An 81,863-nucleotide genomic window follows, 5' to 3' on the forward strand; every position below is an offset into this window, starting at 1 on the left:
GTCGCCGGGGTAGAGGTGTGCGTGTTCTTCGCCTTCTGTCCATACCTCGTTGAGTAGGCATTCTTCTTTGCAGCGGAATCCGTTGGGGTGAATTTTGGCTAGAGGGCTGCTGCTGGGGAAGGGTGCGTTTTCGAGGTTGCGGGGAATGGAGACCAGCAGGGTGTCTCCGGTTTGGGCGTCGATGCTGGCCATCATTATTGAGTCGGTGCGTACACCGGGGCGGTCTTTTTGCGCGTCGGAGCCGACGAGGAGCACGTTGACGTGGGGGATCCCGGCCCAGGGGTCTTTGCCGATGCCTACTTCTTTTCCTTTAGGAGCTGACGCGGAAAAGACGTTACCGACGAGGTTTGAGGTGATGAAGACGTATTGCATGGCTCGTGCGGTGGGGGCGATGAGGGCCGCGATGAGAAGGAACGCAGTCAGTCCTGCGAGGATTTTTTTGGTGCGTCCTGCTGATGAGGGCCAGTTGAGGTCAGCGGTCCAGATGAGGCTCGCGATGAGAAGGAGGATGAAGAATCCTGCCGCGATGGCTAGAGGAATCAGGAGGGTGGGGTTGGTGGCTACGAGAATTGCGGCTTTGGTGGGGCCGATAGCGATGGCTGTTAGGGCGCTTGCGACGATGCCCAGGACGAAAAGGCTGAGGAATAGGCCACCGGCGAGGGTGCGGCCGCTGAGCATGAGTCCGGCACCGGGAAGGATGGTTCCTGCCAGGATTCGTGTCATGAAGGTGCGTAGGCGGCGGGGCTGTGCCGCAGGGCGGGGAATTACCGTCTGACGCACGTTCGGGGTTTCCGTCATCGTTTCCTGTCTTGCCGGTTTGAGGAGAGCTTGGTTGTGAATTCGTCTATTCTGCCGTCCGCTGTCTTCTGCAACGTGTAACTGTACGTGTGGAATTCCGGCGTCAGGGTGGATGAATGTATACGAATGCTGGAAAGGAAGCTGGTTGGTGTGCCCAGTGGTGAGAGGTTTTGCGTGAGTGTGTGCCTCGTTTTGAGTTTGGGGTGTCTTGGCGGGTAGTGTGGTGGTGCTGTGATGCAGACGCAGGTAAGAGTTTTCTTGCCTTGTAAGTGTCATATGCGTGGAGGTGTCGCCTAGTCCGGTCTATGGCGCCCGCCTGCTAAGCGGGTTTGGGGGTTAAACCCCATCGAGGGTTCAAATCCCTCCACCTCCGCCACATTGAAGGCCCGAAACTTTTTGCGCATTAAAAAGTTTCGGGCCTTTGTGTTTTGGAGTTTCGGGGTAGGTGGCAGGAATAAGGCCTTCAGTCAGGTGGGTTGTTGCGGCATGGGTGAGAGGTGAGTGTGCCGCTGTTGATGGAAGTGCTGGCGGTCATGCGGGTCGGTCTCTGGGTTTTTCTTTGTGTTGTTTTTGCTGGTGGCAGGCGTGTAGGTGCAGATTCAGGGTTTGCTGGTCACTCGATTTGGTCTTTTCTGCTCAACTCGAGTAGTGTCTTCCTTGTTGCGAGCGAGCGACAAGCACCCGTAGCTCAACGGATAGAGCATCTGACTACGGATCAGAAGGTTTGGGGTTCGAATCCCTACGGGTGCGCCACAGTAAGTCGGAACCGATCATCGGTTCCGATTTTTTGTTTTGTGCTCCTGCCTGCCAATCGTTGTGTAGCGACAAGTCGAGAAAATACAGGCGCGCATTGAGGGGGATGGGCCGTATCAACGGCCCATCCCCCTCAAAATAATTACTCGCTAGCTTATTCCTGGCGCGGATTAGCGCGGGGAGTAGAAGAAGACCTCAGCATTCGGGTCGTGACGCATGATTGCGTTGAGCGGCTGGTTCAGCTTGTCAGCAGAGTGGTAGGTCACCAACAACCCGAAGGCAGTAACACCGGTCACCACAGCGCTGTGGCTAATGCGGTTGTTCTTCGACCACTTGAACTGCACGATGTCGCCAACCTTGGCGTTTGCCGGATCACGGAACATCACAGCCCGATCCGGGTTAGCGCGCATGAAGTCACCCAACTTCGAGGCGTTAATCCAGCTCAAGCTTGTCTTCACCGACTGGGGGCTTGGGTTCTGAGCGCCACCCTTGAAGTACCAGGCCTTATCGCTGTTAAACGCACCCGGAATGTTCGACCATCCACCGGCATTCAAAACCTGCGATACAAAGTTGGTGCAGTCAACGTTACGCCACGTCGGGTACTGCTTCTTGTTGTGGAAGTACACGTGCTTCCAGGCATACGCGACCGCTTTCTTACGGTCGTAGACACTGCTCGTCTCACCAGGCTTGTCTCCAGGTTTTTCGCCTGGTTTTTCACCTGGCTTTTGGCCATCGTTGCCAGGCTTGCCCGGCTTATTTCCTGGGGTTTTATCTGCCCGACCCGGAATCTTAGCTAGCTTGGCAACAATCTCAGGAGAGTCAGGCTTGCCTTTGAACTTCTTCGCAGTGCCAGCGGGCTTAGAAGGAAGCTGCCCCAGCACATCGGCTGCTGCAGGGCCAGCCATCTGGCGCTGCTCTGGGGTCATGTTGTCAATTTCTTTTGACCCCTCCAGCTGCCATGTGCCGTTCACTCGCTTAAACGTGTAGCAACGCTGACGAGATTCCGATGCGTAATCACCCACACCCTGGTTGGGGTTACGCAGCTTCAAACGCGTGGTGTCTGTGGTGTTCACGGTGGCCGTGTCACCGTTGGTCTTGATTTCATCGACCTTCACGTCCACCGTGCTGCGGTCGAACATCTTGTCGCTGTCAGTGTTCTGCTTCAGCTGACCAATTTCGTTCTTATCTTGGTTGAGGCTCTTCAAAGCCTCCTGCGAGTACCGGTTCGTCGGTAGAGCCTGCTGTGATTTCTGTTCCGCGGTGGCGGTAGCCGTTCGGTTTTCCTGATAATTCCTAATCACAGATACGGCGAGCTCAGCGGTGAGGTTTTCACCCTGATTAGTTGACGCATGCCCGGCTGATGCCGGCAAGGCGGCGAGAAGAAGTGCTCCGGCTGCTGTCGCTGCAATGGTTCGACGCACATGTACTCCTACGAGGATATGTGAGGTGTATGCCCTCCCCGATCGGGTGGCATGAGGGTCCCAGGCGGTCTTCAACATCCCCCCAACTCCCTTTCAAGCCGGAACATTACGCCGCAGCACAGGAAAGCCCAGGGCCCCACATGTGGGTGCTTTTCTCAAGCGTTTCAACCAAACACAAAACCCGGCATCTGAGTTGTTATTGCAGTTGAGAAGCTGTTTGCAGCCTCAAATAAGGTCTTGGCAAACTGCGTATATTCGTAATCCGGTACTGAGATCACCCATATATGTGGGTTACGTGGTACCCACCCGGTGATATGTCACTCAGGTAGCACTCATGAAAAGTGCAGATTTCAGGCGTTACTCATTCACCGAAAACCCGACTACCTGAATCAGTGCAAAGTGCTTTCCATCCCAAGGAAAAAGCACAGCAGTAACAAACCGCCCCTCACGCATCCGCCTCTGGCCGAAAACCCAGGTCTCCAGCCAAGCTAACCGCGCGACCGGCTTAAACTAGTTTCTCTGGGAAAAGCTGCAGCACAAGCAGATTCATGCATATACCCATCGCCTTGACTGCTTCCCACCAACCCAACTTTTACGCCTGAGGTGGGGCCACGCCAACCCGGTGGCCCCACCTCAGGCGTACCTCCTTCACACCGCCGGACCCCTTGCCTAACTCAACGCTCACATCACAGAGGAACACCATGAGCTACAAACGACACATCACCCGACGCACCCTCATCGCCGGAGCCGTGACCCTCGGAGCCAGCCTCACCGGAATAAGCACCGCCACAGCCAACCCACCCAAACCCAGCACCCCAACAAGCCCCCCTCCCACCGTACAAATCGGCCCAGAGTGGACACTCATCCCCGCCCTGAGCGATAACTTCGCAAACTCCTCCAGCTCCAGCCGCTGGAAACGCGGCCTGTGGTACCCCACCTCCAAAGCCGGTACCTTCAACGACAACAACGTCACCTTCGCCAACGGCGCCCTACAGCTGAGCGCTAAACGCGAAGGAAATAGCTACTCCTTCGGCGCCGTTGAATCCACCTTCGACCTACCCGGCATATGCACACTCGTTGAATTCCGGGCCCGCGCACTCGACCGCCGCGCCAACGTCCTATCCGCAATCTGGCTCCAATCCTCCAACCACGACCACGTCGACCGCCTCCTCACCGGCGCCGACCCCCACCCCGAAATCGACATCATGGAGACCTTCTCCTTCTCCCAAATGAACATGGCCACCCATACGTGGGCATCCACCGGACACATCGCCCACGGAGGAAAAAACTACGAAACAGGCCTGCCCGACATCAGCGCCGCTTACCACACCTACGGACTCGAACGCCGCGACGGCAAACTCCGGTTCTACTTCGACCGCAAACTCGCCTGGGAAACCCCAGCACCCCACCCCTCCATGGCGCGCATGTCTCGCCACGCAGTGCTCAGCCTCGAAGGGCACCTTGGCGCCCCCAACCCTCAATTCCTCCCCGCAGCCTTCCACATCGACTACCTGCGCACCTACTACCACACCGCTACCACCCGACCTGACCCAGGAAAATACCGAATCGTCAACGCAGCCAACGGCAACGGCCTGACCGTCAAAAACGGCGCCCTCACCGACGTAGCAGGCGCAAAAGACACCTTCACCATCGAACGTCTAGAAGACTTCACCTACCACATCCGCCACACCGACAGCGCAACTATGCTCACCCTCCACGACGGCCGAGGACAGATCGGTGTGCCCGTAGATGCCACCACATACGCCCCCACCACCGTCGACTCCGCTGGAAGCTGGCGCCGCTGGCACATCCACTCCACACCCGGGGGGACCTACAGCATCTGCTCCCGATTCAGCGGACTCGCCCTGGCCAACACAAACGGACGCCTCACCCAACAAGAACCAGCCAACGAAAAAAACCAGCACTGGAAACTCGAACGCGCCTAAGCACCTTTTATTGCGGCGCCGATCCTGCCTCATCACGATCGGCGCCCCCACAAGCAATCCGACGCGCCCTGTCGGCAACACAACAATGCGTTACGCCCTGCGCGCCCTACCCTGAATACATGAGCGACCTCACCGGCATGACCATCGCCATCAACGCAGGCGATACAAGCGAGGTACTCGACTTCTACACGCGCGTATTCGGACGTGGCCCCGACACCGCCCCCATGGATGACTTCCTCGAATGGCAAATCAGCCCTGGAACCTGGCTACAACTCTCCACCGGCCACGACCGCCCCGGAGCCAACAACGCCCGCGTCCGCCTCGAAGTAGCCGACGTTGAAGCAGCAGCCGAACGCATGCGTACCGCCGAAGTACCCATCGGTGATGTCGTCACCGTGCCCGACGTCGTCGCATTCGCAAACTTCTCCGACTACTGGGGAAACGCCCTCGGCTTCTACCAACTCCTCACCCCCAGAAGAATCCTCACCCCCGAAGAACGCGCGGAACAAGAACGCGAACACGAACAACGCCTCGCCGCCCGCAACGCCGAAGAAGAAACCCCACCCAACCTCAACACAGACGAACGCCTCCCCAGCGTTCCTGACGATGGTTCAGTCATCGGCAAAACAGGACCCACCCCCGGGCGCCTCGAATAACCACACCAAACCTCAACGTTTCCGCCGCCGCCCGTACTTCTTCAAAAGCGGCCCTTCACCCGGCTCAATCTGCTCAAAAACACCAGATCCGCCCTCACCAGCGATAATCGGATCCGACACAACCGGAACATCCGGATGAGCGCGCCGCGACTCCGCAGGAATATCGTCCTCACGTGGCACACGCCGCCACTGCGAAGGAACTTCAAACGGCTCAGTGATCGGCTGAGTCGGCGGAATAATCGGATGCATCGGAGTCACATCCTCATACCCGATCTCAAAAGCAGGGCCATCATCGCCACCCCCCTCAGTGGCGGGAACGCTCTCACTCGAATCTCGACTTTTCTTACCAGAGCCATCACCCATCGACTGCCTGATAATTTTCCGATACAAATCATCAGGCTGAGGCAACGGATGCACATGATCAAATGCCTGATCCTGCCCCGGCGTCTCAAACCGAAAATCACCAAATCCCAGCAACCTACCTAGCACCGAACGGTTGTACTTAATATCGGTAACCTTGCCCAACGGCATCATGGCCACGCTACGTACCCAAATACCGGTGATAAGTAACAACCGCTGATCAGTGCAGATAAACCACTGCCTCCGCCACTCAAACCACCGCCACGCCCACCGGGCCAACACAGCAAACCACGCCCACCACAGCAGATCACCCGCCGAGGAACTGTTAGTGGCGTTAAACCACACACAGAGCACCAACGACAGCACCACCGTGGCAACAGGCTCAGCAATATTCACCCAGTGCATATTCGTGGCAAGAACCACTTCTTCATCATCGAGAAGAAAAGCCGAAGCATGACGAAGGCCTCGTTCTCGCTGAAGAACTTGCTCCTCAGAGCCCATAACCCAGCCGCGCTATCAGCGACGCATCACACCCTGCAAAAACTCACTCAATGCCCGGAAACCGTTGATGATGATGTCGAAAAGTGCCCGCACAACTTCGGCGGACTGATTCGGTGAAGTAAAGATCGAATACACAATGAAAATGATGAACAGCCACCAGAGGACTTTTTTCCAGTCGATGTGCACAGTCGGTCCTTGACTCTCGAGAGGGGAGGTGGAGAGACGCTCAACAGCACCGGATCAAATACGTAAAAAGCCGGGCCGAAAATCTTTTCGATATATGCAAACACATAGAAACCTGACAAGACGGGGCGACTCGCCTCACGACAAGGCGCCACCGACATATCAGTGAAATGTCTCTCTCTGCGGGTCACGGGGTGTTAAAAACAGCGCAAAGAACGCAAAGAATATGTGGAAAACCGGTCAGCTACCGTGATGAACCACCCCGTAAAGACGATCACCAGCATCACCGAGACCAGGAACGATGTAGCCGTTCTCATCCAACTTCTCATCGATCGCACCTAACACGATCTTGATATCTGCCTCGCCCTCTGCCTGAGCGCCATACTCCTTCAACAGCTCCAATCCCTCAGGAGAGCCGATAAGACAGACACACGTAATGTCTTTGGCGCCACGAGCACGCAGGAAGTCCATCGACATCACCAGTGTGTGTCCCGTCGCCAGCATCGGGTCCACGACAAAAACCTGACGACCCTCAAGGTTTTCAGGCAAACGGTTCGCGTAAGCACTCACATCGAGCGTTTCCTCATCGCGCACCATCCCAAGAAACCCAACCTCAGCTGTCGGCAGAATGCGAACCATGCCTTCAAGCATCCCCAAACCAGCCCGCAAAATCGGGACCAGAACAGGCTTAGGATCTGCCAAACGCACACCGATAGTGCTGGTCACAGGGGTATTGATTTCCATCGGAGCTGTCCGGATATGCCGCGTCGCCTCATAGGCCAGCAGCGTCACCAGCTCCTCAGCGAGGCGACGGAACGTAGGGGAATCAGTGCGTCGGTCCCTCAAGTAAGTGAGCTTGTGCTTGATGAGCGGATGGTCGGCCACGTGTACCTGCATGGTCGAAACTGTACGGGGAGTCGACGGTCGGGTGTGAGCTCGGCACGAGAGAGGAAGCCATGAAACCCGAAGAAACCCCACAACCCGTAGGGGAAGAACCCACCGGTTTCACAGCCGCACTCGCTGACCACGCCGCCATGCGCACAGCCCTAGAACTTGCCCGCAAAGCTGCTGCACACGGCGATATTCCGGTCGGCGCTCTCGTCCTGGATCAAAACCAAAAAATCCTCGGACACGGCAGAAACACAAGAGAACTTGAGAAAACTCCGACGGGGCACGCCGAAATCGTTGCGCTCACCGCAGCGGCAAAAACAATCAACTCCGGCCGCCTAGACGGATGCACACTCGTGGTCACCCTCGAACCATGCGTCATGTGTGCGGGAGCAGCAATGTCAGCCAGAGTCGCCCGCATCGTCTTCGGAGCATGGGACGACAAGGCCGGCGCCTGCGGCTCTGTATGGGACCTACCCCGAGACCCACGCGCACTACACCGCATCGAAACCATCGGTGGCCTCTACGCCCACGAATGCGCCCACCTCCTCACCACCTTCTTCGAAGCGCGACGATGATCCACCCCACCCAACACTGGAGGAACCTGAACGCAACGGATTTCGCCGAACGGGGATCTCTCGTTTAACGTAGTTCGCGGTGGCGTGTCCGAGCGGCCGAAGGAGCGCGCCTCGAAAGCGCGTGAGGGGGCAACTCCTCCGTGGGTTCAAATCCCACCGCCACCGCCATAAAAAAGGTGAGCCGGTTCCCACAGGAACCGGCTCACCTTTTTGTTCCCCTACAAACATCCCCCCGCCCCCCAACTAGCTGCCAAACAACCACGTCGTAGCCTGGAAGTAACAGCCACCACCTCCACACCTCAATGAACGGCGGCATGAATGAACAACCAGTCTGAGCAAGCACAGACAACAAGCGCCAACACCCAACCCTGGGCACAAGGACGCCGCACAGTCCACGACGTTCCCGCCCACCTCGTACCCGCTCTAGTCGTCGCAGACATGGACGGCTCACTCCTAGACAGCAACGGCAACATCCCCGACACCTTCTGGGACGTCCTCACCCGTATGCGCGAACGCGGCATCGCTTTCGCCCCCGCCTCCGGACGACAACTCGCGACTCTCCGTGAACTCTTCGCCCCCGCCGGCGACAACCTCTACACCATCGCCGAAAACGGCGCCTACGTCGTCCACGGCGATGAAGAAATCTCCTCAGTCACCCTTGACCACAACACCGTCACCACCGCCATCAACATCGTGCGAAACACCCACGAAAAAGGCCACCGCCTCGGCGCCGTCGTCTGCGGAAAACGCTCCGCCTACGTCGAATGGAACCACCAACCATTCCTCGACCAATGCCGCGTCTACTACGCCGCCCTCGAACTCGTCGAAGACCTCCACACCATCGACGACGACATCCTCAAAGTAGCCATCTTCGACTTCGGCCCAGCCGAAGAGATCGCCCACCACTTCAACCCCCTACGCCACACACACCAAGTCGTCATCTCTGGCCCCAACTGGATCGACGTCATGTCCCACGGAGTACACAAAGGACTCGCAGTCCAAGAACTCCAAAAAACACTCGGAATCGACCGAAAACACACACTCGTATTCGGCGACTACTTCAACGACGCCCACATGCTCGACACCGCCGAGCTCTCCTTCGCCATGGCCAACGGCCACCCAGAAATCATCCAACGCGCCAACTACATCGCACCCCCCAACACCGAACACGGCACCATCACCGTCCTAGAAACCCTCCTCAACCGCTAAAACCACCACAACTCACACCGGATCAACCGGATCAACCCTCCCCACACCACCACGCCGCGGACACGCCGAAGCCCAATGCCCCACCTGCAAACACCGACCACACCGCGGCCCCCGCTCCACCGGCAACGCAGGCAACGGCTTACGCACCGGCCGAGCAAACGAACCCGACCCCGGCACAGGCGCCACCGGAGCAGGCGGCGGAATCAAATCATCAAAATACGTCGGCACCCCCACCGACACCGCCAACGCCCTCAAATGACGCACATGCCCCGACCTCAACACCTCCACATTCGCAAACGCCGCCTGCCTCACCAACTCCAAAAACCGCTCCAACGTCCCCCGAATCGCCTCCGCCGAAAACCCCGAACGCACCGCCGAACGATTCAACAACCGCACCTCATCTGCAACAACACGCCCCCGCGACAACAACGTCACCAACGCATCCGTATACGCCGCAGCCCGCGCATCATGTAGCTCAACAACCCCCACCGACATCGAACGCAACACCTGCGTCAACCAGCCATCCACCACCGGTGCAGGCGGCAACGCCGACCGCGGCCTACCCACACCCGCCACCGCCTCCCGCGAAACCTCAGGCAACACCGGCACCGGAAACACCACCCGCCCCATCTGCCCCGGCAACAACACACTCGCCACCTCACACACCGCAGCGGCCTCCGCCACAGCAGACCCATCCGGCCGATGCCGCGTACCCAACCGCGCCGCCACTGTCCCCAACCGATGATTCGGCGTATCCACCATCAACTGAGACAACCGCCCCAACGACACCGCAGGCACACTCGGCGCCAACAACCCCGCCCGCAAAAACTCCGCCCGCAACACCTCCTCCACAAACTCCGCGTTATGCGCCACCACCACCGCCCCACCCAACATCGCCACCAAAGCCCCCGCCACATCCACAAAACCCGGCGCACCCGCCACCTCCCGGGCACCCAACCCATGCAACGACGAACCACCCACCTCCACCCCCGGATCCACCACACTCGACCACGCAGACACCTGCCCACCTGGCCCCCCAAAACGCACCACCGCCACCTCCACAACGCGATCCTCATGCGAATTCAATCCCGTCGTCGCCACCGCAACCGCCGCGAAAGGCCCACCCAACACAAACCCTCCGCTGGCCACTCCCACCGCCCGCACCCCATATCCAAAAAACGCAGTACCACCCGAAGAACGCCCCCCACCCCCCAACGCCACCGGACGCTCAACCCGAACACCGCCACCCACCCCACGCGAACGGCCACCCACACCCAAAAACACCCCCACCAACACCACAGCAGCCACCAACACCACCAACACCACCAACACCACCAACACCACCAATCACACCCCCCCAAACAACTCCACAACAAACACTCACCTATCGATCGACCAGCCACACCACCGACTGAGACCCACCACCACCGCAAAAACCAACCCAACCCCACCCAACACGGCATCCTGGAACACGCACGCCAAAAGAAAGGCTAAACACGTGGGAACCACACCCGACTACACCGACCGCGCAGCAGGAACCCTCTCAGGAACCCATCTGGGACTCGTCCTAGGCGCCATCACCCACGGCCTCACCCGCACCCAAGCCACCACCACACTCAACGACGCCTTCCCCGACTTCACCACTGCCCACCCCACCACCATCGACATCGAAAACCTCGCGACCGCCTACGCAACCCACTCACCTCCCCCCACCCCCGCCTCCCACACACTCCCAACCTGGATACCCATTGCCCTAGCCACAGGACTCACCCACCCCTGCGACCCCATCGCAACCCTGGCAAACCACGTCGGCAACCACCTCCCACCCGAACACCGCGGACGCCTCACCTACGCAGCAGCAGCAGCCACCGCCACCCTCATCTCCGCAGCCCTCGAAGGAGTCCCCTGGACACAAGCCTTCGCCCTCAGCCTCTCCGCCGCCGACACCATCGAAAACGCCACCCCCACACCCACACCCCACCACCAAGCAGGCCCCAGCATCAGCGCCCGACTCACCTGGGCACACGCACTAGCCACCAAAGCCTCAGAAGCCCCCGCAGACATCATCACCCTCCTCATCGGCACCTCCAACGCACCCCAAGAAACCCTCCCCGCGGCATGCGCAATCATCGGCATGCTCACCCACAACGACACCCCACCCAACCCAGTCCAAGCCGTCCGCGCCACAGCCCAACTTGGCGGCGACAGCACCCACACCACCACTCTCGTCGGAGCCATCACCGGCGCCCTCAACGGACAAAACGCCATCCCCACCCACCTGCACCACCCCAACCCCAACCTCAACACCCTCAACCACATCACCACCACCCGCACCCACCACCCCTGACGCATACGAACCTCCACCCTAAAAAACCACCACTACCTACGATTAACCACACCCCAAAAAACAGGGCGACACCGTAAATACACCGCCTGTACCGCCGGCACCACCCCGAGGACAGGACACACCATGACCAACCCCAACACCCCCATCAACGGACACATCCTCCACACCACCAACGCCCCCACCCCCCACCCCACACCCGACCTACTCATCATCGACCTTGGTCGCCGAGGCCTGCGCGCCCACCGCACCGGCGCTAACCCCACCGCCGCCCTCAACATCCCCGACCTAGCCCACACCACCCTCGACACCGACACCCTCATTACTACCTGTCAACCCCTCCTCACCACCGGCTCCACCCCACCCCAGCACGTCATCGCCGCCATCGACCCCACCACCCACCCGCTAGACCTGGGACACCTTCACACCCGCCTCACCCATGAAACCAACGCCCCCACCCTCGTCGTCGACTCTCTGCTCACCACTCTCTTCGGCGCACTCGAAAACGTCCACGCAGGCGTCATTGTCGACCTCGGCGCCACCGCAGCCGGACTAGCAACCAACCTCAAAGACACCTGGCAACGACTCGACGGATGGGGCAACCTCCTCGGCGGACGAGGCTCCGCCGCATGGATCGGCAAAGAAGGACTCTGCGCAGCCTTACGCGCCCGCGACGGCGTACCCAATGGCTCTGAGACACTCCTGGACCTGGCGCGCAACGCCTTCGGCACCGAAAACGCATGGCCACAACTATTCAGCACCCCAAGAACACACGACCTCCTCGCTGACTTCGCTCCCCTCGTAGCGCGTGCCTGCGTCGACGGCGACCCAATCGCACAATTCATCATCCGCGCAGCCGGAGAACATATCGCCGACACCCTCACCGCTGGAACATCCCTCGTCCCCGACAGTGCAATAACCGTCACCGGTGAACTGCTCATGATCGAAGCAGTAAAAATAGCCATCGCATCAGCTCTCGGAAAAAGACGCCTCTTCCTCGTCCCCGCCCTGCACGACTCCCGCTACGGAGCAGAAAAACTCGGTGAATGGCTCTGCGAAGGAAACCAACTCCCCCACAAACCACCGTTCGTGCATCGGGGTGACCACCGTGCACTGTCAGCCACATGAGCCCCACAGGCGCCCGCACGCACAAAAAAGGAGAGGCACCCAAACGAGCGCCTCTCCTATGGCGGAGGATAGGGGATTTGAACCCCTGAGGGTGGTTAACCCAACACGATTTCCAATCGTGCGCACTAGGCCGCTATGCGAATCCTCCAACGACAACGTTACCCGACAAAGGCGGCCCAACCGAAATCCTTAGCTCAACAGCTGTTCACCGCCTGCTCGCACCCCTGCTCCCATAACCCCAAAACCTTCACAAACCCAGCAAAAACAGCATTGTTGGCATCCCCAGGGGCAGCTGCGCTAGCCTTAAGCCAGACCCCTCGTGTGGTGGTACCTCACTGAACTCCCCCAGGGCAGGAATGCAGCAAGGGTAGGTGTGCTCTTCCAGGTGCGCGAGGGGTCCCTTCATGCCCTGGAACACACACCACACGTGTGAATCCCCTCCACGTATCAAGAACCAAAAACCCGATACGCGCCGGTCAAAGCCCCCAACAAAAACAACGTACCCACCCCAACGGTGCGGGCAAGAAAACCATCCGGCCACGGGCAGCTAACCTCAGGTACGTGACACAAGCCCTGTACCGCCGCTACCGACCCGAAACGTTCTCAGACGTCATCGGACAGGAGCACGTGACCGAACCGCTCATGAACGCGTTGAAGTCCGGCAGGGTCGGGCACGCCTACCTGTTCAGCGGTCCACGCGGCTGCGGTAAAACTACGAGCGCTCGCATCCTCGCCCGATGCCTCAACTGTGAAAAAGGCCCCACCCCTATTCCATGCGGCGAATGTTCCTCTTGTAAAGCTTTGGCCCGCGGCGGAGCAGGAAACGTAGACGTCATCGAAATTGATGCTGCAAGTCACGGTGGCGTTGATGATGCCCGAGAACTACGAGAAAAAGCGTCCTATGGGCCAGCAAACTCCCGTTACCGCGTTTACATCATTGACGAAGCGCACATGGTTACCCCCCAGGGATTCAACGCACTACTGAAGATCGTTGAAGAACCACCCGAACACGTGAAGTTCATCTTCGCCACCACCGAACCGGAGAAAGTGATCGGGACTATCCGATCCAGGACACATCACTACCCATTCCGTTTGGTCCCGCCCATGGCCCTGGGTGCATACCTGGAACAGGTATGCACCCAGGAACAGATCGAAGTGGAGCAAGGAGTGCTCTCCTTCGTAGTTCGTGCAGGAGGTGGCTCAGTACGTGACTCCATGTCAGTTCTCGATCAGTTAATGGCTGGATCAGGCGGTCGAATCACTTACGCAGGTGCCGCCGCACTACTGGGATTCACCGAAGGAGAGTTGCTCGACGCCACTGTTGATGCGATTGCGGCTCAAGACGGTGGAGCAGTTTTCAGGCAGATCGACAGGGTGATCGAGACCGGACAAGATCCTCGTCGATTCGTTGAGGACCTCTTAGAACGCTTCCGCGATTTGATCGTTATTGCGGCGCTCAATTCCACGGAGTCTGCTTCGCAAGAGACCCTCTCAGCTGTGTTGCGCGGTATGCCGGTGGACCAGATTGCCCGTCTACGGGAGCAGGCAACCGCATTCGGCACAGGTGAGTTGTCTTATGCAGCAGATGTCGTTAACGAGGGTTTGAGTGCTATGACCGGGGCTACGGCACCTCGACTGCAGCTGGAGTTGCTGTGTGCACGGCTATTGTTGCCTCGCTCAGCTGGTGAGGATGGTGTTATTGCTCGTGTGGGGCGCCTAGAGCGTCGGCTTGAGCTCGGGGGCGCACCTGCTTCAGCTAGGAGCGAAACACCCAGTGCTACAGCTCGTCCCTCAGGTGGTTCTGACGATGCCCAAGATGTGGGCGCTTTGCGTTCACATGCACAAGAAATCAACACTCCTCATAGTGCTGATGGGCCTGTTTCAGCTGCTGTTGGTGATGTAGTGCCCACACGACCAGAGCCAAAGATGTCAGTCCGTCAGCGAGGCGCTGGTCAAACAGGGAAGGCGAGCTTGCCCCAACAGGCGGCACCGACCAGCAAAAACGAGGAGTCACCACAGCAAGGTGCGCTCGCAGGGGTGGATACGGATGCGATTCGTCGGGCATGGCCAGATGTGTTGGCCGTTATTTTTGGGATGAGACGAGCGACATGGACCTTTTTGTCGCAGCACTCACAGGTGCTTGATTTTGATGGTCAGCGTTTGCTTCTTGGTATTAATTCGCGGGGTCTTGCTCGTACGTTCGTGCAGGGCAGCCATGCTGAGGTGGTGCGTCAGGCGCTTATCGAGGCCCGGGGAGTGGATGTCAGGGTTGAGGGCGTTGCCATGGAAGACCGTGGTGAGGTGATTGCGGCAGGTTCAGTGCGTTCTCGTGGTGTAGGCAGGGCTAGACGAACTGCACAGGCAGCGAACAAGCGCGCGCCGGTTAATGCGCGCGGTGGCGGCGCACAAGAGACGGTCAGCAGAGACGCGGCAACTGTTGCTGCAGCTCGTGCTGTGGATGCGCGGCCAGATGTCTCGGTGATAGGAGATTCGCGCCTTGAGATGCGATCGAGTGCTGCGGTAGAAGCGGCGCAGCCATCGAATTACCCGGATGATTTGCCACCAGAACCGGTGGAATATGACGAAGGTTCGGGAGATCCCTTTGCTTCAGGTGCGCATGAATGGGGTTCTGCAGCTCCTGTTTCTTCACAGCGACGGGATGAGCGTTTCCAGTTTCGCTCTGCAGAGCGCAAACCGCAGGTAGATGAGACTGTTCATCAGGTTGAATCGGTGGAGCCTAATGAGCAGACAGAGCCTCATGAGACGCCTGTGATAGGGCCAACGTCCGTTGTGGAAGAGGTTGCAGAAGAGACGGTGCCTGTTCCATCGGGTGCGGGGTCGTTGTCGGCAAGTACATCTGCACCTGCTGTGTCTGGAGGTGGGGCGACGCGACCACACTCAGGGCACGAGGCTTTTCGTGCGGCGATGGCAGCTAGAAAGGCGAAAACAGCTGGGACAGGAGTGGGTTCTTTTGGGGCTTCCGAGGTTTCTTTAGAGGATGAAGATTCGTTTGAATCTGGTGCCAGTGCTGATGATGAAGATATTTCGGATTTGTCTCAGGTGGGGCAGCCTGTGATTGCCGAAATACTTGGTGGTGTGGTTATTGCCGAGCTGGATGAATGAGTTTTGTAGCGGTTTGCCTCCACGACTGTTTGGTGAATTGCAAGTGAGAGTATGCGCTGTTAGTGAAGTTTTTAATGGAGGGGGAAGTTAGGTGTGGTATGAGCTGGGGCGTAAGACGGTTGGCCCTGTGGGCCGTGCACTTTTGCGGCCGACTGTGCTGGGTAAGGAGAATATTCCTTTGCGCGGTCCAGTGATTTTGGCGAGTAATCATTTGTCTTTTTTAGATAGTTTCATTATTCCGATGACAACGCCTCGTGAGATCGCTTTTTTAGCTAAGAAAGAGTATTACACGGGGTCGGGTATTTCCGGTTTTGTTAGCCGGACTTTCTTTACCAGTATTGGTGCGATCCCAGTTGATCGGGATGATCCGCGTGCAGCTCAGAAGTCCTTGGAACTGCAGTTAGAGGTACTGGCGCGCGGTGGTGCAGTGGGTATTTATCCAGAAGGGACGCGTTCGCGGGATGGGCGTTTGTATCGGGGGCGTACAGGGGTTGCTGAGCTGGTGATGAAGTCGGGGGCAGTGGTGGTGCCGACCGCTTTGCAAGGAACGGAGAATTTACAGCCGGTGGGATCGCGGTTTATACATCCTGCGAAGGTGTGTGTGCAGTACGGAAAGCCGATGAATTTTGCGGATAGGTTCGTTGGCGTGCCTAAGGGGGTGGTGCGTAGAAGTATTACGGACGAGATTATGGGGGCGATTCAGGCGATGAGTGGTCAGGAGTTGGCGGGTGCGTATAACGAGAGACCTGGGGTGGTATCTGCCGGATGAGAGCTCTCGGAGTTAGAGGGTGTCGGGGGCTAGGCTGATGGTGTGTATGAAGGCGCGGTTCAGGATCTAATTGACGAGCTGGGGCGGTTGCCCGGGGTCGGCCCGAAGAGTGCTCAGCGGATCGCGTTTTTCCTGCTTAGCGCTGATGAGGCGGATGTGCAGCGGTTGGCTGAGGCGATGCTGCATGTGAAGGAGACTGTTCGGTTTTGTGAGGTCTGCGGCAATGTCGCGCAGGAGCAGAAGTGCCGGATTTGTGGGGATCCGCGGCGTGATGCCTCGAAGATTTGTGTGGTGGAGGAACCTAAAGACGTGATTGCGATTGAGCGCACGCGTGAGTTCCGGGGGCTGTATCACGTCTTGGGTGGGGCGATTAATCCAATGGAGGGCATTGGCCCGGGGGACTTGTCTGTAGCGCAGTTGTTTTCGCGTCTTGCTGATGGGGTTGTGCAGGAGGTGATCATCGCGACTGATCCGAATTTGGAGGGTGAGGCTACGGCTACGTATTTGGCTCGGTCGATGGGGTCGATGGGTGTTTCAGTGTCACGTTTGGCTTCTGGCTTGCCAGTCGGGGGCGATCTTGAGTACGCGGACGAGATCACGCTCGGCCGCGCCTTCGAAGGGAGGCGGATGATTCATGTCTGAGTCGGTGCAAGGTGTTGGTAGTTCTGGTGGGCAGGTGCCTGATGATTTGGTGGTTCTTGCTGAGGAGACGGCGTTGGAGGCGCGCACATTCTTGGCGGCTGCTCGTGGTGTGGCTGGTGGTGCTTCGCCGGAAACGGCGATTCCGTTGCTGTTACTTGCGGTGTCGCAGGTTTTGGTGACGGGTGCGCGGTTGGGCGCGATTATGGATGTTGTGCCGTTTGAGCGCTTTGAGCCTGATTTGGGTAGTCAGGAGGATGTTGATGACATCCGGGATGGGCTGGCGGCGTTGTTGCGGGGAATTGATGAGTATGTGGATGTGGTGGATCCACTGCTGCGTGGGGACGTAGTGAGTGGAAGTTTGAGTGGCGATATCGCCGACGTGGCCTCGGATTTGATGCATGGGTTGCGCCATCACGCTGAAGGGGCGGTATCGGAGGCGTTGTGGTGGTGGCAGTTCAGTTATTTGGCGACGTGGGGGTCGCGGGCGGCGAGTGCGTTGCGAGTGTTGCAGTCGTTGTTGGCGCATATTCGGTTGGATGCCGATGAAGACGCGATTGCGCAGGCGCAGTTTGAGGCTTTGCATGCTGATGAACAGCAGGGTTGAGTCTAGTTCGGCCCGGTTCCGCGGGGCGGTGCCGGGCTTTTTGCTGCCGGGGGTCAGGTGTTGGTGGGGGCGTGGTGGATGGTGTGTTCGCCGTATGCGGCTGGGCCGGGGATTTTGAGTCGTCGGGTGGTGTAGGCAGTGGCGGTGGCGCCTATGAGAGCCCAGATTGCCAGAGAGATGGGCCAGTGTGGTGTGAGTTTTTCTGCTTGTTGTGTGGTGGTGCGGTGTTGTTCAGTGATGGTTGCGCGGATTTTTTCAGTGGGGGTGGGGGGTGTGTTTTGTGTGTGTTCGGTGGGGCGGCTGGGCAGGGGGCATTCGTCGATGGTGGGTGGGGTGGGTGGGGTGGCGCGAGTGGTGCGGATTGCGGTGCGTAGGGCGGTGAGGGGCTCGAAGGCGAGGGTGCGGGGGATGTGGGGGGCGGCGTCGGCGAGGGTGATGAAGGGTTGGGGGAGTAGGAGCCACCAGATGTGGTCGGGGCGGTTGCGGTGGCGGGTGGTGTTGGTGACTGTGCAGGTGATGAACTGTTCGGGGTGGTGTCCGTTGGTGGTGTGCAGGGGGGTGCTGGTTGCGACGTGGGCGTTGGCGGCTTCGTTGGTCAGGGGTAGGAGTGCGGAGAAGAGGAGTACGGGGGTGAGTATGAGTGCGCCGGTGATGGTGATGGCGGTGAAAGAGGCGAGGGCGCGGTGGGCGATGAGGGTGGCCGTTGCTGAGCCGAGGCAGGTGAGGGTCCATCCGGTGATGGCGAGGGTGAGCAGGGTTCCGGTGAGGTCGAGTGGGTTGGCGTTGCCTAGGAGGGTGCCGATAGCTAGGGCGGGGGTAGCGATGAGGAGTAGGAGTGTGTATTGGGTGGTGGTGGCGAGGGTGGTGCCCCAGGAGATGGTGCGAGGGGTGAATCCGGTGAGGCGGAACATGTCGAGTAGGCCGGTGGCGCGGGTACGGGCCAGGGGGGTGACGCCGAGGATGGGGGCGAGGATGAGGGTGGTGATGAGGGTGGTCGTTGCGGTGATGCTGTGTAGGAGGGTGGGGGCGTTGGTGCCGGTGGTGGCGAGTGCGAGCAGGAGGAATCCGTAGATGAGTGCGGTCCAGGTGGCGGTGATGGTCCAGGTAAGGCGGGTTCGGGCGGTGGTGCGTAGTTCGAGTGCGGCGATGTGTGTGATGGCGGTGAGGGTGTGTCGCCGGGCTGGGGTGTTTAGGGGTGGGGGGATGGGGGTGCGGGGTAGGGCGTCGGTGAGGCGGGCGATGCCGGTGTGAGGGGTTCGGTTGTCGCTGCGGGTGGTGGCGGGTTTGGGGGCGTGTTGGGTTTTGCGTTGGGTTTTTTCTGCTTTGCGACGGTCGGTGGTCCAGCGCCATTCGCGGGTGCGTTTGGTGCGTTTGGGTAGGCGTAGTTTCACGGGGTGGCCTCGTGGCCGTGGATGGTGGGGGTTTCGTTGAGTGGGGTGTGGGTGGTGTTGCTGGGGCCGAATCCGTAGACGGGTACGCCTGATCGGGTGAGGGCGTTGAGTAGGGCGGTGGCTTCGCGTTCGTGGGTCATGGCGACGTCGACGGCGGCGCGGTGGGTGAGGCGGCCATCGGGGGTGGGCACGTCTTCGTAGTCGACTCCGTTGGCGTTGAGGGTGGTGCGGAGGATGTCGCCGTCGAGGCTGACGATGCGCCAGCGGTGACCGTTGGTGGTGTGGAGTTCGTGTGATCCGGTGATGCGGCCGTGGTCGATGGTGACGCAGCGGTGTGCGACTTCGTCGAGGAGCCAGGGGTCGGGGGCGGTGGCAAGGATTGCTGTTCCGCGGTGGGCTTCGGCGCGTAGGTGGTCGGCGATGTGTGCGCGGTCGTCGCTGTCGAGTCCGGTGAGTGGTTCGTCTAGGAGGAGGACGGCGGGGTTGTGGATGGTGGCGCAGGCAAGCATGAGGAGGGTTTGGGTTGCCAGGGGCAGGGTGCTGGCGTGTGTGTCTGCGACGTGGGTGAGGTTCATTCGTTCGATGAGTTCGTTGGTGCGTAGGCGTCCGGTGCGTTCGGGTAGGCGGTGTCCGATGGTGAAGGTGCGTAGGAGTTCGCGGGGGGTGACTGGGCCGAGGTTGGTGCGGGTGGCTGGGAGCCAGCCGGTGTGTGCGCGGGCTTGTTGGGGGTGTGTGGTGGGGTCGATGCCAGCGATGCGGATGGTGCCGGAGGTGGGGCGTAGGATTCCTGCGGCTACGCGCATGAGGGTGGTTTTTCCGGATCCGGCTGGTCCGGTTAATGCTGTGATGGTGCCGGGTAGAACGCCTAGGCGGGTGTGGTCGAGGATGGTGCGTTTTCGGTGGGTGAGCACGATGTTGGTGAGTTGCAGGCCGGGTTCGTCGGTGTTTCCGCTGGTGTGGGTGCTGGGTTCTTTCTCGGCGACGTTGTTCATGCGACCTTCTGAGGCGTGAGGGTCTCCCCTGACCGGGTTTGTGGTTCATGTGTTTATCGGCGGGGTGTTGTTGTGTGTGAGGGTTTTTGGTGGGTTTTTGGTGGGTTTTTTGGATGGGGGTGGGTGGGGTTGGTTGGATGGTCAGGCGGTGGTGTGAATTGTGTGGAGCTTTAGACTTGGCGCGAATTGTCGCGTTGTCTGCGTTGGAGAGGCGTGTAGTCCATGAGTTTGGTGGTGCAGAAGTACGGCGGTTCGTCGGTGGCGGATGCTGAGAGTGTTAAGCGTGTTGCGCGGCGGATTGTGGAGACTAAGCGCGCAGGCAACGATGTGTGTGTTGTCGTCTCGGCGATGGGGGACACGACGGATGATTTGATGGATCTTGCGCAGGAGGTGACTCCGCTTCCTCCGGCGCGTGAGCTGGATATGTTGCTGACTGCGGGTGAGCGCATTTCGATGGCTGTGTTGGCGATGGCTATTGAGGCGTTGGGGCATTCGGCGCAGTCGTTTACGGGATCGCAGGCTGGTGTGATCACGGATGAGGTGCATGGTCGGGCGAGCATTATTGATGTGACCCCTGGCCGGATTCAGTCGGCGTTGGCTGAGGGCCATATCGCGATTGTGGCTGGTTTCCAGGGAGTTTCGCAGACGACGAAGAACATCACGACGTTGGGTCGGGGTGGTTCGGATACGACGGCGGTGGCTTTGGCTGCGGCGTTGGGTGCGGACGTGTGCGAGATCTATTCGGATGTTGATGGTGTTTTCACGGCTGATCCGCGGATTGTGCCGAAGGCGCGTCGTCTCGAGCGTGTCTCCACAGAGGAGATGATGGAGATGGCGGCTTCTGGCGCGAAGATTCTCATGTTGCGTTGTGTGGAGTACGCGCGTCGTTTCAATGTTCCGATTCACGTTCGCTCGTCGTTCTCGCATAAGACGGGCACCATCATCACTGACGAGCCTCGAGGAGGAGACGCTGTGGAGGAGCCGTTGATTACGGGGGTGGCGCATGATCGTGGCCAGGCAAAGGTCACGATTACTGCGGTGCCGGATATTCCTGGGAAGGCTGCGAGTATTTTCCAGGTGGTTTCGGAGGCGCAGGGCAACATCGACATGATTGTGCAGAATGTGTCTACGTCGAAGGCTGGTACGACGGATATTTCGTTCACGTTGCCGATGGCTGATGGTGACCGGACTGTTCAGGCTCTGGATCAAGTGCGTGAGCAGATCGGCTTTGAGAACATTTTTTACGACGACCAGATTGGTAAGTTGTCGCTGGTGGGTGAGGGTATGCGTTCTCACCCGGGTGTTTCTGCAACCTTGTTTGCTGCGTTGGCTTCGGCTGGGATCAACATTGAGATGATTTCGACCTCGGAGATCCGTGTTTCGGTGGTGACACGGGATGATCAGTTGGATGAGGCTGTGCGTGCTGTGCATTCAGCGTTTGGTCTCGATGATGAGCAGGTTCAGGCGGTCGTGTACGGCGGTACTGGTCGCTGATTTGGTAGTAGCTGTGTGAGGCAGCGGTGTCACGATAGTTCGTGGCGCCGCTGCTTTGTTGTGTGGTGGCGGGCTATAGGTACATGGATCCGCCAAGGATTGCGGTGCGATGGGGTGGTAGGTGGAAGGCTTCAGCGCGGCTGCCTGCGTTGCGGTTGAGAAAGATGAACAGGCCGCGGCGGATGCGGGTGAGTTTGTTGTAGTTGTGGTCGGGGTGAATGTGCAGTACGGAGAGGAAGTAGCGGGCTTCGTCGGCGTCGTAGGTGAAGTGGGGGTCTTTGCCCGCGCTCCAGGCGAGGTTGTGGGGCACATCGCGGGAGTCGTTGAAGCCTAGGCGGATGCGTATGGTCACGATGCCATCGTCTTCGGTGCCGATGTCGGTCACGGTGACCCGGTCGTTGTGGCGTACGTGAGGGATGTTGGTGGTTTCGACGGTGACGATGGCGATGTTTTCGTGAAGGACGTGGTTGAAGCGGAGATTTTCTTTGAGGGCGAGGGGGACGGTTTCGAGGTTGTGGTGTAGGTAGATCGCTTGTCCTGGGACGCGGGGGATGCCTTTGTCGGAAATTTTTTCCAGCCAGGTCAGGAGATTGGTTTCGAGGCTGGCTCTGCGCTTGTTGGCCAGGTAGGCGCCGCGCATCCAGGTGGTCATGATGATGAGGATGATGGTGGCGATGACGATGGGTAGCCAGCCGCCGTGGATGATTTTGGTGAGGTTGGCGGCGAAGTAGAGCAGTTCCAGGCTGCCGATGAGTGTCGTGATGGGGGCGATGACCCAGGCGGGCCAGTTCCAGCAGCGGTGGGCGAGCATGGTGAATAGGACGGTGGTGAGGATAAGGGTTCCGGTGACGGCTAGGCCGTAGGCGTTGGCGAGGGCTGCGGAGCTGCGGAAGCTGAGGATGAGGATGGCTACGCCGATGGCCAGGGTGGTGTTGATGATGGGTACGTAGATTTGTCCGCCTTCTTCTCGGGAGGTGTGGCGGATGGCGAAGTGGGGTAGGAGGCCGAGGTTGAGGGCTTGTTGTGATACGGAGAAGGCTCCGGAGATGACGGCTTGGGATGCGATGACGGTGGCTGCGGTGGCGAGGATGACTACGGGGATGAGCAGTGGGGTCGGGACAAGGTGGAAGAAGGGGGAGTCGATGGCGGCGGGGTTAGTGAGGATGAGGGCGCATTGGCCGAGGTAGTTGAGTAGGAGGCAGGGAAAGACGATGAAGAACCAGGCTTTGCGGATTGGGGGTGCGCCGAAGTGGCCCATGTCGGCGTAGAGGGCTTCGGCGCCGGTGATGGTGAGGACTGCTGCGCCGAGGGCGATGAAGGCGACGGCGGGGCGGTCGAGGGCGAAGTAGATTGCCCAGGTGGGGGAGAGGCCTTGTAGGACGGCTGGGTGGGTGAAGATGTGGGGGATTCCGAGGGCGGCGATGGTGAGGAACCAGAGCATCATGACTGGTCCGAAGGCTTTGCCGACGGCGTGGGTGCCTTTGTGTTGTAGGGCGAAGAGGATGGTGAGGATGATCAGGGACAGGGGGACTACGAGGGTTTCGGCGGTGGGGTCGATGATGGCGAGTCCTTCGACGGCGCTCATGACGGAGATGGCGGGTGTGATGAGGGAGTCGCCGTAGAAGAGTGCGGCGCCGAGGATGCCTAGCAGGGTGGCGGTGTAGATGTGTCGGGGGTTGCGGTAGATCCTGCGTAGGAGCGCGGTGAGGGTGAGGATGCCGCCTTCGCCGTTGTTGTCGGCGCGCATGACTAGTGCGATGTATTTGATGGACACCACGATGGTGATGGACCACACTACGAGGGAAAGCACTCCGTAAACGTCTTCGGTGGTGGCTGCGACAGCGTTGTGGTCTGTGGAGAAGACTGTTTGGAGGGCGTAGAGGGGGCTTGGCCGATGTCGCCGAAGACGACGCCGAGAGCGCTCAGGAGAACGGTTACGCCGTGTTTGTGGGGCGTGGTGTCCTCGTTCTCTGTGGTGTTCACTGCTGCATGGTGTCACTGAGTGCGATTAGTTGCTGCTCATGTTGGGTGTGCTTGTGTGCAACGGTGCGGTGGCTGGGGGAGCGAGTCTGCGCGGAAGGTGTTTTTATCTGCGGCACGATTAGCAATTGTGTTTACTCACACTGTTATTCCTGTTGTTGAGCGGGTTGCTCCGGTTGTCGCTTTCCTTGTGACGGTCACTGTCTTGGCTGATGTGGCTCAGCGTGTGGGTGTTTTTGATGTTGCTGCTCGCTGGATTGCGGGGTGGGGGCGGGGTCGTACGTTTCTTTTGTGGTGGTTGTTTTCTGTTTTTGCTGTCGTTACTACTGTTTTTCTTTCTCTTGATACGACGGCTGTGTTGTTGACGCCGGTGGCGCTTGCGTTGGCTAGGCAGGTGGGTGTGCCGGTGCGGCCGTTTGTGGTGACGACGTTATGGGTTGCCAATACGGGGTCGTTGTTGTTGCCGGTGTCGAATTTGACGAATCTTATGGCGGTGGATCGTTTTGCCCGGTGGGGGTTGGGGCATGGGGATTATGTGGCGTTGGCGTTATGGCCCGGGTGTGTGGCGATTGTGGTGACGTTGGTGTGTGTGGTTGTGATGTATCCGGCGCTGGTGTCGGGCAGGTATGGGGTGGTGCCTGCTGGTGAGGGGTGTGATCGGGTTTTGTTGCTGGTGGGGTTTGTGGTGTGTGGGGCAGTGGGGCCTGCGTTTGCGGTGGGGGTGGAGCCGTGGTTGGTCTCGTCGGTGGGTGTTGTGGTGTTGGTGGGTGCGGTGTTGGTGCGGGATGCGGGGTTGTTGCGTGGGGTGGGGGTGCCGTGGGGGATGGCGTTGGGGTTTGTGGTGTTGTCGGTGCTGGTTGGTTGGTTTGAGGGTGTGGGTGGTTTGGGTTGGTTGGGTGGGGTTTTGGGGTCTGCAGAGGGTGTGGGTGGGTTGTTGCGGGTGGCTGGTGTGACGGCGTTGTTGGCGAATGTGGTGAACAATTTGCCTGCGTATTTGGCGGTGGAGGGGGTGGTTCCGGGTGATGCGGTGGGGTTGATGGCGGTGTTGGTGGGGGCGAATGTGGGGCCGTTGGTGACGCCGTGGGGGTCGTTGGCGACGTTGTTGTGGCTGCAGCGGTGTTCGGCTGCGGGAGTGAAGTGGAATGTGTGGCGGTTGGGGGGTGCTGGGGTGGTGTGTGCGGGGTGCGCGGTTGTTGCGGCGACGGTGGTGTTGGGTGTGGTGGGGTGAGGGGGGGTTATTTGGGTTGGTTGGGTGTGGTGGTGCAGGCGGCCCAGAGGCCGCGTTGTGCTTTTTGGGCTTCTTTTTGGGCTGCGGTGTAGGCGGGTTGGTAGCGGTATGGGGGTTTGGTGGTGGTGGCGTGGACGTATCCGTCGTTGATGAGGTTTTGGGCGACGTTGGTTCCGTCTGAGGTGAATATGTGGCGTAATAGGTGGCCTTGGGGGTCGCGGTTGCTGTAGGTGGGGTCTGCCTCGAGGCGTACGGCGGTGGCTTCGATGAATCGGCGTATGCGGTTGGTGGCTTCTTGGGTGTAGCAGCTAGTGCCTGGGGGAGTGCTGATTCCGATGAGACGGATGTGTTCGGTGGTGCCGTCGAGGTCAACTTTGATGATGTTGCCGTCGGTGATGCCGGTGACGTGGGCGAGGTGGTCGGTGCTGGATGCGGCTGAAGCGATGGGGTTGATTTTGCAGGCGCTGAGGAAGGCGAGGCTTAGGAGCGCGGTGGTAGTGCAGAGGAGATGTGTGTTGTTCGCCTTCACTCTTTAACTCCATCACATCGCGTGTGCAGGGTAACCGGTGTGGTTCGGGTGTGGGATGGGTTGGGCATCAGGGTGCTGAAAGGGCCCCTCACCTAGGTGAGGGGCCCTTTCAGAGTTGGTCGGGGTGACAGGATTTGAACCTGCGACCTCTTCGTCCCGAACGAAGCGCGCTACCAAGCTGCGCCACACCCCGAGGATGCTGTGGACTTAGTCCCAGCGACTCCCAACGTTAACGCACGTGGGTGCTTTTCTCCCAATCGGTCTGCTTTGGCAGCAGATGACGCTGTTCAGTGCTCTCGTGGGGTAAGAGTCAACAGTGATGCTTCGGGACGTGCCGCGATACGGATTGGAACGAACGGGGAGGTACCCAATCCGCCGGAGACATGAAGCCAGGCTGCTTCGGCTGGTGCGTGGGAAGAATCGATTCCGTTCGCTCCCTCCCACCAACGCGATAATCCTTTAACCCGGCGCGTATCCAAGTCACAGTTAGTGACGATGGCGCCGTAGCCCGGAATTGCTAACTGCCCGCCGTGGGTGTGGCCAGCGAACATCAGGTCCACTCCTTCGGCGGTCATCGCCTCGAGCACACGTGTGTAAGGGGCGTGAAGTAGACCTAGTTTTAGATCTGGGGTCGGATGTTCTGGTGCGGCCGGAATCTGGTGGAACATGTCGTACTTCAGGTGAGGGTCATCGACACCGACCAGCGCGATTTCTACGCCTTTGACGGTGAGGTGGCCGCGGGCGTTCGATAGGTCACGCCATCCCATCTCACCTAGCCCAAGAACAAGTGCCTCCGTAGGTAGACGTTTCGAACTTGGTGTTGGCTCGGACTTCAGCAGATATTTCATTGGATTGCGCGCAGCAGGGGCGAAATAGTCGTTCGACCCCAACACGAACGCACCAGGCAGGCGCAGTAATGGCTCTAGCAAATCCAACACCACAGGGACCGAGTCAGGGTGAGAGATGTGATCACCGGTGTCAATGACCAGATCAGGTTCCAGGTCAACGAGACCGGCGATCCATTCCTGCTTGCGCAGCTGCCAAGGCATCATGTGGATGTCAGACAGATGGAGAACTCGGATCTGTGGTGCCCCGGGTGGAAGAACAGGCACCGTGAAACGACGGAGCGTGAAATTGTTGCGTTCTACAAAAGCTCCGTAGGCGGCAGTTCCAACGGCTGCGGCCGCCAAAGCAGCGGCTCCTCGCATGAGTGTGTTCATCGTTAACCATCTTGACAGATGTAGTGATGGGGGCGCCTACACTGATAGGTGCCAGCGCCCCCAAACTGCATCTACACGTTATCTACACGTTTTTTCTTTTGCGGGTTACTCATCAGCTCCGCTGGAGAGCGTGATGGTGACTGTGCTTCCGCGGCTAGCTTGTGAGCCTGCCATTGGTGTGATCTGAGCTACGCGGCCGTAGTCAATGTTGTCCGAGGGCATTTTCTCGGAGTTGATCTTGACCTTGAAGCCTTCGCTTTCGAGTTGCTTCTTAGCCGAGTTCAGAGTCCGTCCCACTACGTCTGGGACCTCGGCGGTCTCGGAAGCAGGAGTGCCTTGTCCTGGTTTGTTGGGGTTTTGCTGGAAGTCGAGCTTGGGCATGCCTTTTGAGGCTTCGTTCATCACTGCGGTCCAGATCGGGCCAGCGAAGGTAGACCCGTATACGTGTGGTTGAGGCAGCTGCGCGTTGGGGCGTCCGACCCACGCGGCAGTGGCCAGCTGAGGAGTGAACCCGGCGAACCAGGTGTGCACACTCGCGTCGGCGGTTCCTGTTTTACCTGCCGCGACTCGGCCATCTGCCAGGGCCATCTGTTCACCGGTAGCTCCGGGAGAGATGACCGATTCAAGGATGCGGGTGGTGTCGTAGGCGACTTTTTGGCTGATTGCTTGACGACAGTTCGCGCCTCGAATAGGGAAAACTTTGCCGTGGAAGTCACTGACTTTCGTTACGGGGACCGGCTCACAGTATTTGCCGCCGGCTGCCAAGGTGGCGTAGGCCGAGGCCAGGGTTAGGGGAGAAGCGTTGTCTGCGCCGAGGATGACGTTGGGGACGAATTTGGTTCCGTACTTCTGCCCGTATCCGGTGTGTAGGCCCATCCTTCCCATGACATCGACGATGTTGCAGACCCCTACCTGGGAGGCCAGTTCCACGAAGGCAGTGTTCACGGATTTTTGGGTGGCTTTTTTCAAGCTCATGGGGCCGAACTCGTTGCCCTCGTGGTTCTTGGGCTGGAAGGGACGGCCAATGAAGCCACACTTGTTTCCACCAAGTTGGGAGACCGAGTAGGGCGTGTGGTTAGGAGGCACTTGAAGGACAGTGTCCGGGGACATGCCTTTCTCTAGAGCAGCGACTAGGTTGAAAGGCTTGGCAGTTGAACCGATCTGGAAACCGCCGGAAGCCCCGTATTTGGCGTCTACGCTCCAGTTCACGGTGGTCTCTACGCCAGCTTCGCCAGAGCCTTGCCCGTAGTTGGTGTTTTGGGCGGTGGCAATAACTTTTCCAGTTCCGGGTTGTACAACAGCAACGGCAGCCCCGCGGCTCTTGCTGTCTTCTACGGGGGCGCGTTTGATGAGTTCTTCTCGGGCGAAGGCAGCGAGTTTGGGGTCAAAAGGTGTCTCGATTTTCAGCCCTTTGCGGTAGAGGGCATTGCGGCGGCTCTTGCGGTCTTTGCCCAGGGATGGCTGGTCCAGAAGCCAGTTGACGACGTATTCGCAGAAGTACGGGGACCCCGAGGCATTACAGGACTGTTTTGGCAGACTTGGTTTAAGTCCTAGGGGTGTGTTGATTGCTTCGTCGTGTTCTTCTGCGGTGATGACGTGAGAAGAAAGCATTCGGTCTAGTACGGCGTTGCGGCGTTTAAGTGTTTCTTCGGGGCGTTCGAATGGGTTGGTGTAGCTGGGGCGCTGCACTTGGCCTGCGATCATTGCGGCTTCGGGCAGGGTGAGTTTGGAAGCGCGTTTGCTGAAGTAGCGTTGCGCTGCAGCTTCGACGCCGTATGCTCCTGCACCGTAATAGACGAGGTTGAGGTAACCCTCGAGAACTTGTTCTTTGCTGAGGTTGTCTTCCAGGGCGATGGCGTATTTCATTTCCTGGAGTTTGCGGACGATGCCAGCAACGCCGCCGCGTTCTAGGGCTGCCGCGACGCCAGCTTCGTTGTCGGATTTCAGGGCAGTGGTGACCAAGGTTTGGCGGACGTATTGCTGTGTGATGGTGGATGCGCCCTGGGTGTCGCCGCGCAGTGTGGCGAATAGGGCTCGGGCTACGCCTCGGGGATCAACGCCACTGTGCTCGTAAAAACGTTCATCTTCGATCGCGATCTGTGCTTTACGCATGATCGGGGCGATTTCATCTAGGGAGACCACTTGACGGTTGTCTTCGGCCAGGGTGGCGATGGTGGAGCCGTCTGCGGCCAGGATGCGTGTTTGTTGTGAGGCGGGGGAGGCCGTGAATTCTGCGGGCATGGCGTCGAACGAAGCCACGATGGATTTAGTGGCTAGACCGCCTGCTCCAACAACAGGCATGAAGATTCCTGCGACGAGGACTCCTAGAACAGTTGATCCGGCGACAACTCCACCCAGTAGACGGAACGCGGAATGAAGCCCCTCGCGTTGCTCCGGCGCCGCATTCTGCTCGTGGTCAGACGCGGGGACGGTGGGGTCATTCGTCATGTAGTAAAGGTTACGTCCCGTCGGAGGTGGCGTCCCTTTTGGATGATGTCGTGTTGCGCCGCGGCAGTGGAGTAATAAGCCGAAATAGGCCATGCCTAGGCATCATTTATACCCCTATAAAGCGTTAATTGTGATCCAGATCACATTAACTCTAAGAGATGCTGGGGCACTCTCTCACAGTTCTGTCGCCTATGGGGACTTTCAGGGCAACCTGTATTGCAAATCCCTCCCAGTCTGTGTCTAAGATCGATTTCACAGCGCGAAGCGTCAACGCGGCCGCCAGCGTATTGAAGGGTTGAGTTGTGATTACTGAAACGCCCGAAACAACGTTCGAAGAGTCTATCGAGCATTGGTCGGCAAGGGCTTGGTGCAGGACCGTTAGTCCGGATGAGCTTTTTGTGGAAGGAAAAGCTCAACAACGCGCTAAGAGGATCTGCCGCAATTGCGAAGTAGTCGTCGATTGCCTCGCAGAAGCCCTGGATGAGCGCATTGAATTCGGCGTTTGGGGAGGCATGACCGAACGTGAACGGCGCAAGATGCTGCGCCTACACCCAGAGGTCACCGACTGGAAACGTGTCTTCGAAGATACCAATAGCACCGCCAAAGTGGCTGGCTGAATATAACGATCACGCGAGTTACTGAATCCCAGATGTGCGATTAGCAGCGCTCGTTCTGTTCTGCGGAAATCGATAGGCTTGCTTCATGAAAAAATGGGAATATGCGACCGCGCCGATCATTCCGCACGCGACGCAGCAAATTTTGAACAACTGGGGTATTGATGGTTGGGAACTAGTCCAGGTCGTCACTACCGATACCGGAAATCTCGTGGCTTATTTCAAACGTCCTCTAGAGGAGGACTGAACATGAGTTCCGTTGAACAACGATTGCAAGAGATCGGCTTAGCCTTACCTGAAGTAGCACTTCCCGTAGGTTCATACGTTCCCGCCAAAGCCGACGGACGACGTATCCACACCTCCGGCCAACTTCCTCTCGTCAATGGGGCCCTTCCCATCACAGGAAAAGTAGGTGCCGAGGTATCCGTTGAACAAGCACAAGAGCTAGCGCGAACCTGCGTGCTCAACGCCATCGCCGCAGTCAAATCAGTAGTGGGCGACCTCGACCAGGTCCAGAGCGTTGTCAAAGTTGTTGGCTTCGTCGCCAGCGACCCAACATTCACCCAACAGCCCGCCGTCATCAACGGCGCCTCCGACCTGCTCGCCCAGGCCTTCGGAGACATCGGCGTGCATGCACGCAGCGCTGTTGGAGTGGCAGTCCTACCCATGGATGCCCCCGTCGAAGTCGAAATCGTCGTAGCACTACGCGAGGAATGACCCTGCTCGAACAGTCACAAAGCCCCGGAAACGGAGCACCATCACCGTTTGTGACGGTGCTGCGTGCCCCGAACCCGGGGCCCATGACACTCGAAGGAACCAACACCTACATCCTTCGCGCCCCAGGTAAAAAACACAGCATCATCATCGACCCCGGTCCCGCCGACCCCACCTACATCGCCACCATTCTCACCACCGCCACCAGCGACGAAGCCGAAATCTCTCACCTACTGCTCACACACCATCACGCAGACCACGCAGCCGCGATCCCCCTGATCGAAAAAGCCACCGGCCTACAAGTCTTATCCATCGGCACCTCCACTCTCACCGACGGGCAAACACTGCACGCCGAGGGACTCACCCTGCACGTCATCGCCACCCCTGGCCACACAGCAGACTCCACAACCTTCCGACTCCACGAAGCACCCCTGCTATTCACCGGTGACACCATCCTGGGCCGCGGCACCACATGGCTGGACTACCCCGACGGAACCCTCACCGACTACCTACATACACTCCATCTACTCAGCGACCTCCTGCGAGACAAAGGCGAGCACACACTCCTGCCCGGGCACGGCCCCACGCACTCCTACACCGCCCCCATCCTGGACGCTTACATCCAGCACCGCACCGCCCGCCTGCGCCAAATCCGCGCTGCACGCGATAGCGGAGCTGGCACTGACATCGAAGCCATCACCAACATCGTCTACCGCGACCAACCCGAAAGCGTCCTAGCCGCAGCACGCATCTGCGTAGCAGCTCAGCTCGACCATCTCCGCCACCATGACACCCTGTGACCCACACCCTCTGTGAGCAGCAACAAATACGACTCCGCAGCCACCAAAACCACTGCTACGCTGAGAAAGCCAGTCGCCCACGGGGCCAGGGAATCCGGTGCAAAACCGGAACTGACGCGCAGCGGTAAGGGAGACGGGCGGGGCACACACGCCACTGGAACACTCTGGGAAGGCGCCCCGCACCGAGGGACCCCAAGTCCGAATACCTGCTGGTGATCGCCCCGTCACCTGCGGGCGCGGATCGAGAATCAGGCCTCGCGACCCAGGCCCACCGGTCCCAGGAGCCACACCGTGCGCCCACACCCCCACCACATCACCATAGCCACCTGCATCCTCCTGCTTACCGCCTGTGCTAGCGCACCCACCACCTCCACCAACACCAGCAGCAATACCGCACCCATTACCTTGACTAACTGCGGCGAAAAAATCACCGTCACCACCCCACCACGCAGACTCGTCACCCTCAACCAAGGCGCCACCGAAACAGCACTCGCCCTTGGCCTGGCCCCCCGCATGGCAGGCACCGCCTACCTCGACGACGCCATCGCCCCCACCTACAAAACCGCCTACACAACCGTCCCCGTCCTCGCCAAGGAATACCCCAGCAAAGAACAATTCCTCGCAGCCAAACCCGATTTCGCCTACTCCGCCTACGCCAGCGCCTTCACCGACAAAGCCGTCGGCACCCGAAACGAACTCACCTCCGAAGGCATCAACACCTACACCAGCCCCTTCGGATGCCCCAAAGGCACCCCCACCGCCGAGGCCACCTTCGAAAACGGCTGGAACGAAATCGCTGAAATCGCCAAAATCTTCGCCGTCACCCCCACCGCCGACGCCCTCATCACCACCCAGAAAAGACACCTCGACGAAATCCGCACCAAAGCCACCGGCAAAAACCACACCATCTTCTGGTACGACTCCGGCGACAAAACCCCCACCGTCGGCGCCGGAGCAGGCGGCCCACACCTAATCATGAACGCCGTCGGCGCCACCAACATCTTCGACAACCTTCCCGGAGGCTGGAGCGAAGCCTCATGGGAAAAAGTCGTCGCCGCTAACCCCGACGTCATCGTCCTGGCCGACGCCAGCTGGAATACCGCCGAAAAAAAGAAAAATCACCTCACCAACGACCCAGTCCTATCCCAACTCGACGCCGTAAAAAACAACCGATTCATCACAATCCCCTTCAGCGAAAGCACACCCGGAGTCCGCCTCGTCGACGGCGCCCGCTCCATCAGCAACCAACTCGCCCAACTCGACCAGTGACCCGCTTCATCTACACCGCAGCCACCCTCACCCTCCTCCTGGCTGCCAGCAGCATCATCGTCCTAGGAATCGGATCCGTCCCCATCCCACCTACCGACGTCATCGACGTGATTGCCCGCCGCGTCCACCTCATTCACGGCGACCACGTCACCATCTTCACCGACCGCATCATCTGGGAACTACGCCTACCCCGCATCATGGCCACCATCGCCGTCGGCGCCGCCCTAGCCCAATGCGGATGCATCCTCCAAGCACTCACCGGCAACGACCTGGCCGACCCCTACCTCCTGGGCATCTCCAGCGGAGCAGCCGTCGGCGCCGTCGCTGCAATCATCCTCGGCTGGACCATCCCCGGACTACCCCCAGCAGTAGCCACCACCGTCACCGCCTTCACCGGCGCAATCGCAGCTCTAGCCCTGGTTCTGGGTCTTGCCACCGGCCGCTCCGGCGCACTCCCACCCGGACGAACCATTCTCGCCGGAATAGCCATCAGCCAACTCGCTGGCGCATTCACCTCCTTCGTCGTCATGATCTTCGGCGGCTACTCTGGAGCCCGTGAAGTCATGACCTGGATGCTGGGCTCCTTCAGCGGCATCCGCGCACCACATGCTTGGCTCATCACCATCACCACCCTGCTCGCCACCACAGCGCTCATCACCTCCGCCCCCGCCCTCGACGCCTTCGCCTTCGGAGAAACCTCCGCTCGCTCCCTAGGAATCCGCGTCGAACACACCCGCTGGGCACTCTTCACCGGATGCGCCCTACTGACCGCAACCACCGTCGCCACCGTCGGCCCCATCGGCTTCGTCGGACTGACCATCCCACACATCATGCGCCTGATCATCGGACCAACCCACCGCCGCCTGCTCCCCGCATCCGCCCTCGCAGGCGCACTCCTGCTCCTGTGGTCTGACACCGCAGCCCGCGCGCTCAACCCCGGCCAAGAAATCCCCATCGGAGTCATCACCGCCGCTATCGGAGCCCCTGTCCTCGTCGCCCTCCTGAGAAACCACGCCCGCCACTCATGAACATCACCACACGCAACCTCAGCTGGAACACTCACGGACGCGACATCGTCGCCCACCTCGACCTCACCATCCCAGCCGCCACAACCACCGCCATTGTCGGCCCTAACGGATGCGGAAAAACCACCACCCTTCACCTCCTCGCTGGCATACGCCGCCCCACCACCGGAAGCATCCACTTCAACGACGACGACGTCACCCACATGCCACCACGCCACCGCGCCCGCCTCTGCGCACTCCTGGAACAACACCCCCACACTCCTCTAGACCTCACCGCCCGACACATCGTCGAACTCGGACGCACACCACATCGCGGACGATGGCACAACCCCCACGACACCGACGCCGTCACCACCGCCATGCACACCGCAGGCATCACCCACCTCGCCGACCGAACCTGGCCCACCCTCTCCGGCGGAGAACGTCAACGCGTACAGCTGGCCCGTGCTCTGGCCCAAGAACCTCGCATCCTCCTGCTCGACGAACCCACCAACCACCTCGACCTACGCCACCAAATCAGCCTCCTTCACACCGTCTGCGCGTTGAACCTCACCGTCGTTGCTGTCCTGCATGACCTCGACCTCGCCGCCGCCTTCTGCGAACACATCATTGTCATGAACCACGGACGCATCATCGCCACAGGACCCACCCGCACCACCCTCACCACTGAACTCATCGCCGACGTCTTCGGCATCAACACCCGCATCCACCACGACGAACGCACCCACATCACCTGGACAGGACTTACCGGAAAACAACCATGACCACACTCGTCCTTGTCACCATCGACCTCACCAGCCCCCACCCCGAGGCCACCATCAGCCACGTCGCCACTCACCTACACGCTCAGGTCGCCGCCCTCCAAGGCAACGACCACACCTCACTCACCCACACCCTGGACACCCTCGAAGCGCAAAACACCCAACAGGTGCTGCTCATCCCTATCACTTTCGACGCTGCCCCCACCGGACCCTCATGGGTACGCCGCGTGGCCGGACACTGGAAACGCACCCGCAACTCCAGCATGGACATCGACGTCATCACTAAGCCCGTACACGACCTAACCACATACAACCTCGACGAGCAGCCACGACGAGCTATCACCGGACAAGAAGCCCCACTACACAACCCCACCTGGGAACAACCACCACCCCACACCCATCACGTTTTGCTCTGCCGCGGGCCACGCTGTAACGCCCAAGGAGCCGACGCCATCGCCATCCGAATACGCGACGAACTACGCCACCGCGACCTGCACGACAACGGCGTACTCCTGACCCAAACCGGCTGCCTCTACCCCTGCAACCGCGCCCCAGTCATCGTCACCCACCCCGACGGAACATGGCATGGACCAGTCGACGAGGACGACATCCCCGTCCTCGTCGACCAGAACCTCACCGAAGCAACACAACCGCCTCAGTGAGCTCGACGGGTCAAACGCTCCACGTCGAGAAGTACCACCGCACGGGTCTCCAAACGGATCCACCCACGCGTTGCGAAATCAGCAAGCGCCTTGTTCACCGTCTCGCGAGAAGCACCCACCAACTGAGCCAACTCTTCCTGCGTGAGATCGTGCGGAACCAGAAGACCATCGTCGATCTCTTGACCGAAACGGTGCGACAAATCAATGAGAGCCTTCGCCACCCGGCCCGGGACATCTGTGAAAACAAGATCAGCAAGAGAATCGTTCGTACGACGCAAACGACGCGCCAATGAAGCCAATAGCGCTGAAGCCACCTGCGGGTGATCAGGCAGGAACGCAGCCAGCTGCTCGTGCGTAAGACCAATCAGTTCCGTGTTGGCAATCGCTGTGGCCGTCGCGTTACGGTCACCCGGATCAAACACCGTCAACTCGCCCAAAAGCTCACCCGGGCCGAGCACAGCGACGAGGTTCTCGCGCCCATCGATGCTCGCGCGTCCGAGCTTGATCTTCCCGGAGACGATGACGTACAGACGGTCGCCGCGGTCGCCCTCACGGAAGAGGACTGAACCGCGCGCCACATGCGTCGAGGTCATCATCGACTGAAGTGCATGGACATCGGTGTCGCTCAGCGCCGAGAAAAGAGGCGCCTGCCTGACAAGATCGTTGAGAGCCACGAGGTAAGTGTGCCAGACCAGCGGTGTTCGTGAGCATGACGTGCATCGACACGAAAGCTCCCGAAAGCCCTGGCAGACAGCAAAAACTGAGGCGTTAACCACAAACACGCCATAACGACGAGGGAGAATGTGATGAACGGAACGGTCGCGTGGGCGCCGTGGGGCCTGGTGGTCGATGCCGTCGTCCTTCTCATCCTCTGGACCTCAGTAACGAGCGGATGGCGACGGGGATTCATCGGAAGTCTTTTCGGTGCAGCAGGATTCGCCGCCGGAGGCATTCTTGGTGTTGCTGTTTTGCCCGGAGCGCTCGCCAATAAGCTCCCTGCACAGTGGGCTGCCTCTGAGGCGGCCATTCTGGTCATGCTTATCCTGGTCCTGGCAGCGATCACTCAAGGCATCCTCGAGCGTATAGCGATGCCGCTCATCAGCTGCATTCGAGCTTCCTGGGCGCGCTACACCGATGCATTCGGTGGCGCGGCTGTGCAATTCACCGTCGCCGCCGTGGCGCTCTGGGTAGCCACTGGGCTGCTCGCACTCTCGCCTATCCCAGCGCTCAAAGATGGAATCTCTGCCTCCCGGTCATTGCACGTGGTGGACAACGTCATGCCCGCCACTCGAGACGCTGTACTGGAGCAAGCACTTGTCGCTCTCGATGCTTACCAATTCCCCCGAGTCTTCACCGACCAAGAACCACCTGACGTTCGTAGCGTCCAACCCCCAGACAAAGCCATCGCATCCAATGAGGCACTCCGAGCTGCCAGTGAATCCATCTATCGAATCGATGCGCTTGCGCTGCGATGCAACCGCTCTCAAGAAGGCACAGGATGGGCACTGACCTCCGACACCATCGTTACGAACGCCCACGTCGTTGCTGGAGCTGACCGCATCAGCGTCCGAGTGAAAAACGAACGCCATTCGGCTCATCTCGTCACTTTCGACCCAGCCCGTGACCTAGCACTGCTCAAAGTTGAAGACTTGCAAGCCCAACCGTTACCAAGAGCAGAGCGAGTTTCCCGCAAAGAAGCACTCTTTATGGCCGGATATCCACTCGGAGGCCCTTACTCCACCCAGCCAGGGCGTATCGCTACCCGCATGAATGCCCGTGGCGCCGACATCTACGGCCAAGGTCAAGCGATACGCCAGATCTACGTTGTGCGTGGTGATGTACGTCCTGGAAACTCCGGCGGCCCAGCACTGACCGTGGACGGTCGTGTCGCCGGAGTCGTTTTCGCTCGTTCAACGACAGAGAACGAAACCGCCTATGTTCTTACTCTCAAAGAACTCGACGAATTCCTTACCGAACGTCCTGCTCCGCCAGCTCAGACGCTTTGCGCTGCGTAAAAGACTCAACACGCCGGAGAGCGGTGCATTCGCGCGCGTGCACCCATGCCCCTACAATCACTTGTGCTGGATCGCCGGATCAGCCCCCACATCTTGGGGTTGAGAACGCGGTACCGTGAAGAGCCCCAAAAACAATTCAGGGCCTTCCCACAGCGGCCAGAGGGAACGACAGGCGAAACAAAGCACCAGCCCACCAGCTAGGAGCAACGCCCAGTAGACGAACGCACCACGCGATCGCCCCCCAACCGCGAACACCCACCAGCACCCCGGGTCCGCCCGGTTATCGGCCAACGGTCGCGCAGGAAACCGGGCGCGTTATTGCGCACGCCCTCCCTCGTGACCCCGCTTTGAGGAGAGAGCATGTCGACCATCGAAACCGCAGAATCACTCACCGTGTACAGCAAGCCCTCCTGTGTCCAGTGCAACGCAACCTACCGCGCCCTTGACAAGGCAGGACTTCCCTACGAAGTGGTCGACCTTACCGCCGATGAGAACGCTCTCACCCACGTCATGTCCCTAGGCCACACCCAGGCCCCGGTAGTCATCCACGGCGACGAACACTGGTCCGGCTACCGACCCGACCTCATCAAAGCCGCCGCAGCCCGCGCAAACGCAGCCTGAACCCATGGACGCGCCCGCACCGGGCGCGGACACCCCGGCGACCCACCTGGTCTATTTCTCCTCGACCTCGGAGAACACACACCGATTCGTGCAGAAACTCGGATGCACAGCACAACGCATCCCCCTACGACCCGGTGAACCTCACCTTCAGGTGACACAGCCGTACGTTCTCGTACTGCCCACCTACGGAGGCGGCCGTCACGGCGGTGCCGTGCCCAAACAAGTCATCAAATTCCTCAACGACCCCCACAACCGACACCTCATCCGAGGGGTGATCGCCGGAGGCAACACCAACTTCGGTGCCGCCTACGGCCTCGCCGGTGACATCGTGGCCGCCAAATGCCACATCCCACTCCTGTACAGATTCGAACTCATGGGCACACCCGACGACGTCGAGAAAGTCCGCGGAAGGCTGCGCGCACAATGACCTCCACCCTCCTCACCGACACCGGCTCCGAGTCCGTCTCATCTACCGCCGCCGACTACCATGCCCTCAACGCCATGCTCAACCTCTACGACGAGCACGGCAACATCCAGTTCGACGCTGACAAACAAGCAGCCCGCCAGTACTTCCTCCAGCACGTCAACCAAAACACCGTTTTCTTCCACTCACTCCAGGAAAAACTCGACTACCTCGTCGAAAACGGCTACTACGAAGCCGGCGTCCTCGAGCAATACGACTTCGAGTTCATCAAATCCCTCTTCAAACGCGCCTACGACGCCAAATTCCGGTTCCCCACCTTCATGGGCGCATTCAAGTACTACACGTCCTACACACTCAAAACCTTCGACGGCACCCGCTACCTCGAACGCTACGAAGACCGCGTCTGCATGGTCGCCCTCACCCTCGCCGACGGAAACCGTGAGCTCGCACCCCGCATCGTCGATGAAATCCTCACCGGCCGTTTCCAACCCGCAACCCCAACCTTCCTCAACGCTGGAAAAGCCCAGCGAGGAGAGCTTGTCTCCTGCTTCCTCCTGCGCGTCGAAGACAACATGGAGTCAATCGCCCGCGCCATCAACTCCTCACTGCAGCTATCCAAACGCGGTGGAGGTGTTGCCCTAAGCCTGACCAACCTCCGCGAATCCGGCGCACCGATCAAACGCGTCGAAAACCAGTCCTCCGGTGTCGTTCCCGTCATGAAACTCCTCGAGGACTCCTTCTCCTACGCCAACCAACTCGGCGCACGCCAAGGTGCCGGCGCCGTATACCTCAACGCCCACCACCCCGACATCCTCACCTTCCTAGACACCAAGCGCGAGAACGCTGACGAGAAAATCCGCATCAAAACCCTCTCCCTGGGTGTCGTCATCCCCGACATCACCTTCGAACTGGCCCGCAATAACGAAGACATGTACCTCTTCAGCCCCTACGACGTAGAACGCGTCTACGGGAAAGCCTTCAGCGAGATCAGCGTCACCGAGAAATACCGCGAAATGGTGAACGACTCCCGCATCAGCAAACGCAAAATCAGCGCCCGCCGCTTCTTCCAGGTACTCGCAGAAATCCAGTTCGAATCCGGATACCCCTACATCCTCTTCGAAGACACCGTCAACGCAGCCAACCCCATCGACGGCCGCGTCACCATGTCCAACCTCTGCTCCGAAATCCTCCAGGTCTCCACACCCTCCACCTACAACGAAGACCTCAGCTACCAGGAAATCGGCAAAGACATCTCCTGCAACCTCGGGTCCCTAAACATCGCAAAAACCATGGACTCCCCTGACTTCGCAGGCACCATCGACACCGCCGTCCGTGCCCTCACCGCAGTCAGCGACCACTCCAACATCGCCTGCGCACCCAGCATCGAAAAAGGCAACGCCCAAAGCCACGCCATCGGCCTAGGCCAAATGAACCTGCACGGATACCTGGCCCGCGAGCGAATCCACTACGGCTCAGAAGAAGGCCTGGACTTCACCAACATGTACTTCTACACGGTGACTTTCCACGCCATCGCCGCCTCCTGCCGCATCGCCCAAGAACGCAACATCACATTCGAAGGATTCGAACGCTCCGCCTACGCCAGCGGCGAATACTTCCGCAAATACATCGACAAAGAATGGACGCCCCGCACCCCACGCGTCGCCCAGCTCTTCGCCGACTCCGGAATCCACATCCCCACACCCCAAGACTGGAAAGAACTCGCCGAACTGGTCGCCAAACACGGCCTCTACAACCAAAACCTCCAAGCCGTTCCACCCACCGGGTCGATCAGCTACATCAACCACTCCACCAGCTCGATTCACCCCATCGTCGCCAAAGTGGAAATCCGCAAAGAAGGCAAAATCGGTCGCGTCTATTACCCCGCGCCCTACATGACCAACGACAACCTCGAGTTCTACGCCGACGCCTACGAAATCGGCCCCGAAAAAATCATCGACACTTACGCTGAAGCCACCCAGCACGTTGACCAGGGCCTATCCCTCACCCTGTTCTTCCCCGACACCGTCACCACCCGTGACATCAACAAAGCGCAGATCTACGCCTGGCGTAAAGGCATCAAAACCCTCTACTACATCCGTCTGCGTCAGCTCGCCCTCCAAGGAACCGAAGTTGACGGCTGCGTCAGCTGCATGCTCTGACCCGCCGCCTGCAACCGATTGGAACCGCACATGACACGCAAACTCACCCTCGACCGCGGCATCCATGCCATCAACTGGAACCGCATCGAAGACCAACTCGACCAAGAAGTCTGGGACCGCGTCACCGGTAACTTCTGGCTCCCAGAGAAGGTGCCGCTCAGCAACGACATCCCCTCCTGGCGCACCCTTACCCCCCAAGAACAGGTCATGACCACCCGCGTCTTTACCGGGCTCACCCTGCTCGACACCATTCAGGGCACCGTTGGCGCCGTAGCCATGATCCCCGACTCCCGCACCCCCCATGAAGAAGCAGTTTTCACCAACTTCGCCTTCATGGAATCCGTGCATGCCAAGAGCTACAGCTCTATCTTCTCCACCTTGATCTCCACCGAAGAGATTGACCAGGCCTTCCGCTGGAGCGAAGAGAACGAACACCTCCAACGCAAAGCCCAGATCATCCTCGACTACTACTACGGAGACGACGCCGAAAAACGCAAAGTCTGCTCCGTCATGCTGGAATCGTTCCTTTTCTACTCCGGGTTCTACACCCCCATGTACTGGAGCAGCCGCGCCAAGCTGACAAACACCGCAGACCTCATCCGCCTCATCATCCGTGATGAAGCCGTCCACGGTTTCTACATCGGGTACAAGTGCCAGCAGGCACTAAAAGAGGCCGACCAGGCACGACGTGATGATATCAAGGAATACACGTTCGACCTGCTCAACGAGCTCTACGACAACGAAGAGTCCTACGCTGAATCCATGTACGACGAAATCGGATTCACCGAAGACGTCAAAATGTTCATGCGCTACAACGCCAACAAAGCACTCATGAACCTTGGCTATGAGGCACTGTTCCCGCCGAGCGCGACCGCTGTCTCACCGTCAATCCTGGCCGCGCTTTCCCCCAACGCTGACGAAAACCACGACTTCTTCTCTGGATCGGGATCGTCCTACGTCATGGGTAAAGCTGTCGACACCACCGACGACGACTGGGACTTCTGAGTTGCCCTCCCGTGCTGTTGCCTAACAATCGCTAGAAGGCTTGGTTCTGCAGAAAATCTGCAGAACCAAGCCTTCTACATGTATGCACAAACTATCTATTCGTCCACAAGCACAGCCAGGCCTAAACCCCGCGCGCCTGAGCAGACAGAAAAACTCACTAGAGTCAGCGCCCCCAACAACGCCCACGGCCCGCCAACCATAAGGTTGACGGGCCGTGTCACAACGGATCAGACAGCTCGGTCACGATCCTGAACGCACTGCGAATAACTCCCATTCAGTGGCGGATCTCAGGCGAGGAAGAAGCGTTCTCCAATCGCGCAGTGAAAGAAGAAGTCGCACCCGAAGCAAACGCATCCTGACGACGCACCGCAGCAGTGGCCTCACCAGACTTCGAACGCTTCAACGAGTCCAGCGTGTCCTTCGTTGTCGCCACCGCACGCTTAGGCGTCGGGTTCACCTCAGAAACCTTCGACTTACCGATGAATGCCACTCCAGCGGCCGCGCCAAACAGCAACAACGTGACGATCAGGTAGCCCAGCCACGGAGCCAGCCCCAACGCAACCAAAGCCAGCGCAAGAGTGTGCAGCAAAAACACCAACCCGAACACAGCAAACACGGCCGCGACGATGAACATCGCCGCCCCGACAACAGCCTTCTTCAAATCTTTCGTGATCTCGAGCTTGGCCAACTCGATCTCACTACGCACCAGGCTGGATACATCCTCCAGCGCGGAATTAATGAGACGCCCCAGCGACGGGTCCGCCGGACGCGACGCCTCAGGCTTCTCAGTGGGGGGAATATTATTGGGCATATAGTGTCTCCTCGTTTGTGAGCCAATCGGTGCAGTTCCATCGATCCGTAGGAGCCCGGGCGCACAACTCTGCGAGGGACGTCAAGCGGACGAACCGAAGCGTCTGCATACAAGTCTGATCAATACTGACAATAACGAGTCAAACCACCTCCGGCGAGTACATGGACCCGCCATCCCATACACAGTGCCCCTCCTCAGACACAACAAGACTCGCCCCAACACCCAAACCCCAACACCTCGCGCGCCTCCACTGCACGAATACTCGTCTAACTCCACCTGCACAAGCGAACATAGAAACCAGACAACACCCGGTCCACGCCGCAGCGGAACGAGATAGCAGTGAACATAGACCAACACGACCCCCACACCGACGCTCCTTGCCGCATCGCCATCCTCACCAGCGGGGGAGACGCCCAAGGCATGAACGCTGCCGTCCGAGCTGTAGTCCGCACCGCCATCCACGCCGGCGCTGAGGTCTACGCCATTTGGGAGGGATACCAAGGCGCAGTCGAAGGTACCATCACCCCCATCCAATGGGATGACGTCGGCGGTATCCTCGCCAAAGGCGGCACTATCATCGGCACTGCGCGCTCAGCCGACTTCCGCACTCGAGAAGGCATGCGCCGCGCTGCCAAGAACCTCCTACAACTTGGCATCGACCGCATCGTCGCCATCGGAGGCGACGGATCACTGGCCGGAACACACGCCTTCCGCCACCACTGGCCCGAACTACTCGAAGAACTCGTCGCTGCCGGAGAAATCGACCAAACCACCGCAGATGCACACCCTGCACTCATGGTCGCTGGCCTAGTCGGCTCTATCGACAATGACCTCATCGGCAGCGATATGACCATCGGTGCCGACTCCGCCATGCACCGCATCCTCGAAGCCATCGATGCGATAGCGTCCACCGCCGCCAGCCACCAACGCACTTTCGTCATCGAAGTCATGGGACGCCACTGCGGCTACCTTCCCCTTTTCGCTGCCATCGCTGGTGGCTGCGACTACGTTTTCGTCCCTGAAGCACCACCTGAACCCGGATGGGAAAACGACCTCGCCACAAAAATTCGTGACGGCCGCGCCGCAGGACGACGCGACAGTCTTATCCTTGTCGCAGAAGGAGCCCAAGAACGCGACGGCACCCCCATCACCTGCGAGCGCGTCCAAGCCGCAATCCACGACACAACAGGTGAAGACGCAAAAATCACCATCCTTGGACACGTTCAACGAGGCGGAACTCCCAGCGCCTACGACCGATGGATGTCCACCCTGCTTGGTTACGCCGCTGCGCAAGAAGTCCTCGAAGCAACCCCTGACCAACCTGCCCACATCATCGGAGTCCGATCAGGGCGCATTGCCCGCATCGACCTTGTCGAAGCCGTCACCGCTACCGGCAACATCGCAGCCACCGTTGCCGCAGGCAACTACAGCGACGCCGTTCGTGCCCGCGGAACCGAATTTCTCGAAGGTGTCGAACTGTTCCGTCGTCTCTCACGCCCTGAAGACGGCCCTCGTGAAGACCGGCCCGGGTACGGAAAACGCCTAGCCATCATGCACATTGGTGGCCTCGCCCCAGGCATGAACGCTGCCGCCCGAGCCGCTGTCCGGTTAGGTATGCAGCGCGGGCTGACCGTTCTAGGAATTACCGGCGGGGTGTCTGGTCTGCTCGACGATGACATCCACGAAATTTCCTGGGCTGACGTCGATTCATGGGTTGGCCTTGGAGGGGCTGAACTTGGCGTCCGACGCATGGTGCCTGACCTTGAACACCTCTACGCCATCTCCCGCACCCTGGAAAAGAATGACGTCGATGCCCTCATGCTTATCGGTGGATACAACGCCTATCTCACCGCTCACCGCATGCTCACCGAATCCGAACGCTACCCAGCACTTGCCATCCCAATCGTGTGCGTGCCAGCCAGCATCGATAACAATCTGCCTTTCTCTGAACTCTCAATTGGTTCAGACTCTGCCCTAAACCGCGCTATTTGGGCACTCGATGCCATCAAAGAATCCGGCACTGCCTCGCAGCGTTGTTTCGTCACCGAAACCATGGGGCGTAAATGCGGCTATCTGGCTCTCATGGCAGGCATTGCTACGGGTGCTGAGCGTGTCTATCTTCACGAAGAAGGAGTCACTCTCGATGACCTCACCCGCGACGTCAAACACATGATTGCCGCTTTCAAAGACGGACGACGTCTCTTCCTAGCAATCCGCAACGAACGTGCTAACGAACGCTACACGGCTGACTTCATGGCTCGTTTGTTCGAGCAAGAAGCACACGGTCTCTATGACGTTCGCACTGCGGTCCTTGGTCACATTCAGCAAGGCGGCAGTCCCTCTAGCAATGACCGTATTCTTGCTACCCGGCTCGTTGAAGGAGCAATCCGCGACATTGTTGAGCAGCTTTCAGCAGGTTGTCACGAAGGCCGTTGCGTCGGGTTGCTTGAAGGTGAAGTTCGTCTTAACCGTCTCGACCGCATCATGGAACATCTCGACGTCGTCAATCGCAGGCCCAAAGAACAATGGTGGATGGGGCTGCGTCCAGTCATCACTGCACTCTCTGATCCTGATGCGGTGTGGAGCGGAGAACACATCCCGGTGCTGCGTGAACGGCCAATCAATTCGTGAAGCATTCCGTTACAGAAGGAGTGGGCAGGCATAAGTGTTGTTCATGCAAAACTCCCTCCTTCTGTAACAGTGCTTCTCAGCGTGCGCTTACTGTGATCGTGAGCGCATGTTGGTGCTGATGAACTCCATTACGGAGGAATCTGCCAGAGTGGTGACGTCACTGACTTCGCGGTTTTTCTGCCACATCGCGTAGCTCTTCAACGAGACTCTTTTCGTCTGGTCCATCCACCCTTGCGCGCAAGATCACGAATGTGGCGACAGCCTTACCAGTCATCTTGTTTGTGGCTCCGAATACGGCAGTTTTTGGTCCCACTGCGTCATGGCTGACTAAAGCTGACTCAATCTCAGAAGTGGAGAGTCGGTGTCCGGAGATGTTCATGACGTCGTCGACGCGGCCAAGAATCCAGATGTTTGCGTTGGTGTTTTTCTTAGCTCCATCTGCGGCGAAGTACATGCCTTCAAGACGTGACCGGTAGGTATCGATACAGCGTTGTGTATCTCCCCAGATTTCACGGGCCATGGATGGTCATGTTTGGTGATGATGAGGAATTCTTGGGTTCTGTCTTCAACGGGTTGGGCAATGTTGTTGAGGATCTCTACGTCTATGCCGGGAATGGGGTGTTGGGCGCCATGTGTTCGTGGTACCAGCATGCTTCTGGACTGATTGGTTTTCCCGACGCTGCCTAGAAGGACGAATGCTGGGAAGGTCGAAAGCGGCGGGGATGTCGGCCGTCTGCTTCAGAATGCACGTACCGCGTTGGTGCGGTGTAGAGGATGTAGAGAGGGGCTTCGGAGGGAACCTAGGTGGGGTTCGCAGTCGATGAACCATTGGACAAATGGCGAGTTGCTCCAGTCGAGGACGTTTTCGAAATCTTTGTGCCAGGTGATGGAGGTTCGGGCTTGTTGTGCCCAAAATGCCTCAAAGTCGTTTTTGCTTGTCAGTAGGGGTCTGCGTGGGTGTTGGGTGCCTCGGCTGCCGCTGGGGCTCCTGTGTCCGTGAGGTGACCGGGGTGTTGTGTAGGGCCGGTGTGTCTCGACGAGGTCGGATGACACAACGCAGGCACGCCGGATAGGCATCGTGTGCAGCACAGTGTGTTTCGTCTTGCATGTGGCACTTTTCACGCGCCTCGCTGCATGTGAGAGCGTGAATGGCCCGCCGAACCACGGCGTTAGGGTCTAAACGTGTCGCAGATCCCCCTACTTGTTGCAGAGGCAGCTTCGCTGCCTGAGTTGCGCTCCCAGGTGGCCCAGGCAGCTGGTGCGTGTTCGCGGCTTCGGTTCCATGAAGGTTTGCGCCGACATTTACCGGAGATCATGTTTGAGTCGCGTGTTCGCGGTGCGCATGGGTCGGCTGCGCTTTCTGAAGGTCGTGCTTCCGTGGATCGGGTTCGGCAGTTGTCGGTACCGGGGGCGTTGTGGCCTCCTACTACCGACCCGTCGAATCGGGTTACTCGTGCGGCGATTGCTTTGACGGCTGAGGTTGACCGTTTGGATAGCAAATTTGAGGATGCGCCACGTCAGGCAGTGGCGCGGTTGCATGCGGTGGCGGGTAATGCGCTTGCGGTGGGGCAGGTTGGTCGTACGCGGGTGGCGGGGGAGGGGTGTAGTGAGTTGCTTAGTGCGTTAGGTCGTGAGCCGGAGGCTGATGATGCGCGCGCTAGTTTATTTGCGCTGCTTAATGAGTTTCGGCAAGGGGTTACGTCGCCGGTGTTGTTGGCGGCGCTTGTGCATGGTGAGGTGTTGCGCTCTAGGCCATTTCCGTGTGCGAATGGGCTTCTTGGGCGGGCGTTGGAGCGATTGTTGTTGCGTTCGCGTCATGTAGATTCCACGCGTGCAGTGGTGCCTGAGGCTGGGCATTTCGCGATGGGGGTGGATGACTATTTCACGGCTGCTGCGGCGTATGCGCGCTCTAGAGATAGGGGTGACATGGATGGTGTTGTGGTTTGGGTGCAGCACTGCTGTCACGCTATTGCTCACGGTGCTGCTGAGGGAGGGCGGGTTGCTGATGCTGCGCGGGCTGCTGCTGTAACTCGTCCTGGACGACGGTGACATTATTTGCGCAAAAATAAATGCGTGTTGATGTTGAATCATCAGATTCACGTGTTTTGGCGATAGATATCCGTCACTAAAGAACAAGAAAAAAAGGGAAAACGCCCAGATCACAACGGTATTCTCGGCAGTAGTAGAGAAGAAGAAATGACAGGGTCAGGTAGCTGCCAAGGCGTTACAGGTTCATGCAAACTTTTTTCCGCGCCCCGTTGCATACCGTCGCCAAGCTCGACACAATAAATGCAGCGCTCCCTTCGGGTCGTAGCGCGGCGCACCAGCTCCTCCCCCCCGGGGCTAGGCGCGTTCCTTGGTGAGTCCCCGCTGTCCCCCCAGCGGGGACTCACCCATTTACCGGGAAAATCACCGCAAAACCGCCGCCTATCCACAACACCCCACCTACCCGCCCCACAGTCCACAAACCCCATCCAACCAACGCCACTGACCACCCTCATACCGACACGATGACGACATGAGCGGAAAAGCACCCACCATCGCCTTCACCGGCGCCTCCGGCGGCCTCGGCACCTCATGCCTCCTCGCCGCCACCGCCGTCGCCGCTTCCGCCGCCGGATACCGCGTCGCCTGCATCGACCGCGACACAGCAGGAGGCGGTCTAGACACCATCTTCGGGCTCGACCACCTCCCCGGTGCACGCTGGCCCGACCTGCTTGGCGCACATGGCCACCTACCCGCCGACCTCCTCATGCGCGAACTGCCCAACGAAAAAAACATCTGGGTGCTCTCCCACTCCAACAACCTCATCACCGACATCCCAGAGGAAGCCGACCACACCACCCTCGAAGCACTCACCACCGGAACCGATCTCGTCCTCATCGACGCTGGTCGCCCCCGCCCAGCACCCCCTGCCGACGACACCACCCCCCACGCCACCACCCTTGACCCCCGCCCCTGGCACGGAGCCGACCACATCGTCCTCCTCGTCGGCCACAGCCCTCAATCCCTCGCCGCAGCAACAGCCATCACCAACACCGCCCCCGAAACCGGCCCCACCTGGTGGCTAGCCCAACGCACCCCCAAAGGGGCCACCCACCTACCCGAAACCATCCAATCCACCCTCGGCCTGGCCCTAGCTGCCCGCGTCACCGACGACCCCCGCTGCCACCGCGACCTCCTCCACGGCGAACCACCAGGACAACGCGGACACCTCGCCAAAGCAGCAAACCAACTCCTGAGCACCCTTCTCACCCAAGGACACCCAGCCGCATGAGCGCCCCCACCACATCCACCAGCATCTGGAACCACATCCGTGCCGGCCGGGGGCCCACGGCCGCACGCGTCGACGCCGTCGCCCACGACGAAAGCCGCCTGCTAGGAGAACAAGGCGCTGCCCACGCCCGAGACGCTCTACGGGCCGCCACCCTCGGACTTGGTCCCCTCGAGCCCCTCCTGACCACCCCCGGCGTCACCGACATCCTCGTCAACGGCACCGACACCGTATGGATTGACCGAGGAAACGGCCTCGAAACCACCGAGATAGAGATCGGCGACCCTGACGCAGTCCGCCGACTGGCAGTGCGCCTTGCTGGACTAGCCGACCGCCGCCTCGACGAAGCCAGCCCATACGTCGATGGCCTCCTGCCCGGCGGAATCCGACTCCACGCCGTCCTACCTCCCCTCGTCGACTCCGCCGCACACATCAGCCTGCGCATCCCCCGCGCCGACGTCGTCTCTCTTGAACGCCTCGTAGCCCTCGGATCTATGCCGCCTGAATGGGCCGACATCCTGCGCGCCATCGTTGCTGCCCGCTGCTCCTTCGTCGTTTCCGGCGGCACCGGCACCGGAAAAACAACCATCCTCGCCTCACTCCTGGCCCAAGCCCGGCCCGACGAACGCATCCTCGTCGTCGAAGACGTCCGTGAACTAGCCGTCCATCACCCCCACGTCGTACGCATGCAAGCCCGCCCAGCCAACGTCGAAGGTGCCGGCGCCGTCGACATGGTCGCCCTCGTCCGTCAATCCCTGCGCATGCGCCCCGACCGCCTCGTCGTCGGTGAAGTTCGCGGCGCCGAAGTCCGTGAAATGCTCACCGCACTCAATACTGGGCACGAAGGAGGCAGTGGCACCATCCACGCCAACAGCGCCCACGACGTCATCACCCGCTTCGAAGCACTCGGCGCACTTGCCGGAATGACCCCAGCTGCCGTCCGCGCCCAACTCGGATCAGCCCTGTCCGTTGTCATTCACCTACGCCGCACACCTACCCACCGCATTGTTGAAAGCATCGGCCTCCTCCACGCCGAAAATGACGAACTCCACGTCCGCACTGCGCTACGTAACCCACACCTGGGCGACACCTCCAATCAACACCACACCCCCCACACACCTCGCGGAGCCCAAGAACCAGGTTGGACCCTCCTGCAAGAACTTCTTGCCGAGCACCTCACCCCTGCACCGTCACCTGAGACACCCGCCACTCACACACCCCCCACCCCGGCAGTGCCCACCTCACGACCCCAACGTCCAACCCCAGCAATACCCCTCACCAACCCCACCTGGCTCAGGAGAACCCCATGATCTCTGCCTGGATACCCGCGCTGCTCGCCGGAACAGCCATCACCCTCTGGCCCACCCAACATCCCACCAACACCCACCCAAACCACATCCCTACCTCGCCGCGACACGCTTTCACCGCCTGGAAAAAGCAACGCCACCGAGACAGCCACACCGGAATCGAAAAAGATCTCCTCAACGTTGTTGAAGCACTCAGCGGAGCCCTCCGCGCAGGACTACCACCAGCAGCAGCCCTCGCACTGGCCAGAGAAGGTATCACCGGCAAACTTGGTGACGCCCTGACCACCGTCGAACACCGCGCACGTATGGGAGAAGGCCTCGCCGCAGGCTGGAGCGAAGCCGCACGCCGCATCAACAACCCCGAACTAGCACTCCTAGCCCGAGCCTGGTCTCTCTCCGAAGAAACAGGAACCCCCCTGGCAGAGGCAGCTCACACCGCTACCCGAGTGCTGCGCGACCGCCGCGACCAACGTGAACGCACACGCTCAGCCATCGCCGGCGCCAAAGCCACCATGACACTTCTTACTCTCCTACCCGCAACAGGACCCCTGCTAGGCCTACTCCTGGGCGTGGATCTTCTCCACGTCTACAGCACCACTCCCCTCGTCTGGGCAGCTCTGGCAGCTGGCATCATCCTCATCCTTATCGGCCGCACCTGGGTCAACCACCTCATCACCCACACGCTTGCAGGACCGGTACTCACATGACCCTCGTCATCGCCACCCTCACTGCCCTAGCCCTCCTGGCCTGGCCCACCCACAACCGCCACCTACAAGCGCTCGCACGCCACACCCAGACCACCCAGAACACAGCACCCCCCGTTAGAGCCGACGCACTCGCAGGCACTGTCATGCTCCTTGCCATGACTCTACGCAGCGGCAAAGGAGTCATCGAATCCCTCGAAGCGGTCGGCACCAGACAACACGATGCGATTGGTGCTCACTTACTCTCTGTGGCTTCAGCTCTCCGTTGGGGAGTACCTGATCGCGAAGCGTGGGCAGCGCTGCCTGAGGCATGGACTCCCGTTGCTCGCGCTTTCCTCCTGGCTCGCCGCGCAGGCGTCGCCCCGGCAGACCTTCTCTTGCGCGTTGCCGACGACCTTCGACAAGCCGAGCAAGCCCGCCTAGAACTAGCCACCGCCAAACTCGCAGTCCGAGTTGTTCTCCCCTTGGGGCTTGCCTTTCTCCCAGCCTTCATCCTCACCACGGTCGTCCCCATCGTCATCGCCATCACCGGAGACGTCCTCAGCCATTAAGGCTCTCCAGCGCCTTCGGATGTGCACAACCCGCCCCGCTATCCCCAGAGACAGCTAAGCCCAGCATTCCGACGCCCCGCGCAACCAACCATGGACTTTGTGCCCTTCGAGTTGGGCACAAGAAAATTCCGCGGCCACCGCCGCGCAACCCACATCAGGAGAACACCATGACCCTCGCATCTGCCGAGACCACCACAATCCGCTCCCGTCTCGACCAAGCCATGGCTACTAGCGCTGCCACGGTCACTACCTATGTCCATTGCGCCGTCGAACGCTTCCGCAACCGCGATGACGCAGGCATGACCACCGCTGAATACGCTGTCGGCATCCTCGCTGCCGTTGCATTCGCCGGTGTTCTCCTGGCCATCGTCAAGTCCGGAACTATCCAGGCAGAGCTACAGAAAGTAATTACCGGCGCTATCAAATCCAAGGGCAAGTGAATTAACCGATGAAAAGCACCGCGCAGGACCTCAACCACACAAATCGACGCGATGCTGGCTACAGCACCGCTGAACTGGCTCTGGCCACACCCGCCGTGATGATTCTCGTTACCGTGGTTGCGGTCCTGCTCGGTGTTCTTATGGATCAGGTGCGATGCATTGATGCCGCCCGTTCTGGCGCGCGTGCTCTGGCACGTGGCGACAACGCAGCTGTGGCTGTGCGGCTAGCTGAACAAACCGCGCCGACGGGATCTCGTATCAGTGTTGCGCGAGGCAAAGAAATGCGGGTGACTGTTACTGCTCCCGCTCGTGTTGCATGGGTTCAGCAGCTTCATGCTGGTGCTAGCGCCAGCGCTCCAGATGAATCGGTAGGTATTTCTGGTCGTCGTCTCGGCTCGGTAGTTCTTCCTACTGATATTTCGTGGCTGGGTCAGGTGTGAATTCGATGCTGACTCAATCGTTGAGGAAAGCTGCTGTTGATGCACGAGACCGTGGCTCAGGCACCGTTCTCGTCCTTGGGATTGTTGGACTAGTTATCACGGTTTTTTTTGGCTTGGATGATGGTCGGCGCTGCCGTCATTGCTTCGCATCGTGCGACTGCAGCTGCAGATCTTGCTGCTGTAGGGGCGGCTAAGTCTCTTGTTCTTGGTGGTTCTGGAGCCGATGCATGCCGTCGAGGTCGCAGTATTGCTCAGAAGAATGATGCGCGTCTGTCTTCCTGCCGGGTGAGTGGGAAAGAGGTGGCGGTGACAGCTGTCGTTAACTTGTCTGGTTCATTGCCGCATTTTGGTTTTTATCAGGCTCGAGCTGAAGCGCGGGCAGGCGTTCGCTGAGCTGGAGCCGGGGATGGATTGTAGTTGGTGGGGACGTTTGAGCCAGATGTTTTCTTTGTGAGACGAGAGAGAAGCTGCTGAGGCAGCGAATGTGGGTGGTGTTTTGGGGTGCGATTTTGGTGGCCGCTTGGTGCTGTCGGCTACCGAATCGTAAACTTCGTTGGTCGTCGTGTCTGGTGGTGCTGGTCGTCGCCGGTGGCCAGTTGGTCTGTTTACGTTGGAATTCCAACGTTGCGGCAGTGTGTGGAGCGTGTGTTTTTTCTCATTCGTTCGTGCGGTGTCGAGTGTATGACCGTTCGACGGCTATTGATTTGAGTGGTCAAGCCTCTGTGCCACTCCCGCTTCGTGATGAGGGAGTTCTCCTCGTGCCTGTCGGGCTGTTTTTGTGGCCGGGCGTAGGGCTGCGACTGGTGTGCGCAGAGCCGCGACTGGTGTTTCGGCTGTTGCTTTCCGTCGATGCCCGTAGGTGGCCGGGTGCAGGAGACCGTGTCGCGAAGGCACAGACTGCGGTTTGCGCAGTGCATCAGGAGTCTCTTTTCAGGTATGGGCACTTTCGATTTCGCTGAGTTTGCGTTGGAACTTTCGTCGGCGGACGGCACAAGAGGGGCGTTGCGCACCGCTTTGGAGACGATCCGGGAGGTCGTTGAAGCTGAGCGTGGTGGCGCAATGTTGGTTGTTAAACGTCATGTAGAGGCTGCGGAGGCTGATGATGAGTTGGCTTCTCAGGCTGATCGGTTGCAGTTGGATTTGGAATCGGGGCCGTGTTTAGAGGCCATCGGTGATGAGGCTGTGTATTTGATTGTCGATACGTTGACGGACCCGCGGTGGGAGCCTTGGTGTCGCGGGTTGGCGCAGTTGGGTATCCGAAGCGTGTTGTCGCTGCGGTTGGCGACGTTGAATGGAACTTTGGGAGCGCTGAATCTCTATCACTCGGTTCCTGGTGCTTTTGGGGAGTCTCATGGTGTAGTCGGGGCAAGGTTGGCCTCGCAAGCTTCGGTTGCGATTGCTGCGACGAAAACGGAGGAGGGGCTTCGTGAGGCGATGGCTGGGCGGCATGTGATCGGTTTAGCCCAGGGCATTTTGATGGAGAGGTTTGGGCTGGATGAGGAAGCCGCTTTTTCGGTGCTTCGGAGGTATTCACAGGATCTGAATTTGAAGTTGCGGGTGGTGGCGCAGGAATTGGTTAAGAGCAGGGCATTGCCGTCGTTGGATGCGCAGGGGCGTCATCGTCCGACGGAGGGAGGTCGTGCATGAGTGGTAGGTGAGGGTGCGGTGAGCCGTGGTGAACTGTGTGCATGAGTTTTGTTCCGCCGGTTGTCGTTCCTGAGTTGGTTGCTGCTTTGCGCGCTGATTTGTTGGCGTGTGATTTCACGGTTGAGGGCGTGGAGTCATATTTGGGGACAGTGGCTTCGGCTGCGTTGCGGCGTGGTGAGGTGTTGCCTGCGGAGTTGAAGACTCGTGAATGTGGTGGCGCCACGGGTGTGGTGGTGCGGTTGTTTACGTTGGGTTTGGAGGTGGATTTCGCAGAGGTTGACGCTGCTCTTCCTTCTGTTGGTGGGGATGGCTTGCTTCGGTTGGGGTTGGTGCGTCGTGCGGGTGCGGCGTTGCAGGCAGGGGTGGATCTTCGTCCGTATGGCGATGAGGAGAATGTGTGGTGGGTGGTTTCGGATGTGACTGGTGCTTTTGGGTCCGGGCCGTTGGCTACGGATCATGTGGTGGGTGTTGGTGGCGCGTCGGTGACGTTGGCGCAGTGGACGTCGCGTCCGCGAGTTGGTCGTGCTTTGGATTTGGGTACGGGTAGTGGGGTGCAGGCGTTGCATTTGGGTGCGCATGCCGATGAGGTGGTGGTGACGGATGTGTCGGAGCGGGCGTTGGCGTTTGCGCGTTTTACGGCGGCGTTGGCTGGTGTGGAGTGGGATGTGCGTTGTGGTTCGTTGTTTGAGCCGGTGGCGGGTGAGCGGTTCGATTTGGTGGTGTGTAATCCGCCGTATGTGATTACGCCGCGGGTGGCTGGGGTGCCGGTATTTGAGTATCGGGATGGTGGTTTGGCGGGGGATTCGGTGATGAAGACATTGGTGGGGCAGGTTGGTGAGTTTTTGAATCCGGGTGGGGTTGCTCATTTCATTGGGAATTGGGAGATTTCGCAAGGTCAGGTGTGGTCGGATCGGTTGCAGGAGTGGTTGGCTGGGACGGGGTTGGATGCGTGGGTGGTGCAGAGAGATGTGCAGGATCCGGCGGAGTATGCCTCAACGTGGGCGCGTGATGGTGGGTTTGTTCCCGGTTCGTATCAATATGAGTCGTTGTATTCAGCGTGGTTGGAAGATTTTGCTCAGCGTGGCGTGGAGGGGATTGGTTTTGGGGTGGTGATGTTGGCTCGTCCTGTGGGTGAGCGTGAGCCATTCCGGGATTTGATGGAGGTGCGTGGGCCTGTGTCGTTGCCGATGGGGGAGTCGGTGCGGGATGGTTTGGCAGTCCGGGCGCGTTTGGCGGAGTTGGATGATGAGGCTTTGTTGGAGGTGCGTTTGAAGGTTGCTGGCGATGTGACGATTGAGAAGCATATGTTGCCTGGGTGTGGTGATCCTGCGGCGATTGTGGTGCGTCAGGGAGGATCGTTGCGTCGTGCGTTGGGTGTCTCGCCACAAGTGTGCGCGGTGGTGGACGTGGCTGATGGTGATTTGACGTTGCGGCAGTCAGTGGTAGCGATTGCGGCTTTGATGGATGAGTCTGTGGAACAGGTGTGTGCTGAGGCGTTGCCGGTGGTGCGTGAGCTTGTGGCAGGTGGTTTTCTGCGTCTGTCTTGACGTGTTTGTGCGGTGTATGCGCTCTACTGTGAGTGCAGTTGTGTGGTTTGTGAGCGTGTCGCCGCAGTGTCTGCGGGGGTGCGAAGGCGTTACGGTCGTTGCGCGTTGACTAGTCGTGGCGTTGTTTCGTCCGGGGGCGCGTGTGTTTGTGAGAAGACCTGAAGTGTTCGTGAGAAGTTTCTGCGGGAAGTGGGAAGTGGATCGTGGCTGAGTCTGGGACCAAGTTGGTCATCGTGGAGTCGCCTGCTAAGGCGAAGACGATCGCCGGGTATCTCGGTGCTGGTTTCGAGGTTGAGGCCTCGGTGGGGCACATTCGCGATTTGCCGACGCCGAGTCAGTTGCCGCCTGCGGAGAAGAAAGGGCCGTTCGGGAAGTTCGCGGTCGATGTAGAGAATGGCTTTGCTCCGTATTACGTAGTGTCTTCGGAGAAGAAGACGAAGGTTGCGGAGCTGAAGCGGTTGTTGCGCTCTGCCGATGAGTTGTATCTCGCTACCGATGAGGATCGGGAGGGCGAGGCGATTGCGTGGCACTTGTTGGAGGTGCTGAAGCCGAAGGTTCCGGTTAAGCGCATGGTGTTCCATGAGATCACCAAGGATGCGATTACGAAGGCTGTGCAGAACACGCGTGATCTTGATCATGACCTGGTGGATGCGCAGGAGTCGCGTCGGATTTTGGATCGCTTGTACGGGTATGAGGTTTCGCCGGTGTTGTGGCGCAAGGTGCGTCCGGGGCTGTCTGCTGGGCGTGTCCAGTCGGTGTCGACGCGTTTGGTGGTTGAGCGTGAACGTGAGCGTATGGCGTTTGTGGTGGCGAATTATTGGGATGCGTCTGCGCGTTTTGTAACGCGTTCGGGTGGTGGGGAGGATTTCACGGCGAAGTTGACGGGCGTGGGTGGCGTTCGGGTGGCTTCGGGGCGTGATTTTTCTGATGCTGGTGAGCTGACGGGCAAGGGTGTTCGTCATTTGGGTGAGGTAGAGGCTCAGGCTATTGCGTCTGCGGTTTCCGGTGGCGTGGGGACGGTGACCTCAGTTCAGGAGAAGCCGTATACGCGCCGTCCTGCGGCGCCGTTCACGACGTCGACTTTGCAGCAGGAGGCAGGGCGTAAGTTGCGCTTGAGCAGCCGTAATGCGATGAGGGTTGCGCAGCGGCTGTATGAGAACGGCTACATCACGTATATGCGGACGGATTCGACGACGTTGTCGGAGTCGGCGTTGTCTGCTGCGCGTGGTCAGGCGAGGGATATGTATGGGGCTGAGTTCGTTCCAGATAAGCCGCGTCGGTATGAGAAAAAGGTGAAGAACGCGCAGGAGGCGCACGAGGCAATTCGTCCGGCGGGTGATGTTTTCCGTACTCCTGCTCAGGTGGCTGGGCAGTTGACGGGTGAGGATTTTGCTCTGTACGAGCTGATTTGGAAGCGGACGGTCGCTTCACAGATGGCTGATGCTCGTGGGTCGACGGCTTCTTTGCGGGTCTCGGTGCCGGTTGCTGGTGTTGAGGTTGCTGGCGAGTCTGTTGAGTCGGCGGAGTTTTCGGCTAGTGGAACAGTGATTACGTTCCGGGGGTTCTTGGCTGCTTATGAGGAGGGCCGGGATGAGGACCGCCGGGGTGCTGTTGAGCACAGTGCGGAGCGTCGTTTGCCGAAGTTGGGTGAGGGCGTTGAGTTGGATTGTGCTGATGCTCAAGCTGAGGGGCATCAGACAAACCCGCCTGCGAGGTATACCGAAGCTACGTTGGTTAAGGCGATGGAGGAGCTGGGCATTGGGCGCCCATCGACGTATGCGGCAACTGTAGCGACGATCCAGGATCGTGGCTATGTCAATAGTCGTGGTCAGGCTTTGGTTCCTACGTGGTTGGCGTTTGCGGTGACGCGACTGTTGGAGGAGCATTTTCCGACGCTGGTGGACTATCAGTTCACGGCGCGGATGGAGGAAGACCTCGATGCCATTGCTAGTGGCGATGAGGGTCGGGTTGAGTGGCTGACGCAGTTCTATTTCGGTAACGATGGTGTGGTTTCGGATGACCGTGAGCCGCATGAAGGGTTGGCGGAGCTAGTTGCGAACCTTGGCGAGATTGATGCGAAAGGAATTTCGACCATTGATCTCGGTGAGGGCATGGTGGTGCGTGTGGGCCGGTATGGCCCGTACGTAGAAGAAGTTGCCTCTGCAGATGGAGAGCCAGTTGACGGCGCTGCGGGGGAGGGGGATTCCTCGAAGCGGGGACGTCGCGCAACGGTGAATGATGACATCGCTCCAGATGAGATGACGCCGCAGAAAGCGCGTGAGTTGTTGGAGTTGGCTGCTGACGATGGTAGAGAGCTAGGCAAGGATCCTCAGACAGGTCACATGATTGTGGCGAAGTCTGGCCGGTTTGGTCCGTACGTGAGTGAGATTTTGCCTGAGCCTGAAGAAGGCACCCCGAAGTCTAAGCAGCCTAAGCCGAGGACAGCGAGTTTGTTCCGGTCGATGAATTTGGCGACGGTGAGCCTTGATGAGGCGTTGAAGTTGTTGTCTTTGCCGAGGGTGGTTGGTGTCGATCCGGACAGTGGCGAGGAGATTACGGCGCAGAATGGCCGTTACGGGCCGTATTTGAAGAAGGAGAAGGATTCGCGTTCTTTGGATTCGGAGGATCAGATCTTCACAGTGACATTGGAAGAGGCATTGGCTTTGTACGCGCAGCCCAAGCGGCGGGGGCGCGCGGCGGCTAGGCCTCCGATTGCTGATCTTGGTCCTGATCCGGTGACAGGCAAGAACGTGGTGGTTAAGGAAGGTCGTTTTGGCCCGTATGTGACGGATGGGGAGACCAATGCGACGTTGCGTAGTGGTGATGATCCGGAAACGATCACTGCTGAGCGTGGTTTTGAGTTGTTGGCGGAGAAGCGGGCTAAGGGGCCGGTGACACGTAAACGGGCTACGGCGAAGAAAACGCCGGCGAAGAAGTCCACCGCGAAGAAAACAACCACAAAGAAAGCTGCTCCTAAGAAAGCCTGATGTTTCATAGCTGGCCCGGGGCGTGGTTCTGCTCTGGGCCAGCTTGTGTTTGTGTGTTTTAAAGATTGGGTGGGTGCGGTCGATTTGTCGCGGTAGGTCGGCGCAGGGTTGTCGATCTGTTTTGTGACCCGTGCGTGAATGGAGTCCACTGTGATCTTCGGCAGATCGGCTGGGACGCGTGTGTCCCTGCAGACAGATACACATGAAGAAGAGCTACGTGGATATGTTGAGGCTCTGCAGATCTTGGTGGACAAGGTTGCTGGTGCGCGTAGCGGGGATGATGTTTTCCGGGTGGCGTTGGAGACGATTCGTGACAGTTTTCATTTGCTATACGGGTCGGTGTGGGTGATGGATCCGAAAGAGAAGGTTTTGAGGCTCCGGATGGAGTCGGGGGGTTTATCGGATCGGTTTGCCCCGGTGACGCGGGGGGCGGCGTTTTCTGAGGGTGTTGGGTTGGTGGGTGGCGCGTGGAGTCAGCGTGAGTTGATTTTTGAACCGGATTTGCGTGCGGTGAAGGATTGTCCGCGTGCGCAGATTGCGTATGAGAGTGGTGTGAGGTCGGCTGTGTCGTTCCCGTTGTTTAGGGAGGGGCAGATCGTGGCGACGATGGATTTCATGGCCGATGAGGAACATACGCCGGGGTTGGTGCGGCTGCAGGTGTTGCGTTGTGTGGCCAAGTTGGTGTCACAGGCGTTGGAGCGGGTGTTGGATTCTGAGCGTCGGGTGGAGATGCAGAGCGATATGGCCGCCATTAATGCGGTGGTGAAGAAAACGAATGAGTCTTCGAGTGAGCGGGAGACGATTCGGGCAACTCTTGACACGGTGCGGGCGCAGTTTGGTTGGGAGTATGGCTCGTATTGGGAGGTGGATTCTGCTGACAATACGTTGAAGAACAAGTACGAGTCGGGTTCTGCAGGTGAAGAGTTCCGTGAGGTGACGCGTAAAGCGAGTTTTGCTCGCGGAGTGGGTGTTGCTGGTCGTACGTGGAGTACGCGTGATCTGGTGTTTGAACCTGATTTGGGTTTGGTGACTGACTGTGTGCGTGCTCCTGCGGCGCAGCGTGCGGGGGTGAAGTCTGGGGTGTCTCTTCCCATCATTGTTGAGGGTGAGGTCATCGGGACGATGGACTTCTTCACGACCAAGGATGTTGATCTTACGGAGGATCGGGCCTCGGCGTTGCGGAATACTGCGTTCCTTGTTTCGAGTGCGTTGGAGCGTATTCGTGATGCGGATCGCACGAAGGGTGCTGGTGAAGAGCTTTTGAGCTCGATCACGGAGGTGGAGCGGAATGTGGTTGCGGCCTCGAATGTTGCTGCTGAGGCACAACGGCTGACTGATGAGGCATCCCGGATTGTGGCTAATCTCAATCAGTCGTCGAACGAGATTGGCAATGTGGTGAACACCATTACATCAATTGCCGAGCAGACGAATCTTTTGGCGTTGAATGCCACGATTGAGGCTGCTCGGGCGGGTGAGGCTGGCAAGGGGTTCGCGGTGGTCGCTAATGAGGTGAAGGAACTGTCGCGCGAGACGAGTACTGCGACCGAAGAGGTTGGGGCAAAGGTGTCGGCGATTCAGACTGACGCGCAGTCGGTGGTTCAGGCGTTGGTACAGGTGAAGTCGACTGTGGAGCAGATCAATGATGCGCAGAATGTCATTTCTGGTGTGTTGACCGAGCAGAGTGCTGTGACGCGTAGTGTTCTTGGCCAGGGTTGATGTGTTGGTGAGGTGTTCGAGACATCTGTCCGGAAGTTCTCACGGCGGTGGGTTGGGTGCCGATGAGGGTAGTGGCTACTCCGATACGACGGATGTGGCTCCGGAGGGAAGGACAACGATATGGACATCGCACTGGCGCAAAGCATCATGATGCAGCGATCCGCGGCGACCTACTCGCAAGCCCAGGTTTCCCTGCTCAAGAAGGCAATGGACAGTGAATCGTCCACTGCGGCGCAGCTGCTTAGCTCAATGCCGCTGGCTACCGAGGGCAACGTGGGACGCAACATCAACACGTATGCCTGAGGTGTGACTATTGGCTGTGAAGGGACCGAGGCGTTGCTAGCGCTTCGGTCCCTTTTGTCTGCAGCTGCAGCTGTAACTTTTGTTGGGGGTGTTCGCAACTAGGCTGGCTTTCATGGTGATGGGGATTGATCAGGGCTGTGCTGGCGCGGGACGCGATGTAGGCCGCGGGCTGTTTGTGGTGTTTGAAGGTGGAGATGGAGCGGGGAAGTCTACGCAGGTTGCGCGTCTGGTGGAGGCGTTATCTTCGCGGGGGGAGTGCGTTGTTGCGACTCGTGAACCTGGTGGGACTGCTGTGGGGGCGCAGATTCGTCAGGTGCTTTTGCATGGGCAGCAGGTCGCTCCTGCGGCGGAGGCGTTGTTGTTCGCCGCTGATCGGGCGCAGCATGTGCAGACAGTGATTCGTCCTGCGTTGGCTGCAGGGGCGGTGGTGGTGTGCGATCGCTATGTGGATTCCACTTTTGCGTATCAGGGGGCTCGTGATGACCTTGATATGGAGGATTTGCGCGGGTTGGTTGCATATGCCACAGGTGGTTTGGTGCCTGATGTGACGGTTCTTTTGGATGTGTCTGCTCAGGTGGGTGCGGCTCGTCGTGGGGGAGACCGGGATCGGATTGAGGCGGAACCGGATAGTTTTCATCAGGCTGTTCGTGATGGGTTTCTGGAGCGTGCTCGCTGCGCGCCGCAGCGTTATCTGGTTCTTGATGCTGCTGCGCCTGTTGAGGAGATAGCTGCTGCTGTGTTGGGTCGTGTGGAAAGTCTGTTGGGTGAGCGTCGGGGGGAGCGCGGGTGACTGTTTGGGATGACTTGGTGGGACAGGAGGCTGCGGTTGAGGTTTTGAAGCGGGCAGTTGTTGATCCGACTGCTATGACGCATGCGTGGCTTTTTACCGGGCCTCCTGGCTCTGGGCGTTCTAATGCTGCGCGGGCTTTTGCTGCGGCCTTGCAATGTCCTGATGGTGGGTGTGGTGGGTGTGTTGAATGTCGCACTGCGATTGCTGGCACTCATGCGGATGTGAAGGTTGTTGCGACCGAGGGGTTGACTATCCAGGTTCATGATGCGCGTGATCTTGCTCATGAATCGGCGCATCTGCCTTCGGTGGGGCAGTGGCGAATTGTGGTGATTGAGGACGCGGATCGGCTTACTGAGCGTGCGGCAGATGCGCTTTTGAAGGCTATTGAGGAGCCTGGTCCAGCGACGGTGTGGGTTTTGTGTGCGCCTTCTCTTGAGGACGTGATTGTGACGTTGCGTTCGCGCAGCAGGCATGTTCGTTTGCGCACTCCGCCGGTGGGGGCGGTGGCGGAGCTTCTTGTGCGGCGTGATGGTGTGGACCCGGTGCTTGCTGCGGATGCGGCGCGTGCTGCTCAGTCGCATATTGGGTTGGCTCGACGGTTGGCGCGGGATGAGGGGGCGCGGACTCGGCGTCGTGAGACGGTGAAGATGGCTACCCGAATTCATAGTGTTGCTGACGCGATTAGCGCTGCGGCTGATTTGGCGTCGATTGCTGCAGATGAGGCTGGCGCAGATGGGGGTGAGCGTGATCGTCGTGAAAAAGAGAAGTTGTTGGTTACGCTTGGTGCTGATCCCGCTGCGCGTACGCAGCCTGCGCATGTTCGTGCGCAGGTGAACGCGCTGGAAAAAGAACAGAAAACTCGGGCTACACGCCGGAATCGGGATGTTATCGATCGCTCATTGATTGATCTTCAGTCCATTTATCGGGATGCTTTCGTGGTTGCGATGGGCGAACCGGTTTCTCTTGTTAATGAGGATCTTCGTTCGGATGTGATCGCTCTCTCTCAGGCAGTAAAAGTGGAGTGGTTGCTTGCTGCGATGAACGCGATTATGGCGGCACGAGAGAGAATTGCTGCCAATGTTCCGCCTTTGCTTGCGCTTGAGGCGATGTTGGTGCATCTGCGGGTTCCAGCTCTGGACAAGTGAATTTCGTCTTGGTTGGAGGAGTGCCTTTCCTAAGTAAATGTGGGACGAGATGATGCCACGTTGAGGAGCCGATACGGTGTAAGGAAACAGGGCGTTTCGTCGAGTAGAAAGACTCGCCCTATCCCTCACAAAGTCGAGCAGTGATCGAGAAGGCGCCCCCACGCCTGCCAGGCGCTCCTGCCGACGCTAAGTAGCCCAATGAACAGGAGTCATGCACGTGAGGACAGCCAGAATGCGAACAGTGGCGGTTGCTGGCGCGGTGGCGTTGGCTCTCGCCGGGTGTCAAAAAGCTGACACTGTGACTGAGGGGTCTAAGAATGGCAATGGTTCTGCTTCGAGCTCACATGTTGGTGAGCAGAACGAACAGGGCAATTCGCAAGGAAAACAGCCCGGTAATGGTTCCCAAAACGGCGCTGCTCAGGCTCCTGCTACGGGTGATGCCAGGCTTTCGAAGTTTTATACGCAGAAGCCTGTGTGGGAGACGTGCTCTGATAGTTCTGAGGGCGCATCCGCTAAGTGTGCGTGGGTAAAGGTGCCGATTGATTATTCAAAGCCAGATGGGAAAACCGTTAAGCTGCGCGTTTTGAAAGTTGCGGCTAATGGCGCAAAGAATGGTCAGGCTCCGAGAGGAGCGTTGCTGGTTAACCCAGGTGGCCCGGGAGCTTCAGCTACGCAGTATGCGATGATGGCCGACTTTATTGTTTCTGGAACTATTCGGAAGAATTACGACATCGTTGGTTTTGATCCTCGCGGTGTCGGAAAATCGTCGCCAATGAAGTGTCTTGATGACGCATCAATGGATGCGGTAATGGGTGCTGACCCAACTCCGGATGATCAACAAGAAATAGAAATCGCTTATGGCGGTTTGGCAAAAATGGGCAAGGGGTGCCAGCAGAAATATCCCGATTTGGTTGGGCATGTTTCGACAGCAGAAGCTGCGCGGGATATGGATGTGGTTCGTTCTGTTTTGGGGCAGCCTAAGCTGAACTATTTGGGCAAGTCGTATGGCACGTACCTCGGGGCAACGTATGCAGGATTGTTCCCTAAGAATGTCGGGAACATGATTCTCGATGGTGTTATGCCCCCTGATTTGACCTCTGAACAGGTCAGCTTGGGGCAAGCTGCTGGGTTTGAGTCGGCAACGCGTGCGTGGGCGAAGTCATGTACTTCTTCTGGAAAATGCCCGCTCGGTAATGACGTCGAATCTGTCATGAAAGGTTTGAAAGACTTTTTCAAGCAGCTTGACTCAAAGCCTTTGCCGGTTAGCGGCAACCCGCGCATCAAGGAATTGACTGAAGGCTGGGCAACGATTGGTGTTGCGCAAGCCATGTACACGAAGACCTACTGGGACACCCTCACTGAGGCGCTTCAGTCGGCTAAGGATGGCGATGGAACGCCGCTGTTTGCTTTGGCTTCGGAGTATGCCAGCCGTGATGACAACGGCGAGTATGAGAACAATACGATGCAGGTCATCAATGCAGTGAACTGCTTGGATCGTGGTGCTCAGCGATGGGATGAAGCGCAGCTGAAGTCAAAGAAGGCCGAGTTTGAGTCGAAGGCTCCGGTGTGGGGTGGCATGATGTCTTTCGGCGGAAATTCGTGTGCTGCGTGGCCGGCCCCGGCTACGGGTAAGATAGACAAGGTTTCCGCGCAAGGAAGCGGTCCGATTGTGGTCATCGGCACTACTCGTGATCCTGCTACGCCCTATGAGTGGGCTAAGCGGCTTCATGATCAGCTGTCGAACAGTCGCCTCATTTCACATGAGGGAGACGGTCACACGGCTTACAAAACGGGCAGCAGTTGCGTGGACCAGGCGGTTGATGGGTATCTTATGAATGGCACACCGCCCAAGGACGGCCTCTCCTGCTGATCACCCACCCCCAGTACGGGGAGGCCTAGGACGTTCCGCCCGGAACTGCAACTGGGTTGAGGCGCTACCACCCGCGCCTCCCCTGGTCGCCGCCGCTCCACCCGGCCTGCGACCAGCACTCCGGGCGGGGCGTCCGCTTTTTATCCTGGTGAGGTGAGTGCCTCCGGTCGATTCGGAGTTTGCGCCCTTCACCTTGTACAGTGATTAAGCGCTTCGGCGCACGCCGCCTTAGCTCAGTCGGCAGAGCGATTCACTCGTAATGAATAGGTCGTCGGTTCGATTCCGACAGGCGGCTCCAGTAACACCCTCCACTTCGTGGGGGGTGTTTTTGTGTTGCGATGCTTTGTGGATGCTTCTTATCGTTTTCGCCAAAAGCGAACATGGAAGTGCTGTCTCTATGGGGTGTAAGTATTTCGGGTTTCAGACGGGGGGATCTTCCCCGAGGGGGGCTAAGCCGCCATGGGGCTTTTCAGGGCGCTCAAGGCCTCTTGGGGGCTGTGTGACGGACTTTCTGCAGGATTTGTGTCCATATGTGCGGTCGTGCGTCTCACGTTAGGGAAATCCTGCTGAGGATGTTCATTTATGGCGAACAATCGCCGGGCCCCTATAAGAGCCCGGCCGAGTGCCTAGAGCGCCTTCACTAGAGAGCATGACCACAAAGGTGGCTATTAATGAACATGCTCAGCGTGCCCTCCTGCTACGGAGGCTGCTTCAAGTTGAAAAGTGCAGTGCTCCACTGCAATACCGTGATGAGAGTTCAAACACATGGACAGATCCATCAGGACACGTTGGCTGTGGCCATTGAAAAAACAATCGTCATCGAGAACCACATGGGCGCTCAGACGCGGAAGTCCTGTGGCTACTGTGCTGGCGTGTAAGTCGTGGACTTCACGTACATGGGGTTGCTCCAAAATATGCGCCCGCACAGCCTCCAGATCTAGCCCGTCGGGAGTGCTTTCAAGCAGAATCGACCCTGACTCCCGCAATAACGCCACGGCACGTGGCACGATCAGCGCTGCGACAAACAAACCTGCGATGGAATCAGCGAGCGTCCAGCCGGTGAAATAAAGAAGAACCCCAGCTAAGAGCACTGCTACCGACCCGAGAGCATCATTAGCAACCTCCAGAAACGCCGCCTTCATGTTGAGGTTGCTGTCTCGACCTCCCAAAAGGACAAGAAGTGAAGCGAAGTTAGCGAGCAAGCCAAGCAGCCCAATGACCGCCAGGCCGTGCGACGAAACCGGGGGAGGGTCGATAAGGCGCATGAGGCCTTGGTAGACGGCGTAGCCGCCTACCAGAAGCAAAATGAATGCCTGCGCTGCCGAAGCGATGACCTCTGCGCGTTTTAAGCCCCACGTGTGGCGTGCACTTGGTGGGCGGCTCATGAGCGTAGCTGCAGTAGCCGCCATGGCCAGTCCCAGGGTGTCTGTGAGCATGTGTGCTGCATCCACGAGCAGGGCAAGAGAGTCAAGAAGCGCAGCGCCTATCGCTTCAATAGCAAGTACAGAGCCGGTGATGCATAACGCGATGAGGATGCGTGTGCGATTTGTGTGGCCGTCAGCGTGTGAGTGCGAGTGTCCGTGGGAATGCCCATGGCTGTGGCTGTGGTCATGGGATTCTGTGTCAGCTTTTTGGCGTCGCCGAGCACTCCGGCTGGCAAGGCAAGGGGGCTGAGCATGCTCATGGGCATGAACGTGCACATGGCAGTGCCCGTGGCCGTTCATGCGTCGGCCTCCGCTGCTCTGGGATCAGTGATAGCCCCAAGGGAGTCAATGAGGCTTTCTGCGGCATGCAGCAAAGATCGGGTCAGCTCAGGTGCGGCAAGAGAGTAGTAGGTAGAGCGTCCTTCGTGGCGGATGTGCAGTAGACAGCTTTGCCGCATGCAGGCGATATGCGCAGACACCGTCGACTGGGCCAAACCAAGATGATTCACCAGCTCGACTACGCGCTGCTCGCCCAGGAGAAGGCGGCGGATGATGGTTAGCCGGGTGCGGTCCGCGAAAGAGCGGAAGATGAGAACTGCAGTGGTGTCAGCTTCTGAGTGGCTGGTTGACGGTGAAGCTGATGCGGTGGGTGCCGATGTCATGCGGTGACCATAGAGGCGGCCTCACCCTAAAGGGTGAAAGATTTTCCATAGATTGAGCGCGACTAAGATCGAAATACGGACAACTTTCCCGGGCAAATCACTTGCCTAAGAAAGGAACTAGCTGACGACCGGACTGCGTCGCTCCAACAACAGCACATCGCGCCACTGCCCCTTACGCGCACCAAAAGGCATCTTCCCAACACGCTCATACACGCCCACCTGACGAAAACCCAACGACTCGTGCAAAGCAATACTGGCCGTATTCTCTGGAAACACCAGACCAAGCAAAGTCCACGTTCCACCAGCTTCAGTACGCCGAATGAACTCGCCCAACAAACCCTTGCCTACCCCACGGCCCCGCGCAGAAGAACGCACATAAAGACTATGTTCAACAACCCCCAGATAAATGGGCCGGGCAAAGGCATGAATACCCCACGCCACCCCCAGACAATCACCACTGGCGTCATCAACAGCAGCCAGGCAGTAAGGCGCGATCTTATGAGCGATAAACGCCTCCCAGTCCGGAGCAACCGGTGCAAAACTCGCGTTCTCTGTATCAATTCCCTCCTGATACGCAGCACGGCCACCGCGCTCCCACAACTCTCGAGACAAAGGAACAACATGCCAATCAGCACGTGAGATTTGCGTCATAGAGCCAGTGTGCTGGGCACACACAGCCACAGGGGCACTGTGGGCGGCACTCACCGCGTAAACCGGTCAAACCGGTGCAGCTCTGCCCCCTGACAAAGACACCCATCAGACAGACAGCCACGCAGCGCAGACTCCACCTCCCGACGCATCCCCTCCTGCGCCATCCCTGGACCAATCACCACCAGCTGAGTCCGACTCTCCTGACCCTCAGGAACACGAAAACGTTCAAAACCGAACCAATCACCCACGGCTTGAACCGTGTAATCGCGGTGCCCACGACGACTCACGTGCACCCGTCCTTTAACGCGATACGCACCCGCAGAACGATTTTCAAGAAAATGAATCAACCGAGTCGGATCTACAGGCAATGACGAATCCACACTGACCGAAGAAAAACCAGCATGCCCATGATCGTGATGGTCATGACCATGCTCGCCATGACGCTGCTCAGCAAGAAAATCTGCAAACGAAAGCTGCCCAGTCGGCTCCTCATGCTCACCAGGATCAAACAGAAGCTCCGGATCAACTCGGCCAAACATGGTGTGCACCACAGGAGTTGTCGGTGCATGCGTAGCCACAACCGCATCGAGCCGCTCACGAGCACCAGCATCCTGAGCAATCCGGTCAGACTTGTTAATGACCAACAGCGAAGCAACCCGCAAATGATCAATAGCCACCGGAGCCGGATCAGGACTTCCCACCTCTGGCGTAGCCCAATCAGCCGCATCCAAAATTTCTACAACCCCACCAAAACGCACCGTAGAAACACTCGAAGAAAGCACCATCCGCGCCAACTCACGAGGCTCAGCAAGCCCGGAAGCCTCGATAAGAATCACATCCAAATCAAGTGAAGGCGCAGCTAAATCAGCAAGAGCACGATCCAAATCGCCCGGATCAGCCAAACAGCACAAACATCCACCAGAAAAAGTGGCCTTGGCATCAACCTGACCTTGGATAAGAAACGCATCCACGTTGATGTCACCAAAATCGTTGACAATAACGCCTATACGCCCACGGCTTTGAGCAAGAATGTGGTTCAACAAGGTGGTCTTCCCGCAGCCAAGCTTGCCGGACAACACCACCACCGGAAGAGCAGGACGTGTACGCATTGCCCTACCGTGCCATGCCCCAAGACCACACCCCCACTCACCGGACACACCCCCACCCAAACCACCGATGGCGTTGCGTATTGCCCAAAATCTGTCAGGGTCGAAGAATGAGCGACGAGAAAAAAATCACAATCTCCCGAACCATCGACGCCTCCCCACAAGCCATCTTCGACATCCTGTCCAACCCCGCTCGCCACGCCGAGCTAGACGGAACCAACACCATCGTCTCCGACGACAAATCCGACCGAGTCACCGCCGTCGGAAACATATTCACGATGAACATGAATGCCGAACACATGGGCGGAGACTACAAAACCGACAACCACGTCGTCGGATACGACAAAGACCGCCTCATCGCATGGAAAACCGCACCAGCAGGCACCGAACCCAAAGGCTGGCAATGGATCTGGGAGCTCACCCCCCAAAGCCAAGACCAAACCACCGTGACCCTGACCTACGACTGGTCAGCAGTCACAGACAAGGCGCTACTCAAAAAAGTAACTTTCCCCGTTTTCCCACAAGAACAACTCGAAGCCAGCCTGGCTCATCTGGCCGAAACCGTCTCCGGCAGCTAACACCACAACAACCCTGCCCGGCTACCTCGGCTCGCAATGCCCCATCACAGCGCCGCGAACCCACGCCCATGAGCTTCGACGACGTCATCCCAGCAGCCCGCGCCCTCCTAGGATCCACTCTCAGCACTGACCGAAACGGCGGGCGCGTAACCCTACGCATCACCGAAGTCGAAGCCTACGCAGGAGAAGAAGACCCCGCCTCACATGCCTACCGAGGGCCAAACAACCGCAACGCCGCCATGTTTGGTCCACCCTGGCACGCCTACGTCTACCGACACATGGGCCTGCACACCTGCTTCAACATCGTCGTAGGAAAAGAAGGAACCCCCACCGGCATCCTCATCCGTGCTGGCGAAATCATTGAAGGAACAGCCCTAGCGCACCAACGCCGCAGCGAAAAAGGCCGCGTCCGATCCCTAAAAGAACTCGCCTCCGGGCCAGCACGGCTCACCGTCGCACTAGGCATCAACACCACCGACAACAACGCCCCACTAGACGGATCCACCGGAATCCAGCTCCGCTACGGCCCCCACACACCCGAGAGAAAAATCGCCACCGGCCCCCGCGTTGGTGTCGGCTCCGCACGAGAAACTCTCGCCCGCTTTTGGATTTCCGGTAACCCCACCGTCTCCACCTACAAACCAGCACCCCCACCCCGCACACGCCGAACAACGTGAGCTGGGACCTCAACCCTCATTCACCGACAGCCGAACCACCAAAGAAAACTGACCACTCTTGACCGGAGTGCGAGAAACCCCCAACGCACGCAACGCTTTCACACCCGAACGGTACTGCGCAGGCAACTCCTGCAGATACTGATCCTCAAAGGCATCAAAATCGACGTACGCAAGCTCAGCAACCGCTTCAGCAGGGTTAACGACACTGCGGAAAACATCGCCAGCCCCCAACGGGTTCTTCACATCAGGAGAAGCTACCGACCGCAAATGCTGAATATGCGGACCAGCCAACACACGATCACCTGACACCTGATGAGGAAGCAACGCCCCCAACGGCCCAAACAATTTCACCAGCGTGGAACTTACCGAGCGAAGCGTTGCCTGCGGATCCTTCGTCTTCGCCCGGAACGTCACCTCCGGTATTTGGCCGCCACCAGAGAACAACCCCCGCCCACTCTGCCTACCAAGGACCACATCAACCTGATCCTTACCAGCAACCACATCAACCTGGCCACCCAGCAGCGTTGCCACAAACCCCGGAACCGTAAACCCCGTACGAGCACTTACTGCCTGCAGGCCCTCTTTTATCGGAAGCCCAGGAATATTCACTAACCCCTTTAACGCAGGCCACCACCGCTCTACCAGCTCACCACCATTAACGGAAGACAACAACGCCCCCGTATCGCCAGGCAAATCCGACACACGAGTAGCAACACCCTCATCTGGAAGATCCACACCACGCGTCACCGAAGCAAACTCAGCACGATCTGCAGCAAAACGCAGCGTGCCTGCCGTATGCCCCACCAGCCCGGACTTCTTAACCAAATCAGACCCAGCAAACTGAGCCACCCCAGCATGATTCACCCACGCTGTCGCCACGCCACGCTCACCCAACGCCGCCACATCAGAAACAAAAGCCTCATGGTCAGCAAGGCGCCCACCACTCAACTGCGATTGAACAGCAGCCTTAGCCTTCCTCGGAACCACCACGACGTAATCCCTGTCAAACACATACGACAGCGACCCTGCCCTGCCAGAAAACCCCTCAAACGTGGACAAACTGCGCTCAGCAACTTCACGATCCTTCACCTGCAGCGCCACAACCGTGACCGGAGCACCCCCAGCAGTAACAGGAGGAAGCAGCGCTACCCCACCCCGCCTACCCAGCCACGGCTTCACATCTCTGGCGTAATCAACAGGACCAAGACTCTCGGCAAGCTGTTGCCCCACCCCAAACACAACCTGGGCAGAATCAGACTCCGACACAGCTTTCTTCGCCGCTGGAAACGTATTGAATAACCGAAACGCTCCTAACTTCTGACGCATCGACGGATCCAAATCCACTGACGCATACGCAAAAGCACTCGACGGAACCACAGCTGCCGGCTGGGAACCACTGGACAACCCATTGAACAAAGCCAGGCCGAACGCCGCGCCCCCGACAACCACCGCACAAGCAGCCACCGAACCTGACACGACGACGCCCCGGCTACGCCAACCAGTCATGACAAAAACTCACTTCGGGCCATCAGAACAACCAACCCACGCGAGCCAGACCAGAAATTGAGAAAAACTCAGCTCTCAGTGCTCTCAGCAGCCTGCGTCGGGTGGCTCGGTGCCGGAGAACTCGTCGCTGGCTTCAAGGGGTTGTGAAAGTTCTCATCGATCGCGCGCTGGAAAGCCTCACGCACCGTACGCTCAGCCGTCTCCCGATCCGCCCAGTGCGCACCCTCAACCGACTTACCCGGCTCCAAGTCCTTATACGTCTCAAAGAAGTGCTGAATCTCCAGACGATCAAACTCGCTCACGTCTTCCAACGTCTGCTTGTCCTGCGCACGCGGATCCTTCGCCGGCACACACAAAATCTTGTCGTCGCCACCAGACTCATCACGCATGTGGAACATGCCGATCGCACGGCACTGAATCAACACACCAGGAAACGTCGGCTGATCCAGCAACACCAACGCGTCCAGTGGGTCACCGTCCTCACCCAACGTGTCCTCGATGTAGCCATAGTCGCTCGGGTACTGAGTAGACGTGAACAACATCCGGTCCAAGCGGATACGACCCGTCTCGTGGTCCACCTCGTACTTGTTGCGCTGACCCTTAGGGATCTCGACCGTGACGTCGAAGAAGAGCGGCTCGTTACTGGATGCGCTGCTCATGTGTGCGCGTCTCCTGTCCTCGCGGGGAATTCCTCGGGCTGCTTCGATCACGTGCTCAACAAGAGCGCCGGCGACAAACAGCTACATCACCGGTGACGTTACGCAGATTGACATCGAGCGTACCCGTCCAACGCCCCGCACGTGGCGCGTGGCGCCCACCTAACCCAACCATCGCGCCACGAGAAGATAAACCACCACCCAAGGCAAGATAACCACCCAACAAAGCAATTCCCCACAAGACCCCCAAACGAGAGGCACACGGTTGCGATACAGAGCCAGCGCCCTGGTAGCCACAGCACTGGTTGCGGCAGGAACCACCTACGTTGCTGCCGACGCCCTTGACATCGCTCCCGGCGCCCTCACCAGCGACCTAAGCATCGGCCCCTTCCGCGCTGACCCCCTACCCACCACCGGCCCCACCGCAATACCCCACCCCCTCCCACACCTCAACCCCAACGCCCCCCAACCACGCACCAACACCCTCGCCACCCGACTAGCACAACCATTAGCAGCCCCCGCCCTAGGAACCAACCCCGGCATCATGGTCACCGATGCCGCCACCGGAAAAACCCTCTACTCCGCACGCAGCACCACACCACGTACCCCCGCATCCACCGCCAAAATCCTCACCGCCACCGCAATCGCCGCCCACACCGATCTCGCCGGACACCGCACCACCCGAGTCACCCGCAACAAAAACACCCTCACCCTCGTCGCCGACGGCGACACCCTCCTAGCCCGCGGCCACGGAAACCCCTACGCCACCCAAGGCCACGCCGGACTAGCCGATCTAGCCGAACGCACCGCCAAAGCCCTCAAAAACACCACCCCACCACCCGGAGGCTGGCAACTCACCCTCGACGACAGCACCGCCTCCGGCCCAGCTCTGGCCCCCGAATGGGAAATTGCCGACGTCCACGCCGGCCTCACCGCCCCCGTCACCATGCTTGGCCTCGCCGAAGACCGCGCCACCCCAGGCCATCCCACCACCCACGACCCAGCCATGACCGCAACCACAGCCTTCCGCGACGCCCTCACCACCGCAGGCATCCCCATCGCCGAAACCATCAACCGCACACCCAAAAACGCCCAGAAAGGAAAACAAATAGCCTCCATCGCCAGCGCCCCCATCGGCGACGTCCTCACCCTCGCCCTCGCCGAATCCGACAACGCCCTCACCGAATCCACTGCACGCAGAGCCTTCGCCGACCGCGGAATCCCCGCTACCTTCGCCGAGGCAGGAAAACACATCATCACCACACTCAAATCCCTCGGCCTCGACACCAGCCACAGCAACCTCGCCGACGCCAGCGGCCTATCCCGCTCCTCCCGCGTCACCGTGCGCCTCATCAACAAAGCAACCACCCTGGCCACCAACAAAAACCACGAACAACTCACTCACATCCTCGACAACCTGCCCGTAGCTGCCCTCACCGGAACCCTCCACGACAGATTCGCCACTCCACAAACCACCACCGGCCGCGGAATCGTCCGCGCCAAAACCGGAACACTCACCGGCGTCGGCGGCCTCACCGGCACCCTCGTCACCAACTCCGGACGCCTTCTGACCTACACAATCCTCGCCGACCAAGCGCCCCCCACCACCTCCCTTGAAACCCGCGCAGCCCTCGACTACGTCGCCACCACACTCGTCAACTGCGGCTGCAACTGAAAAACCAACCCACGCAACCACACCCGCACACATGCACCACGCGAGCCCAATACGTGAAAGTTAAGCCGTGATCGACTGGAAACTCGCGGCAAACACCGCACGCACCCTCACCCCTCCAGGACCCAGAGTCCCCCTAACCGAAGCCAAAGACGCCGTCGCAGCCCTGCGCAGCTCCGCCACCCGCGCCCACACCCTCGTCGCAGACACCGCACGCCTGCACACCGACAACGAAGGCCCCGACGCCCTCATCATCGACCGCGGCACCTGGATCGAAGCCAACATTAACTCCCTGGCCGAGCTCCTCGACCCCGCCCTTGACACCTTCACCAGCCACAACGGCCGACGAGCCATGTCACCCTGGGCACGATCCGTCAGCGGCAAAGCAGCAGGCACCGAAATGGGAGGAATCCTCGCCGTCCTAGCCACCCGTGTCCTAGGCCAATACATCACCGCCTACGGCCAACCCCCAGAAGCCGCCCGCCTCCTGCTCGTTGCCCCCAACGTCGTCGCCACCGAAAAACGACTCCACCTCAACCCCAACGACTTCCGACTCTGGGTCTGCCTCCACGAAGAAACCCACCGCGTCCAATTCACCGCCATCCCCTGGCTACGCGACCACATGCACAACGAACAAACCATCCTCGTCGACAAACTCACCACTGCCGCTGGCGGCCCACTCGAACTCGTCAAAGCCCTCGCCACCCGACTACCCGAAGCCACCCACGAAATCACCCAAAACGGCCCCGTAGGCATAATCAACCTCGTCCTCGACCTGGACACCAGAGAACGCCTCGACCGACTCAATGCCCTCATGACCCTCCTCGAAGGCCACGCCGACGTCGTCATGGACAACGTCGGCCCCCGCCACATCCCCACAGTCACCACCATCCGAGCCCGCTTCGACGACCGTAGAACCCCCACCAACCCCATCGACTTCCTCCTACGCCGCCTCCTAGGAATCGAAACCAAGACAGCCCAATACCGCGACGGCGCAGCATTCGTCCGACACATCCACGAACGCATCGGCATCGACGGCTTCAACACCATCTGGACATCCCCCGAAACACTCCCAACCCCCACCGAAATACACAACCCAGACATCTGGATCGCACGAGTGCAACCATGACCGGACCACACCCCGCCGTCGCAGCAATCCGCCTAGCCACCCGCACCACACTGGCCACCATCGCCCACCAACACCCCAACACCATCATCCTCGTCGCCTGCAGCGGCGGCCCCGACTCACTCGCCCTCGCCGCAGCCACCGCCTTCGAAGCACCCCGACTCGGCCTGCACCCCGGCGCAGTCATCATCGACCACGCCCTCCAACCCAACTCCCACACCATCACCCACTCCGCAGCCACCACCTGCACCAACCTCGGCCTCCACCCCGTCATCACACAACGCGTCGACACCACCACCTACCCCAACACCGGCCCCGAAGCCGCCGCCCGCGCCGCCCGCTACACCGCCTTCGAAACCGCCGCCACCAGCACCAACGCCAGCGCCATCCTCCTAGCCCATACCCAACACGACCAAGCAGAACAAGTCCTCCTAGGCCTCCTTCGGGGCTCCGGAGCCCGCTCCCTCGCTGGCATGCCACCCCACCGCGACCTCTACCACCGCCCCCTACTCAACACCCCCGCCCACCTCACCCATGACGCATGCGCCGCACTCAACCTCACTCCATGGCACGACCCCCATAACACCGACCCCCGCTACACCCGAGTCCGCACCCGAGAACTCCTCAACACCATCGCCACCGAACTCGGCCCCGGCATCATCCCCGGCCTAGCCCGCACCGCCGAACTCCTACGCACCGACGCCGACACCCTCGACACCATCGCCACCCACGAAGCCACCGAACTCGGCCCACCCCCCTGGGACACACAAAAAATCGCCGAACTCCTCCCCGGAATCCGACGACGCGTCTGGCGCCAACTCGCCACCACTATCGGCGCCCCCCACGGCGCGCTCACATCCACCCACGTCAATCAACTCGACGCCCTGATCACCAACTGGCACGGCCAAGGAGGAGTCCACTTACCAGGCGGACACGTCATCACACGCACTGGCACCCGAGTCGGGCCAGTCACCAAACCCTGAAGTGGATTAGGTTTGATCTGTAGCGCACCATCACACCGGTGCCCAACACACCGATTAAAGAATCACCACACAGGTGAATTACTCAACACATGAGGAGAGTCCGAGTGGACGCAAAGGACATGCAAGGCGACCTCGAGCGCGTCCTGCTGACCGAAGAACAGATCCGAACACGCCTAGGCGAACTCGCCCAACAGATCTGGCAGGATTACCAAGGAAAAGATCTACTCCTCGTCGGCGTGCTCAAAGGCGCCGTCGTTGTTGTCGCCGACCTCATGCGCGCACTACCCGGCTCAGCCCCCATGGACTGGATGGCCGTATCCTCCTACGGGTCCGGAACTAAAACCTCCGGAGTCGTCCGCATCCTCAAAGACCTCGACACCGATATCACCAACAAACACGTCCTCATCATCGAAGACATCATCGACTCTGGCCTGACCCTCTCCTGGATCATCGCCAACCTCAAATCCCGCTCCGCAGCCTCCGTCGAAGTCTGCGCACTCCTACGCAAACCCGACGCAGCCAAAACCGAAATTGACGTCCGATACCTCGGATTCGACATCCCCGACGAATTTGTTGTCGGTTACGGCCTGGACTTCGCCGAGAAATACCGCAACTTGCGTTGCATCGGAACACTGGCTCCCCACGTCTACGAAAACTGACCACACACCCCACGCCTGCCGGTAAACAAACACCCCAGGGAACGCACCCCTACCGGCAGGCGTTACACCCCCGAACCCCCACCACCGCCGGCCACCGCCGAGCTCAAGAGGAAGGACGGAGGCGCTCGCGCCGAACGTGCCGATGGATGTGAAAAAAATTGCGCGCCAGCGCTGGCTGTGGATCGTGCTCCTTGTCATAGCGATCTTGACCGCGTTTAACCTCGCCACCGCGAGTGACTATCAGAGGATTGGCACCTCACAAGCCGAACAACTGATCGCTGCCAAACAGGTGCAGAAAGCCACCTTCAGCGACGGAGACCGCCTCGAACTGACGCTTAAGTCGGCACAGGACGTCGGCGAAGCTAAGGGTGTCCAGAAGGTCTACACCCTCTACATTCCCCAACGCGGTAGTGAGCTCGTACGCGCACTGACCCAAAACTTGCCCCCCGAGGGGTACACCGATGAGCCACCGCAGAGCAGTTGGTTGGGCGCTATCGTCACAACTCTCCTGCCAATCGCGCTCCTCTTCGGTCTGCTCATGCTTCTCCTCAGCCGTATGCAGGGCGGCGGCGGCCGACTCATGCAGTTCGGCAAATCCAAAGCAAAACTGGCTGACAAAGAACGCCCCACCGTTACATTCGAAGATGTCGCCGGAGTCGACGAAGCAATCGAAGAGCTCTACGAGATCAAAGAGTTCCTCTCTGAACCAAGCAAATTCCAGGCAGTTGGGGCCAAAATTCCCAAGGGTGTCCTTCTTTATGGCCCCCCTGGAACCGGTAAAACCCTCCTCGCCCGCGCGGTTGCTGGCGAAGCCGGAGTGCCTTTCTACTCAATTTCCGGTTCCGACTTCGTGGAAATGTTCGTCGGTGTCGGTGCCTCTCGTGTTCGTGACCTATTCGAACAAGCTAAATCCAACTCGCCAGCCATCGTTTTCGTTGACGAAATCGACGCCGTAGGACGTCACCGTGGCGCAGGTTTGGGCGGTGGCCACGATGAGCGCGAACAAACCCTCAACCAGCTCCTCGTTGAGATGGACGGGTTCGACGCCTCCGTAAATGTCATCCTCATCGCAGCCACGAACCGGCCCGATGTGCTAGACCCTGCGTTGCTGCGACCAGGACGGTTCGACCGACAGATTGCGGTAGAAGCACCGGACATGATCGGACGCCACCGCATTCTGCAGGTTCACGGCAAGGGCAAGCTGCTTGCTGATGATGTCGACCTTCTCTCCGTGGCCCGACGTACCCCCGGCTTCACAGGTGCAGATCTGGCCAATGTTCTTAACGAGGCTGCACTTCTTACTGCACGTAGCAACGCTCAACTCATCGACAACCGGGCACTCGATGAAGCTATTGACCGAGTGATCGCCGGTCCGCAGAAACGCACACGCATCATGAGCGCCAAGGAGAAGAAACTCACGGCCTACCACGAAGGTGGTCACGCTCTTGTCGCTGCTGCTCTGAACCACACAGATCCGGTTACAAAGGTCACGATCTTGCCGCGCGGACGCGCCCTTGGCTACACCATGGTGTTGCCCGATGATGACAAGTACTCCTCCAGCCGCAACGAAATGCTTGATGAACTGGCTTACGCGTTGGGTGGTCGGGTTGCTGAAGAGCTCGTCTTCCATGACCCGACTTCTGGTGCTGCGAACGACATCGAAAAGGCGACAGAGACAGCGCGGCGCATGATCACCCAATACGGCATGAGCGAACGGATCGGTGCGATTCGTTTGGGCTCTGGTGGTGGTGAACCATTCCTTGGGCGTGACATGGGTAGCCAACGTGACTATTCCGAGGGATTGGCTGGGGTTGTCGACGCTGAAATTCGCCGCCTTATCGAGGCTGCTCACGATGAAGCCTATGAGGCACTCCAGATGAACCGAGATGTGCTCGACACGTTGGTGTTGGAACTTCTCGAAAAGGAAACCTTAGGCCGGGAGGCTTTGGCGGAGATCTTTAAGCCCATCCGTAAGCTGCCTCGTCGTGACGTATGGCTTAGTGGCGAGCACCGCGGTGTTAGCGAGCTACCGCCGGTGATGACGCCAGCTGAGCGTGAGGCCGCTGCCAAGAAAGCCGAAAGTGATGAGCAGGGTGCATCACAGCTCAAGGAAAGCGGTGACTCTACCTCCGTGATTTCTCCTGGGACTGGCTCAACGACTCAAACCCCGAAGCCTCCGACGGGTTCTTCTGGTGAACACATGCCAGGCACCACGAACGACTAACCTCGGAGAACAGAACTTTCCACCCACTTCGGGCACCCGCCACGGGTGCCCGAAGTGTTTTCAGCACGTGAGGTGCATATGAGCGGGAGCACACCTGTCGGCAACGAGGGTGGCCAGGAGATTGTCGAACAGGCTGATAAAGGCCCTGATACTGGTCAGGTACGGGCGGCATCCACTGCCCCGGTGACTGACCGTGAGGTTGACCAGCCGCGGATTGCCGCTGCGGTGCGGGAAATTCTTATCGCGATTGGTGAAGACCCAGACCGTGATGGCCTGCGGGATACCCCATTGCGTGTAGCACGGGCCTATCAGGAAATTTTTGGTGGTCTGGCGATGTCTGGGCCTGATGCGTTGACGGTGACTTTCGATGTGCATCATGACGAGTTGATTATCGTGAAAGACATCGAGGTGTATTCGGTATGTGAACACCATCTGCTGCCTTTTCATGGCGTGGCGCATGTGGGGTATTTGCCGAACGAGGATGGCCGTGTAACCGGCTTGAGCAAGCTGGCACGGTTGGTGGATGTGTATGCGCGCCGTCCGCAAGTGCAGGAGAGGCTTACAGCGCAGGTCGCTGACGCGCTGCAGGAGACGCTGGATCCGCGTGGGGTGATTGTGGTGATTGAGGCTGAGCATATGTGTATGTCAATGCGAGGGGTGCGTAAACCGGGTGCGACAACGTTGACGTCTGCGGTGCGTGGTCAGCTGCGTAATGCTGCGACACGTTCTGAAGCGTTGGGGTTGATTTTGGGAGGACGTAAATGACGTTTGTGGGTGTGCGGCGGTTGGAAGAGATTACTGCTCCGTCGGTGGTGACCCGGCAGGAAACCGGAGTGCCGTCTTCGTTGATTATGGGCATTTTGAATGTCACTCCGGACTCGTTTAGTGACGGTGGATCCTGCGTTGACCCTCAGGTGGCGGTGGATCATGGTTTGGCGATGGTTGCTGAGGGCGCAGCGATTGTTGATGTGGGTGGTGAGACGACACGTCCTGGGGCTGAACGCACTCCGGAAAGTGAGGAGATGCGTCGGGTGGTGCCGGTTGTGCGGGCGTTGGCTGATGCAGGGGTGGCTGTGTCAGTAGATACGATGCGTGCTTCGGTTGCGGCTGCCTGCTTGGAGGCTGGTGCCGTGATGATCAACGATGTATCAGGCGGGATGGCAGATTCTGCGATGCCGCAGGTGATTGCGCAGTCAGGTGCGTTGTATGTGTTGATGCATTGGCGGGGGCACTCAACGACGATGCAGTCAGCGGAGTTGACTCACTATGACGATGTAGTCGGTGAGGTGTGCGCGCAGATGTTGGCGCAGGCAGGGGTGTTTTTGGAGGCCGGGGTGGCGGCTGAGCAGATTGTGCTTGATCCAGGTTTAGGTTTTTCGAAAAGGGCAGAACACAACTGGGCTTTGTTGGCTGGGCTTAAACAGGTGTGTGGGGTTGGTTATCCAGTGTTGCTGGGGGCCTCGCGTAAAACGTTTTTAGGGGCAATAGATTGTGATGCTCAGGGGAATCCTTCGGTTCCTAGTGAGCGTGATGCTGCCTCGGCAGCCACGAGTTTGGTGGGGCAAGAGGCTGGCGTGTGGGCTGTTCGTGTGCACGATGTGCGTTCGACGTTGGCTGCGTTGCGGGTGGGGGCTGCAGTTCGGGCGGCTCGGTGAGGGTGTCATCTGGCAGCGTCGAGGGAATGGGTTTGTGTATGAGTGATTTTGGTGTTGGTGGGTTTTCTGCTGTTGATGTTCCCGGGGATGTGGTTCGCATCGAGGGTGTTCGGGCGTGCGGTACGCATGGAGTGTTGGATAGTGAGCATGTGAGCCCGCAGCCGTTTGTGGTGGATGTGGCGATGTTGGTGGATGTTTCTTTTTCTGCTGCTAGTGATGATTTATCGGCGACGGTGAATTATGCCGAGGTGGCTCAGCAGGTGACGGATGTGATCACTGGTGAGCATGTTGATTTGGTGGAGACGTTGGCGGTACGTATCGCTGATGTGGTGTTGGGGCATGAGGTGGTGGAGCAGGTTGAGGTGAAGGTGCATAAACCGCATGCACCGGTGGGGCTTCCGTTTTCGGATGTGTCGGTGACGGTGTCGCGTTCGGACGTGCGTACTGCTGTTGTTGCTCTTGGTGCGAATCTTGGTTCTGCTGGGCGGACGCTTGCGTTGGCGGTGGAGGCGTTGCGTGGGTTGCCTAGGACGTCTGTGCGTGCGGTGTCGTCGGTTGTTGAGACGGATCCTGTGGGTGGGCTGCAGCAGCCGGTGTATGTGAATGCGGTGGCGGTTTTGCGGACGACGTTGCGTCCGCGCACGTTGTTACGGGCTTTGCATGAGATTGAGGCAGAGCATGGTCGGGTGCGTGAAGTGCGTTGGGGTGCGCGTACGTTGGATTTGGATTTGGTGCAGTACGGCAGGCCTGAGTGTGAGGTGGGTGATGTTGATGTGGTGGTAGATGAACCAGATTTGGTGTTGCCGCATCCGCGGGCGCATGAGCGTGGTTTTGTGCTTGCGCCGTGGGTGAGTGCCGATCCTGGGGCGTGTTTGCGTGTTGGTTCTCAGGTGCGTTTGGTGAGGGAGTTGTTGGCGGATATGGGGTTGGATGAGGTGGGGTTGCCTGAGGGTGTTCGTCCGGGGCCGGAATGGGTGGTGTTGCCATGACGGGTGACCGGTATGGGGTGCGTTGGCGGTTGTTGTTGGTGGTGGCGTTGGTGGCAGGGGTGTGTAGTTTTGGGTTTTTGTCGTGGTGGCAGACGGCGTCGGGGCCGTTGTTGACGCCCTCGTGGGGTGCGGCCGTGGTGTTGTTGGTGGTGGCGCTGAGTGAGGTTGTGGTGGGGGTGTGGTTGCGTCGAGTGGTGCGGGGAAAATCTTCGCGGGGGTTGGATGTGCTTGTTGCTAATCGGGTGTTGCTTGGTGGGCAGGCTGCTGCTTTGACTGGTGCTGCGGTGGCTGGGTGGTTTGTCTCGCGTGTTGTTGTGGTGGCTTCGGATTTGGATGCGGGTTCGGTGCGGGCGGGTGCGTGGGCTGCGGTGGCGGTGGCGGTGTCGGGTGTTGCGTTGGCCTGTGGTGGGATGTTTGTGCAGAGGTGTGGTCGGGTTGATCCACCTGATGGTGAGGATGGAGTTGCTGCGGGGGGTGAGGGGTCGTGATGGATCGGCCTGCGCGTTTGGCGGTGGGTGTTGTTGGTATGGGGCGGGTGGGGATGGTTCTTGGTCGTGCTTTGGATCAGGCGGGACACACGGTGGGTTTTGTGGCTCCGTGGCAGGAGGATGGCTGTGATGAGGGGTTGGCAGGGCAGTGGGTGCCGGATGCTCCGGTTGTGGATCCGGTAACGGCGGCGGCTTCAGCCGATTTGTTGCTCCTTGCGGTGCCGGATGAGCGGTTGCCTGCTTTGGTGGAGTATTTGGTTATTAATGGTGGTTTTCGTCCGGGGAAGATTGTTTTGCATACGGGGTTTACTGCCGGGGTTTCGTTGATGGAGCAGGTGGTTTCGGAGCAGATTTTGCCGGTTTGTGTGGAGCCGTTGGTGACGTTTGTGGGGAATTCTGCGGATGTTGAGCGGTTTAGGGGTAGTCCGGTGCTTGTTTCGTGTTTGCCGGAGTTGCGTCCGGTGGGTGAGGCGTTGGTGATTGAGATGGGGGCTGAGCCGTCTTTTGTTGCGCCGGATGAGGTGGTGCGGGTGCGGGCGGCGTTGTCGTATGTGGAGGCGTCGTTGGATGCGGTGGTTTCGGGGGCGAAAGAAATGTTGTCAGGCACGGGGGTGGATGCGGTGCCGCATGTGTTGGGGGTTGTGTTGGCGGGTCGTGCTGATGCGATGAGGCGGGGAGAGCAGCCGGCTGCGCGGGGGGCTTTGCATGGTGCGGAGGTTGTGAGTGCGGATTTGCGTGAGTTAGGGGTGGTTTTGGGGCCGGTGGGGCAGGAGGTTCATGTGGCGGCTATGAGGGCTTTGGTGGCTTCGGCGGTGTTTGAGGGGCGTCTTCCTGCTGCTGGTATGGCTGAGATTCTTGATGTGTTGCATAGGTCGCGTTCTGAGGGCGCTTCTGAGTGATAGTGATTTTGGTATTTGTTTGGTGATCTCTAAAACTTCTGGTTCATGTGTGCAATCTGAAAATGTGTATGTGGTGTTGAGTGTTGGTGTGGGGAACTGTGTTGCAGCGCGTTTCGATGGGTGGGTGTAGTGTTCAGCGGTGCCTGCCGTGAGTTGGTTGTTGACGTGATCGTTCGTTGATGAGTTGAGGGTGTGTTGAATGCTTGAACGGGATAGATTTTCGTTCAGGTAGCGTCGGTTACGCGAACGTGGACGGAGGAGATTTCGGTGGATGTTGCCTGGCAAATTGTTGCGGGACTTGTTCCGTCCATCGGGGTGGTGTGGTTGTTCTATCGGATTATGAAGGCATTGGTTGAGGCTGACCGTAACGAGCGGCGTGCTCAAGCTGAGTGGAATATGAGTTCTGATGCTTCTTCATCTCGTATAGAGGGTGAAGAAGCATCTCGTGAATCGTCTCAGGAACGTAAACAACCTTGAGTGATTTTTTGTGT

Annotated in this window: 78 protein-coding genes, 6 tRNA genes, 1 other RNA gene and 1 riboswitch (1 of these 86 cut by a window edge); of the genes, 61 read left to right on the forward strand and 24 right to left on the reverse strand. The window is 59.1% G+C overall.

The features are described from left to right. Nucleotides 1-798, reverse strand: the 5' portion of a protein-coding gene (locus DXZ77_RS11095; RefSeq protein ID WP_181816133.1) for an LCP family protein. It extends 732 nt beyond the left edge of the window; only the first 798 of its 1,530 coding nucleotides appear in the window; it begins with the start codon at nt 796-798; the stop codon falls past the left edge of the window. Between the two features lie 282 nt (nt 799-1,080). On the opposite strand from DXZ77_RS11095, the gene DXZ77_RS11100 reads away from it, so the two are divergent. Then, nucleotides 1,081-1,174: transfer RNA gene (locus DXZ77_RS11100), tRNA-Ser, on the forward strand. A 301-nt stretch (nt 1,175-1,475) separates the two neighbouring features. Continuing rightward, nucleotides 1,476-1,551 (forward strand) — tRNA-Arg (locus tag DXZ77_RS11105). Between the two features lie 170 nt (nt 1,552-1,721). Here DXZ77_RS11105 and DXZ77_RS11110 read toward each other — a convergent pair. Next, the gene (locus DXZ77_RS11110) at nt 1,722-2,972 is read right to left on the reverse strand and encodes an amidase domain-containing protein (RefSeq protein WP_181816134.1); all 1,251 of its coding nucleotides are present in this window, start codon (nt 2,970-2,972) and stop codon (nt 1,722-1,724) included. A gap of 701 nt (nt 2,973-3,673) precedes the next feature. Between DXZ77_RS11110 and DXZ77_RS11115 the strand changes: the two genes are divergently transcribed. Together DXZ77_RS11115 and DXZ77_RS11120 are read left to right on the forward strand one after the other, a co-directional pair. Continuing rightward, nucleotides 3,674-4,918, forward strand: coding sequence for a family 16 glycosylhydrolase (locus tag DXZ77_RS11115; RefSeq protein WP_115032203.1), 1,245 nt, complete (start codon nt 3,674-3,676; stop codon nt 4,916-4,918). A gap of 119 nt (nt 4,919-5,037) precedes the next feature. Next, nucleotides 5,038-5,574: a VOC family protein gene (locus DXZ77_RS11120; RefSeq protein ID WP_115032205.1), complete on the forward strand. Its 537-nt coding sequence runs from the start codon at nt 5,038-5,040 to the stop codon at nt 5,572-5,574. A 12-nt stretch (nt 5,575-5,586) separates the two neighbouring features. On the opposite strand, the gene DXZ77_RS11125 is transcribed toward DXZ77_RS11120, so the two are convergent. From DXZ77_RS11125 to upp, 3 genes are all read right to left on the reverse strand, one after another. Continuing rightward, nucleotides 5,587-6,435 carry a PH domain-containing protein gene (locus DXZ77_RS11125; protein WP_115032207.1) on the reverse strand — a complete coding sequence of 283 codons (849 nt, stop codon included), beginning with the start codon at nt 6,433-6,435 and terminating at the stop codon, nt 5,587-5,589. Nucleotides 6,436-6,450: 15 nt separating this feature from the next. Next, on the reverse strand, nt 6,451-6,621 hold the full coding sequence (locus DXZ77_RS12135; protein WP_169714598.1) for a hypothetical protein: 171 nt from the start codon (nt 6,619-6,621) through the stop codon (nt 6,451-6,453). A gap of 237 nt (nt 6,622-6,858) precedes the next feature. After that, on the reverse strand, nt 6,859-7,515 hold the full coding sequence (upp, locus tag DXZ77_RS11130) for a uracil phosphoribosyltransferase (protein WP_115032209.1): 657 nt from the start codon (nt 7,513-7,515) through the stop codon (nt 6,859-6,861). A gap of 137 nt (nt 7,516-7,652) precedes the next feature. Here upp and DXZ77_RS11135 point away from each other — a divergent pair, with 137 nt between their 5' ends. The 3 genes from DXZ77_RS11135 (at nt 7,653) to DXZ77_RS11145 (ending at nt 9,293) form a co-directional block, all read left to right on the forward strand. Beyond that, on the forward strand, nt 7,653-8,084 hold the full coding sequence (locus DXZ77_RS11135) for a nucleoside deaminase (protein ID WP_115032921.1): 432 nt from the start codon (nt 7,653-7,655) through the stop codon (nt 8,082-8,084). A 78-nt stretch (nt 8,085-8,162) separates the two neighbouring features. After that, nucleotides 8,163-8,252: transfer RNA gene (locus tag DXZ77_RS11140), tRNA-Ser, on the forward strand. Nucleotides 8,253-8,402: 150 nt separating this feature from the next. Further along, on the forward strand, nt 8,403-9,293 hold the full coding sequence (locus tag DXZ77_RS11145) for an HAD family hydrolase (protein WP_115032211.1): 891 nt from the start codon (nt 8,403-8,405) through the stop codon (nt 9,291-9,293). A 12-nt stretch (nt 9,294-9,305) separates the two neighbouring features. On the opposite strand, the gene DXZ77_RS11150 is transcribed toward DXZ77_RS11145, so the two are convergent. Continuing rightward, complete coding sequence (locus DXZ77_RS11150; RefSeq protein WP_220181639.1) at nt 9,306-10,637, reverse strand: 3'-5' exonuclease; 1,332 nt, start codon at nt 10,635-10,637, stop codon at nt 9,306-9,308. 154 nt (nt 10,638-10,791) lie between these two features. Here DXZ77_RS11150 and DXZ77_RS11155 point away from each other — a divergent pair, with 154 nt between their 5' ends. Together DXZ77_RS11155 and DXZ77_RS11160 are read left to right on the forward strand one after the other, a co-directional pair. Continuing rightward, entirely contained in the window at nt 10,792-11,640 is an 849-nt protein-coding gene (locus tag DXZ77_RS11155; RefSeq protein ID WP_115032215.1) for an ADP-ribosylglycohydrolase family protein, read from the forward strand. Between the two features lie 123 nt (nt 11,641-11,763). After that, nucleotides 11,764-12,765 carry a BadF/BadG/BcrA/BcrD ATPase family protein gene (locus tag DXZ77_RS11160; protein WP_115032217.1) on the forward strand — a complete coding sequence of 334 codons (1,002 nt, stop codon included), beginning with the start codon at nt 11,764-11,766 and terminating at the stop codon, nt 12,763-12,765. 59 nt (nt 12,766-12,824) lie between these two features. On the opposite strand, the gene DXZ77_RS11165 is transcribed toward DXZ77_RS11160, so the two are convergent. After that, nucleotides 12,825-12,913, reverse strand: a tRNA-Ser gene (locus tag DXZ77_RS11165). 160 nt (nt 12,914-13,073) lie between these two features. On the opposite strand from DXZ77_RS11165, the gene ffs reads away from it, so the two are divergent. The 5 genes from ffs (at nt 13,074) to DXZ77_RS11190 (ending at nt 17,903) form a co-directional block, all read left to right on the forward strand. Then, nucleotides 13,074-13,170: signal recognition particle sRNA small type (gene ffs, locus DXZ77_RS11170), an RNA gene on the forward strand. 156 nt (nt 13,171-13,326) lie between these two features. Next, nucleotides 13,327-15,888, forward strand: a complete 2,562-nt coding sequence (locus tag DXZ77_RS11175) for a DNA polymerase III subunit gamma and tau (RefSeq protein WP_115032219.1) — start codon at nt 13,327-13,329, stop codon at nt 15,886-15,888. Nucleotides 15,889-16,015: 127 nt separating this feature from the next. Then, a complete protein-coding gene (locus DXZ77_RS11180; protein ID WP_258553283.1) occupies nt 16,016-16,657 on the forward strand; it encodes a lysophospholipid acyltransferase family protein in 642 nt (213 codons plus the stop codon). Nucleotides 16,658-16,699: 42 nt separating this feature from the next. Further along, nucleotides 16,700-17,299, forward strand: coding sequence for a recombination mediator RecR (recR, locus tag DXZ77_RS11185; RefSeq protein WP_115032223.1), 600 nt, complete (start codon nt 16,700-16,702; stop codon nt 17,297-17,299). After that, on the forward strand, nt 17,292-17,903 hold the full coding sequence (locus DXZ77_RS11190) for a DUF5063 domain-containing protein (RefSeq protein ID WP_115032225.1): 612 nt from the start codon (nt 17,292-17,294) through the stop codon (nt 17,901-17,903). Before recR ends, DXZ77_RS11190 begins: the two co-directional genes overlap by 8 nt. Nucleotides 17,904-17,956: 53 nt before the next feature. On the opposite strand, the gene DXZ77_RS11195 is transcribed toward DXZ77_RS11190, so the two are convergent. Further along, a complete protein-coding gene (locus DXZ77_RS11195) occupies nt 17,957-19,294 on the reverse strand; it encodes a hypothetical protein (RefSeq protein ID WP_115032227.1) in 1,338 nt (445 codons plus the stop codon). After that, nucleotides 19,291-20,286 carry an ATP-binding cassette domain-containing protein gene (locus DXZ77_RS11200; RefSeq protein ID WP_115032229.1) on the reverse strand — a complete coding sequence of 332 codons (996 nt, stop codon included), beginning with the start codon at nt 20,284-20,286 and terminating at the stop codon, nt 19,291-19,293. Before DXZ77_RS11200 ends, DXZ77_RS11195 begins: the two co-directional genes overlap by 4 nt. Before the next feature lie 222 nt (nt 20,287-20,508). On the opposite strand from DXZ77_RS11200, the gene DXZ77_RS11205 reads away from it, so the two are divergent. Further along, nucleotides 20,509-21,780 carry an aspartate kinase gene (locus DXZ77_RS11205; protein ID WP_115032231.1) on the forward strand — a complete coding sequence of 424 codons (1,272 nt, stop codon included), beginning with the start codon at nt 20,509-20,511 and terminating at the stop codon, nt 21,778-21,780. A gap of 73 nt (nt 21,781-21,853) precedes the next feature. Here the strand turns inward: DXZ77_RS11205 and DXZ77_RS11210 are convergent, their stop codons facing one another. Beyond that, nucleotides 21,854-23,779 carry a potassium transporter Kup gene (locus DXZ77_RS11210; RefSeq protein ID WP_258553284.1) on the reverse strand — a complete coding sequence of 642 codons (1,926 nt, stop codon included), beginning with the start codon at nt 23,777-23,779 and terminating at the stop codon, nt 21,854-21,856. A 111-nt stretch (nt 23,780-23,890) separates the two neighbouring features. Between DXZ77_RS11210 and DXZ77_RS11215 the strand changes: the two genes are divergently transcribed. Then, entirely contained in the window at nt 23,891-24,988 is a 1,098-nt protein-coding gene (locus DXZ77_RS11215) for an ArsB/NhaD family transporter (RefSeq protein ID WP_181816136.1), read from the forward strand. A gap of 7 nt (nt 24,989-24,995) precedes the next feature. Here DXZ77_RS11215 and DXZ77_RS11220 read toward each other — a convergent pair whose 3' ends face one another. The 4 genes from DXZ77_RS11220 to DXZ77_RS11235 all read right to left on the reverse strand — a co-directional run bounded on the left by DXZ77_RS11220 (nt 24,996) and on the right by DXZ77_RS11235 (nt 29,185). Then, nucleotides 24,996-25,517: a thermonuclease family protein gene (locus DXZ77_RS11220; protein ID WP_115032236.1), complete on the reverse strand. Its 522-nt coding sequence runs from the start codon at nt 25,515-25,517 to the stop codon at nt 24,996-24,998. Between the two features lie 116 nt (nt 25,518-25,633). Continuing rightward, nucleotides 25,634-25,710 (reverse strand) — tRNA-Pro (locus DXZ77_RS11225). 94 nt (nt 25,711-25,804) lie between these two features. Continuing rightward, the gene (locus DXZ77_RS11230; protein ID WP_115032238.1) at nt 25,805-26,737 is read right to left on the reverse strand and encodes a metallophosphoesterase; all 933 of its coding nucleotides are present in this window, start codon (nt 26,735-26,737) and stop codon (nt 25,805-25,807) included. Nucleotides 26,738-26,842: 105 nt separating this feature from the next. Further along, nucleotides 26,843-29,185 carry a penicillin-binding protein gene (locus tag DXZ77_RS11235; RefSeq protein ID WP_115032240.1) on the reverse strand — a complete coding sequence of 781 codons (2,343 nt, stop codon included), beginning with the start codon at nt 29,183-29,185 and terminating at the stop codon, nt 26,843-26,845. Between the two features lie 302 nt (nt 29,186-29,487). Between DXZ77_RS11235 and DXZ77_RS11240 the strand changes: the two genes are divergently transcribed. From DXZ77_RS11240 to DXZ77_RS11275, 8 genes are all read left to right on the forward strand, one after another. Beyond that, entirely contained in the window at nt 29,488-29,802 is a 315-nt protein-coding gene (locus DXZ77_RS11240; RefSeq protein ID WP_258553285.1) for a WhiB family transcriptional regulator, read from the forward strand. 85 nt (nt 29,803-29,887) lie between these two features. Continuing rightward, complete coding sequence (gene sp36, locus DXZ77_RS11245) at nt 29,888-30,046, forward strand: Sp36 family protein (RefSeq protein WP_115032242.1); 159 nt, start codon at nt 29,888-29,890, stop codon at nt 30,044-30,046. 2 nt (nt 30,047-30,048) lie between these two features. Beyond that, nucleotides 30,049-30,516 (forward strand): RidA family protein, encoded by a 468-nt coding sequence (locus DXZ77_RS11250; RefSeq protein ID WP_115032244.1) that lies wholly within the window; start codon nt 30,049-30,051, stop codon nt 30,514-30,516. Beyond that, entirely contained in the window at nt 30,513-31,313 is an 801-nt protein-coding gene (locus tag DXZ77_RS11255; RefSeq protein ID WP_115032246.1) for an MBL fold metallo-hydrolase, read from the forward strand. Before DXZ77_RS11250 ends, DXZ77_RS11255 begins: the two co-directional genes overlap by 4 nt. 53 nt (nt 31,314-31,366) lie before the next feature. Further along, nucleotides 31,367-31,541: riboswitch (cobalamin riboswitch) on the forward strand. Nucleotides 31,542-31,604: 63 nt separating this feature from the next. After that, nucleotides 31,605-32,582, forward strand: a complete 978-nt coding sequence (locus tag DXZ77_RS11260) for an ABC transporter substrate-binding protein (protein ID WP_115032248.1) — start codon at nt 31,605-31,607, stop codon at nt 32,580-32,582. Beyond that, nucleotides 32,579-33,610, forward strand: a complete 1,032-nt coding sequence (locus DXZ77_RS11265) for a FecCD family ABC transporter permease (protein ID WP_115032250.1) — start codon at nt 32,579-32,581, stop codon at nt 33,608-33,610. The genes DXZ77_RS11260 and DXZ77_RS11265 overlap by 4 nt, the downstream gene beginning before the upstream one ends. Further along, entirely contained in the window at nt 33,607-34,371 is a 765-nt protein-coding gene (locus DXZ77_RS11270; protein ID WP_115032251.1) for an ABC transporter ATP-binding protein, read from the forward strand. Before DXZ77_RS11265 ends, DXZ77_RS11270 begins: the two co-directional genes overlap by 4 nt. Continuing rightward, nucleotides 34,368-35,030: a (2Fe-2S) ferredoxin domain-containing protein gene (locus DXZ77_RS11275; RefSeq protein WP_115032252.1), complete on the forward strand. Its 663-nt coding sequence runs from the start codon at nt 34,368-34,370 to the stop codon at nt 35,028-35,030. Before DXZ77_RS11270 ends, DXZ77_RS11275 begins: the two co-directional genes overlap by 4 nt. Here DXZ77_RS11275 and DXZ77_RS11280 read toward each other — a convergent pair. After that, nucleotides 35,024-35,704 (reverse strand): Crp/Fnr family transcriptional regulator, encoded by a 681-nt coding sequence (locus DXZ77_RS11280; protein ID WP_028327542.1) that lies wholly within the window; start codon nt 35,702-35,704, stop codon nt 35,024-35,026. The two genes, DXZ77_RS11275 and DXZ77_RS11280, sit on opposite strands and share 7 nt — an antisense overlap. Nucleotides 35,705-35,836: 132 nt before the next feature. Between DXZ77_RS11280 and DXZ77_RS11285 the strand changes: the two genes are divergently transcribed. The 5 genes from DXZ77_RS11285 to nrdF all read left to right on the forward strand — a co-directional run bounded on the left by DXZ77_RS11285 (nt 35,837) and on the right by nrdF (nt 41,254). Next, nucleotides 35,837-37,045: a MarP family serine protease gene (locus DXZ77_RS11285; protein ID WP_115032253.1), complete on the forward strand. Its 1,209-nt coding sequence runs from the start codon at nt 35,837-35,839 to the stop codon at nt 37,043-37,045. Nucleotides 37,046-37,405: 360 nt separating this feature from the next. Then, nucleotides 37,406-37,666, forward strand: a complete 261-nt coding sequence (gene nrdH, locus DXZ77_RS11290) for a glutaredoxin-like protein NrdH (RefSeq protein ID WP_115032254.1) — start codon at nt 37,406-37,408, stop codon at nt 37,664-37,666. 4 nt (nt 37,667-37,670) lie between these two features. Then, nucleotides 37,671-38,093 carry a class Ib ribonucleoside-diphosphate reductase assembly flavoprotein NrdI gene (gene nrdI / locus DXZ77_RS11295; RefSeq protein ID WP_115032255.1) on the forward strand — a complete coding sequence of 141 codons (423 nt, stop codon included), beginning with the start codon at nt 37,671-37,673 and terminating at the stop codon, nt 38,091-38,093. After that, nucleotides 38,090-40,249, forward strand: a complete 2,160-nt coding sequence (gene nrdE / locus DXZ77_RS11300; protein ID WP_115032256.1) for a class 1b ribonucleoside-diphosphate reductase subunit alpha — start codon at nt 38,090-38,092, stop codon at nt 40,247-40,249. The genes nrdI and nrdE overlap by 4 nt, the downstream gene beginning before the upstream one ends. A gap of 30 nt (nt 40,250-40,279) precedes the next feature. After that, nucleotides 40,280-41,254: a class 1b ribonucleoside-diphosphate reductase subunit beta gene (gene nrdF / locus DXZ77_RS11305; RefSeq protein WP_115032257.1), complete on the forward strand. Its 975-nt coding sequence runs from the start codon at nt 40,280-40,282 to the stop codon at nt 41,252-41,254. A gap of 274 nt (nt 41,255-41,528) precedes the next feature. Here the strand turns inward: nrdF and DXZ77_RS11310 are convergent, their stop codons facing one another. After that, nucleotides 41,529-42,065, reverse strand: a complete 537-nt coding sequence (locus DXZ77_RS11310; RefSeq protein WP_115032258.1) for a phage holin family protein — start codon at nt 42,063-42,065, stop codon at nt 41,529-41,531. 339 nt (nt 42,066-42,404) lie between these two features. Between DXZ77_RS11310 and DXZ77_RS11315 the strand changes: the two genes are divergently transcribed. After that, nucleotides 42,405-44,696 (forward strand): 6-phosphofructokinase, encoded by a 2,292-nt coding sequence (locus DXZ77_RS11315; RefSeq protein ID WP_258553286.1) that lies wholly within the window; start codon nt 42,405-42,407, stop codon nt 44,694-44,696. Nucleotides 44,697-44,853: 157 nt separating this feature from the next. On the opposite strand, the gene DXZ77_RS12540 is transcribed toward DXZ77_RS11315, so the two are convergent. Then, nucleotides 44,854-45,216, reverse strand: a complete 363-nt coding sequence (locus DXZ77_RS12540) for an AMP-binding enzyme (protein ID WP_258553287.1) — start codon at nt 45,214-45,216, stop codon at nt 44,854-44,856. An 8-nt stretch (nt 45,217-45,224) separates the two neighbouring features. On the opposite strand from DXZ77_RS12540, the gene DXZ77_RS12545 reads away from it, so the two are divergent. Continuing rightward, entirely contained in the window at nt 45,225-45,383 is a 159-nt protein-coding gene (locus DXZ77_RS12545; protein WP_258553288.1) for a hypothetical protein, read from the forward strand. A gap of 51 nt (nt 45,384-45,434) precedes the next feature. Here DXZ77_RS12545 and DXZ77_RS11325 read toward each other — a convergent pair whose 3' ends face one another. Further along, nucleotides 45,435-45,773 (reverse strand): acetyl-coenzyme A synthetase N-terminal domain-containing protein, encoded by a 339-nt coding sequence (locus tag DXZ77_RS11325; RefSeq protein ID WP_115032927.1) that lies wholly within the window; start codon nt 45,771-45,773, stop codon nt 45,435-45,437. Between the two features lie 105 nt (nt 45,774-45,878). Between DXZ77_RS11325 and DXZ77_RS11945 the strand changes: the two genes are divergently transcribed. The 17 genes from DXZ77_RS11945 to DXZ77_RS11410 all read left to right on the forward strand — a co-directional run bounded on the left by DXZ77_RS11945 (nt 45,879) and on the right by DXZ77_RS11410 (nt 63,715). Continuing rightward, nucleotides 45,879-46,745 carry a Fic family protein gene (locus DXZ77_RS11945; RefSeq protein WP_147279292.1) on the forward strand — a complete coding sequence of 289 codons (867 nt, stop codon included), beginning with the start codon at nt 45,879-45,881 and terminating at the stop codon, nt 46,743-46,745. Nucleotides 46,746-47,214: 469 nt separating this feature from the next. Continuing rightward, nucleotides 47,215-47,973 carry a CpaE-like family protein gene (locus DXZ77_RS11340; RefSeq protein WP_115032261.1) on the forward strand — a complete coding sequence of 253 codons (759 nt, stop codon included), beginning with the start codon at nt 47,215-47,217 and terminating at the stop codon, nt 47,971-47,973. Continuing rightward, nucleotides 47,970-49,280: a TadA family conjugal transfer-associated ATPase gene (locus tag DXZ77_RS11345; RefSeq protein ID WP_115032262.1), complete on the forward strand. Its 1,311-nt coding sequence runs from the start codon at nt 47,970-47,972 to the stop codon at nt 49,278-49,280. The genes DXZ77_RS11340 and DXZ77_RS11345 overlap by 4 nt, the downstream gene beginning before the upstream one ends. Further along, nucleotides 49,277-49,984 (forward strand): type II secretion system F family protein, encoded by a 708-nt coding sequence (locus DXZ77_RS11350; RefSeq protein ID WP_115032263.1) that lies wholly within the window; start codon nt 49,277-49,279, stop codon nt 49,982-49,984. Before DXZ77_RS11345 ends, DXZ77_RS11350 begins: the two co-directional genes overlap by 4 nt. Beyond that, nucleotides 49,981-50,532 (forward strand): type II secretion system F family protein, encoded by a 552-nt coding sequence (locus DXZ77_RS11355; RefSeq protein WP_115032264.1) that lies wholly within the window; start codon nt 49,981-49,983, stop codon nt 50,530-50,532. The genes DXZ77_RS11350 and DXZ77_RS11355 overlap by 4 nt, the downstream gene beginning before the upstream one ends. Before the next feature lie 167 nt (nt 50,533-50,699). Next, nucleotides 50,700-50,972 (forward strand): DUF4244 domain-containing protein, encoded by a 273-nt coding sequence (locus DXZ77_RS11360; protein WP_306747250.1) that lies wholly within the window; start codon nt 50,700-50,702, stop codon nt 50,970-50,972. A gap of 8 nt (nt 50,973-50,980) precedes the next feature. Then, on the forward strand, nt 50,981-51,412 hold the full coding sequence (locus DXZ77_RS11950) for a TadE family type IV pilus minor pilin (RefSeq protein WP_147279293.1): 432 nt from the start codon (nt 50,981-50,983) through the stop codon (nt 51,410-51,412). Nucleotides 51,413-51,520: 108 nt separating this feature from the next. Beyond that, the gene (locus DXZ77_RS11365; RefSeq protein WP_306747252.1) at nt 51,521-51,805 is read left to right on the forward strand and encodes an Rv3654c family TadE-like protein; all 285 of its coding nucleotides are present in this window, start codon (nt 51,521-51,523) and stop codon (nt 51,803-51,805) included. 543 nt (nt 51,806-52,348) lie between these two features. Then, complete coding sequence (locus tag DXZ77_RS11370) at nt 52,349-53,059, forward strand: GAF and ANTAR domain-containing protein (RefSeq protein WP_051277643.1); 711 nt, start codon at nt 52,349-52,351, stop codon at nt 53,057-53,059. 41 nt (nt 53,060-53,100) lie between these two features. Next, nucleotides 53,101-54,606 carry a DUF7059 domain-containing protein gene (locus DXZ77_RS11375; protein ID WP_115032266.1) on the forward strand — a complete coding sequence of 502 codons (1,506 nt, stop codon included), beginning with the start codon at nt 53,101-53,103 and terminating at the stop codon, nt 54,604-54,606. Between the two features lie 200 nt (nt 54,607-54,806). Further along, nucleotides 54,807-57,593, forward strand: coding sequence for a type I DNA topoisomerase (gene topA, locus DXZ77_RS11380; RefSeq protein ID WP_115032267.1), 2,787 nt, complete (start codon nt 54,807-54,809; stop codon nt 57,591-57,593). Nucleotides 57,594-57,731: 138 nt separating this feature from the next. After that, the gene (locus tag DXZ77_RS11385) at nt 57,732-59,309 is read left to right on the forward strand and encodes a GAF domain-containing protein (protein WP_115032269.1); all 1,578 of its coding nucleotides are present in this window, start codon (nt 57,732-57,734) and stop codon (nt 59,307-59,309) included. 120 nt (nt 59,310-59,429) lie between these two features. Beyond that, nucleotides 59,430-59,612: a putative motility protein gene (locus tag DXZ77_RS11390; protein ID WP_115032271.1), complete on the forward strand. Its 183-nt coding sequence runs from the start codon at nt 59,430-59,432 to the stop codon at nt 59,610-59,612. A gap of 112 nt (nt 59,613-59,724) precedes the next feature. Then, a complete protein-coding gene (gene tmk, locus DXZ77_RS11395) occupies nt 59,725-60,402 on the forward strand; it encodes a dTMP kinase (RefSeq protein WP_258553289.1) in 678 nt (225 codons plus the stop codon). Beyond that, on the forward strand, nt 60,399-61,547 hold the full coding sequence (locus DXZ77_RS11400; protein WP_115032273.1) for a DNA polymerase III subunit delta': 1,149 nt from the start codon (nt 60,399-60,401) through the stop codon (nt 61,545-61,547). The genes tmk and DXZ77_RS11400 overlap by 4 nt, the downstream gene beginning before the upstream one ends. A 298-nt stretch (nt 61,548-61,845) precedes the next feature. Further along, the gene (locus DXZ77_RS11405) at nt 61,846-63,417 is read left to right on the forward strand and encodes an alpha/beta hydrolase (RefSeq protein ID WP_181816137.1); all 1,572 of its coding nucleotides are present in this window, start codon (nt 61,846-61,848) and stop codon (nt 63,415-63,417) included. A gap of 222 nt (nt 63,418-63,639) precedes the next feature. Next, nucleotides 63,640-63,715 (forward strand) — tRNA-Thr (locus DXZ77_RS11410). A 370-nt stretch (nt 63,716-64,085) separates the two neighbouring features. Here DXZ77_RS11410 and DXZ77_RS11415 read toward each other — a convergent pair. From DXZ77_RS11415 to DXZ77_RS11430, 4 genes are all read right to left on the reverse strand, one after another. After that, nucleotides 64,086-64,952 (reverse strand): cation diffusion facilitator family transporter, encoded by an 867-nt coding sequence (locus DXZ77_RS11415; RefSeq protein WP_258553336.1) that lies wholly within the window; start codon nt 64,950-64,952, stop codon nt 64,086-64,088. Nucleotides 64,953-65,137: 185 nt separating this feature from the next. After that, complete coding sequence (locus DXZ77_RS11420; protein WP_115032279.1) at nt 65,138-65,503, reverse strand: ArsR/SmtB family transcription factor; 366 nt, start codon at nt 65,501-65,503, stop codon at nt 65,138-65,140. A 117-nt stretch (nt 65,504-65,620) separates the two neighbouring features. After that, nucleotides 65,621-66,154: a GNAT family N-acetyltransferase gene (locus DXZ77_RS11425; protein WP_115032281.1), complete on the reverse strand. Its 534-nt coding sequence runs from the start codon at nt 66,152-66,154 to the stop codon at nt 65,621-65,623. A 50-nt stretch (nt 66,155-66,204) separates the two neighbouring features. Next, nucleotides 66,205-67,263, reverse strand: coding sequence for a CobW family GTP-binding protein (locus tag DXZ77_RS11430; RefSeq protein ID WP_115032283.1), 1,059 nt, complete (start codon nt 67,261-67,263; stop codon nt 66,205-66,207). Nucleotides 67,264-67,370: 107 nt separating this feature from the next. Between DXZ77_RS11430 and DXZ77_RS11435 the strand changes: the two genes are divergently transcribed. After that, nucleotides 67,371-67,838, forward strand: a complete 468-nt coding sequence (locus tag DXZ77_RS11435; protein ID WP_115032933.1) for an SRPBCC family protein — start codon at nt 67,371-67,373, stop codon at nt 67,836-67,838. 68 nt (nt 67,839-67,906) lie between these two features. Continuing rightward, nucleotides 67,907-68,515: a DNA-3-methyladenine glycosylase gene (locus tag DXZ77_RS11440; RefSeq protein WP_115032285.1), complete on the forward strand. Its 609-nt coding sequence runs from the start codon at nt 67,907-67,909 to the stop codon at nt 68,513-68,515. Nucleotides 68,516-68,524: 9 nt separating this feature from the next. On the opposite strand, the gene DXZ77_RS11445 is transcribed toward DXZ77_RS11440, so the two are convergent. Then, a complete protein-coding gene (locus DXZ77_RS11445) occupies nt 68,525-70,021 on the reverse strand; it encodes a DUF3352 domain-containing protein (protein ID WP_115032287.1) in 1,497 nt (498 codons plus the stop codon). A gap of 68 nt (nt 70,022-70,089) precedes the next feature. Continuing rightward, nucleotides 70,090-70,680 (reverse strand): inorganic diphosphatase, encoded by a 591-nt coding sequence (locus DXZ77_RS11450; protein ID WP_115032289.1) that lies wholly within the window; start codon nt 70,678-70,680, stop codon nt 70,090-70,092. Between the two features lie 262 nt (nt 70,681-70,942). Between DXZ77_RS11450 and dacB the strand changes: the two genes are divergently transcribed. The 11 genes from dacB (at nt 70,943) to DXZ77_RS11505 (ending at nt 81,849) form a co-directional block, all read left to right on the forward strand. After that, nucleotides 70,943-72,352 (forward strand): D-alanyl-D-alanine carboxypeptidase/D-alanyl-D-alanine endopeptidase, encoded by a 1,410-nt coding sequence (gene dacB, locus DXZ77_RS11455; protein ID WP_115032291.1) that lies wholly within the window; start codon nt 70,943-70,945, stop codon nt 72,350-72,352. Nucleotides 72,353-72,419: 67 nt separating this feature from the next. Continuing rightward, nucleotides 72,420-73,478 carry an Rv3626c family coenzyme F420 biosynthesis-associated protein gene (locus DXZ77_RS11460; protein ID WP_028327566.1) on the forward strand — a complete coding sequence of 353 codons (1,059 nt, stop codon included), beginning with the start codon at nt 72,420-72,422 and terminating at the stop codon, nt 73,476-73,478. Then, on the forward strand, nt 73,475-74,458 hold the full coding sequence (tilS, locus tag DXZ77_RS11465) for a tRNA lysidine(34) synthetase TilS (protein WP_115032293.1): 984 nt from the start codon (nt 73,475-73,477) through the stop codon (nt 74,456-74,458). The genes DXZ77_RS11460 and tilS overlap by 4 nt, the downstream gene beginning before the upstream one ends. A 104-nt stretch (nt 74,459-74,562) precedes the next feature. After that, nucleotides 74,563-75,117, forward strand: a complete 555-nt coding sequence (gene hpt / locus DXZ77_RS11470; protein ID WP_115032295.1) for a hypoxanthine phosphoribosyltransferase — start codon at nt 74,563-74,565, stop codon at nt 75,115-75,117. Nucleotides 75,118-75,259: 142 nt separating this feature from the next. Next, entirely contained in the window at nt 75,260-77,341 is a 2,082-nt protein-coding gene (gene ftsH, locus DXZ77_RS11475; protein WP_115032297.1) for an ATP-dependent zinc metalloprotease FtsH, read from the forward strand. A 78-nt stretch (nt 77,342-77,419) separates the two neighbouring features. Next, a complete protein-coding gene (gene folE / locus DXZ77_RS11480) occupies nt 77,420-78,106 on the forward strand; it encodes a GTP cyclohydrolase I FolE (protein ID WP_115032299.1) in 687 nt (228 codons plus the stop codon). After that, a complete protein-coding gene (gene folP, locus DXZ77_RS11485) occupies nt 78,103-78,996 on the forward strand; it encodes a dihydropteroate synthase (protein ID WP_115032301.1) in 894 nt (297 codons plus the stop codon). The genes folE and folP overlap by 4 nt, the downstream gene beginning before the upstream one ends. 38 nt (nt 78,997-79,034) lie before the next feature. Continuing rightward, the gene (folK, locus tag DXZ77_RS11490; protein WP_115032952.1) at nt 79,035-79,985 is read left to right on the forward strand and encodes a 2-amino-4-hydroxy-6-hydroxymethyldihydropteridine diphosphokinase; all 951 of its coding nucleotides are present in this window, start codon (nt 79,035-79,037) and stop codon (nt 79,983-79,985) included. Then, nucleotides 79,982-80,473: a DUF3180 family protein gene (locus tag DXZ77_RS11495; RefSeq protein ID WP_181816138.1), complete on the forward strand. Its 492-nt coding sequence runs from the start codon at nt 79,982-79,984 to the stop codon at nt 80,471-80,473. The genes folK and DXZ77_RS11495 overlap by 4 nt, the downstream gene beginning before the upstream one ends. Beyond that, entirely contained in the window at nt 80,473-81,372 is a 900-nt protein-coding gene (locus DXZ77_RS11500; protein WP_115032305.1) for an NAD(P)-binding domain-containing protein, read from the forward strand. The genes DXZ77_RS11495 and DXZ77_RS11500 overlap by 1 nt, the downstream gene beginning before the upstream one ends. 267 nt (nt 81,373-81,639) lie before the next feature. Further along, complete coding sequence (locus DXZ77_RS11505) at nt 81,640-81,849, forward strand: hypothetical protein (RefSeq protein ID WP_115032306.1); 210 nt, start codon at nt 81,640-81,642, stop codon at nt 81,847-81,849. Nucleotides 81,850-81,863 lie beyond the last annotated feature (14 nt).

Source organism: Dermatophilus congolensis (assembly GCF_900447215.1).
Classification (GTDB): Bacteria; Actinomycetota; Actinomycetes; order Actinomycetales; family Dermatophilaceae; genus Dermatophilus; species Dermatophilus congolensis_A.

What these genes read in the sequence shown, in the direction of transcription:
- DXZ77_RS11135 (WP_115032921.1), top strand. Translation starts at nt 7,653, where the DNA reads ATGCGCACAGCCCTAGAACTTGCCCGCAAAGCTGCTGCACACGGCGAT.
- upp (WP_115032209.1), bottom strand. Translation starts at nt 7,515, where the DNA reads ATGCAGGTACACGTGGCCGACCATCCGCTCATCAAGCACAAGCTCACT.
- DXZ77_RS11270 (WP_115032251.1), top strand. Translation starts at nt 33,607, where the DNA reads ATGAACATCACCACACGCAACCTCAGCTGGAACACTCACGGACGCGAC.
- DXZ77_RS11950 (WP_147279293.1), top strand. Translation starts at nt 50,981, where the DNA reads ATGAAAAGCACCGCGCAGGACCTCAACCACACAAATCGACGCGATGCT.
- folE (WP_115032299.1), top strand. Translation starts at nt 77,420, where the DNA reads ATGAGCGGGAGCACACCTGTCGGCAACGAGGGTGGCCAGGAGATTGTC.
- folK (WP_115032952.1), top strand. Translation starts at nt 79,035, where the DNA reads ATGAGTGATTTTGGTGTTGGTGGGTTTTCTGCTGTTGATGTTCCCGGG.
- DXZ77_RS11425 (WP_115032281.1), bottom strand. Translation starts at nt 66,154, where the DNA reads ATGACGCAAATCTCACGTGCTGATTGGCATGTTGTTCCTTTGTCTCGA.
- DXZ77_RS11120 (WP_115032205.1), top strand. Translation starts at nt 5,038, where the DNA reads ATGAGCGACCTCACCGGCATGACCATCGCCATCAACGCAGGCGATACA.
- DXZ77_RS11375 (WP_115032266.1), top strand. Translation starts at nt 53,101, where the DNA reads ATGAGTTTTGTTCCGCCGGTTGTCGTTCCTGAGTTGGTTGCTGCTTTG.
- DXZ77_RS11445 (WP_115032287.1), bottom strand. Translation starts at nt 70,021, where the DNA reads ATGACTGGTTGGCGTAGCCGGGGCGTCGTCGTGTCAGGTTCGGTGGCT.
- DXZ77_RS11390 (WP_115032271.1), top strand. Translation starts at nt 59,430, where the DNA reads ATGGACATCGCACTGGCGCAAAGCATCATGATGCAGCGATCCGCGGCG.
- folP (WP_115032301.1), top strand. Translation starts at nt 78,103, where the DNA reads ATGACGTTTGTGGGTGTGCGGCGGTTGGAAGAGATTACTGCTCCGTCG.
- DXZ77_RS11360 (WP_306747250.1), top strand. Translation starts at nt 50,700, where the DNA reads ATGACCCTCGCATCTGCCGAGACCACCACAATCCGCTCCCGTCTCGAC.
- DXZ77_RS11160 (WP_115032217.1), top strand. Translation starts at nt 11,764, where the DNA reads ATGACCAACCCCAACACCCCCATCAACGGACACATCCTCCACACCACC.
- DXZ77_RS11345 (WP_115032262.1), top strand. Translation starts at nt 47,970, where the DNA reads ATGAGCGCCCCCACCACATCCACCAGCATCTGGAACCACATCCGTGCC.
- DXZ77_RS11125 (WP_115032207.1), bottom strand. Translation starts at nt 6,435, where the DNA reads ATGGGCTCTGAGGAGCAAGTTCTTCAGCGAGAACGAGGCCTTCGTCAT.
- DXZ77_RS11385 (WP_115032269.1), top strand. Translation starts at nt 57,732, where the DNA reads ATGGAGTCCACTGTGATCTTCGGCAGATCGGCTGGGACGCGTGTGTCC.
- DXZ77_RS11340 (WP_115032261.1), top strand. Translation starts at nt 47,215, where the DNA reads ATGAGCGGAAAAGCACCCACCATCGCCTTCACCGGCGCCTCCGGCGGC.
- DXZ77_RS11355 (WP_115032264.1), top strand. Translation starts at nt 49,981, where the DNA reads ATGACCCTCGTCATCGCCACCCTCACTGCCCTAGCCCTCCTGGCCTGG.
- DXZ77_RS11285 (WP_115032253.1), top strand. Translation starts at nt 35,837, where the DNA reads ATGAACGGAACGGTCGCGTGGGCGCCGTGGGGCCTGGTGGTCGATGCC.
- ftsH (WP_115032297.1), top strand. Translation starts at nt 75,260, where the DNA reads ATGGATGTGAAAAAAATTGCGCGCCAGCGCTGGCTGTGGATCGTGCTC.
- DXZ77_RS11325 (WP_115032927.1), bottom strand. Translation starts at nt 45,773, where the DNA reads ATGCCTATCCGGCGTGCCTGCGTTGTGTCATCCGACCTCGTCGAGACA.
- DXZ77_RS11115 (WP_115032203.1), top strand. Translation starts at nt 3,674, where the DNA reads ATGAGCTACAAACGACACATCACCCGACGCACCCTCATCGCCGGAGCC.
- DXZ77_RS11200 (WP_115032229.1), bottom strand. Translation starts at nt 20,286, where the DNA reads ATGAACAACGTCGCCGAGAAAGAACCCAGCACCCACACCAGCGGAAAC.
- nrdF (WP_115032257.1), top strand. Translation starts at nt 40,280, where the DNA reads ATGACACGCAAACTCACCCTCGACCGCGGCATCCATGCCATCAACTGG.
- DXZ77_RS11420 (WP_115032279.1), bottom strand. Translation starts at nt 65,503, where the DNA reads ATGACATCGGCACCCACCGCATCAGCTTCACCGTCAACCAGCCACTCA.
- DXZ77_RS11450 (WP_115032289.1), bottom strand. Translation starts at nt 70,680, where the DNA reads ATGAGCAGCGCATCCAGTAACGAGCCGCTCTTCTTCGACGTCACGGTC.
- DXZ77_RS11495 (WP_181816138.1), top strand. Translation starts at nt 79,982, where the DNA reads ATGACGGGTGACCGGTATGGGGTGCGTTGGCGGTTGTTGTTGGTGGTG.
- nrdI (WP_115032255.1), top strand. Translation starts at nt 37,671, where the DNA reads ATGGACGCGCCCGCACCGGGCGCGGACACCCCGGCGACCCACCTGGTC.
- DXZ77_RS12545 (WP_258553288.1), top strand. Translation starts at nt 45,225, where the DNA reads ATGTTTGGTGATGATGAGGAATTCTTGGGTTCTGTCTTCAACGGGTTG.
- DXZ77_RS11190 (WP_115032225.1), top strand. Translation starts at nt 17,292, where the DNA reads ATGTCTGAGTCGGTGCAAGGTGTTGGTAGTTCTGGTGGGCAGGTGCCT.
- DXZ77_RS11205 (WP_115032231.1), top strand. Translation starts at nt 20,509, where the DNA reads ATGAGTTTGGTGGTGCAGAAGTACGGCGGTTCGTCGGTGGCGGATGCT.
- DXZ77_RS11275 (WP_115032252.1), top strand. Translation starts at nt 34,368, where the DNA reads ATGACCACACTCGTCCTTGTCACCATCGACCTCACCAGCCCCCACCCC.
- DXZ77_RS11500 (WP_115032305.1), top strand. Translation starts at nt 80,473, where the DNA reads ATGGATCGGCCTGCGCGTTTGGCGGTGGGTGTTGTTGGTATGGGGCGG.
- DXZ77_RS11430 (WP_115032283.1), bottom strand. Translation starts at nt 67,263, where the DNA reads ATGCGTACACGTCCTGCTCTTCCGGTGGTGGTGTTGTCCGGCAAGCTT.
- DXZ77_RS11370 (WP_051277643.1), top strand. Translation starts at nt 52,349, where the DNA reads ATGGGCACTTTCGATTTCGCTGAGTTTGCGTTGGAACTTTCGTCGGCG.
- DXZ77_RS11350 (WP_115032263.1), top strand. Translation starts at nt 49,277, where the DNA reads ATGATCTCTGCCTGGATACCCGCGCTGCTCGCCGGAACAGCCATCACC.
- tmk (WP_258553289.1), top strand. Translation starts at nt 59,725, where the DNA reads ATGGTGATGGGGATTGATCAGGGCTGTGCTGGCGCGGGACGCGATGTA.
- DXZ77_RS11250 (WP_115032244.1), top strand. Translation starts at nt 30,049, where the DNA reads ATGAGTTCCGTTGAACAACGATTGCAAGAGATCGGCTTAGCCTTACCT.
- DXZ77_RS11230 (WP_115032238.1), bottom strand. Translation starts at nt 26,737, where the DNA reads ATGAACACACTCATGCGAGGAGCCGCTGCTTTGGCGGCCGCAGCCGTT.
- DXZ77_RS12540 (WP_258553287.1), bottom strand. Translation starts at nt 45,216, where the DNA reads ATGGCCCGTGAAATCTGGGGAGATACACAACGCTGTATCGATACCTAC.
- nrdE (WP_115032256.1), top strand. Translation starts at nt 38,090, where the DNA reads ATGACCTCCACCCTCCTCACCGACACCGGCTCCGAGTCCGTCTCATCT.
- DXZ77_RS11235 (WP_115032240.1), bottom strand. Translation starts at nt 29,185, where the DNA reads ATGACGAATGACCCCACCGTCCCCGCGTCTGACCACGAGCAGAATGCG.
- DXZ77_RS11440 (WP_115032285.1), top strand. Translation starts at nt 67,907, where the DNA reads ATGAGCTTCGACGACGTCATCCCAGCAGCCCGCGCCCTCCTAGGATCC.
- tilS (WP_115032293.1), top strand. Translation starts at nt 73,475, where the DNA reads ATGACCGGACCACACCCCGCCGTCGCAGCAATCCGCCTAGCCACCCGC.
- DXZ77_RS11145 (WP_115032211.1), top strand. Translation starts at nt 8,403, where the DNA reads ATGAACAACCAGTCTGAGCAAGCACAGACAACAAGCGCCAACACCCAA.
- nrdH (WP_115032254.1), top strand. Translation starts at nt 37,406, where the DNA reads ATGTCGACCATCGAAACCGCAGAATCACTCACCGTGTACAGCAAGCCC.
- sp36 (WP_115032242.1), top strand. Translation starts at nt 29,888, where the DNA reads ATGAAAAAATGGGAATATGCGACCGCGCCGATCATTCCGCACGCGACG.
- DXZ77_RS11435 (WP_115032933.1), top strand. Translation starts at nt 67,371, where the DNA reads ATGAGCGACGAGAAAAAAATCACAATCTCCCGAACCATCGACGCCTCC.
- DXZ77_RS11310 (WP_115032258.1), bottom strand. Translation starts at nt 42,065, where the DNA reads ATGCCCAATAATATTCCCCCCACTGAGAAGCCTGAGGCGTCGCGTCCG.
- DXZ77_RS11255 (WP_115032246.1), top strand. Translation starts at nt 30,513, where the DNA reads ATGACCCTGCTCGAACAGTCACAAAGCCCCGGAAACGGAGCACCATCA.